The organism is Nonomuraea sp. NPDC026600, assembly GCF_040638335.1.
In the GTDB taxonomy this organism is placed as follows: Bacteria; Actinomycetota; Actinomycetes; order Streptosporangiales; family Streptosporangiaceae; genus Nonomuraea.
On the sequence record NZ_JBEZYD010000045.1, the window covers coordinates 1 to 109,341 of the forward strand.

Sequence of the window (109,341 nt, forward strand, 5' to 3'; positions counted from 1 at the left end):
TTGCCGGACCCGCCGGCGGGTCACACAACGGGGTTTCACCGCTGAATCAAAGGTCCGGGCCCCCGCCCGGGCCTTTTCTTATTTCTGTGCGGCGTGCTTGTCCTGCCAGATCTCCACGCCCGCGTCGTCGTAGCCGACGACCTGGAAGCCCTCGCGGTAGATGTCGCCGGTACGGTCGTACGTCCCCGCGAACAGCTTGACGTCGAGGTTCCACGGGTCCGGCTGGGTGTCGGCCGATACGGACCGGCCGTCGGCGAAGATCAGGGTGACCCGGGCGGTCTTCGCGCTGGCGAGGCCGAACCAGCGCTTGCCGTGGTCATGCAGCTCCACGGGGTACTTGTTGCCGCCGAGGTCGGTCATCAGGTGGCCGGAGTCGACGATATCCAGACCGACAGCTTGTCCGTCCAGTTTCCAGAGCAGCGTCTCGCCCGGCACCTTGTAGAGATCCACGGAGAGACCCTCTGGCATCCGCACGGCAGGACCGATCGGCTCGGCCTCGGTCTCAGGGAAGAAGGCGGGTTTTCTGGTGAACCGTGACTTCGTCCGGCCCTCGGCGTCCGCGAACTCGAACGTCGTCACCGTCTTGCCCGCGGGTGCGGACACGGTCCAGATGCCCTGAGGAGCCCCCTTCGGGCGGTGAATCGTCTCGGTGACGCGGCCGCCACCCTTGATCACGGCGGTGACGCGGGCGACTTCGGCCGGAGCGGTTCCGTAGTAGAGGACCACCCCCGTGGACGGTGCTGGAAACGACTCGGTCGAGCCCTGCTCAGTGGCCTTCCGGTCGTCGAGCGGTTCGCCGCAACTCTCGTTGCCCCCGCCGTTTCTGCTCTCGTAGGCCCGGCAGAGGACCGTTCCGGTCTTCCCCTTGGCGTACCAGATGGCCAGGGGCCGCCCTTCGGACGGGTTGTCGATCACCAGGCGGTCGCCCAGCGGGGTCTTGTGGTCCATGACGCTCGGACGGCTGGCGCGCGTGTCGATGGTCCCGGTGGCGACGCCGCCGCCTTCCTGCCCGCCGGCGGTCGTCAGCGTGAGCGGCACGGCCACCGCGACGACGGCCACCGCAGCGACGAGCGCCTGCCCGCGCCTCCTGCGCTGTCGCGACCGCGCCACGACGTGGGTACGCAGCTCGGAGGGCGCCTTCGGCGCGTGCTCGGCGGCGTGGCCGAGCGTCGTCCGCAGGCGGGATTCCAACTGATCGGTCATGCGGAGCTCCCGTCGATCTCTGAGGGGTGGGGCAGGGCGGAACGGAGCTTGGCCAGGCCGAGCGAGGCGTGGCTGCGCACGGTGCCCCGGGAGACGCCGAGCACGTCGGCGATCTCCGCGTCGGTCAGGTCCTCGTAGTAACGCAGCACGAGCACGGCCCGCTGCTTGCGCGGCAGGGCGCCGAGCGCCTGCCACAGGTCCTCTTCGACGCCGGAGGGCAGCACGTCGAACTGGGCCGTCTCGGGCAGCGCCCAGTCGAGCCGCTCGCGCCTGCGCCGCCGCCAGATGCTGATGTGCAGCCTGGCCATGATCATCCTGGTGTAGCTCTCCGGGGCCTGCTTCTGGCGCACCCGTGGCCAGGCGCGATGCAACCGGATCAGCGCCTCCTGGGTGAGGTCGGCCGCGTCGTGCGGGTTGCCGCTGAGCAGGTATCCGTAGCGCAGCAGGGCATCGGCCCGTTCCGCGACGAAGTCCTCGAAGCGGGATATTTCATCCAATGGCCTATGCCTTTCCTTGGTCCGTCACGAGATAGACGGACCAGGCGCCCGAACTGTTGAACGCGGCCCACAACCGGCTCGGGTGTTACGGTGCGTGCGAGAATAGTGAAGAAACGTTTTCTCAGCCAGTTGCGGGAGCTTGGATTCATGGCAGACGACCTGGCTGGGCGGCTCACGTACCGCAATCCCATCCTCAACGCCGACTGGCCGGATCCCGACGTCATCCGCGTCGGCGAGACGTACTATCTCGTCGCGTCGAGCTTCAACCGCGCGCCGGGGCTGCCCATCCTGCGTTCGCCGGACCTGCTGCGCTGGGAGCTGATCGGCCGCGCGCTGCCCGCCGTGCCGCCGGCGGAGCGGTTCCTGGTGCCCCGGCACGGCGGCGGGGTGTGGGCGCCCTCCATCAGGCATCACGACGGCCTGTTCTGGATCTTCTACCCCGACCCTGACCAGGGTGTTCACGTGCTGACCGCGGCGGACCCCGCGGGGCCGTGGTCGGAGCCCCACTTCCTGCTCCCCGGGCCGGGCGTGATCGACCCGTGCCCGTTCTGGGACGACGACGGGCGCGCTTGGCTGGTGTTCGGGTGGGCGAAGAGCCGCAGTGGCATCAGCAACCGGCTGTCGCTGGTGGAGATGACGCCCGACGCTCGCGAGATCATCGGCACGCCCGTCACCGTGATCGAGGGGGACGATCTGCCCGGTTACTCGACGCTGGAGGGGCCCAAGGTCTACAAGCGCGAGGGCTGGTACTGGATCTTCGCTCCCGCCGGGGGTGTCGCGACAGGCTGGCAGTCGGTGTTCCGGTCACGGTCGCTGGCGGGGCCGTACGAGGACCGCATTGTCCTGGAGCAGGGCGACACGCCGGTCAACGGGCCGCATCAGGGGGCGTGGGTGACCTCGCCGGAGGGCGAGGACTGGTTCCTGCACTTCCAGGACCGTGGGGTGTTCGGGCGGGTGGTCCACCTGCAGCCGATGCGCTGGGGGGACGACGGGTGGCCGGTGATGGGGGAGAACGGGCGTCCGGTCCTGGAGCACCGGGCACCGGCGCGCGCATCGGAGCCGCAGCCGGGCGATCTCGGGCGGGACGACGACTTCCGCGCGGGGGAGCTCGGACCGCAGTGGTACTGGCAGGCGAATCCGGTGCCTGGAGCGCTCCGCCTGGACGGCGACGGTCGCGCGAGGATGCGTGCGGTGCCGAATGACCCGGGCAATCTGCGGGACCTGCCACAGGTGCTCGGCCAGCAGTTGCCCGGTGTGGCGGCGCAGCTCACCACCACCCTCCGGTTGGCGGCGGATGAGCCGGGGACCAGGGCCGGAGTGGTCGTGCTCGGCACCTGTTACGCGTACGTGGGGCTGGTTCGCGACGGCGATGGGGTCAGTGTCGAGGTGCGGACGTACGAGGCGGGCGATGAGGGTGAGGTGACGCGGTTCAGCGCGCGACTGCCCGATGAGGCCACGACCGTCGGGCTGCGGATCGCCTCCGATGACGACGGGATCTGCGCGTTGCGGTTCCGCCATTGTGCCGCCGACGCCGACGCCGACGCCGACGCCGACGCCGACGCCGACGCCGACGCCGACGCCGACGCCGACGCCGACGCCGACGCCGACGGTGGCGTCGGCGGTGCTGGTGACAGTGTCGGCGATGGCTGGGTCACTGGCTTCGAGGGGTTCCGGGCGGAGCAGGGGCGTTGGATCTCGGCGGAGCTCGGCCTGTTCGCCACCGCCCCACCCGGATCGGCGGGCGAGGGCACGGCCGTTTTCGGCCCGGTGACCATCCACCCCCGCTGCGTCTGATGTGCGTCCAGCAGGATATCCGCAGCCAGGGCGATTCTGTCGCCGCATCCTGATCATTGTCCGTCCGCGCCTGGGGGCCCGGGGGTCATGCATGATTTCTGGATGACGAGGATCGAGACGCCATGGGGGCCTTGGGAGGCCGCGCCGCTTGGCGAGGTCGTCGCGTTGATGCAGGGGCTGGCGGTGCCGTGGTGGGTGGCCGGTGGGTACGCGATCGAGCTGGCCGTGGGCCATGCGTATCGCGAGCATGGGGAGCTGTTCCACCCCTTCATGATGTGCCTGGCGATCAGGGCGTCAGGCGATCGCCTCCAGCCCCGCGACGACGCCTCCGGTCAGCAGGCCGACGACCAGGATCAACGGGCTGCCCTTGAGCGCCTCCACGGCGTGGAAGCGCAGGTCCCGGTACTCCCGCATGTCCTCGGTGCCCGGTAGCACCAGTAGACGGGGGCGCAGTCCGGCGAAGACGATCCAGTCGAGGACCACCAGGTCGTACAGGGACATGGTGAGGAACATGAGCGCGCCCACCACGGCAGCCGGACCGAAGCCCAGATCGGTACCGAGGTCCGCGCGCAGGCGCAGCATCGCCGCGACCGTCAGGGGTACACAGCACACTCCCCAGAAGAGCACTCCCACCCAGACCGCCACCCGGCGGCCGCGCGCGCTCTTGGGCTTGGCGTAGCGCTCCTGGATGGCCGGCGGGTAGTCGTTCAGCAGGAAGTCGCGGCTGGCGAACGCTCCGGCGAAGATCGCCACGGTGAAGAGCACGCTCATCACCAGGCCGAATCCCACCCCGTATCCGACGACCAGGGACCACCGCATGTCATCTCCTCCTTAGTAAGGGTCGCCTAAGTGTGATGCGGGAGCCGCCTTAAAGTCAACGGTGTGTGAAGTTCAAGGGATCCGGCTAGCATGGCCCGGTGCCCGCCCGCCGCCGACGCCCCGAAGTTCGCATGGGCCGGCCCACCCTGACCAGGGAACGGATCGCCCGCGCCGCGCTACGCGTCCTCGGCCGGGCCGGTCCCACGGAGCTGACCATGCGCAACGTCGCCGCCGACCTCCAGGTCTCGCCGCGCGCGCTGTACAACTACGTGAGCGACCGCGACGACCTGCTGCGCGAGGTGATGGCGATCTGCCACGCCGACCGTCCCGAACCGCGCCTGGATCCGGGGCGGTGGCGCGAGAGCCTGCGTCATTACTGCCTCGACCTGCGCTCCTGGTACCGAGCCCACCCCGGCCTGCTGGCCCTCGCCCACGCCGAGAACCTCACCCACCTGGCCGGCCCTGGCCTGCTCGACGCCGACGACGCGCTGGTGGGCTTCTTCCTCGAACTCGGGCTGAGCCCCCAGAACGCCTACCGCGCCTGGACGATCACCGTGCTCCAGGTGGCCGGCTTCGCCGAGATCTGGGACACCTGGCACGATCGCCCGCCCGCTGGGCTGGTCCCCGCCGCCGTGCCACTCGTCCCTCCGGTACCACCCGCTGGGGGGACGGCCGCCGAAAGCTGGCCGCACCTGCGGCGGATCAGCGAGGAGGCCACGGTGGAGCCGCCGGACGCGCTGTTCGAGTCGGTGGTGACGATGCTGTTGGCCGGTATCGAGGCCGCCCTTCTCCGTCCGGCGCGGGAGGCCGACGCTCCGCTCTGACTTCGGTCAACCTCCCTGGCGTCAGGCAGTCCTTCCAGGGGCGCCGGTGTGGCAGCTGATCTCCATGCCGTCCTCCACCGGAAAGGCGACGCTGACGTACCCGTTCGCCGGATCGCGGACGTAGTCCAGGTAGTCGGCCATGGTGGGAAAGGTGATGTCGTCGGCCACCACCAGCGCACCCGGCGACAGCCGAGGCTCCAGCAACCGGAGCACCGGCAGGCACAGCTCCTTCCACCCGTCCAGCAGCACCAGGCCGATCGGCCCAGGAACATCGGCAAGAGTGTCCAGGGCGTCGCCGGCCAGGATCGTCACCAGGCCGCCGAGCCCGGCCTCATCCAGGTTGGCCCGTGCGGCGGTGATCTTGGTCGCGCTCATCTCGGTGCTGAGCACCTGGCCCGTGCCGTTGTCCGCGACCGCGGCGGCCAGATAGAGGGTGGAGATCCCGTACGAGGTGCCGAACTCCACGACGGTCTCCGGACGACCGGCCCGCACCAGCGTGTAGAGCAGGTCGCCGCCCCGTGCGGAGATCGGCAGGTAGTGGGCCTCCAGCGCGTCGGCGCGCTCCTGTGCGGTGGCGGTCGCCAAGGAGCCGCCGGGGATGGGTCCGTGCGGCGTGTCGTCATCGCGATCCGCCGCGGCGAACAGCCGGTCGAGCACGGTACGGACCAGCGGAGAGTGCAAAGTGTTGGACATGACTGAAAGACTAGACTGACCGTTGCGTCTTGTCTAGTGAGGAGGTGTGTGGTCGTACGATCGGGAATGTGGAAAAGCGTGAGCTGGGCAGGACGAACAGGCAGGTCGGCGTGGTCGGCCTCGGGGCGTGGCAGTTGGGCGCCGACTGGGGTGAGGTCGGGGAGGACGAGGCGCTGGCGACGCTGCACGGCGCCGTCGACGCCGGGGTGACGTTCATCGACACCGCCGACGTGTACGGCGACGGGCGCAGCGAGCGCATCGTGGGTCAGCTGATCAAGGAACGGCCCGGCCTGACGGTGGCCACCAAGATGGGCCGCCGGGTGCCGCAGGAGGTGTCGGCCTACACCTTGGACAACTTCCGGGCCTGGAACGACCGGTCCCGGCAGAATCTCGGCGTGGACACCCTCGACCTGGTGCAGCTCCACTGCCCGCCGACTCCCGTCTACGCGAACCAGACGGTCTACGACGCGCTCGACACCATGGTCGAGGAGGGCAGGATCGCCGCCTACGGCGTCAGCGTGGAGACCTGCGCGGAGGCGCTGACCGCGATCGCGCGGCCGAACGTCGCCACCGTGCAGATCATTCTCAACGCCTTCCGGCTGAAGCCGCTGGAGGAGGTGCTGCCGGCGGCGGTCAAGGCCGGGGTCGGGATCATCGCCCGTGTTCCGCTGGCCAGCGGGCTGCTGTCGGGCCGGTACGACGAGCACACCCGCTTCGCCGACGACGACCACCGCGCGTACAACCGGCACGGAGAGTCGTTCGACGTCGGCGAGACGTTCTCAGGCGTCGACTACGACACCGGGCTGCGGGCCGTGGCGAGGCTCAAGCCGCTGGTGCCGGACGGGATGACGACCGCCCAGTTCGCGCTGCGGTGGATCATCGACCAGCCCGGCGTCAGCGTGGTGATCCCGGGGGCCCGCGACGCGCGCCAGGCCACTGCCAACGCCGCCGCGGCCGGGCTCCCCGTGCTCACGGAGGAGACCCGGGCGGCGGTCACCGCCGTCTACGACGAGCTGATCCGCCCCCAGATCCACCACCGCTGGTAACAAACCGAGGTCCCCGCCGCCCAAGTGGAGGCCGAGGGTTACTGCTGGCCGGGACGGCGGGCCGGGGTGGGGGCGGGGCCTGCCGTGCCGTCCGCGAAGCGGCCCGGCCGGAACGTCGCCAGCAGCGCCGACTCCTCGCCGAACACCTCGCCCGACACCTCCTCCATCAGCAGCGGCGCCAGCGTGACCCCGCTGTGCGTGGCCACCGTGTACACCCGCCGCCGCCCCCCATCCGCGAACCCGGCCACGGTCAGCCCGTCGCCCGGCATCGCCCGCCGGCCCACGACCGCGCGCTCCACCGTCGCGCCCTCGGTCGCGCGCAGCACGTTCGGCAGCAGCCCCATGATCTCGTCCAGGACCTCGCCGGGCACGTCGGCCGCCGGGTCCGCCCGGTCGTCCAGGCGCAGGGACTGCAGCAGCACCCGGCCGCCGCCGTCGGGCCGCAGGTTGAGCCCGGCGGTGTGGAGCACCCGAGACAGCCGGGCGGGCAGCGGCGCGGTGGTGACCAGGAACCCGTTGGTGACCTTGCCGGACACCGCCGGATCCAGCATCGGGATGTCCGCCCCGGCCAGCGCCGCGACCCCCTGTGTCCAGCGCCCGGCGCAGGTGACGACCACGTCACAGGTGAAGGTACGCCCGTCGGCCAGCGTCACCTTCGCGCCCGACACCGTCGTGTCGATGGCGGTGACCTCGGCCCCGCACTCGACCTCGGCCCCCCGGTCCCGCGCCTCGCCGAGCAGCCGCCCGAGCAGCCGCGTCGCCTGGACGTAGGCCTCGCCGGGGAAGAACACGTACTCGGTGCCGGCGGGCGGCGGCACCAGGTCGGGCTCCAGGGCCAGCGCTCGGCGGGCCGTCACCCGCTCCACCGGGTAGCCCATGCCGATCAGCCGCCGCACGCGGTTCTCGAGCAGCTCGCGATGATCGTCGTCCACGGCGTACTCGAGGTTGCCCGTGGGGAAGAACCAGTCGCCCGAGCCGCCCGCGAGCTGGTGGTGCGCCCACACGGCGGCGTGGTTCAGGTCGAAGTACTCCTTGGGCGTCTTGTTGTTGGCGTTGATCCACGCCACCGACGTGGACGTCGTACCGGATCCCGGTGTACGTGCCTCCAGGACGGTGACCTGCGCGCCGCGCCGGGTGAGCCCGGCCGCGATCGCGGATCCGACCACCCCCGCACCGATGACGACGACTCGCACCTTGACTCCTCTCGGTTGGGGACGGCTCAGCTTAGGCATAACTTTTCGGACGGCAGCCGTGTGCAGAACATGCGCGTGCCCGGCGCCGAAGGGCGCCGGGCACGTGAGAAGGGCCGATCTCAGCCGATACGGAGGGTCAGTCCGTACGTGCTGAGGATCTCGTTGACCGGCTGGAAGTAGGTCGTCCCGCCGCTGCTGCAGTTGCCGGAGCCGCCAGAGGTGACGCCCTGGGCCTGGCTGCCGGAGATGAACGGGCCGCCCGAGTCGCCGGGCTCGGCGCACACGTTCGTGCGGGTGAGGCCGGTGACGGTGCCCTGGGAGTACCTCACGGTGGCGTTGAGCTGCTGAACGGTCCCGCAGTGCCAGCCGGTGGTCGAACCGGAGCGGCAGATGGAGGAGCCGACACCGGCCACGGTGGAGCCGCGGACGGTGACGTTCGCGCCGCCGGAGCCGCGTACGTACGGCGTGGCGGTGTTACCGGGGGCCGCGACCCAGGAGTAGTCGTTGCCCGGGAACGAGTAGCCCTGGAAGGTGCCCGTCGGGTTGGTGGTCGTGGCGGCGACCCGGCAGTGCCCGGCGGAGACGAAACCGGGGGTGGTGCCGCGGGTGATGGCGAAGCCGACGCTGCAGCGGGCGGAGCCGATGTAGTAGGGGGCGCCGCCGATGATGTTGATGAGGGTCTGCGGCTGCTCGCCGGAGACGGTCACGCGGACCGCGTTCCGGTCGACGCCGGCGGCGGTGGCGAGCGCGTCAGCGGCCGCCTGCTGGCCGGCGACGATGACGACGCTGTTGGTGGTCACGTCGACGTACCACAGCGACGCGCCGGCCTTGGCCTGGTCCGACGCCCGGTCGATCTGGTCCTTGACCGCGTTGAGCTGGGCCAGCGCCCGCGGGACGAGTACGGGTTGCGCGCCCTTCGCCTCGATGGCGGCGGTGGTGGCGGGGTCGGTGGTGGCGACCAGGAGCTTGGAGGCGTCGCCGTTCAGCCAGGCTCCGCCGAAGGCGGCGCCGAGCGAGGAGGTCAGGGCGGCTTCGGTGGCGGCCGCGCGCCGCTCGTTCGCCAGGCGCGTGATGACCTGCTGCTCGGACAGGCCGAGGTCGCGTTCCAGGGAGTCGATCACGGACGGCGGGGTCGACTCCGAGGGGACGGGAGAGGGCGATGCCGCCGCGGCGGGGGTGAGGGGGGTGGCGGCCAGGCAGGCTGCCACGATGGTGGCGCCTAAGAGAGGCCAGCGCTTACTCCGCATGTGCACTCCTTTGTGGGGGTGCATGTCAAGCTAGCGGTTGCTAGGGATTGGCATAGATGGCAAAGGACCCCTATCACGGTGGTATGGCCCCCGGTTGGCGGACGATGCCGCTGGTCAGCCGCCCAGGCCGCGGATGATGAGGTCGATCGCCGTCTCGAAGGTCCGGTCGGCCTCCTCAGAGTCCTGGCCCTGCCCGATGTGCCCGGCCGACTCGGCGAACACCAGGCCCGTCACGAACCCGTACAGGACGTCCGCCGTCCGCCGCAGCTCACTCTCCGGCACCCCCGCCGTCACCAGGATCGGGAACAGCACGTCCCACAGCCCGCCCGTCCGGCTGGCGATGACCTCCGGATGCGCGTGGACGTAGCGCCACATGCTCGGGTGGGCGCGCGAGAGCCCGCGGTAGGCGTGCGCCAGCATGCGTACCCGTTCCGGCCAGGGGAGGTCCTCTTCTGGCAGCTCCACGCGGAGCCCCTGGGTGGCGCAGATCTGCGAGATCAGCGCCGTCTTGCTCGCCACGTGGTGGTACAGCGACATGGGATTGACGTCGAGTTCGGCGGCCAGCTTGCGCATGGACAGCCCTTCCACGCCGACCTCGTCCACCAGGCGCATCGCCGTGCTGTAGATCTCTTCGGGGGTCAGCGGGGTACCCCTGCGCGCGCTCACTGCCATACGCCGTATGGTAGCGTCAGCCATACGGTGTATGGCTACCTCATAGGAGTACGCAATGAGAGAGATCCCCGCCCCACGAGGGCTCCCGGTCTTCGGCAACGCGCTCCAGGTTCCCTCGCATTCGCCCATCGCCTACTTCGAGCAGGTCGCGCGGGCGCATCCGGAGGGCATCTTCCAGCTCGACCTGCTCGGCCGCCGGATCGTGCTGATCCACGATCCGGACCTGGTGGCCGAGGCGTGCGACGAGACGCGGTTCCGCAAGGAGATCAACCCGCCCCTGTCGATCGTCCGCGACTTCGCCGGTGACGGGCTGTTCACGGCCCGGCCGGACGAGCCCGTCTGGGGCCACGCGCACCGGATCCTGATGCCGGCCTTCAGCCAGCGGTCGATGAAGGCGTACTACCCGCAGATGCTCGAGGTCGCCGAGCAGCTCGTCGAGTCCTGGGCGGGACGACCGGGGCAGGATCTGCCGGTGGCCGACGACATGACCCGGCTCACCCTCGACACGATCTCGCTGACCGGGTTCGGCTACCGGTTCGACTCCTTCGACTCGCCGGAGCTGCACCCGTTCCTGATCGCGATGGGCGGCGCGCTGACCGAGGCGATGCTGCGCAACCAGCAGCTTCCCGTCGTCACCAAGCTCAGGCGCAAGCAGGAGGCCGGCTACCGGGCCGACATCGAGCTGATGCGCGAGCTGGTCGACGACGTGATCAGGCGGCGCCGCTCGGAGGGCGGCGCGGCCACGAAGGACCTGCTCGGCCTGATGCTGGAGGCGTCCGACCCGCAGACCGGCGCCCGGCTGTCCGACGAGAACATCCGCAACCAGGTCCTCACCTTCCTGATCGCCGGGCACGAGACCACCAGCGGCCTGCTCTCCTTCGCGCTGTACAACCTGCTGCGCGACCCCCACACCCTCGCCCTGGCCTACGACGAGGTCGACCGGCTGCTGCCGGGCGACGAGCCGCCGACCTACGAGACGGTCATGAAGCTGGACGTGATCTCCCGGATCCTGGAGGAGACGCTGCGCTCCTGGTCCCCGATCCCGGCCATCAGCGTGAACGCCATCGAGGACACCACCCTGGGAGGCGAGTACGAGGTGCCGGCGCGGACCCCGGTCGTCATCCTGCTGCCGTCGCTGCACCGGAACCCGAAGGCGTGGGAGCGCCCCGACGAGTTCGACATCGACCGCTGGCTGCCCGAGAACAAACGCCACCACCACCCCGCCGCCTACAAGCCGTTCGGCAACGGCGAGCGGGCCTGCATCGGCCGCCAGTTCGCGCTCACCGAGGCCAGGCTGGCGCTGGCGATGATCCTGCGCCGCTTCGCCGTCTCCGACCCCGCCGTCTACAAGATGAAGATCAAGCAGACGCTCACCCTGAAGCCCGACGGATTCACCGTCCGGGTCCGCGAGCGCCGGCCCCACGAGCGCGCCGCCGTGGTCGACCAGCCGGTCGAAGCGGCCGAGCAGCAGGACATCGCCGTCACCGGCGTCGCGCTCACCATCGCCTACGGCTCCAACCTGGGCACCTGCGCCGACATCGCCGAGCGGCTGGCCGAGCGCGCCGGGCGGGCCGGCTTCGCGACCACGCTGACCACCCTCGACGAGCTCGACCCGCCCAGCGACGGGCTGCTCCTCGTGGTCGCCTCCTCCTACAACGGCAAGGCGCCGGACAACGCCCAGCGCTTCGACGCGCTGGAGGAGCTGCCCGACCTGTCGGGTGTACGGCTGGCGCTGCTGGGCTGCGGCAACACCCAGTGGCCCACGTACCAGGACTTCCCCCGCCGCGCCTTCGCCAAGCTGACGGCGGCCGGTGCCGTGCCCCTGGTCGAGCGGGGCGAGGCCGACGCCGACGGAGACTTCGACGGCGACGTGTCGGCGTGGACCGCCAAGCTGTGGGCGGCGACGGCGGAGGAGTACAGCGCGTCGGCCGCCGACGCGGGGCCGCGCTACCAGATGGAGGTGCTCAGCGAGGCGGAGGTGCGGCCCTCGGTCGTCTCCGCGCGGGCCTTCCCGCTGACCGTGGTGTCCAACGAGGAGCTGACCGGCGACCCGGCCGGGCTGTGGGACTTCTCGCTGGAGGCGCCGCGTCCCGGCGTCCGGTCGATCGTGGCCAGGCTGCCCGAGGGCGTGACCTACTCGGCGGGCGACCACGTGGCCGCCTTCGCCAAGAACGACCCGGAGCTGGTGGAGTGGGCGCTGCGCTGCCTGCGCGTCCCCCGCGAGCAGGTGGTACGGCTGCGCACCAGCGGGGCCACGCACCTGCCCGTGGACACGCCGGTGACGGCCGGGCTGCTGCTGACCGAGTTCGCCGAGCTTCAGGAGGTGGCCACCAGGTCGGACCTGGAGGCCCTGGCCGCGCACACCTCGTGCCCGTGGACGCGTGGTCAGCTCGACGCGCTGACCGCCGGCTACGCCGACGAGATCCTGGCCAAGCGGGTCTCGCCCCTGGCGCTGCTCGACCGCTTCCCGGCGATCGAGCTGCCGCTGCCGGTCTTCCTGGAGATGGCCGGGCCGATCAGGCCGCGCTACTACTCCGTCTCCTCCTCGCCGCTGGCCGACCCCGGGCTGGTCAGGATCACCGTCGGGCTGGTGGAGGGGCCCGCCTGGTCGGGCAGCGGCGAGTACCGCGGGATGTGCTCGGCCTACCTGGCCGGGCTGGCTCCCGGAGAGACCTTCTACGGCTACATCCGGGTGCCCGCGCCGCCGTTCCGGCTGCCCGAGGACCCCGCCACGCCGGTGGTCCTCGTCGGTCCGGGCACCGGGTTCGCGCCGCTGCGGGGGTTCCTGGAGGAGCGGGCGCTGACCGGGGCCACCGGGCGGGCCGAGGTGTTCGCCGGGTGCCGCCATCCCGCGCACGACTGGCTCTACCGGGCCGAGGTGGAGGACTGGGCGGCGGCCGACGGGGTGCACGTGACCATGGCCTACTCGGCGGTGTCCGGGCATCCGTACCGGTTCGTGCAGGACGCGGTCGCCGCGCGGGCGGAGGAGGTGTGGGAGCTGCTGGAGGCGGGCGCGCACGTGTACGTCTGCGGCGACGGGCTGCGCATGGCGCCCGCGGTGCGGCGGGCGTTGCTCGCGATCCACCGGGACAGGACCGGCGCGGACGGAGCGGCGTGGCTGGCCGCTCTGGAGGAGCAGGGCCGTTACCAGCAGGACGTGTTCGCGTGATCTCCACGCTCTTGGGCGCCGCCTGCGGAAAGCCGCAGGTGGCGCTGGGGGAACCTTTATTGTCGATGCCGGGTTAGCGGTCCATCCTTGGATATAACCGCAGCATGCATGACATATACGTGGAACATGCTGGAAACCTTCCGCGGGCACTGTGAGAGCCTCTTGAAAGGGGGCGGGTCATGCTGCTCAGAGTGAGGGTGTCGCTGCCGGACCGGCCCGGGGGCCTGGGCCAGGTCGCGCGGGCGCTGGGCGCGCTGGGCGCCGACATTCTGCAGGTCACCGTGCTGGAACGGGAAACGGGCCGGGCGGTGGACGACTTCACGGTGTCCTGGCCGGGGACGGCGACCGCCGACGAGGTGCGCGACCGGCTCTCCGCCGTGCCGGGCGTACGCGTCGAGGGCGCCTGGCCGACCAAGGACATACCGGGCTCGGCGCCCGACTACGACCTGCTGATGCACGTCGCGTCGGAGCCGTCGCGGGGGATCGCGACACTGGTGGACGCGTTGCCGGGGCTCTGCGGCGCGGAGTGGTCGCTGGCGCTGGCGGGTGACGTCGTCCGCCATGCCAGTGTGACCGCGCCGGCGGTGTTCGCGCTGTCGGAACCGCCGCCGCTCAGGGCCGCCACGCGGGCGGCCGACGATCTGCGGCTGATGCTGCTGCCGGTGGCCACCCATGGGCTGCACGTGGTCGTCGCACGTGCGGAGGGGCCGCACTTCCACCGCGCCGAACTCGAACGCGCCGCCCGCATCGTCGCCGTCGTCTCCAAACTCTCCCCGGTGCTCCCCACCCAGATCTCCGAAGCCGGCCGCTGATCCCCCTCTGACTTCCGCGTCCGGCCGCTGATCCCCCTCTGGCTTCTGCGTCCGGCCGCTGATCGGCCTCTCCAGCGACAAGCGTTTTCTGTACGGCCGGCCCGGTGGGCCCCACCCGCCGTACAGGGCCGAGGTCTGTCCAGGGGGACGCTCCTCCGGTCGGCGGGGCCGGGGTTTTCGACGCGCGTATTCTTGGCCCCGGCCGTGGTTTTTCTGAGGAGGAGCCGGTGGATTTCGAGCTGAGCGATGAGCAGAGGGCCTTCCGGGAGACCCTGCGAGCGTTCGTCGACAAAGAGATCATGCCCGTCGCCATCGAGTGGGAGCACTCCGGGCGCTACCCCACCGAGATCGTGGACAAGATGAAGGCGATGGGGCTCTTCGGGCTGACGGTGCCCGAGGAGTACGGCGGGCTCGGGGCGGACATGGTGTCGTTCGCCCTGGTCTTCGAGGAGATCGCCCGAGGCTGGATGGGGGTCGCCGGGACCATCGGGTCTCATTCGCTGGCCTGCTGGATGATCGCTCGGCACGGGACCGAGGAGCAGAAGACGCGCTATCTCGCCGATCTGGCCACCGGGGCCCGCCGTACCGGGATCGCGCTCACCGAGCCCGGGGCCGGGACGGATCTGCAGGGGATTGCGACCCGGGCGGTCCGTGACGGCGATCACTATGTGGTGACCGGCACCAAGACGTGGATCACCAACGCCCGCCACGCCGACCCGCTGCCCGTACTGGTGAAGACGTCCGTCACCGAGCCCGCGCACAAGGGGATGTCGGTGTTACTCGTCGATCCGGCGGCCGAGGGGTTCGGGGTGAGCCGGGATCTGCCCAAGCTCGGCTACAAGGGGACCGAGACGTGCGAGGTCGTGCTCGACGGCGTACGCGTACCCGTGGACGCGCTGCTCGGCGGGGTCGAGGGGCGCGGCATGCAGCAGGTGCTCGGCGGGCTGGAGATCGGGCGGATCAACATCGCCGCCCGCGCGGTCGGCGTCGCCCAGGCCGCCTACGACGCCGCGATCGGCTACGCCCGCGAGCGGAACGCCTTTGGCCAGCCCATCGCCGACTTCCAGGCCGTACAGCTCAAACTGGCCGACATGGCGACCGAGATCCAGGCGGCCAGACTGCTGACCTACTGGGCGGCCTCGCAGGCCGACAGCGGGAAGCGGGTCGACATGGAGGCGGGGATGGCCAAATACTTCGCCTCCGAGGTGGCGTTGAAGGCGTCGCTGGAGTCGATGCGCATTCACGGTGGTTATGGCTATTCGCAGGAGTTCGTCGTCGAGCGGCTCTACCGGGACGCGCCGCTGATGGCCATCGGCGAGGGGACCAACGACGTCCAGCGGCTGGTCATCGCCCGCTCGCTCGTCTCCGGCAAGAACCACATCGGCTGGTGACGTCCGTAAGCAGGAGCTAGTCGTGTGGTGGCAGGCCGGAGACCTCGTGGTCGGCGTGGAAGAGGGCTTCGGCGATGAGCGCCCGGACGTGGCCGTCGCGGGCGCGGTAGAGCACGCGGCGGCCGTCCCTGCGGGTGTCGACCAGGCCCGCCAGGCGGAGCTTGGCCAGGTGCTGGGAGACCGACGGGCGGGCCACGCCGACCGCCTCCGAGAGCGAGTTCACGTCCAGCTCGCCTGACGACAACTGCCACATGAGCCTGAGCCGGGTGGGGTCGCTGAGCATGCGGAACGCGTCGACGGCGCTGTTCACCTGCGCGGGAGTGGGTTGCTCTTGCGTTTGGGTGGCACCTGAGACGTTGTCGCGTGCGTACATGACTACATATAGTGGCTTGCGCGGATTCATCGTGCAAGTGAGGAGTGCTATGACCGGTCAGCACGATTCCAGCCCCTCAGCCGGACCTGAGCACGGCCACGGTCATGGGCACGGTCACGGGCACGGGCACGAGCTTGAGGGCAAGCGTGGGGTCGGCAGGATCAAGGGGCTGGTCTCGAAGGTCGGGCATGCCGTCGCGCCGCACAGCCACGACAGCGCCGACAAGACCGACGCCGCCCTGGAGAGCAGCAGTCGCGGACTGCGCGTGCTGGCCGTATCGTTCGGCGTGCTGCTGGTCACCGCCGCTGTCCAGGCCGTGATCGTCGTCATGTCCGGCTCCGTCGCGCTGCTCGGCGACACCCTGCACAACGTCGCAGACGCGCTCACCGCCGTGCCGCTCGCGATCGCGTTCTCGCTCGGCCGCCGCGCCGCCACCCGCCGCTTCACCTACGGGTACGGCAGGGCCGAGGACCTCGCCGGCATCGCCATCGTGCTGATCATCGCCGCCTCCGCCGGGCTGGCCGGGTACGAGGCGATCACCCGGCTGTTCCACCCGCAGGACATGCGGGCCGTCGGGTGGGTCGCCGCGGCGGCCGTGGTCGGGTTCCTCGGCAACGAGTGGGTGGCCCGCTACCGGATCGGGGTGGGCAGGGAGATCGGCTCCGCCGCGCTGGTCGCCGACGGGCTGCACGCCAGGACCGACGGCTTCACCTCGCTCGCCGTGCTCATCGGAGCGGGCGGCGCGGCGCTGGGCTTCCCCCTCGCCGACCCGATCGTGGGCCTGCTGATCACCGTCGCCATCTGCTTCGTGCTGCGGGACGCCGCCCGCGAGATCTACCACCGGCTGATGGACGCCGTCGACCCGGCCCTCGTCGACGAGGCCGAGGCCATCCTGGGCGGCGTCGAGGGGGTCGAACGCGTCGGCTCCGTACGGCTGCGCTGGATCGGCCACACGCTGCACGCCGAGGTGGACATCCTGGTGAGCCACGACCTCTCGCTCGTGGACGCGCACGCGGTGGCGGTGGCGGCCGAACACCGCCTCATCCACGACCTGCCCAGACTACGCGCCGCCACCGTACACACCGACCCACACGGCCCGGCCGGCGCCGACCACCACGCCCCGCTGACCAGCCACCGCTGAAACCCGGGGCATCGCCGGTTCGGGCCAGGGTATGTTGGGGCGGGTGTCGATCGCCCCCGCCACGACTCAGTCCAGCACGACCCCCGCCCCGACCCGCCTCGCCTGGCTCGACGCCCTGCGCGGCATCGGGGCGCTCGCGGTGGTGGCCGAACACCTGCTGCCGTGGTTCCTGCCGGCTCTCCGGCCCTACTGGTTCAATCTCGGTGTCTACGGCATCCTGGTGTTCTTCCTGGTCAGTGGCTACATCATCCCGATGTCGCTGGAGCGGCACGGTGATGTGCGGGCGTTCTGGGTCAGCCGGGTCTTCCGGCTCTACCCGCTCTACCTCGCCGTGGCCGCTCTGGTGCTGGCGGCGGCCTGGTGGGTGCCGGTGCGCGCGGAGGTGCCCCGCGACGGGACGGCCGTGGTGGGGCACGCGACGATGCTGCTGGACGTGGTGGGCGTCGGCGGTGTCGCCGACACCATGTGGACGCTCTCGTACGAGATGGTGTTCTACCTGATCGTCACCGCGCTGTTCGTGACCCGGCAGCACGAGCGGAGCGGTCTGTTCGCGGTGCTGTTCGCCGCGGGGTCGGTGATCGTCGGGCTGCTGCTCGCCGGGGCCGTGCTGGACGGCGGCTGGCTCGCCTACGCCTCGGGCGCCGTGTTCTTCGCCGGGCTGGCCTGCGTGATCTCCGGCAGATTCCGTACGCAGGCCGCCTGCATGCTGGGCCTGATGGCGGTGGCGCTGTTGATCCTGGGCGGCCGGGTGCCGTGGATGGGTGTGGCCGTGCTGAGCGTGATGTTCGCCGGGACCGCGATCCAGCGGTGGGAGCGCGGCACTGGCGGGCTGTGGCCGGTGGCCGCCACCGCGGCGCTGGTCGCGCTGGCCCCCGTCTGGGCGATCGAGTCGGGCTGGTGGTGGGTCGAGCCGGATGTGTGGATCACCACGATCGTGCTGGCCGGGGTGACGTTCGCGGGCGGGATGGCGTTGCGGGGCAGGCGGGTGCCGAGGGTGCTGACCTGGCTCGGGCTGGTCAGTTACTCGCTTTATCTGGTGCACCATCCGCTGCTGAAGTTCTTCGTCGAGGTGAGCGGCGACCTGCGCCGGTCGCCGTTGCCGCTGCAGCTCGGCATGGCCGTGCTGGCCATGACACTGGTCCTGCTGGCCAGCGCGCTGGCGTACCGCTTCATCGAGAAGCCGATGCAGGCGTTCGGCCGCCGAAGGCGGTGGAGGTCCTCTGGGTCCACAGGGTGAAGGCGCGGCTCGCTGCGGCGGGTGAATGTCGGCATTGAGGCTCGGTGAGTGAACGCCGGTTACGAGGCCTGGCGCATGCCAGTTACGAGCAGGGCGCGAACGCCGGGTTCAGGGCCGTGACGACGTCCGGGTGGTGGGCGAGCGCCTGCCGCACGACCGGGTCCCCGGCGACCAGGAACGCCAGGTGCCGGATGGCGTGCGCGACGACGTTCGCCACCTCGATCCGGTCCGGTGTGGGCGTCGCGGGCGCGTCGCCGCCGACGATCTCCAGGGCGGGCAGTTCGATGGCCGGCAACTCGGGCTCCGGATCGGGGCATACCGCGTACGTGAGGACGATCTCCCCTTGGGGGCGGTAGCGCCAGCTCGTGGAGTGCACGACGGTCGCGGGTGCGTCGGCGGCGACTCCGCAGACTCGCCGCGCCGCCTGGTCGGGAGCCTCCCCGGGGCCCGGCAGGGTGGTGGCCCGCCGATACGCCCACTTACTGTCGGTGGTCGCCCGTAGCATGAGCGTCTCGACCGAGACCACGTGTCTTCCCGTCACCGCCCACAACTTACTGCCAGTCATATGCAAAAGCGATTACTTTGCATTGATTGTGGTCGGCGGGGCGCGAAGAGAGAGGCGGACAGCTTGCCCGGACTGCTGGTGCTGATGGGCTCGGGCGAGACGAGCCCGACCATGGTGGAGGTCCACCGCTCCGCCGCGAAGCGGCTGCGCGCCGGCGCCAGGGCCGTGCTGCTCGACACGCCTTACGCGTTCCAGGAGAACGCGGCCGACATCTCCGCCCGTGCCCGCCGATACTTCGCCCGGAGCGTCGGCCTGGAGGTCGAGGTGGCGACCGGAGCAGCCGGAGCCGACTGGGTGTTCTCCGGTCCGGGCAGTCCCACGTACGCGCTCGACCGCTGGACGGCCACGCCCACGGCGGGCGACCTGCGGGCCCGCGTCCGTGCCCGCCAGGGCGTCACCGTGCTGGCCTCGGCCGCCGCCTGCACGGCCGGGCTCGCGACGGTGCCGGTCTACGAGATCTACAAGGTGGGCGCCGAGCCGCACTGGCGTGAGGGCCTCGACCTGCTGGCGGCGCTCGGCCTGCGGGCGGTCCTGATCCCGCACTTCGACAACGCCGAAGGCGGCACCCACGACACCCGCTACTGCTACCTGGGCGAGCGGCGGCTGTCCCGGATGGAACGGGAGCTGCCGCCGGGCACGGCCGTTCTCGGCATCGACGAGCACACCGCGGCCGTCATCGACCTCGACGCCGAGACCGTCGAGGTGGCGGGGCGCGGCGGGCTGACCGTACGGTGTCCAGGCTCGCAGGTCGTTCTGCCCGCGGGCACCCGCATCGACCTGGGGGAGCTCCGCCACCTGGCAGAAGGCGGCCGCGCCGCGGCCGCTCCGCCGCCCCGCCCCGCGACTGCTCCGGCGCCGGCCCAGATCACGCTGGAGGAGACGGTCCGCTCGTGCGAGCGGCGCTTCCGGTGCGCGGCGGCGGAGCCCGATTTGGTCGCGGCGGCCCGCGTCGTGCTCGACCTGGAGGCGGAGCTGGTCAAGTGGGCGGCCGACACCGAGGAGGACGCGGGCGGCGTCGACGAGGCCAGGGAGCTGCTGCGCCTGCTGATCGCCCGGCTGGCCGAGGTGTCCACCACCGCGAACCTACGCTCTCTCGCCGAGTCTCTCCTGTCCTTCCGCGACGACCTGCGCAGGCAGGGCCGTTACGAGGACGCCGACGCGCTGCGGGCGGCCATGCTCAGCGGCGGCGTGCTCGTCGAGGACACCCCGGACGGGCCGCGGTGGACCACCTCGCCATAACCGGCCTACGCTCGATGCGGAAGGGACACCATCATGGTCACCAGCATTCTCTCCGTCGCCCTCACCGTGCTCCTGCTCTGGACCGCTTTCAGCTTCGTCAGGGTGGTCAACCAGGTCGAACGAGGCATCGTCTTCCGTTTCGGCCGGGCTCAACGAAAGGTGCGGGAGCCGGGGCTGACCTTCCTCATCCCGTTCGCGGACCGGATGAAGAAGATCAACGTACAGATCGTCACCATGCCGGTCCCCACCCAGGAAGGCATCACCCGCGACAACGTCTCGGTCAGGGTCGACGCGGTCGTCTACTTCCGGGTGCAGGACCCGCTGCGGGCGGCGATCGAGGTCCAGGACTACCTGTTCGCGGTCGAACAGGTGGCGCAGACCTCGCTGCGGTCGATCATCGGCAAGAGCGAGCTCGACGACCTGCTGTCCAACCGCGAAGAGCTGCACAGGGGCCTCGCCCTCATGATCGACAGCCCGGCGCTCGGCTGGGGCATCCACATCGACCGGGTCGAGATCAAGGACGTGCAACTGCCCGAGTCGATGAAGCGCTCGATGTCGCGCCAGGCGGAGGCCGAACGCGAGCGCCGGGCCCGCGTCATCACCGCCGACGGGGAGTTCCAGGCCGCCCAGAAGCTGGCCGACGCCTCCGCCATCATGTCCGAGACGCCCGCGGCGTTACAGTTGCGCCTGCTGCAGACGGTGGTCGAGGTGGCGGCGGAGAAGACGACGACGTTGATCATGCCGCTGCCGGTCGAGCTGCTGCGCTTCTTCGACCGGATGGGCCGTGACGTCGTGCGGGCGGACGAGTCCGCCACCGCCGCGCCCTCCCGGGAGGAAGCCACCCGCGAGGTGCCTGCCGGCGGCGGGTCGGATCGAGAGGTGTCCGCCCGAGAGGTGACGGCTCGCGGCGGATCGGCTCATGAGATGCCTGCCCGCGAAGAGTCGGCTCCGCTGGAGTCCGCGGAGCGGGAGGAGCCCGCGCAGCTGCCGCCGCTCGACGACGTCCGCGCGGTCATGCCGCCATCGCCCCCACTGGCGGCGTCCACTGAGGCCGCGTCCCAGGGGACGGTGTCCTCGTAGGCGGTGTCACCCGGCGTGGCGGTCCGCTCTGAGACGGCGGAGCGCAGAGAGGTGGCGGAGCGTGAGGAGACGGTGAGCCGCGCGGAGACGGTGAGCTGCGCGGAGACAGCGGACCGTTCAGAGGCGGTTGAGCGGATTCCCGGCGCTCGCTCGGTGTAGCGACCGGGCCCGAGCTTGGCGACCCGGGCCCATGGGTCAGGCGACCGTCAGCCGCAGGAGGGCGGCCACGGAAGCGGCCTCGGGCAGGCCGCGGCCGGCCGTGACGAGGGCCGCCACGCGGTCGGGGTCCAGTGCCCGCCCCGCGTTCGTGCGGAACTTCACCGCGAGCTCCTCCGGGGTCAGCGGATGTTCCGGGCCGCCGCGGGAGGAGTCGACCCGGTGCTCCAGCAGTGAGCCGTCGCGGAGCCGTACCCGCAGCACGGCCGCGAACGCGCGCGGGAAGATCTCCGTCGCCCGCTCGTCCGCCACGCAGCGCACCCGCTCGGCCAGCGCCAGCCGTTCGGGATCGAGGGCGGCGAAGTCGTCCAGCGACAGCCCCAGCCCGCCGCCGCCGTGCAGCGCCGCCGCGACCGTGTACGGCCCCGAGAACTTCGCGTGGTACGGCGAGCTCGGCTTGATCTTGTCGGCCCGGGGCTCCGCGATGGTACGCAGCACCGGAGCCGCGACCCCCAGTTCGACGTCCTCGATGTCGGCGGGGGACAGGCCGCCGGCACGCAGGGCGAGGGCGCAGTCGATGGCCGGATGGGTGAAGTGGTTCGTGGGATACGGCTTGTAGACCGTACGCAGGAGCTCCCACCGTTCGCCCAGGCCCGACAGCAGCGCCTCGGCGTCGAACCGGCCGTCGAGCCACGCCTGGAAGAAGCCGAACCGGCCCTCCAGCACCGTGGGCGGACCCGTCAGCCCCTCCAGCGCGAGCACGGCCGCCGTGACGCCCGAGTGGGCGGCCCAGCCGCAGTGCACCCGCTTGATCGTGCCGCCCGTACGGTTGGCCTCCAGCAGGCCGGCCCCCATACTGGCCGCCACCCCGACGGCGTGCGCGATGCCGTCGGCGCTCAAGTCGTACAGCAGCCCGGCCGCGACCGCCGCGCCGAGCGTGCCGCAGATCGACGTGGCGTGCTGCCCCTTCTCGAAGAACAGCGAGTTGCCCGCCTCCGGCAGGTAGGAGGCCATGCCGAGCCGGTTGCACACCTCGACGCCCGCCGCCACGGCCGCGATCAGCCGCTCGCCGGACGCGCCCGTGGCCTCCGCCGCGGCCAGTGCGGCGGGCACCACGGGGGCACTCGGATGCAGTACGGACGGCAGATGCGTGTCGTCGTAGTCGAGCGCGTGCGCCAGCGTGCCGTTGACCAGCGCCGCCGACGGTGCGGGCAGCCGGTCGCCGCTCCCGATCGCGGTCGCCTCCCCGGCCCCTTGCCAGCGCCGTACGGCCCGCAGCACGGCGGGGGCCGCGTCACCCTCCGGCTCCGCGTAGGCGGCCAGGCAGTTGCCGAGCACGTCGAGCACCCGGCCCGTCACGTCGTCGCGCACCTCGGCGGGCACGCCCCGATCCCGGCAATCCACGGCGAACTCCGCGAGCCGCTGAACGTGAGTGGTCAAGTCCGCTCCCAAGATCCGCTACCTGTGAACATGCGTGGTCAAGTCCGCTCCCGAGATCCGCTACCCGATCAGGCGATGACGGCGAGCGGGCGGACCGGGGCGCCCGTGGCTCCGACGATCGGCAGCGGGTTCAGTACCAGCAGGAACTCGCGTACTCCCGAGTCGAGCAGTTCGGCCAGCCGCATCGTCTCCACGATGTTGATGCCCGACTCCACCAGCATGATCCGGTGCACGGGGAGCGTGGCATGGCCGCGGCCCGCCGCGATGTGCTCGAACGCGATGGTCTCACCCCCCACCACACGCGGCCGGCGCGCGGCCAGCCAGCGGGCGGCATCGGCGCCCGGACCCGGAACGCCGTTCCGCTGACCGGCGAAGTCATCCCCCGACTCCCACAGCCGCGACCACCCGGTCCCGACCAGCACGGCGTCGCCCGCGCGGATCTCCAGCTCCCCGGCGGCCCGCTCCAGGTCGTCCGGGGTGACCTCGTACCCGGCGGGCAGCGTGGCCACCCCGTGCACGGCGGCCACGTCGAGCAGCACGCACCGGCCCACGAACGGCTCGAACCCGTCGATGCCCATGTCACTGAACCCCGCGTGCGACATCACCTCGGCCGCGGGCCGCCCGCCGTACAGGAGACCCTCCTGGGAGACGTGCGCAAGCGCGTCGACGTGCGTGCCGACGTGGCCGCCCGTGACGATGATCTCGTTGGCGGCCGAGCCGCCGTCGGGCCTGACCAGGTCGCCGTGCCGGCGTTCCAGCGCCATCCGGAATGGCGGGTGGTTGGGGGACTGCGGCATGCCTTTGCGCATCGGCTGCGCCAAGTCCAGCACGCGCGAGCCCTCCAGAGCCTTCCACAGCGACATACGATGGCTCCTTGTGTTCCAATAGTAGGAATGCTGTTTCCGACAGTACACACGATTCGCCGCGAAAGGCGCACCATGCCCAGCCAGACCGCCGCCACCGTCGAACGGGCCGCCGACATCCTCGTCCGGTTCGCCGAGGCGGGCACGGACACGCTCGGCGTCACCGAGATCGCCGAGAGCCTGGGCATGTCGAAGGCGGCGGTGCATCGGGTGCTGGCGTCGTTCAGGAGCCGGGGGTTGGTCGTACTCGACGAGGACAGCAGGCGCTACTCGCTGGGGCTGACGGCGATGCGGCTCGGCCTGGCCTACCTCGACCGCATCGACGTCCGCCGGCTGGCCGCGCCCGAACTGCCCGCCTTGTCGAGGCTCACCGGCGAGACCGCCACCCTGTCGATCCGGACCGGCGACACCCGCGTCTACATCGACCAGGCGACGCCAGAGCGGGAGGTGATCATGTCGGTCTCGCTCGGCGTGCCGTATCCGCTGCACGCGGGCGGGTCATCCAAGGCATTCCTGGCGTTCCTCTCAGAAGCGGATATCGCCCGCTATCTCGACCGCTCCCTGGAGAGCCTGACGCCCGCCACGGTCACCGACCCCGACCGCCTGCGCACCGACCTGACGCTCATCCGCCGCCGGGGCTACGCGATGTCGATCGCCGAACGGCAGAGCGGCGCGGCCTCCGTGGCGGCCCCCATCCTCGACCATCATGGCCGGCCGGCGGCGGTCATCAGCGTCTGCGGCCCGGCCGAACGCTTCATGGCCGAAGCCGACGCCTGCGCCGCCGCCCTCCTGCAGACCACCGACCGCCTGTCGGCCCACCTCGGCCACCACTGACCATCCTCAGCCCCCGCCCACAAAAGGGCCTCCGCTTCGCTCCGGACGTCCTTCTGAGGGCACCTTCGGCGCACAACGGGCTTCGCTTCCGGGCGCTTCGCGCTTGCGGGGCTCAGGCGTTGCTTCCAGTCGGGCCAAAGCCCCGACCCCTGCAGGGCCTCGCTTCGCTCGGACGCCCTCCCCAGGCAGGCTTCGCCTGCGAGAAACCTTGTTGACCATGGCCGCCATAAACGAATGGGCAGGTGCGGAACTCACGTTCTTGAGGAGTCGGGCTGTCGCGGTCAACGTAGGGCTACCGTGATCAAATAGCCCGCTATCGTGCTCGTCAGCCAAAAGCCCTACCGGCTATGCACCTGCCGTGAACCCGACCCGCATGGCCGGGCAAGGCCCCTGCGAGCTTCCAGTGCTCGCCACGATCCGCACCGATCTGCCACGACGGAAGACACGGTCGACACGAACGCGGGCCAGACGCGGGAAGCAGATCACGCCGCAAAGTAGCGCGTTTCCAGCAGGCCACAGCCAGTGACCATCGCCCACCGCGAGGTCTGGTCTCGGTCCGCGGGCGTTCGGGATGAGGCACGCGCTTGCCGCTCCGATGACCCGAACAGGATGTGTTCGCCCAGGTCGTGATGCTCGGGCGCGGGTACACCTGCTGAAGGAGCATGCCGGGCACACCGTGCTGGTTCGCGGCCTGCGCGTCCGGTCTCGTGGCCTACGGAGCCGGCCGCCACTCGGCCGCACGTCCCGCACTTCCTTCACACACCACATGCACACGTGATCACACCTCCGCTCAGGTACTCAGCTACGCAGAAGGAGATCGACCGATGGCCGCCAGTAACCTTGTTCTCATCGCCGGGGTCGGTGACGTGGGTCGCTCAGTCCTCGACCAACTGCGCGCGTGGGACGTGCCGGTGCGCGCGATGGTCCGCCACGACGATGATCGTGCGGCTGAGTTGCGTGCGCTCGGTGCGGAGGTGGTCATCGGCGATCTGACCCGGCCCGAGACCGTCGCGGCCGCCCTGGAGGGTGTCGGGCGGATGTACTTCGCGATGCCCGTGTCGCCGGACCAGCTGCTGGCGGCGACGGTGGTGGCCACCGTGGCGCGGGAGCAGGGGGAGCTGGCCTGCCTGGTCGACATGTCACAGATGACGGTGTCGCAGATGACCGCCACCAGCACCGCGGAGTCGCACCAGCAGCGGCTGCACTGGCTGACGGAGCAGGTACTGAACTGGTCGGGCCTGCCGGTGGTACACATCCGGCCGACGTCGTTCCTGGACAATCCGCTGTTCACCACGCTGGCGGCGCGATCGATCCGGGAGAACGGCACGATCGCGCTGCCGTTCGGCAGCGGGCGCACGTCGCCGATCGCCGCGTACGATGTCGCCCGGGTGGTCGCCACCGTGCTCCGCGACCCGGCTCCGCACGTTGGGCACGTCTACGAGCTGACCGGGCCACGTACGGTCAATATGACGGAGATGGCCGAGGAGTTCTCACACGCGTTGGGGCGTCCGGTGTCGTATGTGGACGTGCCGCTGGACCGGTGGCAGGTCGAGGTGCTCGCGAAGGCGGGCCTACCGCCGCACACCGAACAGCACATCGCCACCATGGCCCGGCTGCATCGCGAGAACCGCTACGACCGCGCCTCCGACGACGTCGAACACGTGACGGGCGTACCTGCCCAAACGATCGAGGCGTTCGTGGCCGCTCGCAGGGACTTCTACCTGGCCCCGGAGCCTTAGCTCAGACACCAGCGCAAAGTGGCAGTCAGGGCTTCGTGACGGCGGTCTTCTTCGGCTGCCGGGGCACGGTTTTGGTTTTGTCGAGACGATCGTTTGCTGACACTCAGAGGTCACTAGGCCGGTCGTTGTTGCACGGCGTCGGCGGTGGCCGCTGTTACGAGCTTGTTGACGACTGCCGTGGCCGGCGGGCCGAGGTCGCGGTCTGCGAACAGGAGATGCCCGCCACCGACCAGGGAAAGGGTGAGCGAGTCGATGTCGACGTCGGCCGCGATGCGGCCCAGTTCGCGCTCGTCCGAGAGATAAGCGGAGATCGCGGTCGTGGCCTGGGCGAGGATCGCGATGCCGCCTCCTGGCATGGCTTGCCGCAGCCGTGCGCGCAGCTCGTCGCGGAAGGTGATGAGCGGGATGATCGCCACCGCAATCGGTCCGAACAGGGTGGTCAGTGCGCTGGTGAGATTGTCGGCCACTGTGCCGGTGCCGGCGGACTCGCGCAGCGCACTCGCCTGTGTCTCGAGCTGCGCGGCCCGGTCGAGCACGAGGTCGGTGAGGAAGGCGTCGAAGTCGGCGAAGTGCCGGTGCAGGACGCCTTTGGCGCAGCCCGCCTCGTCGGTGACGGCCCGGCTGGTCAGCCCGTTCGGCCCGTCCCGCAGAAGCACGCGTTCGGCGGCGTCGAACAACTGCTGCCGCGCGTCGCGAAGGTGCATCCCAGTCGGCACTCACAGATCCTCTCATGCATCAACCCGCTGGCATCCGTTGTCAAGTGGGCATCCGCCCACTAAGGTGGGCGCATGCCCACTTTATCGCGAGAGCAACCAGAACCGTCCCCAGCGGAGCCGCACAAGGCCCGGCGGATGGCCGAGTCGTTCGGCGTGGACGCGCAACGCTACGACCAAGCCCGGCCCGGCTACCCCGACGCGTTGGTGACGCGGATCGTCGCCGGGAGCCCCGGGCCTGACGTGCTCGATGTCGGCTGCGGTACCGGTATCGCAGCCCGTCAGTTCCAGGCCGCCGGCTGCGCCGTGCTCGGCGTCGAGCCCGATGCGCGGATGGCCGACTTCGCGAGAGCCCGGGGCCTCCAGGTCGAGGTGGCGGCCTTCGAAGCCTGGCAGCCGGCCGGCCGGACGTTCGACGCGGTCATCGCCGCCCAGTCGTGGCACTGGGTGGATCCGGTCGCGGGCGCCGGGAAGGCGGCACGTGTGCTGCGTCCAGGAGGACGGCTGGCGATCTTTGGGCACGTGTACGAGCCGCCTGCCGAGGTGGCCGAACCATTCGCCGCCGCCTACCGGCGGGCGGCGCCCGACTCCCCGTTCAACGGCCAACCGGCCCGACGTCCGCTTGACCTCTACCAGGCGGTATACGCGAAGGTCGCTGACAAGATCCGCGAGACCGAACAGTTCGACGATCCCGAACAGTGGCGATTCGACTGGGAGCAGTCCTACACGCGCGACCAATGGCTGGACCTGCTACCCACCACCGGCGGCCTCACCCAACTCCGTCCCGATCAGCTGGCCGAGATACTGGACGCGGTCGGGAGCGCCATCGACTCCTTGGGTGGACGCTTCACGATGAACTACACCACGCTGGCCACGACCGCCGTGCGCGTCGGCACCTCCTGAGTCCATCCGCCAAGTCGCTGCCGACCTAGGAATCAACGGGGCCGTTCGACGCTCCGCCGGACGTCGGTGGAGTGCGGCCAGCCGCGTGGGCGGCCTCGTTGGCCACCGCTGGCCGCCATGCGTCTATGCGTGAGGAGCAACATCCGCGGGCCGCTCAGCGATGGTCGGTTATGCGTCGTGTACCTGTGCTTGTCACCGTGACAGTCGTGGCGATCATCGCGGTGTTCCTCGGATGTCTTGTGTTCCTGCCGACCTGGCTTGTCCAGCATGCCCTCGGGGAGCACGCCGCGGCGGCTCTCGCGGCGGCCGATCGACTCCAGGCGGAGAACGACGTGCGCTCGACCCTGCTCCAGGGACTTGGCGGCCTGCTGGCGCTCGGGGGCATCGCGCTGGGCGCGGTGGTGACGATGCGACAGGTCAGCACCAGCAGAGAGGGACAGTTCATCGACTTGTTCACCAAGGCCATCGAGCACTTGGCGAGCGAAAAGACCTCCGTCCGGCATGGCGGGGTGTACGCGATGGAGCAGATCGCTGAGACCGCGCCCCACTACCGCGGACACATCGCGGCGCTCCTGGCCTCCTTCATCCGGCAGCAGGCGCCATGGCCGCCGTCCGGACCCGCGCAGGCCGGCGCTGAGCTGGCCCTTCGCCATGGCGAGCTTCGTGATGATGTGGCCGGGGCGATCGCGGTCTTGGCCCGTCGCACCATGGTGGAGCCCGGAAGCAGCATCGAACTGGAGCAGGTGGACCTGCGCGGTGCGGACCTGGCCGGCTTCGACCTGAGCCGATTCTGCTTCGCCGGCGCCAATCTCGACCACGCGCTACTCGCCGGATGCGACTTGACCCGTACGACGTTCTCCAAGGCCAGCCTGAAGGGGACCGACCTGACCGGGGCTCGGCTCACCGAAGCCGACCTACGCGGCGCGGACCTGACCGGTGCCAACCTCGCCAACATCGTCGACCTGGAAACCGCCATGACCGATGGCGCCACCAAGGGGCTTCCGGTCCACCCTGCTTCCACCGAGAGCACGCGTCCTTGAAGACACCCGCTCGGAAGAGACCCGCCGGTCTGAACCCGAGCCATGTCCGCCCGAGTCCCCTCCCCGCGACCTCAGCCCGCACCATTGACGAAGATCGAATCGTGGCCATCAGGTCATGTCCGTCAGGCAGTCGGCGGAACTCGCTAGAAGCGCCTGGCGACCTCTCGGGCTCGCTCGTCGGCCTGCTTCCGCTCATCCTCATAAGACCCGGTCAACGTCGGATGGTGGCGGATCTCCTGAACGTCATCGACCCCGGCCCAGCGCAACCACCCGCCGAAGAACGTCGACTGGAAGTCACTCCCGAACTCGGCCCCGACCCCCGGCCCCCAGACCGCGCTGGTATAGACGACCGCGGCCCGCTTCCCGCTCAGCAGATGCTGGTAGCCGGTCTCCGGATCCACCCTGAACACCATGCCCGGCTGGCTGACCACGTCGATGAGCTGCTTGAGCTTGTACGGCACGCCCATGTTCCACATCGGCACGCTGAACAGATACCGGTCATAGGCATCGAACCACTCGAACGTCCGTACGGCCGCCTCCCAGGCCACCGCCTCCTCTCCTTCGGGCACACCCCCTCCGAACACGGTCATCTTGGCCTTCGCCGCGGCGGGCCCGAACTCCGGCAGACTCCCATCCCACAGATCGAAGTGGTCGACCTGCGCCCCGGGATGCGTGGCGAGGTACTCCTCGACGAAGGTCGAGGCGATGGCCAGCGAGATCGACTCCGCTCCTCTGGGGGAGGCGGAAATGTGCAGGATCGGCTTCATGACTGTCCCTTCCGGACTGCGGTCCGCTTATGGCGAGAACAATACGGACCGTGGTCCGTTTGGTCAAGCGCCGCGCGTGCACATGGCCGGGCCGGCAGACGCCGATGACGCGGTTGGTGCGGCGATCTGGCGGGCGGCACGGTGTGTGTCGTTGCGTTGCGGGCGTCGGGGCTCCGCTGTGACGGAGACCGACGGCCGACTGAGCCGACGACTCCCCCAGGGGGCACGCCGTCAACCGAGGATCAGGTGGCCACAACCCGAACGATCTCGCGAGGCCGTACCTCGCGCTCGTCATAGGCCAGATCGAGCTCCGCCTCCTGCACCGCGGCCAGCGAAGCGGCGAACGCCTCGTCCGACTCCCACCGCACGATCGAGATCACCGCGTCGTCGGACAGCCAGCATTCGGCCGACAGGCATCCTGGTGTGCCCCGGAACACCTCGGCGACCTGATGCACGCGTGCGATGAACTCCTCCCGGTGGGAGGCGTGCGGATAGTGGCTTGCGATCATTCCGACCTTCATACTGCTCTCCTCTGCCAGTTGCGTCCGATCAGCCGAATCAATGCCGGGTCCACGATCAGGTGGCGGAAGGGCCTGATCGCGGCCATGTAGGCCCTGCCGAACAGCCCGTTCGGCTTGACGAGCACGGCCATCTGCCCGTGGTAGCCGCCGAAGGAATCCGGCACCCAGCCGATGTGCATGACGGTGTGCACGGTCTTGTTGGCCAGCTCCGCCGCCCACTCGGTGCCGGTCAGATAGACCGAGGTGAAGGGCACGGCGACGGGGTCCGGCGCGGGTGGACCGTCACGCAGGTCGGCGGGCAGCCGATTGCGCAACGTCTCCACGCGCACGCCGACGCCGGTGTCCGGCCGGTCCCAGCCGAGCAGCTTGCCGATCCTCCAGCGCAGCGCGAACAGGGCCCGGGTGGTGCCGGAGAAACGGCCCTCGCCGGTGACCATCTGCCGCACCAGCCGTTCCAGGTCGCCGGGGCCGCCGGGTGTGGGCAGCTCCCATACGTCCTCGAGCCGGAAGTCGAGTGTCAGGGTGTGGATCCGCCAGGGCTGTGAAGTGTGGGCGGTGTCCGGGAGTCTCATGAGCGGGTGGCCTCCCATTCGGCCATCAGGAATCTCCTCCTATGTCAGCCAACATAGAATATGATTGATAGCATAGAGGAGGTGGCGTGACAACACGACGAGAGCAGACCAGCAACGAGAGCCGCGAGCTGATCCTCACCGCGGCGGCGGAGCTGTTCGCCGAGAAGGGCTACCGGCAGACGACCTTCATTGACGTGGCCCAACGCTCCGGGATCAGCAGGGGCTCCATCCCGTGGCACTTCGGCAGCAAGGAGGGCCTGCTGCTCGCCGTGCTCGAACGTTCGGTGGCGATGGTCCGCGACACTCTCGCCGAGGTGCCAGAGGAAGGCGAGGCGAGATTCGAGCAGCTGAACCTGGGCGCCGGCGCGATGTTCGCGCTCCCGACCACCAAGCTCTTCGTCACGCTCCTGGTCGAGGCGCTGGAGCCGGATTCACCCATCCGCGGCCGCTACGTCGAGATCCACAACTCTCTGCGCGAGCACTGCAGGCGCTGGCTGGAACGGTTGCCGCTTCCGCCGGGGGTGTCGGCCGAGGCGCTGGCCGTCGCGATCATCGGCGCCGGCATCGGCATCCACCAGCAGTGGCTGCTGGCGCCCGAGCGGGTCGATGCCGAGCAGGCGCTGGCCGCGCTCCGCGCTCTGGTGGCCGGGATCCTGCCGGCCGCAGGCGATCTCCCGCACGGGGGAGGGAACCGCCCCGCATAGCGGTGCTCGGGATCAGTGAGATCTGCGGTCGGAGTCACCGAGTTCGGTAAACCGGGCTTGGGTGTCGCGTGCCGACGGCGGTGACCGGTGGCCTCCCCATCGTGAGCCATTGCTTTCCCCCGTACAGGGGAGGGTGCCAGAGGCGGTCAGCGGCGGGGTGGGTCGATTCGGGCGCCATCGGGGGTGAAGATCATCAGACGGGCTTGGTCGACGGCCACCTTGGCCGGTTCGCCGGCGCGCCAGACCGGGCGTCCGCCCAGGCGGACGATGATGTCGGAGCGCCGGTGGGTGCCGCTGCCGACGTTCTGTCCTACCTGTTCCTGCTGCTCCCGCTCCTCTTCGCGCTGGGAGAACAGCCGGCGCACCAGCCCGCCGAGCCCGCCGGACCCGTTCTTGTCACCGTTGACCTTCGCGCGCCGGTCCGGCGGCTCGGGCACCGGTACAGCGGGCATGCCGCACTCGATGTAGGCGAGCCACTCGTGACCGTGGTACTCCAGTGCCCGCACGCGGCCGAAGAACGACGGTCCCTCGTACGACTCGGGCACAGGTGCCAGGCCGTCGGGGCGCATGCCGACCAGCACCTGGCCGCCCGTGTGCTGCGAGATGGCGTACGCCCGGGGATCGCTCCACGGGATCGTCAGCCGGTGCGGGCCGAAGTCGAGCAGGACGTACTGGTTCTGCGGCGTGCGCACCGTCGCGGTCAGGAGGTTCAGCTGCTGCGAGTTGAGGAACGCCGCCACGAAAGCCGTCGCGGGATCGTTGTAGATCTGCGCCGGGGTGCCCACGTCCTGCAGCACGCCGCGGTTGAGGATGGCGATCCGGTCGGCCAGCGTGAGCGCCTCGACCTGGTCGTGCGTGACGTAGATGGTGGTGACGTTCAGCGATCTGACCAGGGCGGAGATCTCCATGCGCAGCTCGGTGCGCATGCCGGCGTCGAGGTTCGACAGGGGCTCGTCCATGAGGAACAACTTGGGCTGGCGGACGATCGCCCGCCCCATGGCGACGCGCTGGCGCTGGCCGCCGGACAAGGTGCCAGGGCGGCGGTCCAGCGTGTCGTCGATGTGCAGCGCCTTGGACAGCTCGGTGACGCGCTCGCGCACCTGCGCCGGGTCCGACTTGGCGATCTCCAGGGGAAAGGCGATGTTGCCGCGTACTGTCCTGTGCGGGTAGAGGGCGCCGTTCTGGAACACCATGGCGACGTCGCGATCACGCGGGGCCAGGTGGTTGGCCAGTTGCCCGTCGAGCCAGAGGTCCCCTTCGGTGATCTCCTCGAGACCGGCGATCATCCGGAGTAGCGTGGATTTGCCGCAACCCGAGGGTCCGAGCAGAACGAGGAACTCGCCATTTTCGGCCTTCAGGCTCAGTCGGTCTACCGCCAGGTAGTCACCGGGGTACACCTTGGTCACTTTGTCGAGAACGACCGAGCTCATGGGCCCAACACCTTGCGCACGTGTCACCTGTGACGGGGCTGATTGAAGGGGTAGTACATCGCGCCTTAACGCTACATGTCCACCCTTGTGATAAAAGATCTCCGCCCAATCGAGTTTCGGTTAGGGGTTTAGGACATCCGATGGCGCAAATTTCCGGAAAAACGAGGCCATGGAAGGGCTTGCGTAAACTTGCGGCAAGGGCTTTCATTGTCGGGACCGTCTAGGGTTACGGAGCATGATCAGGGGGTGGCGCGAGGCCGTGGCCTATCACGTGTACAGGCGCGGCTTCGCCGGCGGTGACGTCCCGCGCGCGCCACGTCCGGCGGCTCCTCGGCGGAAAGTAAAGTGGCGGCCATGACCGGTCACGCGCGCCTCGCCGACATCGCCGCCCAGGCCGGTGTGAGCGAGGCCACGGTCAGCCGGGTGCTCAACGGCAAGCCCGGCGTCTCCGCCGCCACCCGCCAGGCCGTGATGACCGCGCTCGACCTCATGGGCTACGAACGGCCGCCCCGGCTGCGGCAGCGCAGCAACGGGCTCGTCGGCCTGGTGACGCCCGAGCTCGACAACCCGATCTTCCCGGCGTTCGCCCAGTCCATCGAGAAGGCGCTGACCCAGCACGGCTACACACCCGTGCTCTGCACGCAGATGCCGGGCGGCGCGCCCGAGGACGAGTTCACCGAACTGCTGGTGGACCGTGGGGTGAGCGGCATCGTGTTCGTGTCGGGGCTGCACGCCGACACCACCGCCCGGATGGACCGTTACACCAGGCTCACCGATCGAGGGCTGCCGATCGTGCTGGTCGACGGCTACAGCGAGCACATCGACGCGCCGTTCATCTCGCCCGACGACCGGCTCGCCGCGCGGCTGGCCGTACAGCATCTCGTGGACCTCGGACACGAGCGGATCGGGTTGGCGCTGGGGCCGCGCAGGTTCGTGCCCGTGATCAGGAAGATCGAGGGTTACCGGCAGGCTATGGCCCAGCTCCTGGGGACGAGCGCCGTCGACGAGCTGATCGCGCACTCGTTGTTCTCCGTCGAGGGTGGGCAGGCGGCGGCCATGCAGCTCCTGTCCCGCGGCTGCACCGGCATCGTGTGCGCGAGCGACCTGATGGCGCTGGGGGCGATCCGCGCCTGCCGCGAGAAGGGGCTGGCCGTGCCGGGGGAGGTGTCGGTGGTCGGCTTCGACGACTCGCCGCTGATCGCGTTCACGGATCCGCCGCTGACGACCGTGCGCAAGCCGATCGGCGCGATGGCCACGGCCGCGGTGCAGACCCTGCTCGAAGAGGTCAACGGCGCTCCCGCCAAGCACGTCGAGCTCATCTTCCAGCCCGAACTGGTCGTCCGCGGCTCCACCGGCTCCGGCCCGCTGGTGAACCGATGACCCGCCGCCAGACGATCCGGTGATCCGCGACGTCCTGGTCCTCGGCGGTGCCGGGGTCGACACCACCGTGTACGTGCCCACGCTGCCCCTGCCGTACGAGGACACCTACGCCGTCCCGCCCGTGATCGACCGGATCGGCAACACCGGCGCCGGTGTCGCGCTCGGTTGCGCGGCGCTCGGGCTCGACGTCGCGTTCGCCGACCTGATCGGCGATGACCCGCAGGGCGCGCTGATCCGCCACGCGCTGCGCGGCCTCGACTTCGCCTGGGCGCAGGCGGCGGCGGGCACCCGGCGCAGCGTCCTGCTGGTCGGTCCGGACGGCCGCCGCACCTCGCTGTTCGACCCCAGGACCACGCCCGGCGAGCGGCTCCCGCGCCACCTCTACACGGGCGTCGAAGCGCGGCACGCGCACGTGTCGATCACCGACTTCTGCCGCCACGTGTACCCGGACCTCGACATGCCGCTCTCCACGGACCTCCACGACTGGAACGGCGTCGACGACTACCACCAGGACTTCGCCTACCGCTCCGACCTCGTCTTCCTCTCGGCCACCGCGCTCGCCGACCCGGCCGCGACCATGGCCGGCATCATCGAACGCGGCCGTGCCCACACGGTCGTCTGCACTCGCGGCGCCGAGGGCTGCCTGGTCCTCACCCGCGACACACCGCTGCGCGCCTTCCCGGCCGCGCCGCTGCCCGGCCCGGTCGCCGACAGCAACGGCGCGGGCGACGCGTTCGTCTCCGGCTTCCTGTACGGCCGGCTCCGCGGGCTGCCGCTGGAGCGGTGCGTACGGCTCGGCGCCACCGCCGGAGCCCACGCCTGCACCGTCCTCGGCACCCACGAGTCCCCGATCACCGAGCCGACCCTGCTGAGCCGCGCGTAGGCTCGCGGTTCAGGCTGGTACACGTCCTAGCGATACTCCGAGATGGCGTTCTGGCCGATCGCCCACAGGGGCTTCCCGCTGGGGAGCGAGGTCATCGCGGTCACCGGGGCGGCGGGGGTGACCCGTGACCAACGCCCGCCCGCCTCCGCCAGTAGCCGGTAGCTGTCCTTCCCGGGATCGGAGCTGAACCGATGGCAGGCCACCCACACCACGCCACCACTGTCGCGGGCGATCCCGGTCAACCGCCCGCCGTCAAGGGCGACCGCCCGCCAGGCCGTGCCGTTCCACCGGTACGACAGCGGACGGAACGTACCGTCCGCCGTCTCGTAGCCGCCCACGGCCCACACGTCGTCGGCGGCCACGGCCAGCACGGCATCGAGCCGCGACTCGAACGAGCCGGGCAACGACGGCGCGGGTAGAGGCATCCGCTGCCAGGAGCGGCCGTCGAAGTGCGCCACGGCGGGCTCCGACTGCGCGGAAGTGTCGTCCGGCACCGGGTCCGCCTCCCCGACCGCCCAGATGTCCTGGGGCGAGCGCGCGAAGGCGGCGTGCGTGACGATGGGGATCGCCTGGCTGGTCCAGCGTTGCCCGTCGAAGTGCCGTGCCCACCCGTCACCGAACGTCCACACCTGCCCACCACGCAGCGCGATCACCTCGGACGGACTCGCGGCCTCGTCGGAGGTGTCCACCGGATCGGGGACGAACGACCAGCGCCGGCCGTCGAAGTGCAGCAGTCCGGACTCGCCTCCCTCCTGGTCCTCGGCGATGACCCATACATTGCCGGGGTCCGATGCGTCCACTTTGGTGAGCGTGACGTGCCGGGCCGGTTTCGGCAGCTCCTTCACCAGCCGTCGCCAGCGCTTGCCGTCCCAGCGGACCAGCAACGCCTCGTGGCCGTCGGTGCCGAAGGTCCGCTCGCCGACCGCCCACGCGTCGCTCTCGCTCGTGGCCGTGATGTCCAGGAAGTCGGCCCCGTAGTCCAGCCCCTTCTGCCGGTAGACCACCCGCCAGCGACCCTGAGGGTGGGTGGCGACCGGGGTGCCGCTCGCCTTCACCGAGGGAGTCTCGGGTCTTGTTGGTGCGCCGGCCGTACATCCGGCCAATGTCAGCACCGCCAAGGTGACGACTACCAGTCGCGGGGCCATCCTGCCTCTTCCCTTAGGAGGAGGGCCGGAAGACGGAACCGGACCTCTCCGCACCCGCCAGGGCACCGACACACCGGTAGACCCGTATCCCCTGATCGAACTGCGCCGACGAAGGCGGCTTCACATCCGCGAGCCACTTGCCGTCGGCGATGTTCTTGGCCGCGCCGTACCGCGTGGCCAGCAGGACGGCCGTGGAGCAGACCTTCTTCACCATGGGGTGTCTCGCCAGATCACGCTGGTCAAAGGTGACGGAGTCCGCCGGAAGCGGGGCGATCGCGAACGTCTCCCAGGAATGGGTCTCCTCACAACCAAGCCGCCTCGCCGTCGTGTCGCCCGCGGAGATGACCATGCCGGCCCAGCACTCGGACTCCCTGACGCACGACGCGTTCGCCCCGGGGACAGCGGATGCGGGGCATCCTTTGGTGTAGGTCTCCACGCCGAGGGTCCGGGTGGCCGCCGGGGTCTTCCGCGCGGTCGTTCCGGTCGCTTGCGGGGCTTGCCCCGTTTCTGGCCCGCGGGTGAAGTGCTCATAGATGACCACCCCCGCGCCCGTCGCCAGGACCAGCGCACAGGCCGACACGATCACAAGGAACACCCTGGAGACGCCCCGGGGAGCGACGGGCTCAACGGTGTCGTCCCGCCGGACATCCCGGCCGCCGCCACTCCGCCGTCTACGCCCCGCGGGGCGGCTGACGGACCGGCTGTTGAAGTTGCCGGCATGACCAGGCCCAGGCGGGCCGACCGGCTGCGATGCGGCGTACTCCATCTGGTACGGATCGGCCGGCCTAATGGCACCTGGCGCGCCCAACGGGACGCTGTTCGGCGATCCGGCCCGTAGCGGATCAGCGCCCTGCGACCTCGGATCCGAGCCCGACCACACCGGGCTTGAGCCTGACCGCATCGGGTCTGAGCCTGACCGCATCGGGTCTGAGCCTGACCGCATCGGGTCTGAGCCTGATCGCATCGGGTCGGAGTCGAGTCGCAGGGCGGTCAGCGCGTCGCGAAAGGCGGCGGCGCTCGGCGTCCGCTGGTGCGGGTCGCTGACGAGTGCCTGACGCAGAACCGCCGTCAGCGCCGGCGGCACACCGGGAATGTCGGGAACCGGGAGGCGATGCATCGCCAGCACCATCGCCAGGTTCGGCACCCCGCTCTCCGGAAAGCGTGGCGGACGCCCGGACAGCAGCGCGTACAGCGTGGCCGCGAGTGAATAGACGTCACCGGCAGCGCTCGGCTCGGCGAGCTCGAACGCCTCCGGAGGGGCGTAGGCGGGCGTCAGCGACTCCCGCGTCACCGACGCGTCGGGCCCCGAGTCGGGCATCGTGGCCAGCCCGAAGTCGGACAGCGCCACATGCCCGTAGCGGTTGAGCAGCAGATTGGCGGGCTTGACGTCGCGATGAAGCACGCCTTGGGCGTGCGCCGCGGCCAGCGCGTCGGCGATCCGCATCCCGGCGTCCCGCACCGCGTCCGGCCGCAGGCGCTGACCGGAGAGCGACCCGCCGGGACAGAGTTCGAGCACCATGTACGGCCGGCCGTCCGGAAGCAGCCCGGCATCGTAGACGGGGACGACATGGGGATGCCCCGACAGCGCGCCGGCCGCGGTGACCTCGCGCATGAAGCGGCGCCTGTCGCGGTCGGAGAGCAGCACCCGGTTGTCCACCTTGAGCGCCACCTCCCGACCGACGGCGGACTGGAGCGCGAGGTAGACGATCCCGAAGCCACCCTGCCCCAGCACGCCCCGGATCTCATAGCCGGGAACCGATATTTCGGACACGCGCGAGAGCGTAGCGTGTCCTCGTACGCGTCATGCGGTGTCGGCGGGGCCGCCTGTGTTGACACCAGCGCTTCCACCGTGTTTCGATGATCAACCTCTCCGCGCCCGGTTGGAGCAAGCGACGATGGTGGAGATTCATCCGGCCGCGCCGGATCTCGTCAATCCGTGGCGCCTGGGCTGGGAAAAACGGCTCCATGCCAGATATGAGGCTTGGGGATATGGCGCCGGCGATATCGCCGAGGCCGTCGAAACCTCCACCGTCAGATGGCGTGAAGCAGCTGACTCCGCCCTTTTCGCCATCATGGCGAACGGGTGCCCAGTGGGTTTCGTCGCGGTGGAGGCGGCAGCCGACGAAGGATTCGTGCATGACATCTGGATCGCCGCCACCGATCGTGAGCAAGGATACGGAACGGCCGCGTTGAAGCACGCGGAGAGTTGGTGTGCCGATCGTGGCGTCAAGGTAGTGAACGCCGGTGTCAACGGCTCGGACCCAGCGCACCTGGCATTGTTCCGCGATTATTCCGTGCAGATGCAGACCATGACCAAAACCATCGGCGCCTGCCCTGCTCCCACCGACGGCCCGCTTGACCGGAAACCGCGAGCGGATGAGTTCCGGGTATGGCTGGAGCGCGAGGCAACCGACTACGGCAAGAGCTTGGAGGCCGAAGGTCTATCGCCCCAGGAGGCGCGGGACGAGGGCCGCCTCGCCCTCGACCGGGAGCTGCCCAAGGGTATGGACACGCCCGGTCACTCCTTCCACGTGATCGAATCCGCGGGCGAGGTCATCGCGTCCATCTGGATTCAACTTGATCGCTGGGCGGGCCGCGCTTTTGTTTTCTCGGTATGGGTCGAGGAAACCTGTCGCGGCCATGGGTACGGTCATGCGCTCATGCGAGTGGGGGAGCAGGTGGCGGCTCGGCACGGCAATCACCTGCTGGCGTTGAACGTTTTCCCCGCCAACGAGGAGGCCGTTCAACTGTATGCCACTCTTGACTACCGGGTCGAAGAGCAGGTTCGCGGCAAAATGCTTTAGCTACGGGTGCTGGCGAATCAGTCAACGCCTCTCCGCCGCCCGGAGCCGAGCCGCCCGTCGTCATCACCAACCCGCGTGATGACGTTGCGATCATCCAGTACCTGCACACCGCGACCGATCCACGCCTGGACGGGGGGACTGGCCCTCTTCGCCGACGTCAACCATCTAAATCAGGAGTCTTGGTGCGGGCTCAGGGAGACGCCGCCGGACGGCGAGACCGTGTCGCCCTGGGGCCGCCTGTCATGCCATGGTGCTGGACCCTAGGATCCGAGACGTGGCCAGATACTTCGATCTTCACCCGGACAATCCCCAGCCTCGCCTGATCAGCCAGATCGCCGAGATCCTGCGGGCGGACGGGCTCATCGCCTACCCCACCGACTCGTGCTATGCCCTTGGATGCCGACCGGGCAACAAGGAGGGCCTCGACCGGATCAGGGAGATCCGCGGCCTTGGCAGCGACCACCACTTCACCCTGATATGCCGTGACTTCGCCCAATTCGGTCAGTTCGTTCACCTGAGCAATGCGCTGTTCCGCCAGGTCAAGGCGGCGACTCCCGGCGGTTACACGTTCATTCTGCCCGCGACCAAGGAGGTGCCGCGGCGGCTGCTGCATCCCCGGAAGAAGACGGTCGGCGTTCGCATCCCTGATCACGTCGTCACCCAGGCGCTGCTGGCCGAGCTCGGCGAACCGCTGGTGTCCAGCACCCTGCTGCTGCCCGACGAGACCGAACCTTCGACGCAGGGCTGGGAGATCAAGGAGCGGCTCGACCACGTGGTGGACGCGGTCATCGACTCCGGCGAATGCGGCGCCACCCCGACGACCGTCATCGACTTCTCGCAGGATGAACCCGAGATTCTCCGCCGGGGCACGGGAGACACGTCCCTGTTCGAATAGGCGATGGCAGTGGTCTCGCCGACCGTGATCTCCAGGCCGAGTTCGACGTCTGAGGGCGGGGCCGCCGGCCGAGGCGCTCTAAGGTCGGACTCGTGAACCTCACCGGTTTGTGGGCGCGGGTGGTGGCGGCCACGCCGCGCGTTCCGCCCGCCTACGCGGCCGTGGGCGGGGGAACGGTCTCCCTGGCGATCACCGCCTACTATCCGCTGACGGGCACCCTTGGCGGCGCCACGTTCTGGCTGCTGATCGAGGTTCCGGCGCTGCTCGCCCTGACCATGTTCGCGGCCCGCCGCGCGCCTGTCGCCGCTCTCGTACCTGGTCTCGCGGTTTCGATCATCCTGCTGCGCATGGTCTGGCCCGGGCCGCTCTCGTTGGTTCTGGCCGGCTGTGCGGGCTGGTCGCTCGGGGCGGTGGGGGCCGCCGCGGCTGGGCTCTATCTGCGTTCGCTCGACGGGAACCGGCGCCGGGCGGTGGTGCGGGCCGTACGGGATCAGCAGCTCGCTCTGGCTCGTGACCTGCACGATTTCGTAGCGCACGATGTCAGCGGCATGCTCGTACAGGCACAGGCGGCCCGGCTCGCGCCAGGGCTGCCGCCGCAGATCGAGGACGCCCTGCGGCGTATCGAGGAGGGCGGCCAGCGGGCCCTGGCCTCGCTCGATCGTACGGTCCACATGCTCAACGAACCCGCCAGAGGTCCCGCACCCGGCATCGACGGGCTGCGGGACCTCGCCGACGGGTTCTCGCCGACCGTCCGGGTGAATCTCTTCGTCGAGGTGGAGCAGATCTCGCGCGAGGCGTCGGCGACCGCCTACCGGGTGGTGACGGAGGCGCTGACCAACGTACGCAGGCACGCGCCGCGGGCGACCACTGTCGACATCGCGGTGACGAGAGACCAGGACATGGTCCACATCAGGGTGGACGATGATGGCAGCGGTGGCCGGCCGGAGGCCGGCGAACGCGGGAGTCGCTTCGCCGAGCACGGTCGCAACGGCGGCTTCGGCCTGGCGGGCCTCGCCGAGGTGCTCGAGACGGTCGGCGGCTCCCTTTCCGCGGGTCCCCATGGCAGCGGCTGGCGCGTCATGGCGGTCGTTCCCGTCTGAGTCCGAAGCCGCGGGCCGGAGGTGGGATGGTGGGGTGACGTACGCGCGGCTGGAAGGGGGGAAGGACATGCGACCGGCGGGGGCGACTCGGGTTCTCATCGCGGACGATCAGGATGATGTACGGATCGGGTTCCGGCTCATTCTCGACTCGCAGCCCGATATGACGGTCGTGGGCGAGGCGGCCGACGGCCGGGCGGCCGTGGAGCTCGCCCGGCATCTCAAGCCGGATGTCGTACTCGCCGACATCCGGATGCCCAAGCTCGACGGGCTTGAGGTCACCAGGGTGCTCGCGCAGGAGACGCGGGTGATCGTGGTGACCACGTTCGACCTCGATGACTATGTGCACACCGCACTACGCAACGGCGCTTGCGGGTTCCTGCTGAAACGGTCGGGGCCGACGCTGCTCATCGAGGCCATTCGCGCCGCCATGGCCGGGGACACCCTCATCAGCCCGCAGGTCACCGTGCGGCTGCTGCGCCACCTCCGCGAATCCAGGCCGGAGCCGCTCGGGGAGCCGCTCACGGAGCGGGAAGTGGAGATCGCGCGATTGGTCGCGCACGGGCGTACCAATGGTGAGATCGCCGCCGAGTTGTTCATCAGCGCCGGCACGGTGAAGACGCATGTGGCCAATGTCCAGCGCAAGGTGGGAGCGGCGAATCGGGTCGGGATCGCGGCCTGGGCGTGGAACTCGGGGACCACCTGAAGGCATGCCAGTGTTGCTGCTGGTGACCGTCTTTTCGTTGTCGGTCAGGCAGTAGGTCGGCAGGCCGCCGAACGCCCGGAACGTGGCGTCCAGACACGCCGCCACGGTCGGCAGCGTCTTGTCTATGACCGGGAAGACCACCCAGAAACGGGACCAGGCAAGCCACGCGCACCACGCAGCCAACCCGCAGGAGACCGGCGAGCGCTGTCACTTGTCACCGACAGAACCACCGCTTGGCGGTTTCGGTCTTCGATAAGACCGTCGACCTCATTCGCGAGCTTTTCCAGACTGCGTATCCCGGTGCCGGGAGAAGCCGCGTAACATCTCACGGATGTCTTCGGCTGCCTACCTTGCCCAGGGAGCACGCGTGGCCCTTCGCCACATCGGGCTCCAGGACTACGAGGAAATCTCGGCCCTGGTTCGGGAGAGTGCCGAGATGCACCGACCTTGGATGCCTGGCCAGGCCATCACCTCCTACGAGATCTTCGAGAGCTACCTGACGCGCTTCGAGCAGCCGATCAACGAAGGCTTCGTCATCTGCCTGCGCGACACCGGTGCGATCGTCGGCCGGGTCAACGTCAACAACATCGTCCGGGGAACGAACCAGAGTGGAACCCTGGGCTATGCCGCCTACGCTTCCACGACGGGACGCGGCTATATGACCGAGGGCCTGAATCTGGTTATCCAGTTCGCCTTCGGCGAGTTGGGGTTGCATCGCCTGGAGGCGAACATCCAACCGGCGAATACGCCCTCGTTGAACCTGGTCAAGCGCCTCGGCTTTCAGCGGGAGGGCTATTCGGCCAATTTCCAGTTCATCGACGGAGCGTGGAGAGACCACGAACGCTGGGCCATCACGATCGAGCAAACGAGTTGATCCCCATTCCGCGACGGCGGCGGGGTACGACAATAGCCTCGATTTGTGATCTATTGGGGGAATGGTCGGCTCTCGCGGTGGAGCGGCGCGATCGCCATCGTGGCGGCCGTCGCCTGGTGGTCCAGCCGGGAGTTACGGCCATGTGAGCGGCTCGACCGCCGGCTCGATCGCAGCGGGTGTGTGGCCGTACATCACGTGCCGGGGTTCGTGGGGGACGAGGCCCTGAGGAGCTTTCCCGCGATCGCCTTCGCACCCGATGGGAAGCGCCTGAGCATGGTCGGCACCGAGGTGCGGCAGAGCGGCCTGCCCGAGGATGACAAGCAGCCGCCGCCTCAGCGTACGGTGCTCGTGACGATCGGTGCGACCAGCGGGGCGGTCACCGATCACACCGCCGAAGGCCCCTGTCTTCGGGGTGGCCTAGGCGGAACGCTCGGCGTCTCCTGGACGGGCCGGTACGCCGCGGGGGCTGTGGCGTCTGGACGGTCGTTCCGGTGGCTGGGAATCGCCGGTGACGGAGCTGCCCCGGACCCAGGGGATGATCTTCTCTCGCGATGAGACTGCGGTCGAGGCGGCCGGCCTGTGATGGGACGTGCGAACGGGCAGGCGGCTGGAATCGCGGGACCAGGAAGCATGGGGGCGCCGGTGGGGAGCGCGGGAGGTGGCCAGCGCGGACGGCACGGTGAAGGCGGCTTGGGACGGCAAGGCCGGGCAGCCGGCTGTTGAACCTCGCCTCGCCCCTTCTGCGCACCCGCAGCGCCTGGTCTCCCGACGAACGGGTGCTCGCGGTCGAAGCGACAGGTGACAGCCGCGAGGAAGGGGGCGGCGTGGCCTTGTTCCGGCTCCCGTGATCTTCCACCCACTCGCGGCGGTCCCTGCCCTCAACCCGTCCGTGGGTTGGTCCCGTCCCACTCCGCCAGCGGCGCGCAGTGCCATCGCCAACCTGTCTGCCGCTCCTGGCCCCACAGGTCGGCTCGTCCGTTGGCCCAGAGCAGGGTCTCCCAAGCCCCGGCCGGCTCAGGAGCCCATGGGAACAGGCGGCGCAGAGTTGCCAGAGCGAGCTCCTCGGAAGGGACGAAGTCCGGCTCCAGACCGAGCGAGGCGTCGTAGGTGTGGATGAGCAGCTCGTCGCAGGCCATGGCGGCGAAGCCGGATGCGTCCGCCAGCCCGTACGGGTGCCAGCCTCGGGCGTCCGGTGGTGTGCCTTCCACGACCCTGGCCAGCACGGTGGCGAACGTTCCCAGCGTGGCGATGAGCTCCTGTGGAGGGGTTTCCGGACGTACCGCGAGGTCCATGGTGCTCAGTTCCCGGCCTCCGGCGGCGAGGTCGGTGGCGTACCACAGGAGGGTGTCGGCCGTGTGGGCCACGGCCTGCGCCACGGTCCACCGCAGGCCGGGGATCGGGCGGGACCAGTCCTGGTCGGCGGCCGATTCCAGGAACGCCTGGCACTCGGCCGCCGCCTTAATGATCATGTTTGTGTCGGCCATCGCTGATCATGTTGGACCCACCCTGGGGCATTTGCAATCCCCATCGACAGGCACCGTGTCCGAAGAACAGTGCCACCTGCGGCGACATGGCCGTAACGCGACTCCTCACAGAAGGCGCGGTGGTGGTCGGGGCGGTCCGGTGTGCCGACAGCGGTTGTGGGCGACCACGGTCTTCCCCAGAGCGGCGGCCAGACGGGTGGCTGGTCTAGAGCGCCCTTCCGTGCCGGCTCTCTCGTTGCGGTGCGCCCGGGTGAGTTCTTCCCGGACGTACGCCGCGACGAGGGGGAGGGGAAGCCCGGATCCCTGGAGCACGGCGTCGTGGAAGCCGGCGAGGCTGAAGTCCTCTCCGAGCGTCACCCGGAGTTCCTCGCGAAGCTCGTACAGGAAGTCGTCGCCGATCTTGTAGGCCAGCGCCTGCGCGGGGATGTCGCAGGAGTAGCGGAGGGTCTCGGAGTTGATCTCCGCCGTGTCCATGAAGGCGTTCTCCCTCATGTACGCGCGGGCCCGCTCCAGGGTCCAGCCGTGGGCGTTCATGCCGGTGTCCACGACGAGGCGGGATGTGAGGAAGGCTTCCATGACAAGCCGCCCGAAGCGCTCTTCCGGCTCCCGGTACATGCCGATCTCGCCGGCGAAACGAGCCGCGTACTCGGCCCACCCCTCGTCGAACGCGTTGACCGGCGCATGACGCCGGATCGGGTGGAAGTGCGTGGCCTCGCGTTGTGTGGCCATCTGGAAGTGGTGGCCCGGTACCAGCTCGTGATAGTTGAGGGCGGCCACCATGGGCAGGGCGGCCCGGGAGAGGTTCGCCGCGTTGAAGAGGTAGAGCCCGCGGTCGCGATCCGGCTGCGGCGGAGAGTAGTAGCCGAATGTCATCGTGCCCGCCGAGGCCGCGGGCAGTGGCAGCACGCCATAGCTTGCGCGTGGCCGCGAGCCGAAGTAGGTGTCCACCTCCGAGGCGAAGCGATCGATGTAGCGGTTGAAGAAGACCGTGATCTCTTCCGGCGTCGTCGCTCGCCAGGCGGGGTCGTCCGCGAGGTGCGCGAGGTATTCGAGAGGGTTTCCCTCGAAGCCCACCTGAGCGACGAGCGCGCGCATGTCCGCCCGGATACGGGCCATCCTCGCGTGCCCGCGATCGTGCACCTCGTCGGGCGACAGATCCAGCGTGGTGTGGATCCTGACCAGCTCCGCGTAGACCTCTTCTCCGCCCGGATACTGGGCCATCCCGACGATGTCCGGAGCGCGGTCCGTGTACGCGGGGCTTTCGAGAAGCTCCACCAGCCTGTCGAAGGCGGGATCGACTTCCTCTGTGATGCGAGCCTCGACGAGGTCGAGGTGGGAGAGCCGAGGAGACCTCTGGGCCACCGCTCGCAGGACGCCCCGGGCCACGTCCTTCAGGCCGCGGACAAGTGGTGCGGCCCGTACGAGCTGTGCGGCAGGCATGAGGATGCCGCGGTCCGCCTGACCCGCGGTGCGTTCGCCGAGCTGACGCACCAACCGTCCGTATTCGTCGATGAGTACGAGGTAGCGGTCGATCGTGACCTCGTCCCCGATCGTCACCTTCCCGAGCGCCTCGTGCACGATGTTGAGCAGGAAGCCGCCGGAGTAGGCGGCCGGTGCGAACATGCTGAAGAACCCGACCCCCATCGGGTCGAAGACGAGCCAGTACCAGTCCTCTTCGCGAGCCCATCGCGCGGCCATGGTGCGCGATGCCGCGAGCGTGATCGCGAGGTCCCGAGGCAGGAGGTCCGTGTCCACCCGCGCGATACGGGCGAGGATCTCTTTGCCGTCACGCGTTCTGTGCGAGACCGTGTCGGGCCCGATGTCCGGGAGCCGGTCCACGGTTCGCCCCAGCTCACGCGAGGCGTAGGGCGTCTGCGAGACAACGCGCCAGGTCTCGTCGAGGATCGCTCGGGCGGCCGACACGGCGGCTTCTACAGAGGCGTCCACAGTGGCACCCGCAGCGGCGTCCACCGCGGGGTTCGACGTTTCTTTGTGGTCCGGCATCAGAATCCTCCGGCCGATCCCTCGCGGCGCGGCCCCGAACCTGCGTGAAGCACGTTCGACTCGCGCCAGGCGGTCTGGTAGCTGCCCATGTGATAGTCGTATTCAGGGAGGGGGTTGACGAGGACCCCCAGCTCCGCGAGACCGCTGACGTACTCCCGGCTGACCCGGCTCTCGACGGAGAGCACGTAGTCGTCCGTGAGCGGGAGCATACGCGGCAGCTCCTCGGCGGCGTGTGGACTGTGCCCGTAGAGCACGACGTTCGCCAGGGTCTGGGGCACCGTGCAGTGGACGTTTCCGGGACTCCCCAGCGAGGCCACGAGCCGGCCCGCCCGTCGGATCATGGTGTTGCTCAGCACGGCCCGCATCCCGCCGCCGCCGGTGAGCCAGCCCGAGATCGGCGATGCGAGGGATGTGATCTGGTGGCTGCCGACCATCGGAACGCCGCCCACCACTTCGCCCGGGATGCCACTGCCCTGGAGTGTGTTCATGAGCTGTACCCAGTTGCCCTGCGGGTCGATCGCCGTCAGCTCACAGCTGCCGGCCGGCAGCTTCGACGCACCGCCGGCCGCGAACAGGGCATGGCCGCCGAAGGCCAGTTCGACGTGTGACGTCAAGTCGATCCTGGGAAGGCTCTTGCGCAGCTTCTTCGCCAGGAACCCGTGGAAGTCCGGGTCCAGGAGGACCGGACTGGGGTCCTCGAAGACCGCGGGATCGTTGATGAAACCGGTCTCGTGCTGCGCGAGACGCAGAGCGTGAGCCATGAAATAGCCCGCTTCCGGCGACTCTGTGAAATGCCCCATGGCCGGTACGTCCAAGGCGTCGAGGACACCGATGACGATGGCGCAGAAGACGGCCTGCCGGTCCGGGGCGGAGAGCTGGGAGATCTCGTAGTCGCCGATGTGCCAGCGCGCCGGTGCGGCCCAGCGGGGGGTCGTCACCAGGTCGTCGGGTGTGATCCCCCACCCGAGCTGTGCCGCGCGCGCGACGAACCGCTCGGCCCATCCGCCCGTGATGAAGTGGTCGGGGCCCTCGGCGGCGAGAGCGGACATCGTGTCCGCGAGCGCCTGGCTCGCCCACACCTCGCCGACCTGGGGGAGATGGCCGCGCGGTGTGAAATGCTCTCGCCCCGACGCGGTGTAGAGGAAGAAGTCGACGGTCTGGGCGAGGACGAGATGCTCGAACGAGGTGACCTCGTGCCCGTCCCGCGCCGCCTTCACGGCTGGAGCGACGAGGTCGCTCCAGCTCTTGGTGCCGAACTTCTCGTGGATCGCCTTCATCGCGGGCATGAATCCCGGGACGACCGACATTGGGCCCCTGGTGCCGGCCGGCGCGTACAGACCCTTGCCGCCAGGGACCGGGTGGTGGGGGGCGAGACCCGGAACGATCCGGCCCATCGAGTTGAGTTCCGTGATCTCGCCGGTGGCCGCCGAGTGGAACAGACCCGTGACAGAACCCGCGTGGTTGGTCATGTCCTGCTGGACGACGGCCTGCACGATGCTTCCCGCGACGACGGCGTCAGCAGCGACTCCCGCCCGCGTGCATGACTTCGAGCATGGTCTCGGTGACCGTGGGGTGCTGGCTGGAGGCGACCGCGCGGTCGGCGCTCACGTACCCCTTCGCACCGACCCGGCCGCTCCCCTCCGCGAAAGTGAACGGGCTCGCTTTCCGGCCCATGGCGTGTGCCCCCTGTATCGACGGTGTCTTACGGGGGAACGTACGCAGAGCGAGCATTCTGGGCTTCAGCGGATGGTCGGACACGGCGACGCTCGTTTTCGACATCTGTAGGGGATGCGTTTACCTGTCCGGTGTCTCCAGGTCAACGAGTCGCGCGATCTTGAGCCCGAGATGCGCGATGAGCCGGTCGTCGCCGTTGGAAAGGTCGAGACCGGTCAGCTCCTGAATACGGCGCAGACGGTAGTAGAGGCTCGTGCGGTGGGCGAAGAGGCGTTCGGAAGCGGTCTTCACATCACCCGCGCTGTCCAGGAACGTCTCCAGGGTCTGGATGAGCGAATCGGCACGGGAGCCCTGCTCCATGAGCACACGCAGGCCGGGATGGAGCATCGAACGCAATGTGCTCTCGGGCACCTGGCCGAGCAGTTCATAGACGCCGAGACGCTCGACCGGAGTGACCGGGCCGAGTGTCCGCACCCGCCGGCAGATACGGATGGTGCGCAGCGCCTCGTCGTACGAGGACGTGACTTCCGCGAGGTCGCTGCGCGACCGCCCAATCCCCACCCAGCACTCGTCGGCATCCGACGCGGCGGCTACCGCATCGCGCAAGGAGCCCCCCAGCGCGATGAGTTCGTCGCGTGCCGAAGGGCCCAGCGGTTCGGCGGTGATCAGGATCGCCTGGTTGCGCCGCTCGAGGGTGAGCACGCTCTGTGGCGGCCGTCTGCTCCGGACCGCCGCGAGTCCCGAGGCCAGGGCGAGCTGGTGCCCGTCCGTCGCATGCCCACCGGGGAGATCGATCTCGGCGACGAGCACGGCGTAGGAGACCGCGCCGAACAGTCTCTCTTCGATGATCTCGGCGGCAGCCGCTGAGCGTTGGGCGTCGGCGTCGTCGAACAGCTGCTTGATCAGCGCGTGTTCGCGGTCGCGGTCGAGCCCGGCCTGGAGATAGTCGCGGTGCATGATGAGCGCGGCATCGGAGGCGGCCCCGCGCGCGGCACTATGATGCTCTCCCTCCACGGGGCCCTCGGACGTCAGAAGCCAGACGAAGCCCAGGAGCGCGCCCTGGTAGATGATGGGGTGACCGATCCTGCCGTCGTCCAGGCCGAGGTCCTCGCGAGGCGTGACGAAGAAGAGGCCGGTGGCGCCGTCGCGGCACGCGTAGACATGTTCGGCGACCACTTTCGGCACCGCCCGGCGGAGGACCGACTCGGCGCGGACCCGGTCCACCTCGCCCTGGTGGGAGCTGTGGGCGAGCAGTCGAAGACGAGCATCGTCGATGGCCGCCGATCGTCCCAGTCGCTCGGCCAGGCTCTCCACGATGTGCTGAAGGGAATAGGTCACTCTCCGATGCTAGTGCCGGTCACGTCACCGGTAATCGCGCGCGATGTTTCCGCCGCGTGCGGCGTCGTCGCCCCCATCTCGCTGAACGGTTCGCCGCGAAGCTTCGACATCTGTCTCAACGGGGGCCGGGCCTTTGCGTCACATGCACGGCGCGACGCAGGTCACAGCGTGGTTCATTGACAGGGCGATGCCGACGAGGCGTTGGCCGAACCGCGGATGCCGACCAGCGCGCGGTCCACGGTAACAGGAACTCAACACAGGAGAAACGAGCGACGCCATCTCTCCGGGGGAACGGCCCATGAACGAAAGGACACAGCCATCAACGCCACGATCGCACCGCGAGGACAGAACCCCCTTCGCCCGCGCAGGACTTCACGCGCGCGTTTCACGCTGATTCCGATCCTCACCGCCACCGCCGTCGCGCTCGCCGCCTGTAGTCCCTCCGGCGCGGGTGACAGACCCAGGGGCACGGGCGCCACGAACTTCGGGATCACCCTCGGCGCCTCGCCCAACTCCCTCGATGTGACAAGGCACTTCGACACCAACGCCATGGCCATCATGTCGTTGTTCACGGAACCCGTCGAGCGGCTCAGTGGCGACGGATCGCTGACGCCGAACCTCGCCGTAAAGGTCACGGAGCCCGATGACGTCACCATCGTCTACACACTCCGGGAGGGAGTGCGCTTCAGCGACGGCACACCGCTGACCGCGGAGGACGTCGTGTGGACGATCAACCACGTCAGCGATGCCGACGCGGGCGCGGCGACGTCCTCGCTGATTTCGAGCGTCGCCGGCGCCAAGGCGACGGGTGAGCTGGAGGTGACGGTCACCCTCGACCGCCCGGATCCGACCGCCCGGCAGTCGCTGGCTCTCGTCGCGCTCGTCCAGGAGTCACGATTCGCCGAAAAAAACAGCGCGGAACTCGGACAGCCCACCGCCGTACCCGTCGGCACGGGGCCGTACCGCGTGACATCGAGCTCCGCCGAGTCCGTCCGGCTCGAACGCAACGAGAACTACTGGGGCGAAGCCCCCGTGCCCGACACCGTCACGATCAGCTTCCTCGGATCCGACGACACCGCGCAGCGCGCGATGCGATCCGGCTCGCTCAACGGAGCACTCGTCGCCAACCCCGTCACCCTGCCGCAGTTCGAGAGCATCTCCGGAGCGACGGTGTTCTCCCGGCCCGCGCTACAGGCGGAGTACTTCTCGCTCGACACGACGGTGGCTCCCTTCGACGATATCCACGTCCGCCGGGCGATCGCGCACGCGATCGACCGCGAGGGCGTGATGCACGCGGCGTACGGGGCGAACGCGAGCCTGCTCCGGGGACTCGTGCCGCCGGGGACGCTGACGCCCATCGCGTCCCAGGTCGAGGTGGACGCGCTCCTCGACGAACTGAAGGCGATTCCCTTCGACCTGGACGCCGCGGCCGACGAGATCGCGCGGTCGCGTCATGCCGGCGGGTTCGAGATGGAAGTCGCGGTGATGCCCGGCACCTGGATGGAGCTCGCCGCCCTCAACCTGCGGGAGAACCTCGCATCGCTCGGTGTCACGGTGAAGGTCCGGTCGGTGTCGTCCCAGGAATGGGTGCAGATGATCTTCGGCCACAAGACGACGGCCATGTTCCCGATGTCCTTCGGGGCGGCCGTGCCCGATCCGGGGCTTCTCCGGCGGGTCGTGAGCGAGGAGGCCCGCACGCAGGCGGGCGGGTACAACTTCGCGAACTGGGCCCCGGAAGATCTGCGGACGCCGGCGGCGACCCTCGTGGACAGCCGTGATGACGCCGAGCGGTTCGCGGCGGCCAGGACCATCCTGCTGCGCATCGCGGAAGAGGTTCCGTACATCCCGATGTACCAGCCGCAGTTCCTGATCGTTCTCGGCGAGGGCTTCTCGTTCAGCGAGGCCCCTACGGCGATCGACATGGCAAGCGGCATCTGGATGCGGCGGCTGATCGCCGAATAGGCCAGGGAGGCCGGACCACGTGCTCACCTTCTTGCTGAAGAGGATCGCGTCGATCCTCGGGGTACTGCTCCTCGTGAGCTTTCTCATCTTCGGGCTGCTCGCACTGAGTCCCGGGTCGATCGTGTCGACCCTCATCGGGACACGACCGGCGACGCCCGAACTCGTCGCCGCTCTCGAGGAGCGGTACCGCGTCAATGATCCGTTCCTGGTGCAGTACTGGCACTGGCTGACGAACATGCTCCAGGGCGACCTGGGCACCTCGGTGCGCACGGGTGAATCCGTGCTGACCCTCATCTCGTCCCGGTTGCCGCTGACGCTGCAACTCGCCGCGTACGCAATCGTCCTCGTCGTCGCTGCCGGCATCCCGCTGGGCATGCTCGCGGGCATGCGGCGTGGTCGCGCGGCGGACCGGATCACGAGCACGGCGGCGATCGTGGCCATGAGCGCACCCGCCTTCGCCATCGCGATCCTGCTGATCTGGGTGTTCGGTGTCTGGCTGAACTGGCTGCCGGTGTACGGGCCGGGCGAAGGGTTCGCCGAGCGCGTGCGACACCTCACCCTGCCCGCCGTGTCGATGGCGGTGGCGATGTCGGCGCTCCTTCTGAGACAGACGAGAGCCGCCACGATGCACGTGATGGACCAGGACTACGTCACGTTCGCGAGGGCCCGGGGAGTGGCGCGGGGGAAGGTCCTCACGCGCTACGCCCTGCGCAACACGGCGCTGCCGATCATCACGGCCAGCGGAGTCGTCCTCATCGTCGCCCTGTCGGGAACCGTCCTCGTGGAGCGGGTCTTCGCGCTCCAGGGGGTGGGCACGCTCATGGTCGACTCCGTCAACCACAACGACATTCCGGTGGTCCAGGGACTCACTCTGCTCGTGGCCCTCCTCATCGTCGCCGTCAACCAACTCGTCGATCTGCTGACCCTGGTCATCGATCCGCGAACGAGAGGCCGGTCATGACCCTCACCCCTCCCGCGACCGCGGCCGGACGGAAAGTGTGGCGGCCGGCTCGCGGGATGCCGCGCGGCGCGCTGGTCAACGGGACCGCGATCACCGTTTTCGTGCTCGTCGCGGCATGTGCGCTCGCTGGCGAGCTGATCGCCCCTCACGACCCGATGGCCCAGAACCCCCTCACGGGTGTCGCGCCGCCGGGCGACGGCCACCTCCTGGGAACGGACGTACTCGGGCGCGATGTCCTCTCACTCCTCGTCGCGGGTACGAGGTGGGCGATCCTCGGACCTCTCGTCGTCGCGATCGGGTGCGGGCTCATCGGCGGTGTCCTGGGAATGATCGGGGCCTACTACGGGGGAGCGCTCGATTCCGCGATCAACCGTTTCGCCGATCTCATCTATGCGCTGCCCTCCATCATCGTCGCGATCGTGGTGGTCGGTGTGATCGACGGCGGCTACTGGACGGTGGCGATCGTGCTCACCTTCCTCTCCATCGCGTACCAGATACGCATCATCCGCAGTGTGACACTGGCGCAGGTGACACTGCCGTACATCGAGGCGGCGAGAACGTCGGGACTGTCGAATCCACGCACGATGCTGGCCCATGTGCTGCCGAACATCGTGCCGACCGTCGTGGCGACCTTCCTCCTGGACATCGTCACAGCGATGGTCGGATACGCCGCGCTGGCCTTCCTCGGGATCGGTGTCCCTCCGGGAACACCGAACTGGGGATCCATGATCGCGACCGGCCAGACCTACCTCTTCATCAACCCATGGCTCGCCGTCGCACCGGCGATCGCCCTCATATCGACGGCCACCTGCGCGACCCTCCTCGGTGATCGGCTTCACGAGGCCGCGGGACGGAAGGGAACGGTTCGATGACCGAGCTACGTACAGGGGAAGGCTTGGGGAACGGCACACGGCTGCTGTCGGTGTCCGGGCTGACCATCCGGGCCGCGGACGGCCGCACACTCGTGAGCGATGTCTCGTTCGGGCTTCGCGCGGGCGAGACGATCGGCATCGTGGGGGAGTCGGGCAGTGGGAAGTCCCTCACGGCCCGGGCGATCACGGGGCTGCTTCCTCGGGACATCCGGGCGGAGGGAGAGGTGACTCTCGACGGGGGCTCCGTGCTGAGCGCGCCGGAGCCGGTCCTGCGCAGGATGCGCGGCCGGAAGATGAGCCTCCTCATGCAGGATCCGTTCACGATGCTCAACCCCGTGCAGACCGCCGCGGCCCACATCGTGGAGTCGTTGCGCGACCCCGCGGCGCATCGCGGCGGGATGAAGGCCGAGATTGAGCGTCGCCTCGCCGAGGTCGGACTCGCCGCCGACGTGGCGGCCCGCTATCCCTTCCAGCTCTCCGGAGGAATGCGGCAGCGGGTCGCGATGGCGTGCGCGCTGGCCGGTGACCCCGAACTGCTCATCGCCGACGAGCCGACGACGGCGCTCGATGTCACGACACAGAGTGAGGTGCTCGCCCTGCTCGGGAAGATCACGCGGCAGCGCGGGATGGCGCTCGTGCTCATCACCCACGACCTCGGTGTCGCATTCTCGGTCTGCGACCGCGTCCATGTGATGTACGCCGGGTCACTCGTCGAGGAAGGGCCCGCGCGCGACCTCGCCGAGACCGCCGGACATCCCTACACCGTGCGCTTGAAACTCGCCGAGCCGCCGTTCGACCACTTCGCCGCGCGGTTGAGCGCGATCCCGGGGCGCGTTCCGCCGGCCGACTCCGTAGCGACGCGGTGCGCCTTCGCCGCGCGGTGCTCGTGGGCGGCCGATGTCTGTCGCGACGGGCGTCCGCCGCTCCGCCGGATCGGCCCCGCTCGAAGCAGTGCGTGTGTGCGGATCGACGACATCCGTGACACGCTCCAGCGCGAGATCGGGAAAGGACCGCGGGCGAGCCCGCGGCCGGCGGCCGGCGCGGCCTCTCCACTCCTCGTCGTCGACGATGTGTGCAAGTCGTACACAAACTCGCCCGTCATCGGGAAGCGGCGGACGGTCACCGCACTGCGGGGCGTGTCATTCGAGCTGGGCGCCGGCGAGTCGCTCGGGCTCGTGGGCGAAACGGGATCCGGAAAGAGCACGATCGCCCGGATCCTGCTCGGCCTGGCCACCGCCGACGCGGGACGGATCACGCTGGGCGATCTCGATCTGGCGTCCTATCGCGCCCTGCGCCCCCGCGAGCGCCGCGAGGCACGCAGAAAAGTGCAGATGGTCTTCCAGGACCCCTACGCGTCGCTCAACCCGGCGCGCACCGTCGGGGGCGTCCTGAGCGAGGTCCTGCGCGTCGCCGGGCGTGACGAGCACACGGACGGCGTGGCGGAGCTTCTGACGCGGGTCGGGCTTCCCGTCGAGTACGCGACTCGGCTCCCGTCGGACCTGTCGGGCGGCGAGCGGCAGCGCGTGGCGATCGCGCGCGCTCTGGCACGCCGGCCGGAACTGCTGATCTGCGATGAGCCCGTGGCGGCACTGGACGTCTCCGCGCAGGCCCAGGTGCTGTCCCTGCTCCGGGAACTCCGTGCCCGGCACCGGATGGCGTTGCTCTTCATCACCCACGATCTCGCCGTGGTCAGACAGATGGCCGAAAGGCTCATCGTCCTGCGTCATGGAGAGATCGTTGAGGCGGGCTCCGTCGAAGAAGTCCTCGAAAGACCGCGGCATCCCTATACCCGCACGCTCGTCGACGCGGTCCGCAAGACTCGCGGCGCTCTCAGCCCGGTCGCGGAGCCCCTCACCGGTCCGGATGCCACGCCGCCCGGCTGAGCGCCCGTTACCGGGCGCCCGGCCGGGTCACGCCGGCATGTGCCGGTCGAACCACAGGGTGACGCGAGTGAGGAAGTCGGCCATGGCCGAGTAGCTCCGGATGCCGTGCCCCTCTTCGGGATAGATCACGAGGGAGGACTCGACGCCGTGCGCCGTGAGGGCCTGATGGAACTCACGCGCCTGAGCGGCAGGCGTGCACCGGTCCAGCGCCCCGGCGACGTTCAGGCACGGTGTCCGTACTCTGCTCGCCCGGAGTACGGGGCTGCGCGTGTGCGCCATCGTCCCCGGCATCTCGGGATCCGACTTCAGGAACGCCTTGCCCCAGCCGGCGACATTGCTCGTGAACGACTGGCTGTACCAATTGGTCACGGGCGACACGGGAACGGCCGCGGCGAAGCGCTGATCCTGAGTGACCAGCCACGAGGACATGAATCCGCCGTAGCTTCCGCCGATCAGTCCGACACGAGCGGGATCGACGAGGCCGCGGCCGACGAGGTCATCGATGCCCGAGAGGATGTCGGTGGTGTCCCGGCCGCCCATGTCTCCGACGACCCGTCCGGCGAAGTCCTGGCCGCGTCCCCCGCTTCCCCGCGGGTTCGGGCTCAGCACCGCGTAGCCCCGCGAGACCAGCAGCGGAACCCACGGATACCGCATCGACCACGCGTCCTGGAAGGCCCACACCGGGCCGCCGTGGATGTTGACGACGAGCGGGAACGGACCGTCGCCCTCCGGTACCGCGAGCACCCCTTCGATCCGCAGTCCGTCGGGCGCTGCCCAGGAGACGGCGGCCGACGAGCCGCAGACCGACAGCAGGTAATCCGTTCCGGCGTGCTGGACGGAGGCGAGGACCTCCGCCGAGGCCGCCGAGACCCTGACGAGCTGATGCGGAAGCCGGTAGGCGTCCTCGACGACGAGCGCCTCGCCCGACGACGTGAACGCGGCGTCCGGGTAACGGTAGCCCGAGGAGCGGGCGGTGGACCGAAGCTCCACCACGGCACCGGTCTTCGCGTCATAGCGCGCCAGTACGGAGTCGAGCCCCCGCTGTCCCGCGTATCCGAGACGGTGGGGAGCGAACCACTCGGCGGCTGTCACATCCGTCCCCGCCGTGTCGACGGTTGATCTCGCGTCGGACGCGAGATCGATGACGATCAGATCGCCGGCCATCACCTGGCGATCGCTGCACACGCCCTCCACCACGCTCGCGTACCGGCCGTCCGCGGAGGCGGCGGGAAGGGCCAGCTGGACCTGGCTCACCAGCACCTCGCAATGTGACCTGTCCGAGGGATCGATGATCGCGAGTGTGGAGTCGTACCACGAGTCTTCGCTCGGAGAGCCGCTCGTGATGGCGAGAAGGCGATCGGGACCGCACCAGCTCGCCTCCCAGCAGTTCACCCCCTCGGGCGAGGCCGGAGCCAGAGCGCCGGTGGTGACGTCGTAGATCCACAGTGTGCGCCAGGCGAACTCGGGAACACCGCTTTCCACGGTCGGGTGCCACACAGGGAGTTCGGGATCGGTCCTCGCGGTCGTGCCGGACCCCTGGCCGCCCGGGAGATCCGCTCCGTTGCCCGCCACACCGATGAGCACACGGTCTCCCGCGGGCGACCAACGCAGGTACTCGACCGTCCCCTTGACGCGTGGGGCGGCCACGGCTTCGGGCTCGGCGAGCGAGCGCAGACAGAGCTGGAACCCTTCTTCGCCGTGCGGGGCACGCAGATACGCGAACCGTGTGCCGTCCGGCGCGAACCGCCCGCCCAGTGACGCGCCGTCCGACGAGGCCGCGGGAACGAGCGCCCCCTCTTCGACGGTGAACAGCCGCGGGACGGGCACGCCTTCGAGCCGTTCCAGCACCGACCCCGTGACAAGCACCCGTGAGCCGTCCGCGGACACCTCGGGCTCCGAGAGGGCATGCGGCCGTCCGAATGCCGGCGCGTGCCAACGCAGCAGATGGTCCTCGACCGCGGCGAACTCCTCAGTCCCATGAACGTGGTGCACGGTTCTCTCCTTCTGGCCGGTCTCCGCCGAAACTATCGCGCGGTGGCCCTCACGACGCGTCGGTGGCCCATACGGTTCAGTCCCCGGAGACGGCGGTGGGGATCGCCTCGTGCTCCTGTGTGCCCAGGCGGAACGTGGGTACGAACGCGGGATCGACGATCGCGGGCCGCGTCAGGCTGAACGACGTGATGTCGTGAGCGGTGTGGCCGTGTGTGGTGAGATCGGCGAGGATCTGTCCGACGAGGCTCGCGAACTTCCCGGCGTGCCCCGCGCCGTTGAAGACGGCGACATGCGGATGCCCCGGAACCGTGTCCAGGACGAAGTCGCGGTCGGCGGGCATGTCGTACACGCAGGTCTTGCTCGAAAGCGGCGGGCCGGCCGCACCGGGCAGATACTCCGCGAGGAATGCCCGCAGGAGACGCGGTTCCTCGCTGTCGCCCTGGAAGACACGCTCGTCGCTGGTGATGAAGTGGCCACGCATATCGCGCGCGATCTTGACCGCGGCCTCGCCGTAGACCGGGAACCCGTAATGGACCTCCGAGCCGTGGTGGATCCAGATTGGGAACCGGTCGGGCGTGAAGTCGGCGAGCCGGGGGGCCGAGAAGTAACCCACCTGCTCCTGCGAGAGCGTGAGACGGAAGTTCAGCCCGAGGTCGGGCATCAGGTCATCGAGCCACGAGGCGGCGGCGACCACGAGGTTGTCGGCGTGGAGCTCGCCGTCGGCCGTTGTGACGGTGACGGCGTTGTCGTGGATGCTGATCGACAACGCCTTCGTACGCGGGCGGAACTCCACGCCGTTCGCGAGCGCGAGCGAGGTGTGTGCCGAGACCGACCCGCGGATGTCGAGGATGCCACCGTCGGCCTGGAAAACGCCCAGGGTGTCGTCGGAGACGCGCCACTGCGGATACCGCTCGCGGATCTCGTCGGCCGTCAGATTCTCGTACGCGATCGAGGCGGCGTCCATCGCCGCCCGGTACTCGTCGATCTCCGCCGCCGCGGAACTCCCGGCCGCCGCGAGGTCGATGCCGCCCGTTCGCAGGTAGAGGGGGAGACCGGAGCGTTCCTCGATCAGATCCCACGCGTCGAACATGGCGCTCGTGAGCCTGGTGTAGTCGTCACGGTGGTACGCCCGCCGGATCAAGCGCGAGTGGTCGCCGGAGGACCCGAGTGTGTTGATGAGATCGAACTGCTCAAGGACGACGACACGTTCGGCGCCGGCCTCCGAGAGCCAGTAGGCGGCGGCTGAGCCGATCGCTCCTGCGCCGATGACGATATGCGAGTGTCCCTTGCTCATGACTGCCTCCCGTATCACGTGCCCTGTGGCTACATTCGCCGGTCGGATGTCCGCGATGCGACAACGGTGTGTGCGAGATCGGGGCGTTGTTTTCGACAGGTGTCGCATCCGCTGCCGCAAGGCCGTCCACTGTGGACAGATGTCGAGATCCGGCACCGCTCGTTTCGGCAGATGGCGGAATCACCCCACCCGGTTACCGGAGTAGGTTCGTTGAGGAAACACACGACGACGCGGAGGGGCACACCGCCGTCCGCCATCGCTCCGCAGGCCATGACGCCCGGACGCACTGACCCGACAGGACCGAGAACATGTCGAACGAGACCACGGCAGCCGCTTTATGAGCTCGGACCACTGGTCGGACTACTGGCCGGACTACTGGATCGTCGGAGCGCGGATCATCGATGGCACGGGCCGGGATCCTGTCGACGGGTCGGCGATCCACGTCGTCGACGGCCGCATCGCGCACCTCGGCCCGGCTCCCGCCGACGCCCGGACCCTCGACGCCGGGGGACTGTCGATCACCCCTGGGCTGATCGACGCGCATGTCCATATCGGGCAGTCGAGCGATATCGGACCGAGCCTGAGGCGCGAGCTGTCGCCCGCCGAGATCGCCGCAGACATGTTCACCACATGCGGTACCGCGCTCGACGCGGGATTCACCACGGTGCGGGACGTCGGCGGCATCGATGCGGGGGTCGCCCGAGTCGTCGCGTCCGGAAAGGTCAGAGGGCCGCGGATCCTCCAGTGCGGCCCGATCCAGTGTCAGACGGGCGGTCACGGTCACCTCGCCGCGGACTGGGAGCCGACGGCCGACTGGCACGACCACGCGATCCCGGGGCTGCGCGCGCTCTCGCTGCTCTCCGACGGCCCCTCGGAGGTGCGCAAGAACGTCCGCGAGACATTCCGGCGCGGCGCGGACTTCATCAAGATGTGCGTCACCGGGGGAGTTGTGTCCACGCACGACAAACTGACCGACGCACAGTTCAGCGTCGAGGAGATCGCGGTCGCCGTCGAGGAAGCGGCGGCCCGCGGAACGTATGTGACGGTGCACGCGCACAACAACGCGGGAATCCGCAACGCCGTCCGCGCCGGGGCGAAGTGTGTCGAGCACGGATCCGAGATCGACGAGGAGACGGCGACGCTCATGGCCGGCCACGGTGTGGCGCTCGTACCCACTCTCTCGGTCGTGAAGGCGCTGCTCGAAGACGCGACGGAGGCAGGGCTCCCGGCCGGTACGAAGGAGCGGGTCGGACCGGTCCTCGACGGGCAGATCTCCGCGCTGCGGATCGCGCAGGCGGCGGGCGTCAAGGTCGGCGTGGGCTCTGACCTCATCGGGCCCCACCAGCGGCTCCGCGGTCGGGAGATCACTCTTCGCAGCGAGATCGAGACACCGATGGAGGCTTTGGTCGCCGCGACACGTGTCAACGCGGAGATCCTCCGCCTCGACCACGAGACCGGCACCATCGAGGTCGGCAAGCTCGCGGATCTGACGGTGTGGTCGTCCGATCCCCTGGCGGATCCGGAGGTGTTCGGCGATCCCTCACAGGCCGCGTTCGTCATCAAGGGCGGCGAGGTCGTGAAGGACACGCGTCGCTGATCGAGCGCGCGAGAGCAGATCCGACGCGTTGTCCGGGGACAGAGAATAAGGAAACGACCGATGTTGTACCGCCTTGATCGGAAGCGCGGCCGGAAGGCCGCTGCCGGCGAGCCCGGATCCGGCGAGCCCGGATCCGCCCAGCCCCTCCGCCGCGAGCTCTTGATCGCGTTCACACTGCCGACGTTGATTCTCGGCGTCATGCACGGCCCGGAGGGCCTCATCCAGGGCGTCTACGCCAAGCACGCAGGCATCTCGCTCGGTGCGCTGGCGGTGGCGATGCTGCTGACGAAGATGTTCGACGCGCTCACCTACCCGCTCATCGGATACTTCTCCGACCGCACGTACGCGCGCACCGGCACCCGACGGTCGTGGAGCATCGCGGGCACCGTTGTGTCGGTCGTGGGGATCTGGTTCCTGTTCCGTCCGCCGCAGGAGGCGACGGTCGTCTACTTCGGGATCTGGATGGCCATGACCTACCTCGGCTGGAAGATGATCGAGATCCCTCTTCAGGCATGGAGCTACGGGCTGTCCGCCGACCACAAGCAACGCGGCCGGGTGCAGGGGTGGCGCGGCATGGCGCAGGTCCTCGGCCAACTCGTTTTCTTCATGATGCCCTTCCTCGCCCTGCGGTGGGGTGTCACGGACAGCACAGAGCTCGACTTCCGCAGTCTTGGCATGGTCGCGACGATCTGCGCGGTGGCGCTTCCCGTCGCGATCGTGATCCTCATCGTCAAGGTGCCCGCGCGCGCCGCGGTGCCCCCGGACGTACCGGAAGCCGCCGCGCCGCGATTCCGCATGAGGGAGACATTCGCCGCGGTGCGGGGCAATCCCCCGTTGCTGCGACTGCTCGCGGCGTTCCTGCCGGTGAACCTGCTGGCGGGCATGAGCACCGGTCTCGCCTACCTCTACATAGACACCTACCTCGGCCTGAGCGCCGAGCTACCGGGCATCATGGCCACCGCGCTGCTGGCGAGCGTGGTGGGGATCCCGCTCTGGACGGTGCTGTCCGTACGGTTCGAGCGCCATCGGGTCTGGGCGTGCGCGCTGATCCTCGGTGCCCTGGCCTGCGGCGCGTTCACGCTCGTGGGGCCGGGGCCGAGTGCGCTCCTCGCGTGCTTCGTCCTGTTCCCGGTGATCACCTTGGTGCTCACCGGTTCCGTCATCGTCTACACGATGTCGGCGGACATCGTCGACTACGGCAGGCTCCACACCGGCCAGGACCACGGCGGACTGTACGGGTCGATGTTCGCGTTCCTTCAGAAGTCGCTCATGGGTGTCGCCGGGGCCCTTGGGCTCTCACTGGTCGGCGCCTTCGGGTTCGACGCCACAGCCGCGGTGCAGACCCTGCCCGCGGTCATCGGCATCAAGGTCGCGTTCGCCATCGCACCCGCTCTCGGGTTCCTGGGTGCCGCCGCCATCATCTGGAACTATCCGCTCGACAAGCGGAAAGTCGACGAGATGCAGACGGCGCTGGCGGCGCGAGCCGAGATGGCCGAAGCGCCCCACGCCCCGAAAGCGGATGATGGATCATGACCAACGGTGAATCGGGCGAAGACAGCGCCGCGCGGAGCGTCCCCCTGATCGATCCCGCCCCTCGGTCGATGACCTTGGCGGACGGCAGATGCGTGACGTGGCAGGAATTCGGTGTGCCCGACGGAAGGCCGGCGCTCTATTTCCACGGTGGCGGCGCGACGAGTCTGGAAGCCGGGATCTTCCACCGTGAGGCGGTGCGCCATCATGTGCGTCTGATCGCCGTGAACCGGCCGGGCGCCGCCGGCTCCAGCCTCCGCGCCGGACGGAGGGTGGCGGACTACTCGCTCGACCTCGTCGAAGTGCTCGACGATCTCCAGGTCGACCGGTTCGCCTGCTTCGGCGAATCCAACGGCGGGATGATGACGATGGCCGCGGCGGCGACCATGGGCGCGCGGGTCCTGGGTGCCGCGCCCATCAACCCCACGGTGCCCTGGTTCGATCCGGTGGCCCGGAGCGTGTCGTCCTCGTCGGCGGCGATCGGCTACCGGTTGATCAAGCACCTCCCGAGGGCGGTCGCCGCGCTGGACGCGAACGCCGTCGCCCGCCGAGGCACGCGGAAGCCGCCGCCCGCCGCGCCCCGACAGCCGCACGATCCGGCGAACCTTGAGGGACCGCCTCCTGGAATCGAGAAGGATGTCGGCGAGTTCCAGCTGCGCGTGATGACGGAGCGGGCCGGAAAGCAAGCGCTTCTCGCGGAGATGGCGTGGGCGAGTGCGGACTGGGGATTCGACCCGTACTCGATCCCAGTCCCCCTGGACTTCTTCTGCGGTGTGCACGACGCTCAGGCTCCGTTCGCGCTCATCCTTACGGACCGCAATCCGGATGCGCGCTTCCACCACTTCTCCTTCGGGCACAGCGGGTACGCGCATCCGGATGCCCGGCGCCGGATCGTCGAGACAGTGGCCGGCTACTTCGGGCAGTGAGCCGCCGGTCAGGAGCGGCTGGAGGGGCCGGCGTCGCGGGTACGGGGGAGCGTTCGACAGCCGTAGCGTTCGGCGGGAGGATATTCCACGGTGGACGGACGTCCGCAATCCCGGCACTCGATAGCGTCGGGGGCATGTTGAGGATGTTCGAGCGCTACCAGCACGCGACCGCTCTCTCCCCCGGAAAGCTCATGTCTCTCATGCGCAACCGACGTGTGGACCCGGTGTGGACAGGCGACGGCGATGAGTTCTGGTATCGACGGGAGACACGCGACGACGAGGAGTTCGTACGGGTCGACCCTGCGTCGGGTACGACAAGGACGGCCGGAAGCCTTGCCGAGCTGGGCATACACAGCGCGTCCACGGTGGTTCCCCCGGGAGTGCTGCTCGGTCCGGACGGCCGCGGGCTGCGGCGTCGCGATCACAACCTGTGGCTGGTCGACGGCGAGCGCGAGACACAGATCACCTTCGACGGCGAACCGGATTTCGCCTGGGGCGCGCTGTCCTCCGACAACAACATGGTCGTACCCTTCCGGCGGATGGGGCTCGACCTGCCGCCGGTTGGCACCGTCCATTCGCCGTCCGGTCGCCGTGTCATCACCATGCGACCCGACGAACGACGCATGGCGACCAAGTACATGGTCGAGAACCTTCCGCCGTCGGGGGCGGCCCGGCCGCAGGTGCACGAATGGAAGGTTCAGCTGGAGGACGAGGGCGCTCCGCCTCCCCCCGAATGCCGTGTGATCGATCTGGACACGGGCGCGTGGGCGTCCGTGGACGCCGCGGACGGTCTGGTCGCGCAGCTGATGGTCAACGGCAGCAGTGAGATCACCTGGTCCGCCGATGAGGCGCGTCTCTACCTCTTGCACCACCAGCAGGGCGGATCCCGTGCGGCCATCGTCGAGATCGACGCCGTCACCGGCGAACGCCGCGATGCCGTGGTGCTCGACGAGGGGCCGTTGTACGAGCCGAACCAGTTCCTCTACAGCCTGCCGCTCGTCCGGGTGCTTCCCGACAGCGGAGAGGCGCTGCTGTTCTCGCAGAGCGACGGGTGGGGCCACCTCTATCTCCATGACCTCACGACGGGTGAACGCAAGAACCGCGTCACCGACGGCGACATCGTCGTACGCGACATCCTGCACCTCGATACCGAGCGACGCGAGATCACCTATCTGGCGGGAACGTCGTCGGACGGCGCCAACCCCTACTGGCGCCGGCTCTACCGCGCCGGCCTCGACGGCGGCACGCAGCGCCTGCTGACCCCCGAGCCGGCCGACCACGATCTCGTTGCGCCGGAACCGCAGTTCTTCCACCTGGTCTTCGGCCAGGGAAAGCCGCCCGTTCAGAGCATCAGCCCGAGCGGCCGTTTCTTCATCGATCATCAGTCGACCGTCAGTGATCCGCCGGTCATCCTGTTGCGCGACGCGGAGAACGACGGTCGTATCGTGTGCGAACTCGAACGCACCGACGTCGGCCCCCTGCTCGACGCCGGGTACGTGGTGCCGCAAGCGTTCCGCGTCAAGGCGGACGACGGCGTCACCGATCTCTGGGGTGTGCTGTCCCTGCCGAAGCATCCGATCGACGCACACAGCATCCCGGTCATCGAGGACGTGTACGCCGGCTATCAGACAACTCACTCCCCGCACGCGTTCGTCGGCGGCAGCAAGATGGCCGCCCGACAGGTTTACCTTCCCGCCTACAACGCACTGGGCTTCGCCACTGTCATGCTCGACGCGCGAGGCACCCCCGGTCGCGACCGCGCATTCCGGCAATGGACCTTCCAGCACTTCCACACCGGCCGCGGTCTCGAGGACCACGTGACAGCGATCACGGCGTTGGCCGACGAACACCCGCAGCTGGACCTCGGCAGAGTCGGCATCGTCGGGCACTCCTACGGCGGGTACAACGCCGCGAGGATGCTTCTGATGTTCCCGGACTTCTACCGGGCGGCGGTGAGCAGCGCCGGAGTCCACGATCCTCGGAAGATGCCGTTCGGCAGATGGGACTGGCACCTCGGTGGGGATGTCGATCGCGAGAGCGACGCCTATCTCGAACTCGGCAACGCACAACTCGCTGATCGGCTCGTGGGCGACCTGCTCATTATGTGCGGAGAGATCGACGAGAACGCCACGGTCGATCACTCTTACGCCCTGGCGGATGCGCTGATCCGCGTGGGCAAGAGGTTTGACTTCAAGATCTGGCCCGGCGTGGACCACTACCGGATTGGCCCCTATGCGTCCATGAACGTCTGGGACCACTTCGTGCGAAGCCTGTACGACGAGAAGCCGCCGCGCGATTTCGTGCCGGAGCGGGGCTGAGCGCCGCTGAGGCCGTTCCGGTCATGGCCTCGGGCGGTAAAAAGGGTTCGCGGTGGCGCGCGGGGTCTCACGGGGGACCGGGTCGTCCAAGCGGTCCGTGGGCCGGATCCTCGCCGCCAACGCCGCCAACGCCGCCAACGCCGCCAACGTCGACCACGCGATCTCCCTCGCCCTCGCCACGAAGGTTCAGCTCGCGAGGGCGATGGTCCGCCGCGCGATCGACGACGGGATCCCCTTCCGCTGGGTGACCGCGGACGCCGGCTACGGCTACAGCAAGGGCTGGCGCTACGAGCTGGAGCAGGCCGACGTCTTCCACGTCGTGGCCACCACCCGACACGACACCGTCGTCACCCGACGGGCCCTGGACCACCGGCTCCACGACCTGATCGCCGACCTGCCCCGGCAGAAGTGGAAGCGCCGGTCCTGCGGTGAGGGCGCCCACGGCCTGCGGATCTACGACTGGGCCCGCGTCGAGGTCCGGCCCTGGCACCGACCCGACCGCAAGCACTGGGTCCTGGCCCGCCGCAGCATCACCGACCCGACGAAGATCGCCTACTACATCGCCTACGCGCCCGCCGAGGCCACCCTCAACGAGCTGATCGCCATCGCCGGCGCCCGCTGGGCGATCGAGGAGTGCTTCCAGACCGCGAAAGGCCAGTGCGGCCTGGACGACTACCAGATCCGACGCCACCAGGGCTGGCACCGGCACATCACCCTCGCCATGGCCGCCCACGCCTACCTCACCGTCCTGCGGGCCCAGCACCTCGAAAAGGGGCTGAGCCTGCTCGAACACCAGACCTGATCCCACTCACCGTTCCCGAGATCCGCCGGTTGATCGCCGGCCTCGCCCGACCGGTCCACCGCGGCATCGCCCACGTCCTGCACTGGTCCCGCTGGCGCCGTCAACGCCAACACCAGGACCGAACCAGCCACTACAAACGACGAGGCCACACCCCAAGAGCTCAAGCCTCATCACCATAAGCACCGTTGCAGTACTAGCGGTTGAGTCCGAAGAGCTCTCTCGTGGCTTGGACGGCGTCAGGTCTTCCTTGAACGTGGAGACGGCCGGTGGAGACGGCGGTGGGTGACGCGGCGGGATCGCGTCCGATCTCGGCGAGGGTCGCGGCATCGGCGAAGGTCAGGACGGCGTCGGGATCGTCGGCGTGGCCGGGGTAGGTGTGCAGCGCGCCGTCGGCGACGCGGGCGTGCATGGCGTCGGCGCCCACTCTGAACTCGACGGTGAGGGACTCGACGGTGAGGGACAGGGCCTGGGCCCGCTCTGGCTGGAACATCGCCCGCAGCGACGGCGTGATCCAGTGGATCTGGAAGGCGTCGTCGCCGCCCTGCTCCCCGAGCAGGCGCATGCCGAACCGGGCCAGCTCGGTCATCGCCGGTTGCAGATCCCGGCCGAGCGGCGTCAGCTCGTACACCTTTGATGCGGCGGGCGCGGGAAGCGTGCGCCGGCTGACGATTCCGGCTTCCTCCAGCGCCTTCAGGCGGGTGGCGAGCATGTCGGTGGAGATGCCCACGAGCCCGCCAAGCAGATCGACGTAGCGTTTCGGGCCGTCCAGCAGCTCGCGGACGACCAGCAGGGTCCACCGCTCGCCGACCAGGTCGAGCGTTTTGGCCACCGCGCAGTAGTGACCGTAGGAACGCGATGCCATGACGGCAGCCTACCGCATGTCACGCCAAGTCCAAGTTCATGATCTGAAATTCAGAGTTAACACTTGACTTTTCCAAGTGATCGTTTCAAGGTGGTGCCACAGCACGATCAGCACCTACTCCACGACCGGCCCCGGAGGACCACATGACCCTTCTCGACACCGACCCGGCCATCACCGCGGTCGCGGTCGAGCGCCTGTGCGACTTCGCCATCACGTTCCAGGCCATGCAGACCTTCGCCACCCCGCTGGGCACGCGCATGATCGCGGTCGTCGAGCGCGGAACCGTCGAGGGGCCGCGGCTGCGCGGCGAGTTCCTGCCCGGCGGTGGTGACTGGATCATGGTCGGCGCCGATCGCGTCGCCCGCCTCGACGTCCGGGCGACGATCCGCACCCATGACGACGAGCTGGTGTTCGTCACCGTCACCGGTCGCGCCACACTCTCGGACGAGGCGATCAGCCGGCTGTGGGCCGGCGAGACCATCGGCTGGGACGAGATGCACGCACGGTCCGCGCCGCTGTTCGAGACCGGCGCGGAGCGCTACGCGTGGCTGAACTCCACCGTCGCCATCGCGGTCAACGAGCTGTCGCTCAAGCACGTCAACTACCGCGTATACAGCATCCAGTAATCCGTTCGGTCAGTCATAGGAGGACCAGCGCCATGCCCACCACCGCATCGCCCGCACACGACGTCAGGGAACTCTTCGACACCTACGTCACGACCTTCGCCACCCGCGACGTGGACGCGATCGTCGCGCTGCACTCGCCCGCGACCCAGTTCTGGCTGCACAACGGCGAGCAGCCGGTCCACGGCCGGCCCGCACTTCGCGACACCTTCGCCGCCATGTTCGCCCAGTGGCCGGAGATGGGATTCGACATCCACCGGACGATCATCGGCGACCGCCACTGGGTGCTCGACTGGGCACTCACCGCCGTCCTCGCCGATCCCGGCGGCGACCGGCGCCCGATCCGCTTCGACTGCCTCGACGTGGTCACGCTCGACGAGAACGGGCTGGTCGAACGCAAGGACACCTTCATCGACCTTCCCCAGGCCCAAGCCGCGCTCACCGCCGCATCGGCGGCCGTGGTCAGGGGTCATTCATGACGCCGAAGGCCCTCGCAGACAGCGTCCGACACCAGAAAGTCACCACTTGTCGCTAACGATCTGACAAATCCCGTGTTGTCGTGCTTCAGCCGGGTAAGCATCGCGCAAACCGGGTGACGTGTGAGCCGGATCACACTGGGAGTCCCGGTCCGGGCTGAGGAGGCGCAGGTGACGCACGATCACGGGTTACCAGCGGCGGAGTACCAATCCCAGGTGAGGAAGGCAGCGACGGCGAGCGTCGTCGGTACTGCCATCGAATGGTATGACTTCTTTCTCTACGGCACGGCCGCGGCGACCGTATTCGCCGACGTCTTCTTCCCCAAGTCGAGCCCGTACGCGGGTGTCCTGGCGTCGTTCGCCACGTACGCGGTCGGCTTCGCCGCCAGGCCGATAGGCGCGGCGATCTTCGGGCACTGGGGAGACCGCATCGGGCGCAAGGCCACGCTCATCATCACTCTCGTCATGATGGGCGTCTCAAGCGCGCTCATCGGCGTGCTGCCCGGCGCCGCCAGCATCGGCGTGGCCGCGCCGATCCTGCTGGTCGTCCTGCGCATCCTGCAAGGGATCGCGGTCGGTGGCGAGTGGAGCGGCTCGGTGCTGCTGTCGATGGAGTGGGGCAACCAGCGCAGGCGCGGCCTGATGGCGAGCTGGCCGCAGGTCGGCGTGCCCATCGGCCTCATACTCGGCACGGGCGCGATGTCGCTGGTGGCCCTCACGGCCGGCGACGCGTTCAAGGATTGGGGCTGGCGGATTCCGTTCCTGGCCAGTCTCGTGCTGGTCGCCGTCGGTCTGTGGGTGCGGCTGCGGGTCCTGGAGACGCCGTTGTTCGCGCGGCTCCTGGAGACCAAGCAGGTGGCCAAGCTGCCGGTCGTCGACGTCATCAAGAAGCATCCCAAGGAGGTCGTGCTCAGCGCGCTCCTGCGCGTTTCGGAGCAGATGCCGTTCTACCTCTACACGACGTTCGTGATCACCTACATCACGGCCCCGCACATCGGGATGTCGCGCACGTTCGCGTTCGCCGCCGTCAGCGCCGCGGCGGCCGTCGAGCTCTTCGCGATCCCGTACTTCGGGCACCTCAGTGATCGGATAGGCCGCCGCAGGATCTACCTCATCGGGGCCGCACTGCTGGCGGTGATCGCCTTCCCCTACTACGCCCTGCTCAACACCGGCATCGCCGTCGTCATCCTGCTCACCATGATGATCACGCAGCTCCAGCACTCCATGGAGTACGGCCCGCAGGCGGCGCTCATCGCGGAGAGCTTCCCGACCGGTCTGCGGTACGGCGGAGCCGGGCTGGGATACCAGCTGGCCTCGGTCATCGCGGGCGGGCCGGCACCGCTGATCGCCGTCTGGCTGCTGCACGATTACGGCTGGCAGGCCATCTCGGTGTTCATGATCATCGGTGCGGTGATCGGCTTCGCGGCGACGCTCGCGCTGCCCGACCGTTCGAAGATCGACATCTCCGACCCCGCTGCCTATGGCACTACTCGAACCTGACCCGGACCCCGGTGCTCAGGCCGGAGTCATGCAGCTCCAGCCCCGCGGGCTGGGCCTCCTTCGGCAACTCGAACAGCAGCGCGCCGCTGAAGGACTGGCCCGGCCCGATGCGGACCGGTGTGACCTCCGAGCCCGCGTTGTTGAGCAGCTTGGTGCCGCTGTGTAAGGCGTCGTCCTCGTCGACCAGTTTCTGCTGGCCAGGGTAGAGGACCCGGGCCTCCTGGCCGATGTTGTTGATCTTGACGCTCACCTGGCAGGTGCGCTGCTTCGCGCTCCTCGCGGGTTTGGGGCATGTGGTGCCCGTCACCGCGAACTGCAGCTTCCCGTCCTGCACCGGGCTGTCCGCGCCGACCGGGTCGGGCGATCTGAGCACCCACGTCAGTACGGCCAGCAGCAGCACCAGCAGCACGATGGCCACGACGATGGCGGTCAGGCAACTGGCGAACACGCTCCTCTTCGGCTTGGCCGGGAACGCCGGGCCCCTCGGCCCGGGCCGCAGCGGCATTTGCCCCGTCTGATGGGCGGAAAGTGGCACCTGTCCTGTCTGCTGAGGAGACAGGGGCGCCTGACGGGGTGGTGGCGGCGCCTGGGCGGCCGGGCGGGGCATCGGCCCGCGTCCCGGCAGCGGCCCCGGGCCGGTTCGCTGGTGGGCTTGAGGCTGGTGGGCCTGCGACGGGTGGGGCTGAGGCGGGTGCGCATGCGGCTGATGGGCCTGCGGCGGCGGGGTCCAGCCCGGCGGCGCCTGTCGTACCTGCGGATTGTGCGGGAACTCGGCCAGCGGCGGGAACTCCGCCGAATTCCACGAGCTGCTGAGGTGGCGCGTCGCGGCGAGCTGGGCGGCCGGCTCGTCGGCCGCGCCGACGAGTTCGAGCAGGAGCTGCTTGGCCGCGGGGCGGCGCGCGGGGTCGGGATGGATGGCCGCGGCCACCAGCCGGTCGAGCGGCGCGGGCAGGCCGCGCAGGTCGGGCGGGGCGGTGCGGGCGCGAGCCGCCATGACGTAGGCGTCGCCCTCGCCGAACGGGTGGCCGCCGAGCCCGGCGTAGGCGATCAGCGACCCCCACGCGAACACGTCGCCCGCCGGGCTGGTGCGGCCCTCGAAGACCTGCTCGGGAGCGATCCAGCCGGGCGTGCCCATCACCATGCCCGCATTGGTGTGGCGGGAGGAGACGTGGGTCGAGCGGGCCAGCCCGAAGTCGATCACCCGGGGGCCGCCCAGCGTCAGCATCACGTTCGCCGGCTTGAGGTCGCGGTGCACCAGGCCGGCGGCGTGGATCGCGGTCAGCGCCGCCGCCACGCCCACGGCCGCCGAGTGCAGCACGGACGGCGTCAGCGGGCCGTGCTCGATCAGGTGGTTTTCGAGGGAGACGCCCTCGATGTACTCGGTGACCAGGTAGAGGACCCCGTCGTGCTCGCCGTGGTCCAGGACGCGGGCCGTGCAGAACGAGGCGACCTTGCGGGCGTTGGACACCTCTTCATGGAAGCGCGCCCGGTAGACCGGGTCGGCGGTGTAGTCGCGGCGGATCGCCTTGAGCGCGACCTGTACGCCGTCGGGGGCCTTGGCCAGATAGACGGTGCCCATGCCGCCCGAGCCAAGGCGGCTGATCAGCTCATAGGGGCCGATCGCCGGCGGGTCTTCCGGCGTCAGCGGAGTGCCTGCGGAGCGCCCCTGCTGCCCCAACGTCGCTGTCCTCTCGCCTTCGTTGCCCCGTCGACTCAACCGACCGATCCTCCGCCCGGCATGCCCGTTCCCCAAGACTCTAACGGAGGAACGGGCTGCCTGGTGGCGACTGAGTTTGGACGGGTTGGGGCACCTTTGTAGCGGAACGCGTGGTGCAGCGTGTGCCGGCTCTCGTCAAGATCCTTCTTGCCTCGCATGACTTGGTGGAGTCGCCTTCTTGAACACCGCATGTGCGCCTGCCTCTGGCCCGGCCGGTGGTGGTGGTGACGCCGCCCTCCGGCAGCAGCGGCGGGGTGTCGGTGAGCTGCAGCCGGGTGCCGACCTCGACGTGCCGGGTGGGGACGTAGGTGGAGCCGTTGCGGCGGACCGTTGACCTGTAGGGTCGCCGACCACATGGCGGGCGCCTCGTGGTCGGCAGGGAAGAAGCGAGGCGGGTAGAGGATCTTGCCGGTGACGCTGATCTGGATGTCGAGCACGGGTGCTTCTCGCGACCCGAGGAAGCCAGCCGAAACAGGGCACTGATCTGGGAAATGTCACAATCCGGCGGGCCCGTGGCACTTCCTGACAGCGGCGCGATGCCGGTGATCGAATCGAGGAGTAGGAGGTGAGCCCGTGGAGGTGAGCCTTGCAGGTGCGGCAGTGCTGGCGATCTTGTACCTGAGTCACTGCGTACGCACCTGGTTGCGCGGCCGGCACCGGCCCAGCACGGCCGGTGCGCACACGGCGAGCACGACCCCGGCGATGGTCCGGGCACTGCCGCCGGGTTGCACGCTGACGGTCCGAGCGGCCGACGGCGCGGTGATCCAGATCGACCGGGGCCTTTCACGGGAGCATGCCTCATGACCCCCTTCGCCGAAGGCCTGCTCTACGCATTCCCCCCCGAGCACGACAAGCACAACGGTCAGCTCTCTTTCGGCTCGGGCGGCGCCGGAGCTCCGAAGGTGACGAAGGCTTCGGAGGCGCTGGACGGCATCAGCTCGGTCGACCAACCGGCACCGGAGAACTTCACGGCCTTTTATGAACGCGAGGCCCCTCGGCTGATGGGCTTCGTGGTGAGGCTGGGCGCTGACCCGCACCTTGCCGCCGATGTCGTGCAAGCCTGCTTTGTGACGGCGTTTCGGCAGTGGGGAAACTTGCGCGAGCCTCGGGCATGGCTGCGCCGGGTCGCCGAGCGCAAGCTGATGCGCCTGCGAGATCGCAGCAGGCCAGGGGAGGACCCGGTCGCGAAGCTGCCGGACGGCGAGCAGTTGCTGGCCCCAGGTCATCGCAGCGACCTGGTGTTCCCCGAGGCCGCACTCGAGGTCGGCGAACAGGCCGACGGAGTGAGGCGGCTGATCGGCGAGCTGCCGCTGCGGCAACGCCAGGTAATGGCCTGGACCGTGGACGGCTACAGCGCCGAGGAGACGGCCAAGCATCTGGGCATGACGCCAGTCGCCGTACGTAAGAACCTCAGTCGTGCCCGAACCACTTTGAAGGACAAGCTCACCGGAGGGGGTAGGGACGATGGCGCATCGGATGTCTGACGCCGAGCTGGACGCGATCCTCAACGCCGTCAACCAGGAGATCGACACCATGATTGAGTCGGCGGTAGATCTCGCCGCTGGCCAAGCTGAGGTGATGCGACTGGCACGCGGTGAACAGAACGCCGGCACGGTACCGGAACTGCTGGACGGCGCCGCTCCCCACTGGGGATGGCCGATCAGCCCGTTCAAGGAACTCACCCGGGGACCGGACCAGACCCGGCGGCAACTACAAGCGCCGGACGGCTGCTGCCACACCGATTCGGTCATGGAGGGGTTGCTGTCGCGGCTGTGCACCATGCAGTCCGCGGTGGAGCGCTGGGTCACCTACCCCGATAGGTGTGACGCCCCGTACGGAGTCGTGGAATCGCCTTCCTGGCCGGCAGCGCAGGTGCGCATCCTGCTGGTCCGGATGGAGTGCGGGCTGCGCGCCCGCACGCTGCCCCGCGAGTCCGCCCTGCTCATCATCGACCAACTCGACTGTGAACTGCGGCCGCTGACCGTGTGGCGTGAGCTGAAGGGCGTGCTCGTGCGGCATACGATCACCAAGCCGTCGTACGACGACAAGGCGGGCAAGGTTCCCGATCCGCAAGAGCTGCTCGATCAGCTGGAGAGACTGCGGCAGGACGTCGATGAGCTCTACGACGACGGCAACAACTTAGTGACCTGCTGATGACTTCGGCTACCGCTGGGCCGACTGCAGGTCGGGTCGGGATTCGCGGGTCATTAGCCCGTGAGTCCACTGTGATGATGGCTCACTTACTGCGTGGACCGTGGGTTCGTGATCGTGGCATCATATTTCTGTGCGGTCGCCGGGTTCTCGAGGATGTTGATTATTTCGTTCGCGAAGTCCGAGGGTGTGACCTCGTACTTCGCGAACGACTGATTTGAGGTCCGCCCATGGTAGGCGGCAGTGAATTGCCACTCGCAGGCGTCAAGCGTCAGATATTCCTGCTCTCCCGTTTTTACCGCGAGGTAGCTTGTGAAGCGATCGGTGATGGAGACGCTGGTCAGCGGCTGGCGCTTGATCGTGTGCGGAAGCAGCCAATTCGGGGAGTCGGTGCGGAAGATGCTCGCGGATTCGTCCGAGGTGATCTGGACGGATTTTCCCTGGTACCACGGCGGGCGGGATGTATCGAGGGACCGAGGAAACCGCCAGGTTACCTGGGTGCCGTCGGCGTACGTGGCGATCCGGTTGCTTTCGACGTACTGCAGAAGACCTACCTCGTGCCCGCTGTTGTTCGAGCCGGAGAAGGTCACCCTCGCCATGAAGCCGAACAGGCCAAAGCCGATGTTCAGATAGGGGCCCTCGTAGGGGTCACCACCGATCCAGGCTATGCCCTTTTTGGTCGTCTCGATCACCGGGTTGTACATGATGATGTCCGGAGTGGTGAAGTCCACCCTTCCGTTACGGAGCTGAAGGCTCTGGTCCAGCCTCAACCCAGGCGCGATGAAATCGTAAAACACGGCGGGCACGAATCTGTCATTCGCTGACAGATTCTTCAGGTAGGAGGTGATGCTGCTCGCCCATTGTCCGTCCCCGGCCCGCAGCGACGCCGCTACTGCGATTGCTGTGTGGATTTCCTTCGTGTTGCTCTCGAATTCGCCCGGAGACTTCACGACTCCGTCAAGCAATGATGTGACGAACGCTGGGTCGCTCTCCAGTCCAGAGCTTTCGACGATGCTCTGTAACTCCCCGCTGAAGGACAGCGCGTCGGGATACTTCTTTTGGAGGTAGACCTCTGCTCGGAACAGGTCTTCCCCCTGTCCTGAAACGTTCCCGCCGGAGGGTTCGGCGGCATGGGGCGTGGCGAGGGTCCGCCTGTTCACTGTTTTGCTGGACTGTGCGGTCTTGGTTGGGACCGTGTTGTTATCGGGATCCTGTTCACTGCGGCTCTCTTCAATGACCTGGTTGAGAAAGTCCACGTCGAAGGCTTTCATCCACGCGTCGTCGTCAGCCTTGTCTGGCTGTTTCACCTGCGTGGGCGCGTCAGTCGGGTTGTTCGGCGTCTCGGTCCTTTCCCCCGTATTCACAGCGCTCTCGTCGACGGTAGGCGAGTCGGGTGCTGCTGCTGCGTCGGTGTGGCTGGCGGCGGAGCCGGACTTCCGGCGGACGGAGTGGGTCGGGTTGTTCGTGGTCATCTGGGGCCTTTCTGGGTCGGGAACGGACGTCTTGCTTGCTGTCTCGGGCCGGGGCGGGACTGCTCGGCGGCCTGGTGCCCCGTGTTCCTCCTTGTCCTCTCTCGGCGGGCGAGGCGGTCGTCTTCCGCCTGGCTCTTCGGCGCAGAAGGGTCATGGGAGGTCATCGCACGGCGGCCTCGTACATGAGCACCAGGGTGACGTTGGCGAGGGTGCTCCGGTCGCCTTCGACGGTGAAGACCCAGTAGGACGGGCCGCCGCCGGTGAGGCTCAAACCGGGGGTGGTCAGCGGGACGCCGTCGGCGAGTGGGAGGCGCCGCCCGGTCTCCAGCACCAGCCGTGCCGTGCCTTCGCCGGCATACTCGTACTGCGTGTACAGGCCGGTGATCCGCCGACTGCTCATCCCGGGGAACAGGTCGGGGGAGAGCGGCAGCACCAGGCGGTCGCCGCCGACGAACGCCGCCCACTCCTTCGGGAAGTCGTGGGCCACATCGACAAGGTGTGCCGCCGTGTAGGGACGCAGCATGCCCTTGACCGACTCGGCGAACACCTCTCCGCCGTACTCGGCGGTGTACCGGACGGTGAGCACCACGTCGGTCAGCGCGCCGGCCGCGGCGATACCCTGGGTCCCGCCGCCGAGCTCCAGCCGCCAGGTGGACACGGCGCCGGTGCCCTCGAACGGCAGGTAGCGCTCGTCGTCGTAGCGCAGCTCGAACAGGCCGTTGTTCTCCATCGGGTACTCGACCTGGGACAGCGCGACCCGCTGGCTGGGTCGCCAGTCGCCGCGCACAGTGGCGGGGGCCTCGCCCTGCGGGTCGAGCAGGTGCTTGACCGCCTTGGAGTCCGCCTCCAGCACGGTCTTGCTGGTGAGCTGGGTCAGCGTCGCGTTCAGCCCGAGCTGCCCGCCTGCGGCGTCGGTGAAGGTGACCGACACGGTGCGGATCTGGCGCAGGAAGTGGCCGGGGAAGTCCCGGCTGAACAGGTCCTCGCCCAGGGTGAACTCGCACCGGCGGCCGGAGCGCAGCCGCAGCAGCGCGACCGGGTCCAGCTCCAGCAGGGACACCTTCTTGGTGATCTCCAGGCCGCGGACGTTGCCGGTGAGGTAGGTCTGGCCGAGCCGTTCCAGGTCCGTGCCGAGGCTCTCGGCGGCCTGCAGGCCGCTGCGCCGGCTCTCCCAGTAGGCCGGCCGGATCAGCTCGGGCTCGCCGTCGCGCACGCCGCGCTCGAACCGGTACGCCGCCTCGGCCGACCGCGCCGCGTCGTAGGCGAGCTGGTAGGCCTGGAAGCACAGGCCGGACAGTCGCGCGGACAGCCACCCGTACAGTTCGGCGCCGGTGAACTTGTTCCGCATGAACGTCGCCGTTGAGGCGTTGTGCGCGATCTCCTGCTCCGTGATCTTCAGCTCCTGCCGGGCCGATTCCAGCCGGTGCTGCGCGGCGGTGATCTGGTACCCGATCTGGAGCACGTCGCTGTCGGCGATGGCGCGCTGCAGCTTCCAGTCCTCGACGGACCGCTCGTGCTGGGCGCGTAAGCCCAGCGCTTCGCCGATCATGCTGAGTCCCTCCGCGGAGGACTCCGACACCTCGCCGGCTTTGTCCAAGGCCCGGCCGACCTGCTCGCCGCCCCACTCGGTGCCCAGGATGAACGGACCGGCCGTGACCTGCGGCGCCGGGTAGGCGAACGCCGCACCGGTCTTGAGGATGGCGGCGAGGACGTGCAGGGCCGCGCCGGTGGACATCATCGCGAGCTGGCCGTGTTCCAGCGGCGACAGGCCGGTCTCGATGAGGTCACCGTAATGGTCGGCGCGCCCCCGCGCCGAGGACAGGCTCTCCTGCAGCTCGGCCAGGTCCTCTTCGGCGATGCGCGCCTGCGCCTGCCCGACGGCGAGTGTCAGGCCCAGGATCGCCGCCTCCTGTTTGACCTGGAGCACGCTCAGCTCTTCGGCGTCGCGTCGCTCCAGCACGCCCAGCAGGTCGGCGCCGAACTGGCGGACCCGGTCGACCAGTTCCTGGGCCCGGCGGAAAGCAACCGGGAAGCGCTGCGGCGGTACGGCCGCGGTCGTCGCGGCCGTGGCGGCCTCGCCGAGCGGGGTGCCCGCGGCGGCGGCGCGCACCAGCCGCATCGGGTCCAGCGGCGGCTCGAACAGCGGCAGCGGCTGGCTGATCCCCAGGATGTTCAGTGATTCGCGGATCTTGCGCAGCCGGTCCGCGACCCGCTCCCAGTAGTCGGTGAACAGGCTGTTGTCCGGGATGTGGAAGTAGGAGCCGGCCACGCCCGCGTGCACCTCGCCGGCCTGCTCCAGCAGGGAGCCGCCGCCTGTCAGGTAGCCGAGCAGGTCGAGGTCGCCTTCCTCCTCCTCCAGTTCGGTGAAGGTTTGTGGGGCGGGCGGCAGCCCGGTGCCGAGCTGCTCCGGAGGTTCGCCGAGCAGGTCGAAGGCGAGGATGTACAGCATTCGCGCCTCATCGACGCTTTCGGGGGTGAACTGCCGGAACAGCAGGTCGCCCCAGTCGAGCAGATTGTCGATGTAGGCCATCACCACGGCGCGGCGGTAGGCGACCGGGCGTAGCTGGGCGATGGCGTGCGGGTCGAACGGGTCGTATCGGTAGGCCCGCAGCAGGTCGGCGCGGCCGCCCAGGGCTTGCAGCTGCTTTTCCAGGTCGGCGAGGACGGCGGTGCGCTCGCCCAGCGCGGCCACGGCGGCGGACTGGCCCGGGGTCAGTCCCGCGGTGGCGGCCAGTGCGGCGACGGCGGCGGCGATGGCCTGGTGGGTGTCGTCGGCGGTGACGGTGAGCAGGTCTTCCTCGCTGGGCCGGCCGTCGCCGAGGTCGGCGGCGGCCAGCCGGCGCAGCGCGGCCAGCACGTCCGTCAGCCCGGCGTCCTCGACCGTGGTGACGGTGACGCCGAGTTCGCGCGCCGTGTCCAGGTCGCGCGCGCATCCGTCGGCGAGCGCCTGGAGGTCGGCGCCGAGGAACGGCAGGAACCGCCAGTGCCCGTGCGGGTTCGTCGGGTCGAAGATGTACTCGTACCAGCGTTTGGCGTCCTCGAACCGCTGCGCCTCGTTGAGCGTCTGCGCGATGAGCAGCGGCGCGTGGAAGAAGATCTCCCAGTAGTAGATGCCGTTGGCGCTCTGGAAGTCCAGGTGTGCGCCGGTCGGCAGCCGTCCCTCGTCGACGGTGCCCTCCCGGACCCGGACCGCCGAGGTGGCCTCGGCGTCGGTGGTGACCGCCACCTCGTCGCTCTCCTGGGTGGCGGTGTCCAGCAGCGCGGCCACGCCGCCCGACAGCAGCCGCTGGTTGAGCACGGCGGCGGTGCCCGTGGTCAGCCGGATGATCTCGAAGGGCAGGGCGGCGCGCTCGTACGGGCGGGGCACGGCCGCGGTCCTGGAGCGGCGGACGTAGGAGCCGCCGACGAACAGGAACAGGCCCTCGCCGGAGTCCATCGCGGCGTCGAACGGGGTGGGCGACTCGCGGGGCAGCCCGCCCCAGGCGCCGGCGACCGGCAGGTACTCGCCTGCCTCGTCGGGCTCGCTGTCGGTGGCGCCGCGGGCGTAGGCGGCGCCGGAGAACAGGTAGACGTGGGCGCCGCGGGTGAAGGCGGTGTTGATCTCCCTGGTCAGCGGTTTGGGGTAGCCGGGGTCGACGAGGCGGCCGGGCAGGCCGTCGGTGCCCAGGGTGTAGCGGACGTACTCGGTGCCGCTGGTCAGGTACAGCCGGTTGCCGCCGACGTAGGCCGCGCCGACCTTCCCGGTCGAGGCCAGCGTCGTGGTGGCGCTGATCTTGTGCAGGGTGGTGGCCCCGTTGGGGATGATCTTGCGGTAGGAGCCGCTGCTGCCGTTGTCGCCGTTGTCGAAGAAGTAGATGACGTCGTCATGCCACGCCGCGGCGTTGACCCGGGTTTCTGGAAGGCTCATCGGGTTCCCGGAGAGGGGCAGCGGATATCTGACATGGGCTTCCTGCTCGTCGAGGACGAACCGGCTCCGCCCGTGTCCGCCATACCCCCGGTCGTGGTCGTCGGAGTCGGTCTTCCAGACGAAGCGGGCGAAGAGATTTCCGGCGAAGGCGACGGCGATGCGGTCGTAGACCAGCACCGCGTCCAGCGGCTTGAAGCTGTTCGGCAACTGCTTGAGGACCCACAGGTCGGCCAGCGGGTGGTCGGCCGGAGGCTCAGGGGGGTTCGTGGCCGCCGCGGCGGCGATGTCCTCGGACGTCATGTAGCGCCCGAGGGAGTGGGAGACGAAGTACTCGACGTTGTCCGGGGTGGTGAAGGCGACGTCCACCTTCGTCCAGGGCGGGAGGCTCTCCTTGCTGGTCTTGATGTTCTTGGGGTAGTCGTCGTCGATGACCTGGAACGGGGTGCCGGTGAAGCGGACGTAGCGCTGGCCGGAGAAGACGTAGGTGTACTGACCGCGGCTGAGCACCGTGTCGACCTTGTCGGCCTTGGGCAGGACCGTCGGGACCAGCCCCCACCGGGAGGCCGTGGTGAGCCGTCCGCTCAGCGCTCCCGTCGGCGCCTTCCCCGGCACCGACTCCGCGTACTGGCCGGCGGCTTTGTCGAAGAAGTACCGGGCGCCGCCGGGCAGCTCGACCGCGGCGTCCACCTGCCCCCATACCGGCAGCCCGTCGTCGTTGCCGTCCAGCGGCAGCAGGTCGGCCGACTCGTCCGGCCCGGGGTCGCTCGGGCGGCACAGGAAGCTGCCGCCCTTGACGTCCACGCTGAACCAGGACCCGGACTCGGCCGCGACCGGGGTGTCGAACCGGACGACGTCGGCGGGCTTGACCGGGTCGACGAAGACCTCGGCGACCCGCTCGGCCGCCGCGGCGAGTGCCTGGGCGACCTTGTCGTCGGTCTCACCGGCCACCCATGCCCCGGCCCGCACCTTCAGGGCGGGGCCGTGGAAGGTCCCGAAGGGCAGGTCGGAGATGCCGGGGATGTCGGCCAGGGCCCGCTCGGTGAGGTCCTCGGCGACGAGTTCGGGGCTGAGCGAGAACATCAGCCCGGTGCGCGACACGGTCGGGTCCTGCGCTCCGCCGTCGTCGGCCGGCGGGTTCGGCGTGGTCACGGTGTAGGCGCAGGCGACCACGATGGAGGTGCGGTTCTCGCCGGCGGTCACCGGTTGGATGAACAGGGTGATGCCGTCGATGGTGCCGTTGCGCGGGGCGCCCACGCCGAGCGTCTGCGCCGCCACCCACTCCTTGTTCAGGTTCTCGAACGAGTAGAAGATCTTGATCTGCCGGGTCGGCGGCTTGCCGCTGACCCGCTGCTCGTCTCCGTTGGACGCGGCCACCACGGTGGTCGTCGCCCCGTCGTCGGCGACCGGTTCCACGGCCGCCCAGAAGACGAACATCCGGCCGAAGGCGTGCACGGGGTGCACCTCGTCGGCGTCGATCTGCAGGCTGACCTTCTGCCACGGCTCCCAGGACGCCGACAGCCGGTGCCGGCTGGTGAACTCCGCCCGGCGGTGATAGTAGCGCCGCGGGTCGGTCTTGGTACGCCCGAACAGCGCCAGCCGGTACGGGCCGCCGGTCGTCCGGTCCTTGGTGTGGACGTAGCCGCCGGCGATGGTGAGCCGGGACACCTCGGTGTACTCGTCGAGGTAGCGCTTGTAGGCCTGCTCCATCGCCGTGGGGGTGATCTCGTTCTGCAGCAGGTCGCCCTCCAGCGCGCGGAACGCGGGGGTGCGGTCGGCCCGCAGCTCCGGCCGGATGTAGTTCTCCGGGTAGAGGAAGACCTTGCGGTTGGCCTCCCACAGCCGGTAGCCGCGCATCCACTGCCACCACTCGCGGATCCGGCGGCGGGCGTCGTCGGCGGACTCGACGACGCCGGCGCTCCCGTTCGACGCGGCGGTCGCGACGGCCCCCGCGTCCGGAGGGGACTCCAGGCCGAGCAGGTAGCGGTGCACATAGAGCTGGACGGCCGCGATGGCCTCCCGGACCCGGGAGGTGTCGCCGCGCGGGCCCATCTCGACGTCGATCAGGAACCGGTCGAACAGGTCCCTGGAGGTGCCCGGCTCGTCGCCGGGGCCGCGGGCGAGCACGGCCGCGACCAGCGCGTCACGCCGCAGCACGGTCAGCTCGTCGTGCAGGGTGCGCTTCAACGCCGGCCAGTCCGCCGGGTCGTTGCGGCGGGCCAGCAACTCCTGCAGCGCCTCGGCGGCGGCCTCCAGCGCCGGGTCGCCGCCGTCGGCGTGCAGCCGGGACCACACGTCGGCGTGCAGCACGGACGGCACAGTGCCCAGCCGGGCGGTGAACGCGAACAGAGCGGCGATCCGGATGAGGAACTCCAGCTCGAACAGCGACTCGTCGGCCGCGCCGTCGGTCAGCAGGCCGACCCGCCGCCGGCACCACCGGATCTCGTCGGCGTCCCAGCCGAACAGGTCGGCCAGATACCGGTACGGGTCCTCGACGGCTGCCTCGCCGGGCAGCAGGAAGGCCGCCAGATCACCGGGGTGGGCCTTGGCCAGCTCGGCGAAGGCGGCGATCGTCCGCACGTCGCTCAGCCGGAAGTCGGCCGCTCCGGACCAGCGGTGCCGGAACGGCTGCGGGTAGGTCCGGTCCGGCGTGTCGTACCGGTCGCCCGAGTAGCGGACGTGCTCGGTGTCCCGGCACAGGTAGGTACGGCCCTCGAAGGAGAACGCGGCGTCGGGCCCGGCGTCGAACGCCTCGGGCAGGTTGCCCCAGTCGCCGGCCACCGGCCTCGGGTAGCCGTCCTCGACGGTCTCCAGCGGGGTCATCCGGTAGCGGGCGTACTGGCCGCCGCAGAAGACGTACAGGTCGCCGTCGCGGGAGGTGAACGCCGCCTTCACGCTCGCCCCGGGGGCGCGGAAGGCGTTGTCCACCACGCCCCAGGCGCCGGCGACCGGCGCCTGGGCCGCCTGACCGTCGTCGACGCGCAGGTAGCCGGCTCCGGCGAACAGGTACACGACGCCGTCGGCGTCCTGGAAGGCCGCGTCGATCGCGTCACGGAAGCCTTCTGGCAGCTCGGCGATGCCCAGCTCGGCGGGCAGCGCCTCGGCGATGACCCGGGGGTAACCCTCGTCGACCTGGTCGTAGCCGCCGGCGTCGGAGTAGCGGATGTACTGGTCGCCGGAGAACAACAGAGTGCGCGGACCGCTCTCCCCGCTGATCACCAGGGCGGCGTCGACCCGCTGCCGCTCGGCGACCGTGTTGCGGACCCGGGCCAGCGCCGTCTGGTCGAACCGCGCGGTCAGGCCGCGCGACAGCACGTGGCAGACGCCGCCGGACAGGATCCGCACGGTACGCCCGCCGCCGGCCACGGCGTCGACCATGGACCGCCCATCGGCCTCCAACCGGTCGGCCAGATCCTCCTCGAACGACACCGGCAGGCCGGTGAACGCCTCCTCGGCGCGCAGGTTGCCGGCGATCGGCTTGGGATAGCCGGGGTCGGCGTACCGGTAGGAGGCGCCGGTGTAGCGGACGTACTGGTTGCCGGAGAACAGGTACGTGACCCGGCTCCCGTCCGCGCGGACGTCGGCGAACGCGGCGTCGACCACGTCGTCACCGCCGCCGAGGAAGTTGTTGCGGGTCCGGCCCCACGCGTCCCTGATCGGCCGCCGCGCCGCCAGGGTGCCGTCGTGGCGGGCGAACTCGCCGGGGAAGAAGAAGTAGACGGCGCCGTCGCGGCCGACGAACGCGCTGGTGAGGCCGTCGGCCTTGGTCAGTCCGGGCCAGGCGCGCTCCAGCGGGCGCGGATGCGACCAGGCCCCGGCGACCGGCCCATCGGCCATCGTGCCGGCCGGGCCGACCGGGTCCCTGCGCACGTACTGGCCGTCGAACAGCAGCAGCATGCTCTCGCCCACGGACAGCACGGCGTCCGGCACGGTGAACCCGGCGGGACGGTACTCCTCGGGCAGACCCCAGAACGCGGCGTCGGCGATCCGCGGCACCCCGCCCTCCGGCGCGCGGGTGTAGTCGCGGCCGGTGTAGGTGACATAGCGCATCGTGCCGTCGGGCCGGGGCGGCTCGAACAGGTACGTGACGTCGTCATGCACGTAGGCGAGCGTCACCCGGGTCAGCCCGCCCCAGTGCGCCGCGATCGGCAGCGGCGCGCCGTCGACGTCGGCGTCCATGGCGGCGGGACCGGCGTACACCACGAACTGGTCGCCGCTGAACAGGTAGGTCCTGCCGTCGGTGCCGACGAACGCGGCGTCCACCGCGTTGTCGTGGTAGACGTTGTTGCGCGGCCGGCCCCACTCCTCGGCCAGCGGATAGGCCCGCCCCAGCCGGGCGTCGAAGCAGGACGCGCCCTTGAACAGGTAGGTGTTGCCGTCGGCGCCGTGCAGCACGGCGTCCAGGTCGGTACGGAACTCCGGCGGCACCGCGCGCGGGAACCGCGGCCGGGCCGGCTGCGGCGCGACGGCCGCACGCTCCGGCTGGCCGTGCCGGTGCCAGCCGCCGGGCGTCTCGGCCAGCAGCGCGCCGTCCTGGTCGAACGCGCAGCGGACCGGCTCGGTGAAGGCGTTGTCATACCGGCGGTAGGCGGTCTGGGAGACCGCGTGGCAGCGCCCGCCGCCGAACAGATACACGGTGCCGCGGTCGGCGAACGCGGCGTCCACGGCGGCCGGCGCCTGCCTCAGGTTGCCCAGCCGCGGCTCACGCGGCAGCGCGGCCAGGGTCTGCGGGTAGCCGAGGTCGGGCGTGGACAGGTCGGTGCCGGTGTAGCGGACGTACTGGTTGCCGGAGAACAGGTAGGTACGGGTGCGCACGACGCCGTCGGCGTCGGTGTCGTCCGCCACGAGGGTCGCGTCGACCCGCCCGGTGCGGGCGATGGCGTTGACGACGTTCCCCCACAAGCGGGTGATCGTCGCCGGGTAGCGGTCGTCGATCCGGGTGTGGCCGCCGCTGGAGTACCGGACGTAGCGGGTGCCGGAGAACAGGTAGGTCCGGCCGTCCTTGCCGAGCAGGGCCGCGTCGACGTGATCGAACGGCACGTCGTCCCAGTGCCGGCGCAGCGGCTGCGGCTCCGACCACCAGCGGCGCTTGTTGTCGAACGTGACGTACCGGTCGCCGGAGAACAGATACACCAGGCCGTCGCGGCCGGTGAACGCGGCGTCCACCCGCGTGAACGGGGCGTCGGCCAGCGCGTCCGGCAGGTTCCATCGGTTGGCGTCGAGCGCCTGCGGGTGGGTGGCGTCGGGTGCGGTGTAGTCCTTGGTGGAGTAGCGGACGTGGAAGGAGGCGTCGGACGGGTCGGCGCAGTGCACCTCGATCCGCTCCCCGGCGACCCGTTTCCCGGTGATCGGGTCCACGGCGGCCGGGTCCGCGGCGCGGCGCAGCGCCAGCCGGATCCCGTGGTCGGCGGTGACCTGCCAGTCGGGGGCGGCCCAGACCACGGGCGCGTCGTCGGCGACGGTGATGCCGTGCTCCAGCAGCAGCCGGCGTACCGGATGCGGCAGCCGGCCGGCGTCCAGGTCGCCGGCGTGCTCCATCGGGATCCAGGTGATCAGCCCGGCCGTGCCGAACAGGTGGGTGGCGCCGTCCAGGGTGAACGCGGCGTCCACCCGCAGCAGCCCGCCCCAGTCGTCGGCGACGCGCCGCGGGTAGCCGGGGTCCACCGTCGAGTAGTCGGCGCCGGAGTAGCGCAGGTAACGATCGCCGGAGAACAGGTAGGTGCACCCGTCCAGGCCGACGAACGCCGCGTCGACCGTGCCGCCGGGCAGGGCGGCGCCGAGCGCCCCCCAGCGCTGCGCGGTGGCCTCGATCTCCGGCCCGCTCTGGTGCAGCGCGACGGTCCTGGCGTTCTTGAACAGGCGCAGCACCCCGGCGGGGTCGCGGAACGCGGCCTCCACCCCGTCGGCGAACTCGGCGGGGACGCCCGGCAGGAACTCCTCGATCAGCTGCGGGAAGCCCGCGTCCGCCCGCGACTCGCCGCTCTCGACGTCGCCGGAGTAGCGGAACACCTGGTTGCCCGAGAACACCAGGTAGGCGGCCCCGTCGGCGCAGGCGGCGTCGATCCGGCCGGTCTCGGCGAACGCGTTGCGGATCCGCCCCCAGACGTCGGCGACCGGCCGCTCGGCGGCGGTCGCGTCCACGGCCAGGAACGTGTCGCCGGAGAACAGGTAGGTGGTGTCGTCGGTGCCGCGGAAGGCCGCGTCCAGCGAGCGGCGGAACCGGTCGGGCAGGTCGGCGCCGCGCTGCCCGTCCTGCCACCACTCGCCGATCCGGCGAGGGTGGCCGGGGTCGACGTGCTCGCGCCCGGCCCCGGAGTAGCGGACATACTGGTCGCCGCAGAACAGGTAGACCCGGCCCTCCTCGTCGGTGAACGCCGCGTCGATCGCCGCGGGGGCGTCGAAAGCGTTCTCGACCACGCCCCACTCCTGCTGCTTCGGGGCCCACCGGGCGCCGTCGCGCTGCCGGGTGAAGGTGCGCGGGACGCCGCCGCCGTCGCGGCCGATGATCCAGTCAGTGCCGGTGACGTCGCTGAACGCGGCGTCCACGCCGGTCAGGACGCTGAACCGGCTGGACAGCTCGTCCAGCCGAACCGGCCCGTCGCCGGTACGGACGTAGCCGGGGCCGTACACCCAGCACTCCTGGCCCCGGAACAGGTAGATGTTGCCGTCGGAGCTCTCCAGCAGGGCATCGATCCGGTCGACGCCGCGGGGCGCGGTCAGCGGCTCGGGGAACTTGCCGGCCAGATCCTGGTCGCGGAAGGCGAGGGCGATCTGGTTCGCGTCGAGGCCGAACTTCGTGGCGAGCAGGGCGACGGCGCGGATCCGCCTGAGGGCGGCCCGCGAGTCCGGCGGCAGGTCGGCGCCGCGTTCCGCGCCGGCCAGCGCCGGGGCGACCAGCAGCTCCACCGCCTCGGCCGGGCCGCCGGCGACCGCCGAACAGGCCACGGCGATGATCGGCGCGCTCACCCCCAGTTCGTCCTGGAGCACGGCGAGCAGCGTGACACGCTGCCGGCCGGCCAGTGCCTCCAGCTTGGCGGTGATCTCGGCGATCGCCGCGTTCGTCCGCACCGCGACAGCGTGCAGCAGGAAGAAGACGTCCTTGGCGAAGTCCTCCAAACCGGGCAGGACGAAGTCCAGCGCGTTGTACACCTCGGCGAAGAAGCCGAGCCGGTGCTCGGGGACGCCCAGCTCCGGGGTGAGGTGCCCGGCCTCGACCAGCCTGACCACGAGCCGGGCCTGCTCGCCCGGGTCGAAACCGAACACGGCCGACGCCGCCGGGTCGAGCCGGTAGGGGGTGTGGTCGGCCAGGCAGGTGGCGATCCGCCCGAAGATCGCGGAGTTCTCGGCCGCGGTGAACCCGGCCAGCTCCAGCCGGCCCGCCGGGTCGGCGAAGAACGCCCGGCTGCCCTGAAGGACGCGGTCGTCGGCCAGGTGGACGCCGTCCAGCAGGTCGGCCGCCCGCTGCGCGGCGGACGGGTCGGCGATGTCCAGGAAGTCCGCCGGGGTGACGGCGAGCAGTTCGGCCCGGGCCTTGGTGAGCGGGCCGCGCAGGGCGTCCAGGACGTGCCGGCGGTACGGGTAGAACTCCAGGGCCAGCGCCAGATCGCCGAGACCGGGGTCGAGCAGCGCCGCCGGGTCGGTGAAGAAGCCGTCGGCGTCGATGTACCCGTTGAACCGCAGGCTCTCGACCAGGGCGGTGACCTGCTGCGGGGACAGCGGCAGCGCGGTCAGGACCGCCGGGTCGAACGCGACGGCGCCGCCGGTGAACCGGGCGGCCAGCTCACGCAGCCGGGCGTGCGCACCGGCCGCGACGCCGCTCAGGTCGGCGTTCACCGCGAACACGGCGCGGTTCTCCTCGATGGCGAAGAAACCGGGCCGCAGCACGGTCCCCTCATCGTCGAGGTACCCGTTGAAGACCAGGTTGTCGTACAGCTCGGTGCGCTCCGCGCTGTCCAGGTCCGCCAGTTTCGCCAGGTCGGAGGGGAAGAAGACGGCCGGCTCCGGCAGCGGCTCCGCGGGGTCCGGCACCGGGCACAGGCCGCGGACCAGGTCGAACAGCGCGTCGCGGTGCTCGCCGAAGTCACGGGTCAGCCGCAGCCCCGCGGGCGTCTCCGGCAGCCGGTCCGCCACCAGGGTGCCGCCCGGCTCCAGCTGGCCGGCGAAGACCAGGTTGGTGTAGATCTTGACCGCGAGGCGGTCGCCGAGCCCGATCCCCTCCAGGTCACCGCCCACCACCATGTCCAGCTCGTTGAGCGCGAGGTAGGCGGCACTCGCGGCGCCGGCCGGGTCGACACGCAGCAGCCGGGCGTCCCGGCGGGACACCACGCCGCTCGGGCGGGTGACGGCGATGTCGTGGATCACCGTCGCGGCGCGCGGGCCGAACCGGGCGGAGGTGAACAGTCCGGGGGAGGGCGCGAGCTCCTCGAACCGCCGGCTCAGCTCCGCCAGCAGGGTGGCGTCGGCGTCCGGCTCCTCCTGCCCGCCCGGGACGGCCTGCCCGTTCAGGCCGGTTCGAGGGCCGGCTCCGGCCTGCGCCCGCGCCGCCGCGGCGCCCAGCACCGTGGCCAGCTCCTGGCCGTTCAGGTCGGCGGACCGCATCCACGGCACCACGGCCAGCAGGGTCTGTATCAGCCACAGGCCGGAGGCGACGTCCGCGCCGGCCAGTACCGCGTGGTAGTCGTCGGTGCTCACCCCGGTGTCGATCAGTAGCGGGAAGGTGGTGTGCCGTCGCAGCGCCGGGTCGCTCTCGAGCGCGTCGATCACGTCGAGCAGTTCCTCGGCCGAGACGCCGAGCGCCGCCGAGAGCCGGTGGATCCGGTGTAGCAGCGACAGCTCGTCCGGGCCGGTCGCGCGGTCGAACGGGGGCGGCTCCACCGTGTCGTCCGAGGTGGAACGTTCCCGTAAGCGAACGACGAGGGCGGCCAGCTCGTCCTCGGTCAGGGACAGCGCCGCGGTGACCCGCCCCCGGTACTCCTTGTTGCGGGTGGCGAGGATGTCGCCCGCGCAGGTGAGCACCGGCCGGTCGGCGTAGCCGTACGGCACCCTCGTCGATCCGAGGATCACCGGGGCGCCCGCCGTGGCGAAGGGCACGTTGAACACCCGGTCGAACAGGTCCTCGGGCGTCTCGCCGTCGCCCGCGCCGAGTGCGTTCATCGGGGCGACCAGGCTGACGGCGACGTCGATCGGCACGTCCAGGCCGCGGTGCAGGTGGAGCAGCACGGCCAGATGCCGCAGCGCCCTGGCGTCGATCCGATTGCCGCAGCAGTCGCGCAGCATCAGGTCGAGGTCGGTGAAGGTCAGCCCGGTGCGGCGGGCCAGCCGGACGAACCGGGAGACCCGGTCGAACCAGGCCGCGGGGATCGGCTCGTCGGAGGGGTCGGTGGGGTCGTCGACGCGGACCAGCCGCTTCTCCTCGGCGTCCAGGCCGATCACCGGGCCGTCGTGGTGGACGAAGAACGCGGACGCGGCCGAGCGCTCCGCGGGCGCGCCGCCGGTCGAGGCCGTGCCGAGGCCGCCGTACAGCAGTTCGCGTAGCTCCGCGCCGCTCAGCGTCGCGGCCTGCCGGAACCGGTCGGCGTCGGCCAGCGCGCGCAAGGCGTCCTCGTCCGTGGGGTCGAGCCCATAGCGCGTGCGGAGCTCGGGGCCGTCGGCGAGCGGCGTCGTCAGCAGTTCCACTTCGGTCGGGGTGAGCCCCAGATACTCTCTGGCGACGACGTCCGGGTCGGGGGCGTCCGCCAGTTGGCGATACAGCTCGGCAGGCTCCACTCCCAGGTGGTGCAGCAGGCGCCACAGCCGTTGGTGGCGCAGCGAGATCGGCAGGGTGAACGGGTACCGCAACGCCGCCAGGAGCCGATCGGCGCCGCCTTCCTCGCCCGCGGCCAGTTCTCGCTCCAGCACCTCGTTGACGATGTCAAGGTAGGGCAGCTCGGCGTAGGTGTGCGCGGCGTCGAGCGGGACATCCCCGATGTCGAGACGGCGGGCCAGGAGATCGGCGAGGAGACCGGCGGGGCCGTCGGTGGGATCATCGGCGTCGAGCAGTTGCAGGAGCTCGGCAAGGTAGGCGGCCGGGGAGTAGACGGAGCGGGACATGTCGCCGTTCCGGAACGCGAGATCGCCGAACAACCGCTCGTAGCTGGGAAGTAAACCGTCCGAGTGCATGCGCTTTCTCCTGCCATGGAGCTCAAGGGGAATGTTCGGGCACACGTCATTCGTGAGCCTGGAAAATGATGACGAGCGACATGTCTGCCCGCAGGCGATGGTGGCGAGCCAGAGAGCACTACATGTACGGCTAACGTATTGCGCTACGATGTAGCGTGAACGTGGAAGTCCAATCCGTCAAGGGGCGGATTGCGCGTCCAAGGCTCGTTGGAGGAACACTGATGACAACGCCTGCGGACGGGACACCCCGGCACACACCCAATCGGCGCGGCCAGGGCGACCGGCTCCGCCAGGATCTGATCGCGGCCACCAACCTGCTCCTGGAGCAGGGCGCCACCCACGAAAGCCTGTCACTGCGCGCGGTCGCACGTGAGGTCGGCATCGCCGCGACCAGCGTCTATCTGCACTTCCCCGACAAGATGTCCCTCCTGCTCGCCGTCTACCAGGAACACTTCGCCGTCCTGGCCGGCCACCTGGACGACGCCGTCGCCGCGCACGCCGAACCCGACCGTCAACTCCATGCCGTCGCCGTCGCCTACTGCCGGTTCGCCGAAGACCACCCCGACGCCTATCAGGTGATGTTCACCGCGCCGCAGGCACCACCCGTGACCCGTCCACTGCCCGACGACGAACGCCCAGGTCTGGCGGCCATCGAGATCACCCAGAACGTGTTCAAGGCGTGCGCCGACGCCGGCCTGGCCAGGATCACCGACCCTTATCTGGCCACCCTGTGCCTATGGGGCGCCCTCCACGGCCTGCTCACCCTCCGCGCCGCCCGGCCCATCGTGCCCTGGCCCCCGCTCGGCACCCTCATCGACACCCTCATCGACACCCACCTCGACCTCCAGCGACGTCCTCAGCCCGCGAGCCGAACGGCGGACCCGAACAATCCATAAAACCCACATTCGATAAAATGATTGGGAATTCTTCTCTGGTCCCGCCAAACTGATCACGAACCAGTGAGGAGATTTCTTTCATGCCGAACCAGCCCGCACCGAACCTGCTGTCGTGGGCCAGCGAGATCGACGAAGGCGCGATCGCGCAGGCCGCACGCACTGCCCGCCTGCCATTCGTCTCCGGTCACGTCGCTCTCATGCCCGACGCGCATATCGGCATCGGTGCCACGGTCGGTTCGGTGATTCCCACGGAAAACGCCATCATTCCCGCCGCCGTCGGTGTGGACATCGGCTGCGGCATGGTGGCCACGGAGACGACGCTCACGGCTTCGGACCTGCCCGACACCCTGGCCGCCCTCATGCCGATGGTGGAGCACCGCATCCCCGCCGGCGTCGGCAAGGGCCACCAGGACCCGTCGATGGACCGCGCCCTCGGCGACCTCGGGCTCCCCTACACCGACCTGAACCCCAGGCAGACCAAGAAGGTGGCCGACCAGTTCGGCACCCTCGGCTCCGGCAACCACTTCGTCGAGGTCTGCCTCGACGAGCGCGACCGGGTGTGGACGGTCCTGCACTCGGGTTCGCGCGGCGTCGGCAACCAGCTCGCCACGATGCACATCGTCGGCGCCAAGAAGCTGATGAAGAAGCAGGCCACCAGCCTGGAGGACCCGGACCTCGCCTACCTCGTCCAGAGCACGCCGGAGTTCACCGCCTACATCGAGGACATGCTGTGGGCGCAGCGCTACGCCATGGCCTCGCGGGCCCGGATGGACAAGGTGCTGATCAACGCCCTGTTCCGGGTCGTGGGCAAGGGCGAGCGGGTCCGTACGATCAACTGTCACCACAACTTCACGCAGCAGGAGTCCCACTACGGCAAGTCCCTCTGGATCACCCGCAAGGGAGCCATCAAGGCCGACACGGGAGATGAAGGAGTGATCCCCGGCTCGATGGGCACGTGCTCGTACATCGTGCGCGGTCGCGGAAACCCCGAGTCGTACAACTCCTGCTCTCATGGTGCGGGCCGCCGCATGTCCCGGACAAAGGCGAAGCGGGAACTGTCGGCGACCTCTCTCACCGCGGCCATGAGCGGTCGAATCTGGAATGCGGACAGGGCCGCCGCACTGGTGGACGAGCATCCCGCGGCGTACAAGTCCATCGACCAGGTAATGGCCGACCAGAAGGACCTGGTGGAAATTCAGCACACTCTCCACCAGATTTTCAATTACAAGGGTTGATGCCCTTTATCCGCGCGCCCTGGCGACCAGCGAGGTCGTCAGGGCGGCGAGCAGCGGAATGAGCGTGAGGCCGCCCAGGAACAGCAGCCCGACCGGCCACAGCCCCTGCCCGCCCTCCCGGAGCTCCTTGATCACGGCCGGGACGAAGGAGACGTAGAACGGGGCGGCGGCCGGCAGCCCCCACAGCACGCCCACCTGAGGGACGAACCACCCGGCCAGACCGGCCAGGACCGCCAGGACGAGGAACGCGGGCAGCAGGTAGGGCGAGTCGAAGAAGTCGCGGGGGGCGTCGGCGGAGACCACGGGCGAGGTGGCGACGCAGAGGGCCACGGCGATGGATCCCGCGATGACGAGGATCAGGGCCCACACAATGACGGAACGGGACATGCGACTCCCAAAGAGGTGTGAAGTCCATCCTGATCACCGACGGACCTTCCCGGCATCGGCCCTCGTACGGGTCAGGCCACGCTCAGGTCCCGGGGGCCTTCCCGCGCTAGCCTTCGCCTCCCGCCCGAAGGCACGAGCGCCTCCGGAGAGAGCGTCAGCGGGATGCGCTAGCGGAGGGCGGCCGCTTCGGCGGCGAGTTTCTCCACGCGGCCCCAGTCGCCCGCCGCCAGGGCGTCGGCCGGGGTCAGCCAGGTGCCGCCGACGCAGCCGACGTTCGGCAGCGCGAGGTAGTCGGGCGCGGTGGCCGGCCTGATGCCGCCGGTCGGGCAGAACCGCACGTCCGGCAGCGGTCCCGCCAGCGCCTTCAGGTACGGTATGCCGCCCGCCGGCTCGGCCGGGAAGAACTTCAGCTCCTTCAGACCCCGCTCGGCCAGCGCCATCACCTCGGTGGCGGTAGCCGCGCCCGGCAGGTACGGGAGCCCGCTCGCTGCCATCGCGTCGGCCAGCGACAGCGTCGTCCCGGGCGAGACCAGGAACTTCGCCCCAGCCACCAAGCACGCCGCAATATCATCAGAAGTCCGGATTGTTCCGGCGCCGACGACGGCCTCCGGCACCTCGGCGACGATCCTGGCGATGGCCTCCAGAGCGTCAGCCGTACGCAAGGTCACCTCGATGACCGGCAGGCCGCCCGCGACCAGCGCCCGCGCCAGCGGCACGGCCGTCTCCACGTCATCGATCACCACGACCGGGATCACGGGGGCGAGATCGAGCAGGCTCATGAAAGTTCTCTCCTCATCGGGTGCAGCTCTATGCGCTCGTGCGCGGACCCCAGCTCTCTTGCCGCGCGCTGCGCCAGCCAGGCGCCGGCGCCCGTCAGCGCCGGTTGCGGGGCGACGATGAGCGTGGTCGCGATGGCCGACAGGTAACCGGCCATGTCCGGGTTGTCGGCGAATCTGGCGCGGAAGTCGCTGATACGCACGCGCTCCACGATACGGGGCAGCACTCCGCCGCCGAGATAGACGCCGCCCCTGGCGCCGAGGGTCAGGGCCACGTTCCCGGCGAAACTCCCCAGCATCCCGCAGAACACCTCGACCGTCTCCGCGCACAGCGAGTCGTCCAGCCGCGCCACGATGTCGGAGACCGACAGACTGGGCGGGTTGACGCCGTTGACCTCGGCGAGCGCCCGGTGCAGCCGTACCAGGCCCGGTCCCGACAGGACGTGCTCGGCCACCACGTGGTCCAGGCCCCCGGCGCGGAGCGCCCGGACGATCTCCCGCTCCCGGTCGTCGAACACCGGCACCGTGACGTGCCCGCCCTCGCCGGGGACCGGCGTCCAGCCGCCGTCGGCGGGCACCAGCCCGGCGACACCGAGCCCGGTGCCGGGCCCGAGCACGGCCTTCACGCCGTGGGCGGGTTCCGGGCCGCCCAGGGACACCAGGTCACCGGGCTCCAGATGGGGCAGCGAGACGGCCAGCGCCTCGAAGTCGTTCAGCAGCACCGCGTACGGCAGGCCGAGGTCGCTCGCCGAGCCGCTCCAGGCCGAGTTCGTCAGCGTGTAGCGGTCACCGTTGACGGGCCCCGCCACGGCCAGGCACGCCGCCCCCGGCCGCACTCCGCCCGCGTGTTCCGCGAGGTAGGCGGCTACGGCTTCCGGGAGGGTGTCGTACTCGGCCCCCGCCAGGACCGCGACGTGCGACGGCCGCGCTCCCGGCGAGGTGACCAGCCCGAACCGGGCGTTGGTGCCCCCGATGTCGGCGACCAGCCACGGCAGATCGAACGCGCTCACAGCGCACTGTCCGTCAAGCAGAACACGGTCATCCCGCGACGCCCGCGTGCTGTCCGAGAGGGGCGCCCGACTCCAGGTGGGAGGCGCCCGCCTCGGCGGGGAAGCCCAGGCCGGGGCCGTGGTCCGGGGACTCGGCGCCGCTGATCCCGAAGATCCCCGCGCCCTGCTCCGCGTGCCCCGCCATGCGCCGGAACGTCGCGAACAGCTCGCGCCCCGTCCCCACCCACTGCGCGTCGCTCAGCGGCCGGCCGCCGGGCGTGCGCCGGGCCAGCTCCTCGGCCGGGACCAGCACTTCCAGCGTCCCCGCCGCCGAGTCGAGCCTGATCACGTCGCCCTCGCGGACCAGCGCGATCGGTCCTCCGTCCGCCGCCTCGGGCGACAGGTGGATGGCCGCGGGCACCTTGCCGGACGCGCCGGACATGCGGCCGTCGGTCACGATCGCCACCCGCTGCCCCCGATCGAGCAGTACGGCCAGCGGCGGCGTGAGCTTGTGCAGCTCGGGCATGCCGTTGGCGCTCGGCCCCTGGTAGCGGATGACCGCCACGAAGTCCTGCCCGTCCAGCTCGCCCGCCTCGAACGCGCGCAGCAGGTCGAGCTGGTCGTCGAACACCTTGGCCGGCGCCTCGATCACCAGGTGCTCGGCCTTGACCGCCGACACCTTGCTGACGGCCCGGCCCAGGTTTCCGTCGACCATGTGGATGCCGCCGTCGGCGGCGAACGGCGCGGCCACCGGCCGCAGCACGTCGAGGTCGGCGCTGCCGTCGGACAGCTCCGACCAGGTCAGCTTCCCGTCGGACAGCGACGGAGCCGAACGGTAGTGGTCAAGGCCGCGCCCCGCCACGGTCAGCACGTCGCCGTGCAGCAGACCCTCGTCCAGCAGGTCGCCGATGAGCACCTGCATGCCGCCGGCGTCGCGGAAGTGGTTCACGTCCGCCTGGCCGTTGGGGTAGATCTTGGTCAGCGAGGGCACGGCCTTCGACAGGCAGGCCAGATCGTCCCAGGTCAGCACGATGCCCGCGGCGGCGGCCATGGCGACCAGGTGCAGCGTGTGGTTGGTGGAGCCGCCGGTGGCCAGCAGCGCCACGCAGGCGTTCACGATCGACTTCTCGTCGACCAGCTCGCCGATCGGGGTGTACTCGGGGCCGTGCGCGGTGATCTCCACCGCCCGGCGCCCGGCCGCCTCGGTCAGCGCGTGCCGCAGCTCGGTGTGCGGGTTGACGAACGTCGAGCCGGGCAGATGCAGGCCCATGACCTCCATCAGCGCCTGGTTGGAGTTGGCGGTGCCGTAGAAGGTGCAGGTGCCGGGGGAGTGGTACGACTTGGCCTCGGCGTCGAGCAGCTCGTCCCGGCCCACCTTGCCCTCGGCGAAGAGCTGCCGGGCGCGGGCCTTGACCTTGTTCGGCAGCCCTGAGGTCATCGGACCGGCGGGCACGAAGATCGCGGGCAGGTGCCCGAAGTGCAGCGCCCCGATCAGCAGGCCCGGCACGATCTTGTCGCAGACGCCCAGCAGCAGCGACGCGTCGAACATGTCATGCGACAGCGCGATCGCGGCCGCCATGGCGATCACGTCGCGGCTGTAGAGCGACAGCTCCATACCGGCGCGGCCCTGCGTGATGCCGTCGCACATCGCGGGCACGCCGCCCGCCACCTGCGCGACGCCGCCGGCCGCGCGCACCGCCGCCTTCAGCTCGGCCGGGTACGTCTCGTACGGCTGGTGGGCCGAGAGCATGTCGTTGTAGCTGGTCACGATCGCCACGCCGGGCTTGGCCGAACCCATCAGGAGGGGCTTGTCGGCGGCGGGCGCGGCGGCGAAGCCGTGGGCCAGGTTCGCGCAGCCGAGGTGCGCGCGCGCCGGGCCCTTGGCGCGGGCGGCTTCCCCGTCGCGCCGGATCCGCGCCAGGTAGACGCTGCGGCTGGCCTGGCTGCGTTCGGTGATCCTGTCGGTGATCTCCTGGATGACGGGGTTCACAGACCCTCCTTCGTCGGGTCCTCGAACCCAAAATCGCGGTGTTCGGTGGTGCGCTCGCTCACGCCTGGTCCTCTTCGTGCCACACGCGCCCGCTGCGGCCGAGCAGTTCGTGGGCGCCCGCGGGGCCGGTGGACCCGGCGGGGTACGGCTCGGGCAGCTCGGCCGACGACTCCCAGGAGGCCAGGATCGGGTCGATCCACTGCCAGGCGGCGGCCACTTCGTCGCGCCGCATGAACAGCGTCGGGTTGCCCGCCAACACGTCCGTGAGCAGCCGTTCGTACGCCTCGGGAACGCGCGTGGTGAACGTCTTGCCGAAGCTGAGGCTCAGCGGCACCGGCTTGAGCGCCACCTCGCCCGCTCCCGGCTCCTTGGCCATGATGTGCAGCTCGATGCCCTCTTCCGGCTGCAGCCGCAGGACGAGGCGGTTCGGCGAGCCGCCGGGGAAGATGGAGTGCGGCACGTCCTTGAACTGCACCACGATCTCCGAGGTCCGGCGCGGCAGCCGCTTGCCGGTGCGCAGGTAGAACGGCACGCCGGCCCACCGCCAGTTCTTGACCTCGGCGCGGATCGCGGTGAACGTCTCCACCCGGCGCGACGCCTCGGTGGGCGCGGTGGAGCCGGGCTCGTCCAGGTAACCGGGCATCCCGTCCGCCTCGGTGTACTGGCCGCGCACGGTGAAGCGGTCGACCTCGGTGCCGGTGATGGGCCGCAGCGCCTGGAGCACCTTCACCTTCTCGTCGCGGATCGCCTCGCGGTCGTTGCGGGCCGGCGGCTCCATCGCGGTCATGCAGAGAAGCTGGAGCAGGTGGTTCTGCACCATGTCGCGCAGCGCGCCGGCCTGGTCGTAGTAGCCGCGCCGGCCGGGGGTGCCGACGGTCTCGGCGGCGGTGATCTGCACGTGGTCGATCCAGAGGGAGTTCCAGATCGGCTCGAGGAAGGCATTGGCGAAGCGGAGCACGAGCAGGTTCTGCACGGTCTCCTTGCCCAGGTAGTGGTCGATGCGGAAGATCTGCGCCTCGTCGAAGATGGCGCCGACCTCCTCGTTGATCCGCTGCGCGCTGGCCAGGTCGCGGCCGAGCGGCTTCTCCAGCACCACCCGGGAGCGCGGCGTCACCAGGCCCGCCTGGTCCAGATCCCGGCAGAACGGGCCGAACGTCATCGGCGGGCTGGCCAGGTAGAACACCCGGTCGCGCTGCTCGTGCCCGCCCAGCAGCGCGGTCAGCGCGCTCCAGCCGGACCGGTTCTCGCCGCCCACGTCGACGGACACGTGGTGCAGGCGGCCGAGGAAGCGCTGCCACGCGCCGGGGTCGGCCGGGACCTGGTCGCGTACCTCGGCGTCCACCTTGCCGCGGAAGTCATCGTCGGTCAGCCCGCCCCTGGACATGGCGATGATCCGCGTCTCGGGGGAGAGGCGGCCCTCCACGTCGCTGTGGTACAGCGCCGGGAGCAGCTTGCGCATGGACAGGTCGCCGGTGCCGCCGAAGACGACGAGGTCGGCGGTGTAAGCGGCAGTGGGAGCTGAGGTGGGGGACACGGCTGGGAACTCCGATGATTTACCAAGCAGGGACAGAACGGACACTAGCCAGAGTTACGTACCTACACAAGCTGAGTTTTGCTATTTGAGATGAAAAAGTCGTGACTTTTCATTACCTAACCTCCTGTGATTCACTTGGCGGATGCCTCGACGTACCGCCGCGACCCTCGCCACGAGTGGCGAGGTGCTCCGCCTCATCCGCACCGGTGAGGCCGTGACACGGGCGGACCTCGGCCGGGTGACCGGCCTGTCCCGCCCCGCGGTGCAACTGCGTGTCGGCGAGCTGCTCGACCGCGGCCTGGTCGTGGAGCGGGCCGACGCGCCGTCCACCGGCGGCCGGCCGCCGGTCCGGCTGGAGTTCAACGCCTCAGGCGGCGTGGTGCTGGTGGCCGCCCTGGGCGCCAGCCGTACGCGGGTGGCGGTCTGCGACCTCGCGGGCCGTGAGCTGGCGGGCCGCGACTTCGCCATCGACGTCGAGCAGGGCCCCGACGTGGTGCTGCCGCTCGTCATGGACACCTGGGACGAGCTGCTCGGCGACCGGCCGCGCTCGCTGCTGCGCGGTGTCGGCATGGGCGTGCCCGCCACGGTCGAGTTCGCGCAGGGACGCACGGAGAGCGCCAGGGTGATGGCCTCGTGGACGGGCGTGGTGATCCCGCCGCTGGTCCACGAGCGCTTCCCGGTGCCCGTACTGATCGACAACGACGTCAACCTGCTGGCCATCGGCGAGCACCGGGGCGCCTATCCCGAGCTCGGCGACCTGATGTTCGTCAAGGTGTCCACCCGGATCGGCGCGGGCGTCATCGCCGGCGGCGAGATCCTGCGCGGCGCGCTCGGCGCGGCGGGCGAGATCGGGCACATCCCGGTACGCGACGGCGGCGGCGTGCTCTGCCGCTGCGGCAACACCGACTGCGTCGACTCCGTCGCCAGCGGCACCGCGCTGCTGCGCGACCTGCGGGCCGCCGGCAAGGACGTCAAGACCATCGCCGACGTGACCAGGCTGGTGCGCGCCGGAGACGCCGAGACGATGGCGATCGTCCGCGAGGCGGGCCGTCAGATCGGCGAGGTCCTGGCCGTCGCCGTCAACATCCTCAACCCGTCGGTCGTGGTGCTCGGCGGCGACGTGGCCGAGGCGTTCGGGCCGCTGGTGTCGAGCATCCGCGAGGTCGTCTACCGCCGCTCCACCGCGCTGGCCACCCGCCGGCTCCGCATCGAGCCCAGCAGGCTGGGGGCCGGGGCGGGCATCAGCGGGTGCGCGGTCATGGTCCTGGACCACGTGCTCTCGCCCGACGCCGTCGACGAGAGCATGATCACCCGCCTCAAAGTCAGCTCCTGACGGACTGCCGCGAGGCCCCCGAACACCTCATCGCGCGGCGTCAAGGGCGCTTACCGGGCCAGGGCTTTTTCGTCTTGCGCGGCGACGGGCTCTGGCTCTGGGGAGTGCTGCTCGGCGTCGGAGTGCGCCCCATGGCCGCCTCGGACAGCGCGGGCCCCGGGGTGGGCCTGGCCCCCCGATGGGGCGACGGAGCCGGTGACAGGCCGCTGCTGGGGCTCACCCGGTTGCCGGTGGGCCTGGAGGTGGGGGTGGCCGTCGGCGTGGCCTTGACGGTCTTCCTGGCGCCGAGGGTGGGCGCGGGATTCGTGGCGGGCTGCGTGGTGTGGACCGGACGCGTGACCGGGACGCGATAGCGGGCCAGCTTCGACTCGATCGCCCCCGGCTCGCCCCGGCGCGGGCCCGGGTGGCCATGGTCGGGCAGGCCGGCCAGAGTGAGCCGCGTACCGGTGAAGGCACCGCCGACCAGGATCGCCGCGGTGGCCAGCATCAGGCAGCCGGCCAGTAATCCGGCGACCATCAGAATCCGCCTGCGCCGCTCCGTATGATCCACAGGCGCCGATGATAGTGATCCGGCGCCCGGTCCCGGGCGACTCCCAGCGAATCGTGATCAAGTTCCCGCGGCGCCCGGATCCGTGACGCTCAGCACGCGCACAGCAGGCCGCGACGGTCAGCACCCGCACGGCAGACCGCGACGCTCAGCACGCGCACAGCAGGCCGCGCAGCGCGGTCTCCAGGCAGAGCGCGGTGTGCGCGGGTGTCGGCCAGGGGAAGCGCAGGAGCTGGTCGTCCGCGCGGACCGTCGCGCCGTAACGGTCCAGCTCCCACAGCCACACGTCGCCGGCGTCCTCGCCCAGGGCCTTGGACACCCCGCCCGCGAGCTGGGCCCGGTGCGATTCGTTGATGTGGGCCAGCACGCGCTCGGCGGTGGCGGCCAGCGGATCGGGGGCGGCTTCGAGGTAGTCGTCGGCGTCCAGCACCCCGGAGTCGCGCCCGGTCAGGTACACCACCTGGCCGATGTCGAGCCGCAGCAGCCGGGGCGCGTCCGGCCGGCCGAACCGCTCCAGCGCGTCGAACAGGGCCTCGTCGGCCGTGTGCGCCGCGACCGCGACGGCGGCCTGACGCGCCTCACTCTCGGGTACGGCCTGCGCCCACCCCTGCACCTCGATCAGCCCGCGCGGATGCTCCACCTTGCCGAGCACGCGCATGGCGGTCAGGTTCACCGCCACGACGGCGTCGTCGCGCAGCCCGTGCAGCGCTTCGCCCGGCCGCACCAGCAGCACCGGGCGGCCCCGCTCGTCGACTCCGCCACGGGCGGGCGCGGGGGCGCCGTCGATGGACAGCCGGGCGACGCTCGCCGACGCGGCGAGGGTGCGGATCCGCTCGGGGATCGTGAGCATGGCGCCTCCTTGAGATCACAGCCAGCAGTAGGTTAGCCTTGCCTAAGTAAGGACTACCTAATCACATGAGGTGAACGTGCGCTACACCGGTCCGAAGGTGCGACTGTCACGTCGCGCGGGCGTCCCGCTGACCAAGAAGGCCGTCCGCTATTTCGAGCAGCGCCCCTACCCGCCGGGCGAGCACGGCCGCAAGACCAACCGCCGCACCACCGGCGACTACGGGCTGCGGCTGCTGGAGAAGCAGAAGCTGCGCTGGTACTACGACGTGTCGGAGCGGCAGCTGCGCCGCTACTGGGACCTCGCCCTGCGCAAGCCGGGCGCGTCGGGCGCCGAGCTGGTCGCGCTGCTGGAGACCCGCCTGGCCTCCCTGGTGCTGCGCGCCGGCCTGGCGCCGTCGATCTACGCGGCCAGGCAGTACGTCAATCACGGCCACATCGCCGTCGACGGCCGCAAGGTGGACATCCCCAGCTATCTGGTCAAGCCCGGCCAGGTCGTCACCGTGCGGGAGCGTTCGCGCGGGATGCAGCCGTTCGTGGCCGCCAAGGAGGGTGTGCACGCCGACGAGCGGATCGCGCCCTATCTTTCCGTCGACCACGCTGACCTGCGGTTCACGCTGGTCAGCAAGCCCGAGCGGGAGCAGATCAACGTCCCGGTGGACGAGCAGCTCGTCGTGGAGTTCTATTCTCGTTAGCCGTGAGTGATGCGGGTGAGCGGCACGCCAGCTGGCTGGAATTGTTCTTCGACCTCGTCGTGGTGGTGGCGGTCGCGCAGCTGGCGCACCGCCTCCAGCATCCGACCTGGGGCGACGTGGCGTTGTTCGCCATCCTGTACTACGCGGTGTGGAGCATCTGGACGTCCCTGACGCTCTACTCGAACGTCCGCGCCGAGAAGACGCACCTGCGCAGCATGCTGATCGGGATGTTCGGCATCGCGGTCATGGCAGCGGCGGCCCCCGACGTCGCGCACGCGATCCCCGGGGTCGGCAACCACGACCAGTGGTTCATCGCCGCCTACGTCACCTGCCGGATCAGCGTCTCCCGGTCGATCCGGGCGGCCGGCACGGTGATGACCTCCTGGCCCGCGGCCCAGCTCGGCGCGGGCCTCACGCCGTGGATCGCCTCGCTCTGGATGCACGACGAGTGGCGCTACTACCTGTGGGGTATCGGCATCACGCTCGACCTCGCCTTCTCCATCGCGCAGAGCCGGCGGCCGGAGCGCCTGGTCAGCGAGCTCAAGGCACAGGCGGAGCGGCACAGGGCGCGCGAGCTGCGCCGGGCCGGCAGGGCCGGGAGGCCCCTGGAGGCGCGCTACCTGGAGGACCCGAAGGCCGCCGTGCTCGATCCCGGGCACCTGGGTGAGCGGCTCGGGCTGTTCGTCATCATCGTGCTGGGCGAGGCGGTCATGCAGGTCGTGATCGCCTCCTCCGGGCTCGACTGGGACTGGCCGCTCGGCCTGGCCGCCGTGGCCGGGTTCGGGCTGATCGTGTCGCTGTGGTGGCTCACCCTCCAGTACGGCCTGAGCGCCGTGCCCGAGATCCACGAGCGGGGGCTCAAGCCGTACGTCGCGCTGCCCGCGCACTACGCCATGACGGCGGGCATCACCGCGACCGCCGCGGGGCTCGGCGCGGTGGCCGCCAAGCCCGCCGAGCACCTGCACGGCGGCGTCCAGTGGGTGCTGTGCGGCGGCCTGGCCGTCTACTTCGCCGCCTCCACCGTGCTCGGCCTGGCCAACGGCGCCGGGCGCCGGTGGATCTGGGGCTGGGCCGTGCCCTCGATCGTGCTGCCGACGGCGATCGCCGGACTCGCGGGGCTGGTGCCGGCGTGGAGTGTGGTGGCGCTGCTGCTGACCGTCACCCTCTGGCGGGTGGCCTACAAGCCCAAGGCGGCCGCCGGGCAGCCCGCCTAGTCGAGCACCCGCTGCTCGCGCAGCTCGGCGATCTCTTTGCGGAGCGCCGTCAGCTCGGACAGGATCAGCTGGCTCGAGACCGTGTTGTCGTCCACCAGCTCCGCGCGCTCGGCGGCCGACTCCTCCTCCATCGCGCTCACCACGACGGCCATGAACAGGTTGAGCACGACGAACGTGCAGACCAGGATGAAGATCGTGAAGAAGATCCAGGCGCTGGGGTGGTTGCGCATCACCTCTCTCGCGATGTTGCCCCAGTCGTCGCCCGTCATCGTCTGGTAGAGGGTGAACAGCGAGGTGGGCAGGCTGCCGAAGCGGGTCGGCGCCGTGTCCCCGTACAACTTGGTGGCCATGACGGCGGCCACGTACAGGACCAGGGAGAGCAGCAGCACGATCGAGCTCATGCCGGGCATCGCGCGCAGCAGGGCCGAGACGACCCGGCGCAGGCTGGGCACCACCGACAGCAGGCGCAGCGCCCGCAGGATGCGCAGCGAGCGCAGGACCGACAGGCCGCCCGCGAAGGGGGCTAAGGCGACCGCCACGATCACGGTGTCGAAGATGTTCCACGGATCGCGCGGGAAGCGCGACCGCTCGACGTAGATCTTCGCGAGCAGTTCGGCCACGAAGACGTAGAGCGCCACATGATCGACCACGGTCAGCAGGTGACCGTAGTCCTCGACCACGGCGGGCACGGTTTCGAGGCCGAGTGTGGCCGCGTTGAGCACGATAATGCCGACGATGAACCGCTGGAAACGCGGGTGCTCAATGAAGGCTCGGGTGCGTTCACGCACGGGAAGGGGCTCCTCAAGATGGAAAAGTTGCCCCACCATGATGACGCAGGAGATCAGCGCGTTGGCGTCAGGCGGAAGACCCGCAGCTCCCGTCCGGACTTCTCCGTGTAGCGGTCGAAGAGCGGCCACCGCTCGATCAGGGACGGCCACGCGGCCTCACGCTCGGCGCCGGTCAGCAGTGAGGCGGTGACGGGGAACTCGTGGCCCCTGAAGCTCACCGTGGCCGTGGGCGTCTTGAGCAGGTTGCCGCTCCACGCCGGGTGGTGTGTCTGGCCGAAGTTGCTGCCCACCACCAGGAGGGTGCCGTCGGGCTCGGGCAGGCAGGCGAGCGGCGAGCTGCGCGGCAGGCCGGACTTGGCGCCCGTGGTGACCAGGATCAGCGTGGGGATGACCGGGTTGTTGCTGAGCAGTCGTCCCCGGGTGAGCCGGTGCACGGTCCGATCGAGCTGCGGCATGAACTTGGGGCCGGCTCTCATGAACCACTCGGCCGCCGCCAGCCGTTGTAGGAAGAGCCTCAGAACCCGGAGCATGCGGCGAGTGTAGCAAGCGTTTGGTCAACTGCGGTGCGAGGTCGGCCTGTGGTATAAAAAGCCGCTGAAACGATAAGCGGGGGCGAGCGCGCAGATGTCCTATCCCAACTACGGTCCCTCCTATTACGGGCCGCCACCTCAGACGCACCCCAACGGCACCACGATCCTGGTGCTGGGCATCCTCAGCCTGGTCGTCTGCTCGATCCTCGGCCCGTTCGCCTGGTCGATGGGCAACAAGGCGCTGCGGGAGATCGACAACAGCGGCTATGTCTACGAGAACCGTGGCATGGTGCAGGGCGGGCGCGTCTGCGGCATCATCAGCACGTGCCTGTTCCTAGGGTCGATCGGCATCATCCTGCTCTTCGGTGGCGCCGCCTTCCTGAGCAGCCTCAGCAACTAGCGATCGGCGGCCGTAGCCGCCGATCCCCGACTCCAACAGGTCGAACGCCCTCGTCGCCTGCGTGCGCGCGTCCGCCCAGATCTCCGGCCACTGCTCGCCCGCCATCTTGCGCCGTATCGCGTGCCGTGCCAGCAGTCGCGTCGTGCTCAGGATCTGGTCCGCCACGAGCTGCGGGGTGAGGTCGTCGGGCCCGGCGCCGGTCTCCTCGGCGACGATGGCCGCCAGGTTGGCGGCGGAGAGGTGCTCCACCTCGCGCATCCTGGCGATCAGCGCCGGGCTCTCCCCGACCAACCGGCCGAACACCTCGGCGCCCTCGCCCATCCCGTAGCGCCAGTCGCCGGTGTCGAGCGCGTCGATGAAGTCGCGCCGAAAGGCGGCCACGATGCTCTCGCCGGGCCGCCGCTCGCGCACCACCTTGCTCGACAGGTCCACCACCTCGTTCTGCCGGTCGGCGAACAGGTCCTCCTTGGTGCCGAAGTAGTTGAACACCGTGTTGACCGACACGTCAGCGGCCCGCGCCACCTGCGCGACGGTGACGTTGTCGAATCCGTGGATCATGAACAGCCCCATCGCCATGTCGGCGATGCGCTGCCTGGTCTCACGCTTCTTCCGCTCGCGCAGCCCCTCTTCCATGCCTCTATGCTACCAATATTGCAGTCACACCAAAATTGTGACTACTCTATTTTTGGAGGCGATGAAAATGATCAACACCACGGGTCTGAGCAAGACCTTCGACGGCGGCGTAGAGGCCGTCAAAGGCGTGGACATATCGGTGGGACCAGGCGAGATCGTCGGGTTCCTCGGCCCGAACGGCGCCGGCAAGCCGAATACGTGATTGTGACACTTTCGATATGTGAGCACCCTGTCTGACCTGGGGTTCGCGTTCGGCGGCAGGACTGCAAGCCGCACGGTGTAGGGGGTTAACGAATCGTTGCGGTGGCGCTGAACACATGGGGCCAAGATCACAAAAGGGGGGCATTACGCTGGTCCAGGCAATGGGGAGGGGCATCGCCCCTGCCCCGGATCTTCCTCCCAGGCCCCCCTTTTGTGATCTTGGGAGGGGTCCCCATGTGTTTGGCTCCGAAACGATTCGGTAACCCCCGGCCCCCTCAGAGGCCGCGTCAACGCCGTGGGATACAGGAAAGCCCGGTCACCATGTGCAGGTGACCGGGCACTCGTGCGTTCGACGCAGCTGGCTCATGCTGGACTCATGCCAGGTCGAATTCTCCGTCCTTGGTGCCCTCGATGAACGCGGCCCACTCGCTGGGAGTGAACACCAGGGCTGGCGCGTCGGGGTTCTTGCTGTCTCGGACGGCAACGATTCCGGGAAGGTTGCGTGCTACCTCAACACAGTTGTTGCCGCCGCCGCTGCGGGTGCTCTTGCGCCAATCGGCGCCCGAGAGATCAATCATGAGATAGATCGTCCTTCAGTTCAGAGATCAGTCGCAGGGACTCATCCGGGGGCAGTGCGGCGTTGCATATACGGTCAAACACCAGCTTACAGCGCTCTACTTGTTCGGTGCTCTCGACGTAGACGTCTCCCGCCGTACCCTCCACATAGGCAACATCGGGATCGAGGGGTTCGGAGAAGCCAAGTAGCGTGAACGCGCCTTCCAGCCCAGGGTGTTCGCCGGCATGGTACGGAAGGACGCGGATCGTTACGTTCGTCCGCCGCGCCGAGATCAGAAGCGCCTGCAACTGCTCATGCATCACCTGGCGACCGCCAATCGTGCGCCGGATAGCAGCCTCGTCCAAGACCGCGCTGAACTCCGGCGGGTCGGGACGGCTGAGCAGAGTGCGCCGCGCCATGCGTGCCATGACCCGACGTTGCACCTCGTCCGCTGGCCGAAGGGCAGTGATCACGGTTCGGGCGTAGTCCTCGGTTTGCAGGAGTCCGGGAATGAGCTGGACCTCCCATTGGTGAATGAAGGCCGCCTCATCTTCCAGGCCGATGTAGGAGCCGGTGAAGACGTCAGAGTAGGCGGTCCACCAACCACGCTGGCGCACTTCTTTTGCAAGCTGTATGAGCCCGGCACGGATGGAAGATCCAGCCCCGTACAGGTCGCAGATGGCGGCCACATCGGCGCGGCTTGCCATGGTGCGACCAGTCTCAATGCGGCTGACCTTGCTTCGACTCCATCCAAGTTGAGCGGCAGCGATTTCGGGGGTCAAGCCGTGATGTTCTCGCATCTTGCGCAGCTCGCGTGCGAGACGCCGGAGTCTCACGGTTGGGCTGTGGGTGGGCGACATGAAGACCAGTGTTCCAGAGCAATGCGCTGCATGCTCGCCTTTTTACCCCAACTGCTTTGAGAATGCACAGTGCATTGACAGACGGCTCGGAGCGAGTTCATGATGACGTAGCACGGCAATGGAGTGACCTTGATCACACCGAGGCGCGCGGCATGACTTTGGTCCGATCCACGCCAGCAATCACCCGGCACTTGAAGAAAGGTCCGGCATGCGCACATTCGACCACGAAGAGGAGCTGTTCATTCACTTAGTGCGACTGTCGTGGGATCTGTCGCAATTCGGGCTGGCTCACGCGGTGGAGTGCCCGTCGAAGGTTGAGCCGTTCATCGCCATACGCAGGGTGCGGGGTCCTCTGTACGTGAGGGCGGCTTTGAGGGGTGAGCAGTGGGTCTTCACATGGGGTCATGGTCGGGGTCGGTGGGTGGCTGCGTACGACGTGGATGCGGCTGCGCGGGTCTGGGAGGTGGCGCGGTGAGTGAGCGGTTTCTTGGTGAAGTCGTGCTGCCGGGGGTGGCGCAGTCGGTGGCGGTGGCGCGTCACTGCGTCGGGGAGATGCTGGCAGCGGCAGGGCATCGGGTCGTGGAGGATGCGCGGTTGATCGTGAGCGAGTTGATCACCAACGCGCTGATCCACTCCGCTTCCGGGCTGCAGGGCGGGGTGGTGACGGTGGAGGTCGTCGCCGTTAATGCCGAGATTGTTCGCGTTGAGGTGAGCGACGACGGGTCGGACACGGTTCCCCGAGCGCGTGAGTCCGGCGATGACGACTGTCACGGGCGGGGTCTGTGGCTGGTCGAGCAGATCTCGCTCAAGTGGGGCGTGCGCTTGTTGGGTGCGGGGCAGCGTGCGGTCTGGGCGGAGACGTTCACGGGTCAGGCCGTGTCTGTCTGCGCCGGGGAAGGCGTGGCGGCCGGGTCGCGCGCGGAGAGTGGGAGGTGAAGGGGTGAGTTGGTTGGTCGGTCACTGGAGTTTCCCCCCTCATTGCACGGCGCCGCATGTGTCAGCCGTGCAGTCGCACTGCGACCACTTGACGTGGAACCCTCCACGCCTGGGCGAGCGGGACGGCCGGGTCCTGCGGTGGACCTGCGAGTGCCATGAGGTCGTTTACGAACTGATCGCGCTCGGCGGGTTGTGCTTCATTCGTCGAACAGCTCTCCAGGGCAGGAAGAGCGTCATTCATGAGAGTGATCGTTGGTCCTTCCCTGTGGCAGATGCCATGTGGAGCGCTCTGCTTTTCGGTCATGCCAGATGACGTATGGGCGTGGGCTGAGGTGTTCCCGGCCGGTGATGTGGTGGCCGATTCGCTGGGAGCGTCGGTCCGTGCTGGAGAGGCGGGCTCGTGATGGTCTGCGCGGCGCATGGTCGGCGTCCCCTCGATCGGTCGGGGCTGTCCGACGGCCCGATGGTGGCTGGAGGCTGGCTTTGACGAGGTTCGAGGTCCGGGGCGGCCGGGTCATGATCTACCAGTTGGAGCACAGTCCGGCGATGACTCGTGAGTGCGGGTCTGCGCTGATTGGCCGGTGCGGAGAGATCGTGTTGTTGCTGCGGGTTGGCGGGGTCGCCGTGGTCGAACTCGAAGACTGGGGAGGGGGCTTTCCTCGGGGTGTGCGGCGGTGGTCGGTGTCGTTGGATGACCTGAGCTTTGTCGGGCATCGGGAGCCAGCGGGGCGGGCGGGCTCTTGTGTGCGGCGGGATGCCTTGCTTACGGGCATCTCAGGGTTTGGTTCGCGCATCGTGCGGCACGCGGTGTGGCCGGATGAGGTGAGAGGTCTGTGTGGGAAGCCGGTTCGTCCGTTGACGTTCACCGGTTGGTTCATACCGTTCTCGCCGTCTGCTCCGAGAAGGTGCGCCGATTGTGTCGATCTTGCGCGGTTGGACGATACCGCCGAACAGGGCTTATGAGACGGGGTGTGGTGAGGCGATGAGCGCGGCCCGCCGAGTGAGCGCGGTCGGGGCCCTCGTCGCCACGGAACTCGCCACACCCTCGTGGACGGCAACGCGGTTGATGCTCCTCAGGCGCCATCCAGGGTTGAGCGCCCGCGTTGCCGCCCACCTGCGGCAAGGGTCCGATATGGATCATTACTGCGGCGAGAGAAGAGAGGACAAAGCAAAATTCGGTCAGAACTCACAGATAGGTCTTTTAGCCTTTAAAACAGCACAAACGAGCCAAAGGAGAGTCATATAGGGGCATAGGCGGAACTACAGTAACGTCACTTGTGGGGTCGGATTATTCACCTGCGGGCTAGTCATTGAATCGCGATTGCCCCGGACCGGTGGTATCTTCTCCGCTCTCAGCAAGGATGTACGTATGGCCTGGTCGGAGTGACTGAGGTCATGCATGGTTGATGTGCTGTCTTTTGAAGGTTCCGCCGTTGGTAGTTATGGATGCGTGTAAAGCTGTGTGGTGTGCCGTAGTATCGCCGAAGGCGTTCGACAAACGTGCAGCTCTAGCTATACAGGCGGACCCTGCGACAGTTGAATGTATCCGTTCGGGATAGCTCACTTCATTTCGTGTTCAGGTTAGCTTCGAAACAAGGAGGCCGATTATGGCATCGCAACAGTTCGACCCACCCTCGGGTACGCGCGATTTCCTGTCGCGAGATCTTCGAATGCGCGAACACGTGTTTTCCGTGGTTCGCGATGTATTCGAGCGTTACGGGTTCGAGCCGTTGCAGACACCTGCCTTTGAGCGACTGGAGACGCTAACCGGCAAGTACGGCGATGAAGGTGACAAGCTCATCTTCAAGATTCTTCGTAGAGGGGAACACGAAGCAACCGGAGCGGCTGACCTGGCGCTGCGCTATGACATGACCGTCCCTCTAGCGCGTGTGGTCGCTGCGTACGGTTCGCAGCTTCCCACCCCGTACAAGCGATACGCCATGGGGCCGGTATGGCGCGCCGACCGTCCGGGAAAGGGCCGCTTTCGGGAGTTCGCGCAATGCGATGTGGATGTGGTGGGCTCCACGTCGCCGATGGCCGACGCTGAAGTTGTCTGCGCGGTAGCTGAAGCGCTCGACGCTGTGGGGGTCGCAGATTTCCGCGTTTTGGTGAATTCGAGGCGTGCGCTGTCGGGCTTGCTGGAGGTCTACGGCATCCCGTCCGATCTGGGCGGCGGTGTGCTCATCACGCTCGACAAGCTCGACAAACTGGCTCCTGATGCGGTGGCGGCCGAACTGATGTCAGCGCGTTCGCTGGAGGCTGCCACGGCGCGGACGCTGGTCGATGACCTGACGGCTGAGGATGCGGTGGACCGCGTGCGGGTCATGCTCAAGGACAGCGCGGGAGGGCGGGCCGGGCTAGAGGAGATCGATCGCCTGATCGACCTGGCCAAGGCAAGCGTGGGTGGTCATCGCCTGGCGTTCACACCAAGCCTGGTCCGTGGCCTGGACTACTACACGGGTGTGATCTTCGAAGTGGTCGCGGCGGGAATGGCGGGCTCGATCGCCAGTGGCGGCCGGTATGACCACCTCATCGCCAACCTCGGTGGACCGGACGTGCCCGCGTGCGGTGGCTCTATCGGGGTGGAGCGGATTATCGGCCTACTCGATTCCCAAAACGATGAGGTCAGGCAAACAGACATTGCCGTCACTGTCATCGACGAGGACTCAGCCGCAGAGCTGATGGAATTCACTAGCGAGCTTCGCAAATCGGGGCTGCGGAGCGAGATCTATCTCGGATCAAGCCGGAAACTGGCGAAGCAATTGAAGTGGGCAGCCGATAGAGGGGCGCGCTTTGCGCTTATCTATGGCCAGCAGGAACGGGGTGAAAGAACGGTCACGGTACGGGATATGGAGTCTGGTGAACAGACGCGCGTTCCCGTTCACGAGCTCGCGGAGCATCTAAAGGGAGGGTGCGCCGCGTCGCGGTAACACGACCAGGAGGGTACACATGGGTGCGCAAGGCGACCGGATCTTCGCGGCAATCCAGGAGAAGGGCTGGCCCGACCCCTGGGCTACGTTCGGCGAGTGCATGTGCTGGGAGGCTGCCTACTCCGTCCAGCTCAAGAAGGCGATCGAGGACGCTCGCAAGGATCAGGACGAGGGAACTCTGGCGGCGGTGGAGGCGCTGTTCTCGGTCAAGCTGGCCAACCTGGCCAAGACGCGCCGTCTGCTCGATGACGTGCTCGGCGAGTACGAGGCCAACGGTATGTGGCTCGAACTCAACGCACGGGCCGGGCGTCTGGACATCGAGGACGTGTCCGAACGCTGGGCGCGGGGACCGGCGGAACACCCGTTCCCGATCGCGGTCAAGTCTCTCCAGTTCAACTGGACCTACATGAAGGATCATGGGGTCCGCGCCTTCTACGAGATGACCGCTCAGTACGTGGACGGTCTCACCGAGAACACGCACCGCTGGCACAGTGCGTGGCGGGACGAACTCAACAGCGGTCTTGTGGATCGCGTGACCATGATGGAGTGCGACCTAGCCTCTGAAGAGGCACCGATGCACTGCAACGTCTGTAACAAGACGATCGCCGCGCTTCTGTTCCTTGACGGCTAGCGCGGAACCTCGCACGTAAGCGACCCGTCCTCGGTATGCAGGTCCGAGGGCGGGTCGCTGCTCGATAGGTCGTTCGTACAGGCGGGAGTGGCGGGGCCGGCGGAATGGCCGTAGGCCACCCGTAGGGCGAGCGCGAGCGAGTTCGGCCGGCGCCGCCACGACCTTTCATGATCATCATAGACCACCGCGGTGCTGGTCATGATCATTTAAGTCCCGTGCGGGACGAACGCGCCATGGGGCCGAGTTGTTCATCGGCGGCAGGCGGGCGGCGGCGCGGCACCTGGTCGGCGGGTTTCGTGATCACGGCGGCTGCTCTGGTCGGTGGGCGGCGGGTTGCGCACGCCGCGCCGGGCGGCGCGGGCCGGGACCGGCCTCCAGAGAGGACGCGGGCCTGCACGGCGACGCCGTGGGCGTCGAGATCGGCGACCTGCGGCCCCGCTTCGCCGAGCTGGAAGAGCACCTGCTGCACCACG

At 69.4% G+C, this 109,341-nt stretch carries 88 protein-coding genes and 3 pseudogenes; 49 read left to right on the forward strand and 42 right to left on the reverse strand.

Features of this window, described 5'->3' with window-relative positions; all coding sequences use genetic code 11:
* Window positions 1-78 precede the first annotated feature (78 nt).
* Both AB0F17_RS56095 and AB0F17_RS56100 read right to left on the reverse strand, forming a co-directional pair.
* On the reverse strand, window positions 79-1,203 hold the full coding sequence (locus AB0F17_RS56095; RefSeq protein ID WP_358042289.1) for a hypothetical protein: 1,125 nt from the start codon (window positions 1,201-1,203) through the stop codon (window positions 79-81).
* A complete protein-coding gene (locus AB0F17_RS56100; protein WP_358042292.1) occupies window positions 1,200-1,700 on the reverse strand; it encodes a SigE family RNA polymerase sigma factor in 501 nt (166 codons plus the stop codon). Before AB0F17_RS56100 ends, AB0F17_RS56095 begins: the two co-directional genes overlap by 4 nt.
* 147 nt (window positions 1,701-1,847) lie before the next feature.
* Here AB0F17_RS56100 and AB0F17_RS56105 point away from each other — a divergent pair, with 147 nt between their 5' ends.
* A complete protein-coding gene (locus AB0F17_RS56105; protein ID WP_358042295.1) occupies window positions 1,848-3,494 on the forward strand; it encodes a family 43 glycosylhydrolase in 1,647 nt (548 codons plus the stop codon).
* Window positions 3,495-3,788: 294 nt separating this feature from the next.
* Here the strand turns inward: AB0F17_RS56105 and AB0F17_RS56110 are convergent, their stop codons facing one another.
* Window positions 3,789-4,313 (reverse strand): hypothetical protein, encoded by a 525-nt coding sequence (locus tag AB0F17_RS56110; protein ID WP_358042298.1) that lies wholly within the window; start codon window positions 4,311-4,313, stop codon window positions 3,789-3,791.
* Window positions 4,314-4,411: 98 nt separating this feature from the next.
* Between AB0F17_RS56110 and AB0F17_RS56115 the strand changes: the two genes are divergently transcribed.
* On the forward strand, window positions 4,412-5,137 hold the full coding sequence (locus AB0F17_RS56115; RefSeq protein ID WP_358042301.1) for a TetR/AcrR family transcriptional regulator: 726 nt from the start codon (window positions 4,412-4,414) through the stop codon (window positions 5,135-5,137).
* Window positions 5,138-5,158: 21 nt separating this feature from the next.
* Here AB0F17_RS56115 and AB0F17_RS56120 read toward each other — a convergent pair whose 3' ends face one another.
* The gene (locus AB0F17_RS56120; protein ID WP_358042304.1) at window positions 5,159-5,830 is read right to left on the reverse strand and encodes a class I SAM-dependent methyltransferase; all 672 of its coding nucleotides are present in this window, start codon (window positions 5,828-5,830) and stop codon (window positions 5,159-5,161) included.
* A gap of 68 nt (window positions 5,831-5,898) precedes the next feature.
* Here AB0F17_RS56120 and AB0F17_RS56125 point away from each other — a divergent pair, with 68 nt between their 5' ends.
* Window positions 5,899-6,876 carry an aldo/keto reductase gene (locus AB0F17_RS56125; RefSeq protein WP_358042307.1) on the forward strand — a complete coding sequence of 326 codons (978 nt, stop codon included), beginning with the start codon at window positions 5,899-5,901 and terminating at the stop codon, window positions 6,874-6,876.
* 38 nt (window positions 6,877-6,914) lie between these two features.
* Here the strand turns inward: AB0F17_RS56125 and AB0F17_RS56130 are convergent, their stop codons facing one another.
* From AB0F17_RS56130 to AB0F17_RS56140, 3 genes are all read right to left on the reverse strand, one after another.
* On the reverse strand, window positions 6,915-8,069 hold the full coding sequence (locus tag AB0F17_RS56130; RefSeq protein ID WP_358042310.1) for an FAD-dependent oxidoreductase: 1,155 nt from the start codon (window positions 8,067-8,069) through the stop codon (window positions 6,915-6,917).
* A gap of 119 nt (window positions 8,070-8,188) precedes the next feature.
* Window positions 8,189-9,316, reverse strand: coding sequence for a S1 family peptidase (locus AB0F17_RS56135; protein WP_358042313.1), 1,128 nt, complete (start codon window positions 9,314-9,316; stop codon window positions 8,189-8,191).
* A gap of 114 nt (window positions 9,317-9,430) precedes the next feature.
* Window positions 9,431-9,988 (reverse strand): TetR family transcriptional regulator, encoded by a 558-nt coding sequence (locus AB0F17_RS56140; RefSeq protein WP_358042316.1) that lies wholly within the window; start codon window positions 9,986-9,988, stop codon window positions 9,431-9,433.
* A 55-nt stretch (window positions 9,989-10,043) separates the two neighbouring features.
* On the opposite strand from AB0F17_RS56140, the gene AB0F17_RS56145 reads away from it, so the two are divergent.
* The 3 genes from AB0F17_RS56145 (at window position 10,044) to AB0F17_RS56155 (ending at window position 15,360) form a co-directional block, all read left to right on the forward strand.
* Window positions 10,044-13,157, forward strand: coding sequence for a cytochrome P450 (locus AB0F17_RS56145; RefSeq protein ID WP_358042319.1), 3,114 nt, complete (start codon window positions 10,044-10,046; stop codon window positions 13,155-13,157).
* 179 nt (window positions 13,158-13,336) lie between these two features.
* Window positions 13,337-13,969 (forward strand): ACT domain-containing protein, encoded by a 633-nt coding sequence (locus AB0F17_RS56150; protein WP_358042322.1) that lies wholly within the window; start codon window positions 13,337-13,339, stop codon window positions 13,967-13,969.
* A 227-nt stretch (window positions 13,970-14,196) separates the two neighbouring features.
* Window positions 14,197-15,360 (forward strand): acyl-CoA dehydrogenase family protein, encoded by a 1,164-nt coding sequence (locus AB0F17_RS56155; protein WP_358042325.1) that lies wholly within the window; start codon window positions 14,197-14,199, stop codon window positions 15,358-15,360.
* Window positions 15,361-15,376: 16 nt separating this feature from the next.
* On the opposite strand, the gene AB0F17_RS56160 is transcribed toward AB0F17_RS56155, so the two are convergent.
* The gene (locus AB0F17_RS56160) at window positions 15,377-15,733 is read right to left on the reverse strand and encodes a metalloregulator ArsR/SmtB family transcription factor (protein WP_358042328.1); all 357 of its coding nucleotides are present in this window, start codon (window positions 15,731-15,733) and stop codon (window positions 15,377-15,379) included.
* Window positions 15,734-15,782: 49 nt separating this feature from the next.
* On the opposite strand from AB0F17_RS56160, the gene AB0F17_RS56165 reads away from it, so the two are divergent.
* Both AB0F17_RS56165 and AB0F17_RS56170 read left to right on the forward strand, forming a co-directional pair.
* Window positions 15,783-16,874 carry a cation diffusion facilitator family transporter gene (locus tag AB0F17_RS56165; RefSeq protein ID WP_358042331.1) on the forward strand — a complete coding sequence of 364 codons (1,092 nt, stop codon included), beginning with the start codon at window positions 15,783-15,785 and terminating at the stop codon, window positions 16,872-16,874.
* 43 nt (window positions 16,875-16,917) lie between these two features.
* Complete coding sequence (locus AB0F17_RS56170) at window positions 16,918-18,111, forward strand: acyltransferase (RefSeq protein ID WP_358042334.1); 1,194 nt, start codon at window positions 16,918-16,920, stop codon at window positions 18,109-18,111.
* A gap of 82 nt (window positions 18,112-18,193) precedes the next feature.
* Here AB0F17_RS56170 and AB0F17_RS56175 read toward each other — a convergent pair whose 3' ends face one another.
* Window positions 18,194-18,652 carry a hypothetical protein gene (locus tag AB0F17_RS56175; protein ID WP_358042337.1) on the reverse strand — a complete coding sequence of 153 codons (459 nt, stop codon included), beginning with the start codon at window positions 18,650-18,652 and terminating at the stop codon, window positions 18,194-18,196.
* A gap of 87 nt (window positions 18,653-18,739) precedes the next feature.
* On the opposite strand from AB0F17_RS56175, the gene AB0F17_RS56180 reads away from it, so the two are divergent.
* Both AB0F17_RS56180 and AB0F17_RS56185 read left to right on the forward strand, forming a co-directional pair.
* Complete coding sequence (locus tag AB0F17_RS56180; protein ID WP_358042340.1) at window positions 18,740-19,915, forward strand: hypothetical protein; 1,176 nt, start codon at window positions 18,740-18,742, stop codon at window positions 19,913-19,915.
* A 33-nt stretch (window positions 19,916-19,948) separates the two neighbouring features.
* A complete protein-coding gene (locus AB0F17_RS56185) occupies window positions 19,949-20,995 on the forward strand; it encodes an SPFH domain-containing protein (RefSeq protein ID WP_358042343.1) in 1,047 nt (348 codons plus the stop codon).
* Between the two features lie 195 nt (window positions 20,996-21,190).
* Here the strand turns inward: AB0F17_RS56185 and AB0F17_RS56190 are convergent, their stop codons facing one another.
* Window positions 21,191-22,591, reverse strand: coding sequence for an MmgE/PrpD family protein (locus tag AB0F17_RS56190; protein WP_358042346.1), 1,401 nt, complete (start codon window positions 22,589-22,591; stop codon window positions 21,191-21,193).
* A 68-nt stretch (window positions 22,592-22,659) separates the two neighbouring features.
* Window positions 22,660-23,454: a cyclase family protein gene (locus AB0F17_RS56195; RefSeq protein WP_219535217.1), complete on the reverse strand. Its 795-nt coding sequence runs from the start codon at window positions 23,452-23,454 to the stop codon at window positions 22,660-22,662.
* Window positions 23,455-23,529: 75 nt separating this feature from the next.
* Here AB0F17_RS56195 and AB0F17_RS56200 point away from each other — a divergent pair, with 75 nt between their 5' ends.
* Both AB0F17_RS56200 and AB0F17_RS56205 read left to right on the forward strand, forming a co-directional pair.
* On the forward strand, window positions 23,530-24,288 hold the full coding sequence (locus tag AB0F17_RS56200) for an IclR family transcriptional regulator (protein WP_358042349.1): 759 nt from the start codon (window positions 23,530-23,532) through the stop codon (window positions 24,286-24,288).
* Window positions 24,289-25,112: 824 nt separating this feature from the next.
* Window positions 25,113-26,027 (forward strand): NmrA family NAD(P)-binding protein, encoded by a 915-nt coding sequence (locus AB0F17_RS56205; RefSeq protein WP_358042352.1) that lies wholly within the window; start codon window positions 25,113-25,115, stop codon window positions 26,025-26,027.
* A gap of 113 nt (window positions 26,028-26,140) precedes the next feature.
* Here the strand turns inward: AB0F17_RS56205 and AB0F17_RS56210 are convergent, their stop codons facing one another.
* Window positions 26,141-26,743 (reverse strand): TetR/AcrR family transcriptional regulator, encoded by a 603-nt coding sequence (locus tag AB0F17_RS56210; protein ID WP_358042355.1) that lies wholly within the window; start codon window positions 26,741-26,743, stop codon window positions 26,141-26,143.
* A gap of 72 nt (window positions 26,744-26,815) precedes the next feature.
* Here AB0F17_RS56210 and AB0F17_RS56215 point away from each other — a divergent pair, with 72 nt between their 5' ends.
* On the forward strand, window positions 26,816-27,643 hold the full coding sequence (locus AB0F17_RS56215) for a class I SAM-dependent methyltransferase (protein ID WP_358042358.1): 828 nt from the start codon (window positions 26,816-26,818) through the stop codon (window positions 27,641-27,643).
* Window positions 27,644-27,849: 206 nt separating this feature from the next.
* Entirely contained in the window at window positions 27,850-28,683 is an 834-nt protein-coding gene (locus AB0F17_RS56220) for a pentapeptide repeat-containing protein (RefSeq protein WP_358042361.1), read from the forward strand.
* A 143-nt stretch (window positions 28,684-28,826) separates the two neighbouring features.
* Here the strand turns inward: AB0F17_RS56220 and AB0F17_RS56225 are convergent, their stop codons facing one another.
* The 3 genes from AB0F17_RS56225 to AB0F17_RS56235 form a co-directional block, all read right to left on the reverse strand.
* Entirely contained in the window at window positions 28,827-29,450 is a 624-nt protein-coding gene (locus AB0F17_RS56225; RefSeq protein ID WP_358042364.1) for an NAD(P)H-dependent oxidoreductase, read from the reverse strand.
* A gap of 242 nt (window positions 29,451-29,692) precedes the next feature.
* A complete protein-coding gene (locus tag AB0F17_RS56230) occupies window positions 29,693-29,971 on the reverse strand; it encodes an antibiotic biosynthesis monooxygenase (protein WP_358042367.1) in 279 nt (92 codons plus the stop codon).
* On the reverse strand, window positions 29,968-30,543 hold the full coding sequence (locus AB0F17_RS56235) for a DUF2867 domain-containing protein (RefSeq protein WP_358042370.1): 576 nt from the start codon (window positions 30,541-30,543) through the stop codon (window positions 29,968-29,970). The genes AB0F17_RS56230 and AB0F17_RS56235 overlap by 4 nt, the downstream gene beginning before the upstream one ends.
* 86 nt (window positions 30,544-30,629) lie before the next feature.
* Between AB0F17_RS56235 and AB0F17_RS56240 the strand changes: the two genes are divergently transcribed.
* Window positions 30,630-31,247 carry a TetR/AcrR family transcriptional regulator gene (locus AB0F17_RS56240; RefSeq protein ID WP_358042373.1) on the forward strand — a complete coding sequence of 206 codons (618 nt, stop codon included), beginning with the start codon at window positions 30,630-30,632 and terminating at the stop codon, window positions 31,245-31,247.
* A 146-nt stretch (window positions 31,248-31,393) separates the two neighbouring features.
* Here AB0F17_RS56240 and AB0F17_RS56245 read toward each other — a convergent pair whose 3' ends face one another.
* Entirely contained in the window at window positions 31,394-32,677 is a 1,284-nt protein-coding gene (locus AB0F17_RS56245; RefSeq protein ID WP_358042376.1) for an ATP-binding cassette domain-containing protein, read from the reverse strand.
* Between the two features lie 354 nt (window positions 32,678-33,031).
* Here AB0F17_RS56245 and AB0F17_RS56250 point away from each other — a divergent pair, with 354 nt between their 5' ends.
* Entirely contained in the window at window positions 33,032-34,057 is a 1,026-nt protein-coding gene (locus AB0F17_RS56250) for a LacI family DNA-binding transcriptional regulator (protein ID WP_358042379.1), read from the forward strand.
* A gap of 19 nt (window positions 34,058-34,076) precedes the next feature.
* On the forward strand, window positions 34,077-34,940 hold the full coding sequence (locus AB0F17_RS56255) for a PfkB family carbohydrate kinase (RefSeq protein WP_358042382.1): 864 nt from the start codon (window positions 34,077-34,079) through the stop codon (window positions 34,938-34,940).
* Between the two features lie 26 nt (window positions 34,941-34,966).
* On the opposite strand, the gene AB0F17_RS56260 is transcribed toward AB0F17_RS56255, so the two are convergent.
* Together AB0F17_RS56260 and AB0F17_RS56265 are read right to left on the reverse strand one after the other, a co-directional pair.
* A complete protein-coding gene (locus AB0F17_RS56260) occupies window positions 34,967-35,995 on the reverse strand; it encodes a hypothetical protein (RefSeq protein WP_358042385.1) in 1,029 nt (342 codons plus the stop codon).
* A 103-nt stretch (window positions 35,996-36,098) separates the two neighbouring features.
* On the reverse strand, window positions 36,099-37,856 hold the full coding sequence (locus AB0F17_RS56265; protein ID WP_358042388.1) for a protein kinase: 1,758 nt from the start codon (window positions 37,854-37,856) through the stop codon (window positions 36,099-36,101).
* 124 nt (window positions 37,857-37,980) lie between these two features.
* Between AB0F17_RS56265 and AB0F17_RS56270 the strand changes: the two genes are divergently transcribed.
* The 4 genes from AB0F17_RS56270 (at window position 37,981) to AB0F17_RS56285 (ending at window position 41,587) form a co-directional block, all read left to right on the forward strand.
* A complete protein-coding gene (locus tag AB0F17_RS56270; protein ID WP_358042391.1) occupies window positions 37,981-38,889 on the forward strand; it encodes a GNAT family N-acetyltransferase in 909 nt (302 codons plus the stop codon).
* A gap of 247 nt (window positions 38,890-39,136) precedes the next feature.
* Window positions 39,137-39,784, forward strand: a complete 648-nt coding sequence (locus tag AB0F17_RS56275) for an L-threonylcarbamoyladenylate synthase (protein WP_358042394.1) — start codon at window positions 39,137-39,139, stop codon at window positions 39,782-39,784.
* A gap of 92 nt (window positions 39,785-39,876) precedes the next feature.
* Window positions 39,877-40,884: an ATP-binding protein gene (locus tag AB0F17_RS56280; protein ID WP_358042397.1), complete on the forward strand. Its 1,008-nt coding sequence runs from the start codon at window positions 39,877-39,879 to the stop codon at window positions 40,882-40,884.
* Between the two features lie 67 nt (window positions 40,885-40,951).
* Window positions 40,952-41,587 (forward strand): response regulator transcription factor, encoded by a 636-nt coding sequence (locus tag AB0F17_RS56285; RefSeq protein WP_358042400.1) that lies wholly within the window; start codon window positions 40,952-40,954, stop codon window positions 41,585-41,587.
* Window positions 41,588-41,608: 21 nt separating this feature from the next.
* On the opposite strand, the pseudogene AB0F17_RS56290 reads toward AB0F17_RS56285, so the two are convergent.
* Window positions 41,609-41,761 (reverse strand): annotated as a pseudogene (locus AB0F17_RS56290) (IS21 family transposase); the annotation flags it as partial.
* Between the two features lie 193 nt (window positions 41,762-41,954).
* On the opposite strand from AB0F17_RS56290, the gene AB0F17_RS56295 reads away from it, so the two are divergent.
* Window positions 41,955-42,461, forward strand: coding sequence for a GNAT family protein (locus AB0F17_RS56295; protein WP_358042403.1), 507 nt, complete (start codon window positions 41,955-41,957; stop codon window positions 42,459-42,461).
* Window positions 42,462-42,506: 45 nt separating this feature from the next.
* Window positions 42,507-43,016 (forward strand): hypothetical protein, encoded by a 510-nt coding sequence (locus AB0F17_RS56300; protein WP_358042406.1) that lies wholly within the window; start codon window positions 42,507-42,509, stop codon window positions 43,014-43,016.
* A 323-nt stretch (window positions 43,017-43,339) separates the two neighbouring features.
* On the opposite strand, the gene AB0F17_RS56305 is transcribed toward AB0F17_RS56300, so the two are convergent.
* From AB0F17_RS56305 to AB0F17_RS56325, 5 genes are all read right to left on the reverse strand, one after another.
* Window positions 43,340-43,945 (reverse strand): maleylpyruvate isomerase N-terminal domain-containing protein, encoded by a 606-nt coding sequence (locus AB0F17_RS56305; RefSeq protein WP_358042409.1) that lies wholly within the window; start codon window positions 43,943-43,945, stop codon window positions 43,340-43,342.
* Window positions 43,946-44,050: 105 nt separating this feature from the next.
* The gene (locus AB0F17_RS56310; protein ID WP_358042412.1) at window positions 44,051-45,949 is read right to left on the reverse strand and encodes a DUF885 domain-containing protein; all 1,899 of its coding nucleotides are present in this window, start codon (window positions 45,947-45,949) and stop codon (window positions 44,051-44,053) included.
* Window positions 45,949-47,442: a gamma-glutamyltransferase gene (locus AB0F17_RS56315; RefSeq protein ID WP_358042415.1), complete on the reverse strand. Its 1,494-nt coding sequence runs from the start codon at window positions 47,440-47,442 to the stop codon at window positions 45,949-45,951. The genes AB0F17_RS56310 and AB0F17_RS56315 overlap by 1 nt, the downstream gene beginning before the upstream one ends.
* A gap of 22 nt (window positions 47,443-47,464) precedes the next feature.
* Window positions 47,465-47,728: a hypothetical protein gene (locus AB0F17_RS56320; RefSeq protein ID WP_358042418.1), complete on the reverse strand. Its 264-nt coding sequence runs from the start codon at window positions 47,726-47,728 to the stop codon at window positions 47,465-47,467.
* A 15-nt stretch (window positions 47,729-47,743) separates the two neighbouring features.
* Window positions 47,744-48,961, reverse strand: a complete 1,218-nt coding sequence (locus AB0F17_RS56325; RefSeq protein WP_358042421.1) for a helix-turn-helix domain-containing protein — start codon at window positions 48,959-48,961, stop codon at window positions 47,744-47,746.
* A 558-nt stretch (window positions 48,962-49,519) separates the two neighbouring features.
* On the opposite strand from AB0F17_RS56325, the gene AB0F17_RS56330 reads away from it, so the two are divergent.
* The 4 genes from AB0F17_RS56330 to AB0F17_RS56345 are packed head-to-tail and all read left to right on the forward strand — an operon-like array spanning window position 49,520 to window position 54,639.
* Window positions 49,520-50,923, forward strand: coding sequence for an ABC transporter substrate-binding protein (locus AB0F17_RS56330; RefSeq protein WP_358042424.1), 1,404 nt, complete (start codon window positions 49,520-49,522; stop codon window positions 50,921-50,923).
* Between the two features lie 19 nt (window positions 50,924-50,942).
* The gene (locus tag AB0F17_RS56335; RefSeq protein ID WP_358042427.1) at window positions 50,943-51,884 is read left to right on the forward strand and encodes an ABC transporter permease; all 942 of its coding nucleotides are present in this window, start codon (window positions 50,943-50,945) and stop codon (window positions 51,882-51,884) included.
* Window positions 51,881-52,756, forward strand: coding sequence for an ABC transporter permease (locus AB0F17_RS56340; RefSeq protein ID WP_358042430.1), 876 nt, complete (start codon window positions 51,881-51,883; stop codon window positions 52,754-52,756). The genes AB0F17_RS56335 and AB0F17_RS56340 overlap by 4 nt, the downstream gene beginning before the upstream one ends.
* Window positions 52,753-54,639 carry an ABC transporter ATP-binding protein gene (locus AB0F17_RS56345; RefSeq protein ID WP_358042433.1) on the forward strand — a complete coding sequence of 629 codons (1,887 nt, stop codon included), beginning with the start codon at window positions 52,753-52,755 and terminating at the stop codon, window positions 54,637-54,639. The genes AB0F17_RS56340 and AB0F17_RS56345 overlap by 4 nt, the downstream gene beginning before the upstream one ends.
* A 27-nt stretch (window positions 54,640-54,666) precedes the next feature.
* Here AB0F17_RS56345 and AB0F17_RS56350 read toward each other — a convergent pair whose 3' ends face one another.
* Window positions 54,667-56,631: a S9 family peptidase gene (locus tag AB0F17_RS56350; RefSeq protein WP_358042436.1), complete on the reverse strand. Its 1,965-nt coding sequence runs from the start codon at window positions 56,629-56,631 to the stop codon at window positions 54,667-54,669.
* Between the two features lie 76 nt (window positions 56,632-56,707).
* Window positions 56,708-57,925: an N-methyl-L-tryptophan oxidase gene (solA, locus tag AB0F17_RS56355; protein WP_358042439.1), complete on the reverse strand. Its 1,218-nt coding sequence runs from the start codon at window positions 57,923-57,925 to the stop codon at window positions 56,708-56,710.
* Window positions 57,926-58,262: 337 nt separating this feature from the next.
* Here solA and AB0F17_RS56360 point away from each other — a divergent pair, with 337 nt between their 5' ends.
* From AB0F17_RS56360 to AB0F17_RS56380, 5 genes and pseudogenes are all read left to right on the forward strand, one after another.
* Complete coding sequence (locus tag AB0F17_RS56360; protein WP_358042442.1) at window positions 58,263-59,522, forward strand: amidohydrolase family protein; 1,260 nt, start codon at window positions 58,263-58,265, stop codon at window positions 59,520-59,522.
* Window positions 59,523-59,582: 60 nt separating this feature from the next.
* A complete protein-coding gene (locus tag AB0F17_RS56365) occupies window positions 59,583-61,055 on the forward strand; it encodes an MFS transporter (RefSeq protein ID WP_358042445.1) in 1,473 nt (490 codons plus the stop codon).
* Window positions 61,052-61,978, forward strand: coding sequence for an alpha/beta fold hydrolase (locus AB0F17_RS56370; protein ID WP_358042448.1), 927 nt, complete (start codon window positions 61,052-61,054; stop codon window positions 61,976-61,978). Before AB0F17_RS56365 ends, AB0F17_RS56370 begins: the two co-directional genes overlap by 4 nt.
* 539 nt (window positions 61,979-62,517) lie before the next feature.
* Complete coding sequence (locus AB0F17_RS56375) at window positions 62,518-64,296, forward strand: alpha/beta fold hydrolase (protein WP_358042451.1); 1,779 nt, start codon at window positions 62,518-62,520, stop codon at window positions 64,294-64,296.
* A gap of 106 nt (window positions 64,297-64,402) precedes the next feature.
* Window positions 64,403-65,065, forward strand: a pseudogene (locus tag AB0F17_RS56380) (IS701 family transposase); the annotation flags it as partial.
* Between the two features lie 226 nt (window positions 65,066-65,291).
* Here the strand turns inward: AB0F17_RS56380 and AB0F17_RS56385 are convergent.
* A complete protein-coding gene (locus tag AB0F17_RS56385; protein ID WP_358042454.1) occupies window positions 65,292-65,960 on the reverse strand; it encodes a helix-turn-helix domain-containing protein in 669 nt (222 codons plus the stop codon).
* A 143-nt stretch (window positions 65,961-66,103) separates the two neighbouring features.
* Between AB0F17_RS56385 and AB0F17_RS56390 the strand changes: the two genes are divergently transcribed.
* The 3 genes from AB0F17_RS56390 (at window position 66,104) to AB0F17_RS56400 (ending at window position 68,559) form a co-directional block, all read left to right on the forward strand.
* Window positions 66,104-66,586 carry a DUF3237 domain-containing protein gene (locus AB0F17_RS56390; RefSeq protein ID WP_358042457.1) on the forward strand — a complete coding sequence of 161 codons (483 nt, stop codon included), beginning with the start codon at window positions 66,104-66,106 and terminating at the stop codon, window positions 66,584-66,586.
* 32 nt (window positions 66,587-66,618) lie between these two features.
* Window positions 66,619-67,062, forward strand: coding sequence for a nuclear transport factor 2 family protein (locus AB0F17_RS56395; protein ID WP_358042460.1), 444 nt, complete (start codon window positions 66,619-66,621; stop codon window positions 67,060-67,062).
* Window positions 67,063-67,275: 213 nt separating this feature from the next.
* On the forward strand, window positions 67,276-68,559 hold the full coding sequence (locus AB0F17_RS56400; RefSeq protein ID WP_358042463.1) for an MFS transporter: 1,284 nt from the start codon (window positions 67,276-67,278) through the stop codon (window positions 68,557-68,559).
* On the opposite strand, the gene AB0F17_RS56405 is transcribed toward AB0F17_RS56400, so the two are convergent.
* Window positions 68,546-70,237: a serine/threonine-protein kinase gene (locus AB0F17_RS56405; protein ID WP_358042465.1), complete on the reverse strand. Its 1,692-nt coding sequence runs from the start codon at window positions 70,235-70,237 to the stop codon at window positions 68,546-68,548. The two genes, AB0F17_RS56400 and AB0F17_RS56405, sit on opposite strands and share 14 nt — an antisense overlap.
* Before the next feature lie 639 nt (window positions 70,238-70,876).
* On the opposite strand from AB0F17_RS56405, the gene AB0F17_RS56410 reads away from it, so the two are divergent.
* From AB0F17_RS56410 to AB0F17_RS56420, 3 genes are read left to right on the forward strand one after another with little or no spacing between them, the layout of a single operon-like run.
* Window positions 70,877-71,080, forward strand: coding sequence for a hypothetical protein (locus AB0F17_RS56410; protein WP_358042468.1), 204 nt, complete (start codon window positions 70,877-70,879; stop codon window positions 71,078-71,080).
* Window positions 71,077-71,760: a sigma-70 family RNA polymerase sigma factor gene (locus AB0F17_RS56415; RefSeq protein ID WP_358042471.1), complete on the forward strand. Its 684-nt coding sequence runs from the start codon at window positions 71,077-71,079 to the stop codon at window positions 71,758-71,760. Before AB0F17_RS56410 ends, AB0F17_RS56415 begins: the two co-directional genes overlap by 4 nt.
* Complete coding sequence (locus AB0F17_RS56420; protein WP_358042474.1) at window positions 71,753-72,430, forward strand: hypothetical protein; 678 nt, start codon at window positions 71,753-71,755, stop codon at window positions 72,428-72,430. The genes AB0F17_RS56415 and AB0F17_RS56420 overlap by 8 nt, the downstream gene beginning before the upstream one ends.
* An 86-nt stretch (window positions 72,431-72,516) precedes the next feature.
* Here AB0F17_RS56420 and AB0F17_RS56425 read toward each other — a convergent pair whose 3' ends face one another.
* Both AB0F17_RS56425 and AB0F17_RS56430 read right to left on the reverse strand, forming a co-directional pair.
* Window positions 72,517-73,899, reverse strand: a complete 1,383-nt coding sequence (locus AB0F17_RS56425; RefSeq protein ID WP_358042477.1) for a hypothetical protein — start codon at window positions 73,897-73,899, stop codon at window positions 72,517-72,519.
* Between the two features lie 160 nt (window positions 73,900-74,059).
* Window positions 74,060-87,961 carry a hemopexin repeat-containing protein gene (locus AB0F17_RS56430; protein WP_358042479.1) on the reverse strand — a complete coding sequence of 4,634 codons (13,902 nt, stop codon included), beginning with the start codon at window positions 87,959-87,961 and terminating at the stop codon, window positions 74,060-74,062.
* Between the two features lie 221 nt (window positions 87,962-88,182).
* On the opposite strand from AB0F17_RS56430, the gene AB0F17_RS56435 reads away from it, so the two are divergent.
* Window positions 88,183-88,857: a TetR/AcrR family transcriptional regulator gene (locus tag AB0F17_RS56435; protein ID WP_358042481.1), complete on the forward strand. Its 675-nt coding sequence runs from the start codon at window positions 88,183-88,185 to the stop codon at window positions 88,855-88,857.
* An 80-nt stretch (window positions 88,858-88,937) separates the two neighbouring features.
* Window positions 88,938-90,092, forward strand: a complete 1,155-nt coding sequence (locus AB0F17_RS56440) for an RtcB family protein (RefSeq protein ID WP_358042483.1) — start codon at window positions 88,938-88,940, stop codon at window positions 90,090-90,092.
* A 6-nt stretch (window positions 90,093-90,098) separates the two neighbouring features.
* On the opposite strand, the gene AB0F17_RS56445 is transcribed toward AB0F17_RS56440, so the two are convergent.
* The 5 genes from AB0F17_RS56445 to zwf all read right to left on the reverse strand — a co-directional run bounded on the left by AB0F17_RS56445 (window position 90,099) and on the right by zwf (window position 95,768).
* Window positions 90,099-90,479, reverse strand: a complete 381-nt coding sequence (locus AB0F17_RS56445) for a hypothetical protein (protein WP_358042486.1) — start codon at window positions 90,477-90,479, stop codon at window positions 90,099-90,101.
* Window positions 90,480-90,646: 167 nt separating this feature from the next.
* Entirely contained in the window at window positions 90,647-91,258 is a 612-nt protein-coding gene (gene eda, locus AB0F17_RS56450; protein WP_214641421.1) for a bifunctional 4-hydroxy-2-oxoglutarate aldolase/2-dehydro-3-deoxy-phosphogluconate aldolase, read from the reverse strand.
* Window positions 91,255-92,265, reverse strand: coding sequence for a glucokinase (gene glk, locus AB0F17_RS56455; RefSeq protein WP_358042489.1), 1,011 nt, complete (start codon window positions 92,263-92,265; stop codon window positions 91,255-91,257). Before glk ends, eda begins: the two co-directional genes overlap by 4 nt.
* A 28-nt stretch (window positions 92,266-92,293) precedes the next feature.
* Window positions 92,294-94,234: a phosphogluconate dehydratase gene (gene edd, locus AB0F17_RS56460; protein WP_358042492.1), complete on the reverse strand. Its 1,941-nt coding sequence runs from the start codon at window positions 94,232-94,234 to the stop codon at window positions 92,294-92,296.
* Between the two features lie 58 nt (window positions 94,235-94,292).
* Window positions 94,293-95,768, reverse strand: a complete 1,476-nt coding sequence (zwf, locus tag AB0F17_RS56465) for a glucose-6-phosphate dehydrogenase (RefSeq protein WP_358042495.1) — start codon at window positions 95,766-95,768, stop codon at window positions 94,293-94,295.
* A gap of 142 nt (window positions 95,769-95,910) precedes the next feature.
* Between zwf and AB0F17_RS56470 the strand changes: the two genes are divergently transcribed.
* A complete protein-coding gene (locus tag AB0F17_RS56470; RefSeq protein WP_358042498.1) occupies window positions 95,911-97,101 on the forward strand; it encodes an ROK family transcriptional regulator in 1,191 nt (396 codons plus the stop codon).
* 40 nt (window positions 97,102-97,141) lie between these two features.
* Here AB0F17_RS56470 and AB0F17_RS56475 read toward each other — a convergent pair whose 3' ends face one another.
* Window positions 97,142-97,651: a hypothetical protein gene (locus AB0F17_RS56475; RefSeq protein WP_358042501.1), complete on the reverse strand. Its 510-nt coding sequence runs from the start codon at window positions 97,649-97,651 to the stop codon at window positions 97,142-97,144.
* 145 nt (window positions 97,652-97,796) lie between these two features.
* On the reverse strand, window positions 97,797-98,498 hold the full coding sequence (locus AB0F17_RS56480) for a DUF2470 domain-containing protein (protein WP_358042504.1): 702 nt from the start codon (window positions 98,496-98,498) through the stop codon (window positions 97,797-97,799).
* 76 nt (window positions 98,499-98,574) lie between these two features.
* Here AB0F17_RS56480 and rpsD point away from each other — a divergent pair, with 76 nt between their 5' ends.
* The gene (gene rpsD / locus AB0F17_RS56485; RefSeq protein WP_358042536.1) at window positions 98,575-99,189 is read left to right on the forward strand and encodes a 30S ribosomal protein S4; all 615 of its coding nucleotides are present in this window, start codon (window positions 98,575-98,577) and stop codon (window positions 99,187-99,189) included.
* Between the two features lie 2 nt (window positions 99,190-99,191).
* Entirely contained in the window at window positions 99,192-100,403 is a 1,212-nt protein-coding gene (locus AB0F17_RS56490) for a low temperature requirement protein A (RefSeq protein ID WP_358042507.1), read from the forward strand.
* Here the strand turns inward: AB0F17_RS56490 and AB0F17_RS56495 are convergent.
* Complete coding sequence (locus AB0F17_RS56495; RefSeq protein WP_358042510.1) at window positions 100,400-101,191, reverse strand: ion transporter; 792 nt, start codon at window positions 101,189-101,191, stop codon at window positions 100,400-100,402. The two genes, AB0F17_RS56490 and AB0F17_RS56495, sit on opposite strands and share 4 nt — an antisense overlap.
* Window positions 101,192-101,244: 53 nt before the next feature.
* A complete protein-coding gene (locus tag AB0F17_RS56500; RefSeq protein ID WP_358042513.1) occupies window positions 101,245-101,721 on the reverse strand; it encodes a nitroreductase family deazaflavin-dependent oxidoreductase in 477 nt (158 codons plus the stop codon).
* Between the two features lie 94 nt (window positions 101,722-101,815).
* Here AB0F17_RS56500 and AB0F17_RS56505 point away from each other — a divergent pair, with 94 nt between their 5' ends.
* Window positions 101,816-102,121, forward strand: coding sequence for a DUF4190 domain-containing protein (locus AB0F17_RS56505; protein ID WP_358042516.1), 306 nt, complete (start codon window positions 101,816-101,818; stop codon window positions 102,119-102,121).
* Here AB0F17_RS56505 and AB0F17_RS56510 read toward each other — a convergent pair.
* The gene (locus tag AB0F17_RS56510) at window positions 102,056-102,754 is read right to left on the reverse strand and encodes a TetR/AcrR family transcriptional regulator (RefSeq protein ID WP_358042518.1); all 699 of its coding nucleotides are present in this window, start codon (window positions 102,752-102,754) and stop codon (window positions 102,056-102,058) included. The two genes, AB0F17_RS56505 and AB0F17_RS56510, sit on opposite strands and share 66 nt — an antisense overlap.
* 67 nt (window positions 102,755-102,821) lie before the next feature.
* Between AB0F17_RS56510 and AB0F17_RS56515 the strand changes: the two are divergent.
* Window positions 102,822-102,944, forward strand: a pseudogene (locus AB0F17_RS56515) (ABC transporter ATP-binding protein); the annotation flags it as partial.
* 385 nt (window positions 102,945-103,329) lie between these two features.
* Here AB0F17_RS56515 and AB0F17_RS56520 read toward each other — a convergent pair.
* Together AB0F17_RS56520 and AB0F17_RS56525 are read right to left on the reverse strand one after the other, a co-directional pair.
* Window positions 103,330-103,533, reverse strand: a complete 204-nt coding sequence (locus AB0F17_RS56520) for a DUF397 domain-containing protein (protein ID WP_358042521.1) — start codon at window positions 103,531-103,533, stop codon at window positions 103,330-103,332.
* On the reverse strand, window positions 103,526-104,371 hold the full coding sequence (locus AB0F17_RS56525; protein ID WP_358042523.1) for a helix-turn-helix transcriptional regulator: 846 nt from the start codon (window positions 104,369-104,371) through the stop codon (window positions 103,526-103,528). Before AB0F17_RS56525 ends, AB0F17_RS56520 begins: the two co-directional genes overlap by 8 nt.
* 471 nt (window positions 104,372-104,842) lie before the next feature.
* On the opposite strand from AB0F17_RS56525, the gene AB0F17_RS56530 reads away from it, so the two are divergent.
* The 4 genes from AB0F17_RS56530 to AB0F17_RS56545 form a co-directional block, all read left to right on the forward strand.
* Window positions 104,843-105,307: an ATP-binding protein gene (locus tag AB0F17_RS56530; RefSeq protein ID WP_358042526.1), complete on the forward strand. Its 465-nt coding sequence runs from the start codon at window positions 104,843-104,845 to the stop codon at window positions 105,305-105,307.
* Between the two features lie 1,607 nt (window positions 105,308-106,914).
* Entirely contained in the window at window positions 106,915-108,237 is a 1,323-nt protein-coding gene (hisS, locus tag AB0F17_RS56535; protein WP_358042529.1) for a histidine--tRNA ligase, read from the forward strand.
* Between the two features lie 19 nt (window positions 108,238-108,256).
* Window positions 108,257-108,868, forward strand: coding sequence for a hypothetical protein (locus tag AB0F17_RS56540; RefSeq protein WP_358042532.1), 612 nt, complete (start codon window positions 108,257-108,259; stop codon window positions 108,866-108,868).
* A gap of 244 nt (window positions 108,869-109,112) precedes the next feature.
* A partial coding sequence (locus tag AB0F17_RS56545) for a hypothetical protein (protein WP_358042534.1) occupies window positions 109,113-109,341 on the forward strand: 229 nt, incomplete at its 3' end.

Coding starts and splice junctions, on each gene's coding strand:
- eda (WP_214641421.1), bottom strand. CDS start 91,258: ATGAGCCTGCTCGATCTCGCCCCCGTGATCCCGGTCGTGGTGATCGAT.
- AB0F17_RS56160 (WP_358042328.1), bottom strand. CDS start 15,733: ATGTACGCACGCGACAACGTCTCAGGTGCCACCCAAACGCAAGAGCAA.
- AB0F17_RS56225 (WP_358042364.1), bottom strand. CDS start 29,450: ATGAAGCCGATCCTGCACATTTCCGCCTCCCCCAGAGGAGCGGAGTCG.
- AB0F17_RS56505 (WP_358042516.1), top strand. CDS start 101,816: ATGTCCTATCCCAACTACGGTCCCTCCTATTACGGGCCGCCACCTCAG.
- AB0F17_RS56305 (WP_358042409.1), bottom strand. CDS start 43,945: ATGGCCGACACAAACATGATCATTAAGGCGGCGGCCGAGTGCCAGGCG.
- AB0F17_RS56360 (WP_358042442.1), top strand. CDS start 58,263: ATGAGCTCGGACCACTGGTCGGACTACTGGCCGGACTACTGGATCGTC.
- AB0F17_RS56345 (WP_358042433.1), top strand. CDS start 52,753: ATGACCGAGCTACGTACAGGGGAAGGCTTGGGGAACGGCACACGGCTG.
- hisS (WP_358042529.1), top strand. CDS start 106,915: ATGGCATCGCAACAGTTCGACCCACCCTCGGGTACGCGCGATTTCCTG.
- AB0F17_RS56310 (WP_358042412.1), bottom strand. CDS start 45,949: ATGCCGGACCACAAAGAAACGTCGAACCCCGCGGTGGACGCCGCTGCG.
- AB0F17_RS56275 (WP_358042394.1), top strand. CDS start 39,137: ATGGTGCTGGACCCTAGGATCCGAGACGTGGCCAGATACTTCGATCTT.
- AB0F17_RS56390 (WP_358042457.1), top strand. CDS start 66,104: ATGACCCTTCTCGACACCGACCCGGCCATCACCGCGGTCGCGGTCGAG.
- AB0F17_RS56500 (WP_358042513.1), bottom strand. CDS start 101,721: ATGCTCCGGGTTCTGAGGCTCTTCCTACAACGGCTGGCGGCGGCCGAG.
- AB0F17_RS56340 (WP_358042430.1), top strand. CDS start 51,881: ATGACCCTCACCCCTCCCGCGACCGCGGCCGGACGGAAAGTGTGGCGG.
- AB0F17_RS56520 (WP_358042521.1), bottom strand. CDS start 103,533: ATGATTGATCTCTCGGGCGCCGATTGGCGCAAGAGCACCCGCAGCGGC.
- AB0F17_RS56145 (WP_358042319.1), top strand. CDS start 10,044: ATGAGAGAGATCCCCGCCCCACGAGGGCTCCCGGTCTTCGGCAACGCG.
- AB0F17_RS56435 (WP_358042481.1), top strand. CDS start 88,183: ATGACAACGCCTGCGGACGGGACACCCCGGCACACACCCAATCGGCGC.
- AB0F17_RS56525 (WP_358042523.1), bottom strand. CDS start 104,371: ATGTCGCCCACCCACAGCCCAACCGTGAGACTCCGGCGTCTCGCACGC.
- AB0F17_RS56105 (WP_358042295.1), top strand. CDS start 1,848: ATGGCAGACGACCTGGCTGGGCGGCTCACGTACCGCAATCCCATCCTC.
- AB0F17_RS56200 (WP_358042349.1), top strand. CDS start 23,530: ATGCCCAGCCAGACCGCCGCCACCGTCGAACGGGCCGCCGACATCCTC.
- AB0F17_RS56415 (WP_358042471.1), top strand. CDS start 71,077: ATGACCCCCTTCGCCGAAGGCCTGCTCTACGCATTCCCCCCCGAGCAC.
- AB0F17_RS56270 (WP_358042391.1), top strand. CDS start 37,981: ATGGTGGAGATTCATCCGGCCGCGCCGGATCTCGTCAATCCGTGGCGC.
- AB0F17_RS56365 (WP_358042445.1), top strand. CDS start 59,583: ATGTTGTACCGCCTTGATCGGAAGCGCGGCCGGAAGGCCGCTGCCGGC.
- AB0F17_RS56470 (WP_358042498.1), top strand. CDS start 95,911: ATGCCTCGACGTACCGCCGCGACCCTCGCCACGAGTGGCGAGGTGCTC.
- AB0F17_RS56250 (WP_358042379.1), top strand. CDS start 33,032: ATGACCGGTCACGCGCGCCTCGCCGACATCGCCGCCCAGGCCGGTGTG.
- AB0F17_RS56230 (WP_358042367.1), bottom strand. CDS start 29,971: ATGAAGGTCGGAATGATCGCAAGCCACTATCCGCACGCCTCCCACCGG.
- AB0F17_RS56540 (WP_358042532.1), top strand. CDS start 108,257: ATGGGTGCGCAAGGCGACCGGATCTTCGCGGCAATCCAGGAGAAGGGC.
- AB0F17_RS56205 (WP_358042352.1), top strand. CDS start 25,113: ATGGCCGCCAGTAACCTTGTTCTCATCGCCGGGGTCGGTGACGTGGGT.
- AB0F17_RS56375 (WP_358042451.1), top strand. CDS start 62,518: ATGGGGCTCGACCTGCCGCCGGTTGGCACCGTCCATTCGCCGTCCGGT.
- AB0F17_RS56195 (WP_219535217.1), bottom strand. CDS start 23,454: ATGTCGCTGTGGAAGGCTCTGGAGGGCTCGCGCGTGCTGGACTTGGCG.
- AB0F17_RS56140 (WP_358042316.1), bottom strand. CDS start 9,988: ATGGCAGTGAGCGCGCGCAGGGGTACCCCGCTGACCCCCGAAGAGATC.
- solA (WP_358042439.1), bottom strand. CDS start 57,925: ATGAGCAAGGGACACTCGCATATCGTCATCGGCGCAGGAGCGATCGGC.
- AB0F17_RS56215 (WP_358042358.1), top strand. CDS start 26,816: ATGCCCACTTTATCGCGAGAGCAACCAGAACCGTCCCCAGCGGAGCCG.
- AB0F17_RS56120 (WP_358042304.1), bottom strand. CDS start 5,830: ATGTCCAACACTTTGCACTCTCCGCTGGTCCGTACCGTGCTCGACCGG.
- AB0F17_RS56165 (WP_358042331.1), top strand. CDS start 15,783: ATGACCGGTCAGCACGATTCCAGCCCCTCAGCCGGACCTGAGCACGGC.
- AB0F17_RS56135 (WP_358042313.1), bottom strand. CDS start 9,316: ATGCGGAGTAAGCGCTGGCCTCTCTTAGGCGCCACCATCGTGGCAGCC.
- AB0F17_RS56480 (WP_358042504.1), bottom strand. CDS start 98,498: ATGCTCACGATCCCCGAGCGGATCCGCACCCTCGCCGCGTCGGCGAGC.
- AB0F17_RS56110 (WP_358042298.1), bottom strand. CDS start 4,313: ATGCGGTGGTCCCTGGTCGTCGGATACGGGGTGGGATTCGGCCTGGTG.
- AB0F17_RS56320 (WP_358042418.1), bottom strand. CDS start 47,728: ATGTCGAAAACGAGCGTCGCCGTGTCCGACCATCCGCTGAAGCCCAGA.
- AB0F17_RS56235 (WP_358042370.1), bottom strand. CDS start 30,543: ATGAGACTCCCGGACACCGCCCACACTTCACAGCCCTGGCGGATCCAC.
- AB0F17_RS56425 (WP_358042477.1), bottom strand. CDS start 73,899: ATGACCACGAACAACCCGACCCACTCCGTCCGCCGGAAGTCCGGCTCC.
- AB0F17_RS56095 (WP_358042289.1), bottom strand. CDS start 1,203: ATGACCGATCAGTTGGAATCCCGCCTGCGGACGACGCTCGGCCACGCC.
- AB0F17_RS56445 (WP_358042486.1), bottom strand. CDS start 90,479: ATGTCCCGTTCCGTCATTGTGTGGGCCCTGATCCTCGTCATCGCGGGA.
- AB0F17_RS56370 (WP_358042448.1), top strand. CDS start 61,052: ATGACCAACGGTGAATCGGGCGAAGACAGCGCCGCGCGGAGCGTCCCC.
- AB0F17_RS56510 (WP_358042518.1), bottom strand. CDS start 102,754: ATGGAAGAGGGGCTGCGCGAGCGGAAGAAGCGTGAGACCAGGCAGCGC.
- AB0F17_RS56285 (WP_358042400.1), top strand. CDS start 40,952: ATGCGACCGGCGGGGGCGACTCGGGTTCTCATCGCGGACGATCAGGAT.
- AB0F17_RS56245 (WP_358042376.1), bottom strand. CDS start 32,677: ATGAGCTCGGTCGTTCTCGACAAAGTGACCAAGGTGTACCCCGGTGAC.
- AB0F17_RS56395 (WP_358042460.1), top strand. CDS start 66,619: ATGCCCACCACCGCATCGCCCGCACACGACGTCAGGGAACTCTTCGAC.
- AB0F17_RS56385 (WP_358042454.1), bottom strand. CDS start 65,960: ATGGCATCGCGTTCCTACGGTCACTACTGCGCGGTGGCCAAAACGCTC.
- AB0F17_RS56420 (WP_358042474.1), top strand. CDS start 71,753: ATGTCTGACGCCGAGCTGGACGCGATCCTCAACGCCGTCAACCAGGAG.
- AB0F17_RS56430 (WP_358042479.1), bottom strand. CDS start 87,961: ATGCACTCGGACGGTTTACTTCCCAGCTACGAGCGGTTGTTCGGCGAT.
- AB0F17_RS56440 (WP_358042483.1), top strand. CDS start 88,938: ATGCCGAACCAGCCCGCACCGAACCTGCTGTCGTGGGCCAGCGAGATC.
- AB0F17_RS56330 (WP_358042424.1), top strand. CDS start 49,520: ATGTCGTTGTTCACGGAACCCGTCGAGCGGCTCAGTGGCGACGGATCG.
- AB0F17_RS56185 (WP_358042343.1), top strand. CDS start 19,949: ATGGTCACCAGCATTCTCTCCGTCGCCCTCACCGTGCTCCTGCTCTGG.
- AB0F17_RS56150 (WP_358042322.1), top strand. CDS start 13,337: ATGCTGCTCAGAGTGAGGGTGTCGCTGCCGGACCGGCCCGGGGGCCTG.